The sequence below is a fragment of the Sulfurimonas sp. C5 genome, from assembly GCF_029872055.1.
In the GTDB taxonomy this organism is placed as follows: domain Bacteria; phylum Campylobacterota; class Campylobacteria; order Campylobacterales; family Sulfurimonadaceae; genus Sulfurimonas.
The window spans coordinates 57672-164846 of record NZ_JARXNQ010000005.1 but is presented as its reverse complement, the minus strand read 5'-3'; the positions used below and the strand labels follow the sequence as shown (position 1 = coordinate 164846).

Below are 107175 nucleotides of genomic sequence, written 5' to 3'. Positions count from 1 at the left end.
GATACTGATGAAGAAACTACTGAAGCAGAAGAAGAACTTGACATAGATGCATTGATGAATGAAGTTAATGCAGGAGCTGAAGAGGAAGCAGAGGATGAGATCGAAGATCTTGATGCGACATTCGATGAGGAACTGGATGAAGAGTTCGGCGAAGAGTTTGGTGTAGAAGAAGATGAACTTGACCTCGACGCACTGGCAAAAGAAGCAGGGGTAGAGACTGAAGAGCTTGAATTACCTGAAGATTTAGAGGAATTATCAGAGGTAGCAGCTGAAACCGAAGAGGATGAGATTGAAGATCTTGATACAACATTCGATGAGGAATTGGATGAAGAATTCGGCGAAGAAGAAGTTACAGAAGAGGAAGAAGACATCTCTGCACAAATAGAAGATGCTGTAAGTCAATTAACACAAGAAGAACTTGACAGTGAAGTGGAATTTGATATAGATTCACTTTCATCAGATGAGTTAAAACTTGCACTAGGTGAAGCTGTTGCAGAGGAAGTAACAGAAGAAGATGAACTTGGTGAAGAAGTTGTTGAAAATCTAGATGAAGAACTAGAGCAAGAGAGTGAAGAGGTGGTACAAGAGGCTGCAACCGATGGTGTTGAAGCTCTTAAAAACCTGTTACAAGCACTTACGGATAAAAATGTAGCAGCATCTATGAAAGGGATGAAAATCAGTATCAATATAACATTAGGTGAGGATAAATGAGTAGTATAAACGGTGCAGTATTAGTACTTTCTGGCCCAAGCGGGGCAGGAAAAAGTTCTTTGATAAATGAGATCTTTGATGAACTTGGAAATTGTTATTTTTCAATCTCAACGACAACACGTCCTATGAGACAAGGGGAAGTGGATGGTGTACACTATCATTTCGTAAGTGAAGAAGAGTTCAAAAAAGATATAGAAGAGGACCTTTTCCTGGAATACGCGGTGGTGCACGGGAATTATTACGGAACTTCAATCAAGCCTGTAAAAAAAGCATTATCAGAAGGAAAACTTGTGATTTTCGATATTGACGTACAGGGAAATACGGCTATCAACAACCGTTTAGGTGACATTACCACTTCCGTATTTATTACACCACCTAGTTTAACTGAACTAGAAACAAGACTTCGCAACCGTTCTACTGATGATGAAGATGTGATTGAGCGTCGTATTAAAATGGCAAAAAAAGAGATTCAACGTGTAAGCGAGTATGAATACCTTCTTGTTAATGATGATCTCAAAACTGCGGCAGAAAAATTATTATTAATTGCAAAAACGGCAAGATTTAAAAAAGCAAACGAAGAGATCAACGACTTTGTACAAAAATGGGAAGATTTGTAAAAACTGCTATCATAATTTTTATTGATAAGAGAATATAAATAAAAACAGTGATATAATCACAAACTTAAAAACTATAAAGGATATAACTATGGGTATGCCAAGCGGAACAGAACTACTGCTTATATTTGGAATCATTGTACTTTTATTCGGAGCTAAAAAAATACCTGATTTAGCAAAAGGTTTAGGAAAAGGTATCAAAAATTTTAAAGATGAAATGAAAGATGTGAATAATGAAGTAGCATCTGAAGAGCCTAAAAAAGTTGAAGGTGAAACTACAGAAGTAGCATCTGCATCTGAAACTGAAGCTCCAAAAAATACTACTACACAAGCGTAACAACATTGAAACAACGTGTAGCAGAGATACTTCGCGATCGTATTGGTCGTGAAGTAGTTTTAGAAAAACCTCGTGATCGCTCTTTTGGTCACTTCGCAACTCCAATAGCTTTTTCATTAGCAAAAGAACTAAGAAAGTCACCAATGGTGATTGCCGAAGAATTGGCAAACTCTTTTGAAGACACGGATGTATTTTCATCAGTTGAATCTGTAAAAGGGTACTTAAACTTCCGTTTAAGTGAAAACTTCTTAGCAGAGTATGCTTCATGGGCATTAGAGAATCCTTCAGAGTTCGGTACACAAGAGAAAGCGCAAAAAGTGCTTTTAGAGTTTGTTTCTGCTAACCCTACGGGACCATTACATATCGGTCATGCTCGTGGTGCAGTATATGGAGATACTCTTTACCGTTTAGCAAAACATCTGGGATATGACATCACTGCAGAATACTATGTAAACGATGCGGGAAATCAGATCGACTTACTTGGTCTGTCTATCCAGTTATATGCAAGAGAAAACATCTTAAAAGAGAATGTTGAATATCCTGAAGCATATTATCGCGGTGATTATTTAGAAGCTTTGGCTGCAGGTGCAGAAGCGAAATTCGGTCGTGAAATCTTTAGTGATGAATCACGTCAAAAAGAGCTTGCAATGTGGGCTAAAGATGAAGTGATGAAGATCATCGTAAAAGATCTTGGCGATACAAACATCTTCTTCGATACTTTTGTATACGAATCAACACTCTATGATGACTGGGATAGAGTTATGGCTAAGATGGGTGATGGTGTTTACAAAAACGACGATAAAACATGGATCGCATCAGAAGCTAAAGGTGATGAAAAAGACAGAGTTGTAGTTCGTGAAGACGGACGCCCGACTTATCTTGCCGGTGATATTGTATACCACAACCAAAAATTTGAGCGTGGATATGAGCACTACATCAATATCTGGGGTGCTGATCACCATGGATATATCCCTCGTGTAAAAGCTGCTGTTGAGTATCTAGGATACGATAGTGAAAAACTTGAAGTACTGCTTTCTCAAATGGTAAGTTTACTCAAAGACGGTGAGCCGTATAAAATGAGTAAACGTGCGGGTAACGTAATACTTATGAGCGATATCGTTGAAGAGATCGGTTCTGATGCTTTAAGATATATCTTTGCAAGTAAAAAAAGTGATACGGCCTTAGAGTTTGACCTTAGCGAATTTAAAAAGCAAGACAGCTCAAACCCGATTTTTTACATTCAGTATGCACATGCAAGAATTAAAACACTTTTAGAAAAAGCGGAAGTATCTGCTGAAGATATCGCAAATGCAAGTTTGAAAAATCTGGATGAAAATTCAGATACTTTACTTTTTGATGCACTTTTATTACCGGAAGTGATCGAAGATGCATTCCATTCTCGTCAGATTCAAAAACTGCCGGATTACTTAAAAGCGCTTGCTGCATCTCTTCACAAGTTCTACTACGATGTACGTATCATCGGAACTGAAGATGAAGCAAAACTGCTTAAACTTCTCTCAGTTGTTGCACTGAGCATTAAGACTGGTTTAGGTCTTATGGGAATTGAAGCAAAAGACAAAATGACTAAAGAAGACGACTAGTCTTTCTTTAGCTCTGGGTAGAGTTTATATACCTCATTTAGATAAAGTTTCGGTACTTGAATGAGTATCGGATTTTTATCTTTATCCAACCACTTTAAAATTTTTAACAAATCTTTTTCTTTCATAGATGTACAGCCAACCGTCGGATGGTTAGGACTCTTTTGGATATGTAAAAATATACAAGAACCCCTTTTTTTAATCTGCTGTTGATTGTGTACGACAGTAAGACCGTACTTATACTGCTCGTCATCTCTTTTCATATGCTCAAAACTTTGAATCCCTTTGTCAAAGTTCACAAAGCGGTTATAAAACTTCGAATCTACATCATCCACACAAAGAAGCTTGTCATCTGCATAGAGGTAAGGCAGCTTGAGATCAATTTGTTTTTGATACCCAAAAGCAACGCCGAGTTGAAAAATACCGGCAGGGGCTTTTTTATCCCCTTCCATTTTTATGGGTTCACTTTTTTTGTGTGGAATTTCACGCACACCAAGTCCCCAGCCTAAACCGTTTTTACCAATATTTACATCAATATTTTCAAAAACTTTTTTAGAATTTTCATAGGCAGAAAGCTTGGCTTTAGAAGTGTTAAAATCATTACTAATTACTAGTAAGATTTGGGAAGAAAGTAAAAGCATTGGGGAAAAAATTGCAATTAAGAAAACTTTTATCATAAAGTATGGTACTATTAGGAAGTTTTGAATTTCATTAAACGGAAAATATAATGGCTATTTCAGTAAAACAGGCTACAGAACAAGACACAAAATTCCTTGCACAGATGATCTTAAAGAGTTCTCGTGCAGGTAAAAAAGTGGGATTATTTGACTTCCTCTTTGAGATGGGATCAGATGCCGAAGTTCTGGAAAAAATTGAAAAACTTACAACGACCACTTCAAAGAGCCATTGCCATTATAAAAACTTTTTAATCGCTCAAATAGATGGGAAAAATGTCGGTACATTATGCAGTTATGAACCGAGAATCTCAAACCAGGAAACATTTATCAAAGCCTTGGAAGAGATAGGGTGCTGTGAAGATGCAAACGACATTTTAGCGCCGTTTTACGAGTGTAGTTTCAATATTAGAAATTCTACTTTAATGTTTGATTTCATGGAAGAGTTAGACGACTTTGTTGATGTAGGTGTTTTAAAAGCACTTATGCAAAAGTCACTTCTCAATGCAAGACTTAGAGGCTACAGAAGAGCACAGACAATCATTGAAATCGGTTCACTTGAGACTGAAATGTTTTATAAAAAACTCGGCTTTCGTTTAGTGGAACAAAAAGAATGTGAAGAGTATAGAGAAACATTCGGACGCAACGGTATTATGCTTTTTGAAATCGAATTTTAGGATTAAACGATAGAGCCTACATACCTCTCAATTATCCCTCCCGTATTAGCAATTTTTTTAGCACTATATACAAAAAATGTTTTTTTATCATTATTCGGTGCGATTCTTTTAGGAGTCTTAATTCTCCATAACTTTGCTTTTATTAACAGTATAGAAGCGTTTACAGATTTGTTTATGATGCTTCTTAGCAAAGGCTGGATACTCAAAACTCTGGCATTTGCAATCCTCGTGGGAAGCATTATGGAGATTTTAGAGCGTTCGGGTGCAATAGAATCGTTTGTAAAATACATGACACTCAAACGCTCAATCGTAAAGTCACCTCGTTCAGCTTTAGTGATTACCTATATGATAGGTGTCCTTATCTTTATAGAGTCTTCAATCACTTCACTTATTGCAGGTGCGGTAGGGAAACCGCTTTGCGATCGAGAAGGGGTTAGCAGGGCGAAATTGGCTTACGTGTGTGATTCTACTTCTGCACCTATCTGTTCACTGCTTTTATTTAACGGATGGGGTGCATTGCTTCTCGGGCTAATAATAACGCAAGTTGAAAGTGGCATAATTCACGGCAACAGTGTAGAGTTTTTAATTGATGCAGTGGTATTTAACTTTTACTCCATGAGTGCATTGGCAGTGACTTTTGCGGTTATATTTTTCGGCCTTTATACAAAAGGGATGCAGAACTCTACGGTACATGAGTACAAACTCAAAAACAACGACCTTAAAAATGCGAATATCTGGCAGATGTTGGTTCCTATTTTATTTTTAGTGTTATCTATTTTTGCTTTTTTATTTATTACCGGTAATGGCGATATCTTAAAAGGAAGCGGTTCAAGCTCTATCTTTTATACAACTCTTACGACAATGGTGTTTATGTTTATTTTTTATGTTCTGTTTGGCAGAATGAGAGCAAGAGAGTATATGATAGCTTCTGTAAAAGGAGCAAACAAACTTTTTCCTATTGCTATGATTTTACTGTTTGCTTTTGCGATCGGAGAGGTGACAAGTGAGTTAAAAACAGGTCTTTATCTGGCATCATTTGCAAGTGAAAACATCAACGTCTCTTTTTTAGCTGCGGTGATATTTGTCTTAAGCGGGATTATCGCGTTTTCAACGGGGACAAGCTGGGGGACATTTTCTATTATGATCCCTATTGCAGTTCCAATGGCAGTGGCACTTGATGCAAACATCCCTTTAATAATCGGTGCTGTGATCAGCGGAGGGGTATTTGGAGATCACTGTTCTCCGATCTCAGACACCACGATAATATCCTCTTTGGCAAGCGGATGTGATGTCGTAGAGCATGTCAATACACAATTGCCTTATGCACTTTTGAGTGCTCTGATTGCAATTGTATTTTTTATAATTGCTTCGCTATAGAGACATATTTGCTTCTGTATTCCTCTTTTAGCATTTGTTTTAATTTTGCTGCTTCTGGTGTATTCGGATACATATTGATAAACTCTCTGTAAAAGTTAATATTTTTTGAGCGCTTAGCTTCCATATATGCTTCTTTGGCCTGAAGTTTATTGGTTTTTAATTTGAGCGACTTGTAATGTAGTTTTCCATTTGTAAAGCTAAATGCAATACTAGGAATAAGCCGCTCATCTAAAAGCTTTTCTCTCATATCTGCATATTTTGATTCAGCTAGTTTGAATGAAAATTTCGTTTGAAAATCGTTTGTTGTAGAGTATACAATCCCCTCTACTTTCTTTGTTTTTTTATTGTAAGTGATGTTTTTGAGTTTAGGATCGCCTAAAAGTATTTTGATCGCTTTTTCATTGGAGTTTAGAAGTGTATAAAGCTCTTGAAATTTTTGACTTATCGATGAATTTGAATATACGATATTGTCTATTTCTGAATCTTTTGATTTTACAGGTGTTACGAGTGCTATGCTTGTCGGATTGTTGATGGATGTAATATAGTTACTGACTGAACTGTTATAGAGCTGTTTGTTCTTTTTATATCCTAGAGCTTTTAGGGTTTTTGCATCTTTATAAAGAACAGGGACGTTCATTTTCACAATATTCCCTTTATCCCATATAAGCTGGAAATATTGTTGATAATGTTTAAACGGGTTGTTTAGAACTATCTCATTTTTTGTAGGGAGTCTCCAGTCATCGTTCATAGTATTGATAGAGAGCTTATGAAGATTTTGGTAGAAATCTTTTAGAGAGTCCTGTTTTGATTTTTTATAGAGCACTAATGCATCCGGAGCTCTATAGATGATGGTGTCTAGTTTTGTTCGATCTATGCGCGGCCATTGCGGAGAATCGGCTGCAATTGTTTTGGTTAAAAATTTTTGAGGTTTGTATTTTTGAACATAATCTACATAATCAGACGGCAGTGCCCAGATCAGTTCTGTTTTTGGATCGTAAAGGGTATAAAATTTCTGGTGGTCATATTCCCAAGAGAAGTTTTGAATAACTGTTTGAGCTGAGAGTGTAATTTTTAATGTCGTTGGTTTTTCAACTTGCACCCATTTATGATATGTTTGAAATCCTTGCTTGGAGACGTCAACAAGATAGTTCCCCTTTTTAAGCTCTATGTGATCATGATATCTCTCTTTTATATTCATGATTCTGATTTTTGCACCTTTTGGAGCAAGAACATAAAGGGAAGGGGAGAGTTCATTATGTACAGTAGATTCTTCTTGTTTAGTAGTAGCAAAGGCAGGTTCTTCTATAGCTGGCTGATGTTGTGCAGAACAGCCTAGAAGAACAAAGGTACTAAGTAAAGCAAGAAGAAACCGTGACATTTTAACTTCCCAGATAGTAGTTGATAGAGTATCTCATATCTTCATCCAGATTTTCCATGCTTTTTAACATCCAGCGCAGATAACCTGAGTCTTCAGCTGCCACCTCTTGAAGAGTTTTGTTTCTGTATTTTCCAAAACGGAACATTTTTACAAGGATAGGCTCTTTTGTAAGGGCTACCATCTTTTCAACAGGGTTTTCATTTGGAAATTTTGCCTGAACCGCTTCTCTTAGCTTTGTTAAAAAGAGTTTTAAAACGAGTACATCACCGATCGCATCGTGCGCTTTTACAACGATCCCTAAAGCATCCGCCTCTTGTTTTTCTTGTTTATATAGACCCATTTTATAGCGGAAGTATTGCAGTCTGTGTGCATCTTCATCTTCAAAGATATGTTTTGCCACGCGAAGTGTGTCGATCAATTTCATTTGCAGCGAAAAGCCCTCTTTTTGAAGCATCCCTATGTCAAATGGAGCATTGTGAATGATCATATAGTTATCAGGTGTATTTAACTCTAAGAGTCTTTTATAAGATGACATTTCCGTACATAAAGGTTTCCCTGCGATCATCTCAGGCGTAATACCGTGAACTTCCATCGCAGGGAATTTAATCTCTATGTCGCTAGAACAAAACTCGTTATGCACCTCTGTCTCTTTACCGCCAAGTACCAGGTAACCAAGTTGTATGATGCGATCTAGCTCGTCTGTTCCCGTAGTTTCAGTATCTAAAATTATATATTTTGCCATTATCTGTTTTTCTCAAACTTTACCGTAAATTTTTTTGTCGTATTTGCTTTGACTGGAAGTATAAATGTAACTAAATTTCCCTTAGTATAAGTGTATTTTTCTTTGGAATATACTTTTGCAGAACGTTCTTTATAAAAAGGTATACGCAGGGTAACAGTTTTCTCCTCTTTTGAGCTGTTTTTTACGGAGTATTGAATAGCAGAACTTATGTGGTGTTTTTGCTCATCTCTTTGCAGGAGTGTCTGCATAACTTCCAGATCGAACTCTTTGCCGATGCCCAGATGGAGTGTTTCATTTTTCGGTGTGTGGTTAATGTTGCTCTCACCTAACAATATTTTTTGCCCGTCCAGTTTTCCATAGACTCTTACTACCCCTTTTGGAAGAACCTGTGCACCATTTTGAAAAGAGACTTCCTGCATCACACTGCTTTTTTGTTCTCCGTGGAGATAGAGGGGATTTTGTACAGTTGAGATGTATTCACGTGCGATCTTCAGACTCGGTAATGACAGGAACTTGATCTGCGTTTTTTCATTGTTTGGAAGGTTTACTTTAAAAGGGAGTTTGTAGTAATGGTACCCTGAAAAAGATTGTTCTTGCGGCATCATGTCACTCTCTGCCAGTGTTGCCATTGTTTTGTAAGCTATCGGTGTAGGGTTTTGCACAAAATTCACATCCCCTGCCAAAAAAGCTAAAGAGCTGTTTTTAAAACTTTTGCCCGAGCGGTTGTCAATGTTAAACCAGCCGTCAAGCTCGCTCGAGTCTTTTTCAATGTTTAGAGTATAGCTGTTGTTAAATGAGATATTTGAGATCAGATAATCCAGTTCTACATTGTCGTGGAGATCTTTTTTTGTTTTTACGTTCCAGATGAGTGAAGGTGTCGTTATGAAGTTTTCTGGAAAATCTTTAAAGATGATGTTTTCAAACTTTACGGGGATGATCTCATTGTCCATACTTTTTACTAAAACAAAAGGGGCGTTAGCAGATAAAAGAGTCGCATTGATATGTCTGTGTTCGGAGAGTTTTACTCTTACCTCTTTGTTGAGATACACTTCGAGCATTTTCTGTACGGAGAGTTTGTCGTATCTGTACTGCTGAGAAGTAAGTGAAACACCAGAAGGGAGTTTAATGTTTACAGAATCTGTATGAATAGTGCTTGCAACATTGTCATACACTATTTCAGTGTCGTTTTTTTGTAAAGAGAGTTCTCTTGTTTCATTTACGAGAGCTTTATTGTTGTTGTAAATAACCAAGGAAGAGCTTGTCGGTTGATGAGAAAGAGTTGCACCGAAACATACAGATGTGAAAAGTAAAAGTGAAGTTGCAATTTTCATAAGAGTACCTTTTGTCAATTGAATCATTAATAATATACAAATTTATAATATATATTAGTTTTCAGCCATATCCTTTAAAAATTGATAACCAAGATCTGTTAAACCATCATCGTAAAAACCTTCTTGTTCCAGATCGTTAATATAAGCATCTGGAAATTGATCTTTCACTCTATCAAAACGTCTTTTTATATAAGGTTTTGAACCTTTAAGTAAACGATCTTCACCTATTACATTTATAACACGAGATCTTGTAAATTTAATTAATCTTTCATCGACATCGAAATTTTGTTGTTTTTTATTTAATCGTTCAACGAAAAGGCGTCTTTTCATTTTACTGAGTTCTTTTTGTGCTTCAGTTAATTCAGAGTCTTTTTCTTTTAGTTCTTGCATTACTCGAGATTTTTCTTCTTGTTGTAAATTTGAACGTTCTATTAATTGTTCAATAATTTCATTTCTTTCAGTAATAACCTTTGCCATTTCAGTTTTTTCAGTTTCGATTTTTTGTTTGGTTTGTTCTACATTGTCTTTGGGGATATCGTTATAATGTTGTAAATAATCTCTCATTGAAGTATAACCTTCATCTAAGTTTCTTAAACGTTCACCAAATCCACTTTCTATTTTTACAAGTAATTGTGCAATGTCCTTGGTGAAATTGTATGTATTGTCATAAAATGTATTGCTTGTTTCTGTTGCTTTAAAGTAAAAAAGTGCTGCTAAAGCTACTGAAAATAAAGCTAAGAGAAGTGATAGTAGTGTTGGAAAATCCACAGTAAGACTTATGGGAGTTATATATACTTTATAAGAAAATACACTAACGATACATAATGTAGATAGTGCCTTGACCCATTCCCATAAGCCAGCTTGTTTTGTTTTGTTGTCATTGATTTTGTCTTTCATATATTTTAATCCTTATAAAATAAAAAATTATATTTAATGAATATTATATAGAGATTTACTTGATATTAGCTAAATAAATAAACACTAAAAAAGTTAATTTAAATGATAAAACTATTGTGCTTTTCTTACTCCATGATTTCAATTTTATCTATATAAAATCCAAAACCCACTACACTTATAATAAAAAAGCAGGATAGAGCGTGATCGAAAATCCTTTGGTATATTTACTTACACTGGCATTGATTGCAAGTGGGTTTTACTTTTTAGAAGAGAAGATAAAACACAAAATATTTACATACCTTCCCTCTGTCGTGATGATCTACGCTTTTTCTATGTTCTTGGCAAGTATGGGTGCGTTTGCACAAAACGATGCGATCCACGATATTTACAAACTTGCAAAAACAAACCTGCTTCCTGCTATGCTCTTTTTGATCCTTTTGCAGGTTGATCTGCGCGACTTTGTAAAACTCGGTAGAAAGCTTCTGCTGGCGTATGTTTTGGCGGTGGTTTCGATCGCAGTCGGTTTTATTGCAGTGGTGTACCTCTTTGGGTTCGACAAAATGATCGCAAGCTCATTTGGTGCCTTGGCGGGAAGCTGGATGGGCGGAACTGCAAACATGGTGGCGGTGGGTTCTGCACTTGGTGTGAGTGAAGAAGCCTTTGGGTACGCGCTTGTTGTTGACAGTGTGAACTATACGATCTGGGTAGTTTTTTTACTTTTCTTGACGCCGTTTGCATCTTACTTTAACAGATGGAGCAAGGCACAAGACTCTTTGCAAACTCTAGGTTCTATTGGCTGTTCGTGTACGGTGGGGGCGAAGCGGTACTGGTTTTTGGTTGTGCTTGCGATCGCTATCTCGTTTATCTCACAGATGTTAGCTACCCAGTTTACTATTTTAAATACCACGACAACCATAGTGGTACTCGCTACCGTTTTTGGAATACTCGGCTCATTTACAAAGTTAAGAGAAGTTGGAGGCTCGGCTGAGATCGCAACGACAATGCTCTACATCTTGGTAGCTCTCATAGGTTCGCAGGCGGTGATCGAGAGTTTTTGGAGTGTCGGGTTGTATGTCCTTGCAGGTTTTATGATCTTGGCTATCCACTTTGTACTTATGGCACTCGGGGCGAAGCTTTTTAAACTTGATCTTTTCTCGATCGCAGTAGCCTCACTCTCCAACATCGGCGGAGTAGCATCAGCACCTATATTAGCCGCTACTTACGATAAAAAACTGGTTGGCATTGGAGTGCTTATGGCAATAGCCGGTTACATCATAGGGACGTTTGGCGGACTTTTTGTCGGTAATGTTTTAATAGGGATCGCACAATGAAAATAGTTTCTATTACTACAACAAGAGAAAGTATCCCTTTAAAAAATCCTTTTAAAACAGCTTTGAGAACTGTATATGATGCAGAGTTTATCCGAGCGAAGATTGTTTTTGAGGACGGAAGCGAGAGTTTTGGAGAAGCTCCTGCAACCAAAGCGATAACGGGAGAAGATTTAGAGAGCATTGAGCAAAACATCGCGGAGGTGACGCCGTTGCTTCTCGGGCTTGGCAGCTCAGAAGCATTGCAGGCTCTGCACGCATCTTCGATCGGCTCTTCCTCAAAAGCGGCACTCGACATGGCTCTTTTTATCCAAGAGGCTATAGGCAATACTAAGCCGATAGAAACAGACATTACGATCTCACTCGGCACAAAAGAGGAGATGCTGCAAGAGGCGCAAAACGCAAAAGAGCAAGGGATAAAACTCTTTAAAGTAAAACTGGGAAGTGACATTGCTCACGCTATAGAGGTCACACATACTCTGGCGGATCAGTTTGACGAAGTGCAACTGCTCATAGATGCAAATCAGGCGTGGAGTGTCGCACAGAGTTTGGAGTATATCGAAGGGGTAAAAGACCTAAGCTCGATAGCGTTGATCGAACAACCCGTAACGGCAAAAGATTTGAAAGGATTAAAAACAGTCTCACAAAACTCACCGATCCCTATCCTTGCAGATGAAGCGGTATTTTCTTTTGAAGATGCGAAACATATCCACCAAAACAACATTGCCCAGATGATAAACATTAAACTGATGAAGTGCGGCGGTGTGAGTCAGGCTATTAAGATTTTGGAGTATGCAAGGGAGCATAACATAACTTGTATGCTCGGCTCTATGATAGAGGGACCAATCTCGATCAACGCGGCTGTACAGTTGGCATTTAACTACCGTGATGTGATCAGGTTTGTTGATCTTGACAGCCCTTTGCTTTACAAAGAACCGTCAAAACTTCTTAGTTTCCGTTTCGATCGGGGTGAGGTTTTTGTGCTATGAATCTTAGCCACAGATAACCGCTCAAACCTGCTAAAAGCGAAGCTGTTAAAATAGCTATTTTTGCTTGGAAAATATAAGGTTCATTGCCGTAAAAAGCGAGTTCGGCTACGAAGATACTCATAGTAAAACCGATCCCGCCCAGCAGTGAAACACCAAAAACCTGACTCATACTGCTGTTATCCGGCAGTTGGGCAATTTTCAGTTTTGTAGCTATGTAAGAGACTCCCGCTATCCCCAAGACCTTACCAAATACCAGTCCTAAAATAATCCCTAAAGAGATAGGTTCCATCAATGCTTCGTCCACTTTAGAAAAGTTGATGCTGATACCTGCGTTTGCAAGAGCAAAAAGAGGAATTACAAGTAAACTCACAGGGAGATGCAGTACCTGCTCCAGCCTTGCAGAAGGAGATTGGATAGAGTCAATTTTCTCCGACATGTTGATAAGAAGCGCTTTTTGTTTCTCATGCAAAGAGTAGTCGGTTGCAACTGGATAGCTGTCGTACTCGTCAAGATTGTTTTTTATGTGGTGTGAGAAGTCATCTGGAGTGTATTTCGGTTTTGAAGGGATTGCCATTGCTGCAATAACACCTGCAATCGTTGCATGAACACCTGATTCAAGCATAAAAAACCACAAAAACATACCGACAAGGAAGTACGGAAGAACCGCATGGATACCAAAGCGGTTAAAAGAAACCATAATAAGAAAACTAGCCCCTGCCAGTATGAGTGGAGCAAGGTGGATCTGCTCTGTATAAAAAACAGCGATAACCACAACGGCACCCAAGTCATCTACGATCGCAAGTGCTATTAAAAAAGTAACGAGAGAGGGCGATACCCTTTTATTTAGCAGAACCAGTGCACTAATTGCAAAAGCGATATCTGTCGCCATAGGGATTCCCCATCCGTTTTGGCTGTCAAGTCCGCTGTTTACATATATATAGATCGCAGCAGGCACAACCATTCCGCCAAGTGCGGCAAGGATCGGCAGAATTGCAACACGTACGTTTGAAAGCTCACCTACCAGGATATTTCTTTTTATCTCAAGACCGATTAAAAAGAAAAAGATTGCCATAAGACCGTCGTTGATCCAGTGGTGGATAGTATGAGAGAGTTTCCAGTCACTGACATTGAATGATATTTTTAGATGAAAAACATTTTCATAAAACTCATAAAGCGGTGTGTTTGCAAGTATGAGTGCAACTATTGTCATAAAGACTAAGATGATCCCTGTCGTAGTTTGAGCATGAATAAAATGTTCAAGCGGGGTGGCGACTTTTTGGAAGGTCTTTTCCCACGGTGCGTAAATTTTCATATCTTCTCCTCTCTGATTATCCTTAATTATAACAACTATTTACAACATTATAGGCAACAGAAGAAAAAACTGCTGTATAATCCTTTTTATGAATTTAGAAAGTTTGAAAAATCAGAAAATTTTACTACTTGGAAAAACAAGAGCTTTCTCTTTAGATGAGTTTACCTCACAGCTCAAACAGCACAATATTGAGCTTGTTGATGAGGTAAGTGAGGGAGTGAAGTTCATTTTAGAGGGAAGGGTTCTCAGCCCGTATGAGCAAAACCTCATGAATGAACTCTATGAGCAGTATAAGTATGAGTTTATTGAACTTGAACCTTTTGAAAAGGCACTGGCTCAGACGATAGACGATAACGTGTTACTGATGAGTCTGAAACTTTCAAACGACAAAGCAAGGCTCAAAAGCTTTTTGCAAAACGGGGCGATTTCCGACGGGCTTTTTTTTAAACTGCTGAAAAACTATAAATGGCAAAACGAAGATTTTTTTGAAAATGACGATAACCGTGACGTGACTGCGGCTTTAATTGAACGCTTTTACGAAAACATTGAGAGAAATCACAATGTTCAGTTTGCAACAACGGGACTCATTCATCTGATCTCCCAAACGAATAATGAAGAACTTTTAGAAGCGATCAGTGAGTTAGAGCCGATAAAGTTGCATCCGAAAATCAAAGTGATCCTGGCAACTCACCCGCAAACTCCTAAAAAAGTATTGAAAAGATTTTTAAAAGAGGGTGATGCAATTGTACTTGATGCAATCTATGCAAATCCTAGCCTAGATCATCAGATCGCAAAAACACTTATAGAAGATGAAGAAGCGGCAAAGAAAATCGCGCAGAATATTGTTTTGGATGAAGAGTTGTTTGTACTTTTGAAAGATTATTCGGTTGAACTGGCGAGTAATGTGAGTTTGAGTTTAGAGATGCAGCAAAAGCTTTTAGATCTAGATGATGAAGCTGTCGATAAAAACTTGGCGCAAAACACTTCACTAGATACACAGTTTTTAGAGTCTTTGTATAAAAAGTCAAATGAGTTACAGCAGATTATTTTAGAAAATCCTGCAACACCGAGTACTATTTTGGAAGCTGCATATAATGATAGTAGCAATCACCTCTCACTAGCGAAAAACTCTGCAACTCCACAGGAGATTCTCTCAAAACTCTATGATTTGGGAGAGACGGAGATCCTCTCAGAACTGGCACAAAATGAAAACACACCTGTTGAGTTACTTTATCAGATGCAGCTTGACAGCAGGTTTGAACGTTATGTAAGAACAAATGCAGGCTTCGGAAAGCATATACAAACACAAAATATAGGATGGTTATGAAAGCGACAAGTTTAGTAAAATCGTTAACGGCTTTGATTGACAATAAGGTACCGACTTTTCTTTGGGGAGCTCCGGGAATTGGAAAATCTTCAATTGTAAGACAGATTGCAAAAGAAAAAAATGTTGATTTTATTGATCTACGCCTTGCACTAATGGATCCTACAGACCTTAAAGGGATACCGTTTTACGATAAAGAGAGCCATACCGCACTATGGGCACCGCCTGCATTTTTACCAAAAGAGGGTGAGGGGATACTCTTTTTAGATGAACTAAACTCTGCACCTCCTGCCGTACAATCTTCTGCATACCAGCTTATACTAGATCGCAAGATCGGAGAGTATGAACTTCCTGATGGCTGGGCGATAGTAGCTGCGGGAAATCGTGAAGGTGATCGTGGTGTTACTTACAAAATGCCTTCACCTCTTGCTAACAGGTTTGTCCATTTTGAACTTGATGTAGATGTGGATGACTGGAGAGAGTGGGCGTATAAAGCGGCTTTAAATCCTAGAGTTATTGCATATATCTCTTATAAAAACGAGCACCTTTTTACATTCGATCCGAAAAACGATACAAAAAGTTTTGCAACACCGAGAAGCTGGGAATACGTAGATAAGATCTTAAAAGCAAACGTAGGAAGTGACGTGATCTTAGATACACTTAGTGGTGCTGTCGGCAAAGAAGTGGGTGTAGGGTTTTTGAGTTTTATCAAAGTGATGGACAGGCTGCCAAACATTGAGCAGATTTTAGAAGGGGAGCTGTTTGAATACCCCGAAGAGATAGATGTTCTTTATTCACTTGCTTCGGCACTTGTAAGCGGTGTGTTAAAAGATCAAAGTAGACTGGATAATCTTTTAAAGTACACACTGGAGCTTAAAGGGGAATTTGCGGTGATGATCGTTCAAGACTTGCAAAGACACGGAATTACGATGGAGCATAGTGCCGTGTTTAAAGAGTGGGTGCAAAAATTCTCTTATTTGTTGGGATAAAATGGAACTAGAGCAAAAAATCTCTCAAGCCAAAGCGAAGCTTTTAGTCGAGTACCCATACTTTGGAACTTTGGCTTCAAAGATCTCGTTGGAGATAAATGATGACATTGAGAGTTTTAAATCTGACGGTAAAAAGATTGAATATCGTGAAGATTATCTGGCAGACCTTGAACTCTCGGAGATAGAGTTTATCTTGGCAAACGGGGCGATGCATAAAGCCCTTGCACATGAAAACCGTAAAGGTAATCGCAGCGGCTGGCTATGGCGTATGGCTACGGACATAGCGATCAATGACATGCTGATTGAAAACGGTCTTGATATGCCATACGGTGCAGAATATAGAAAACGTTTTGCGGGGATGTATGCCGAAGAGATCTATGCAGAGTTAAAAGATGACATTTTACGCGATGATGAAGATCTAGAATATGAAGCGGATGATGCAGAAGACGTAGAACAAAACAATGAACAAAAGCAACAACAAACAGAGGAAGAGCTGCAAGAGGAGATACTTCAGGAGCAGTTGATGGCAGAGGAAGCCATTTCACTTTTAGAACAAAAGTTTCAAAGCGGTGAAGTTCCCGAGTCAATTGAGCGTTTTTTTGATATTAGCGGTTTTGGAAAAGTGAACTGGCGGGATGAACTTCGAGATGCGATCGATAAATATTATAGAGATGACTATACTCTAATACCTCCTTCAAAAAAACTGCTTTATCAGGGGATATATCTTCCCTCAAACATATCTAATACTTTTAAACTTGTCATTGCTATTGACAGTTCCGGTTCTATAGATGAAGAACTGCTCAATCAGTTCTTGAGCGAAGTGAACTTTTTGATGGAGCATGTACAAAACTACCAGATTGATCTGCTTGTGTGTGATGACAAGATCCATTCTCACCAGACATTTTATTCGGGCGAACCTTTGGACGTGAAAGTGATAGGAAGCGGGGGAACGAGTTTTATCCCTGTTTTTGATTTTGTTGAAAAAAATATAGATGAGGTGAAACTGCTTCTGTATTTTACCGATCTTGACGGAGCTTTTCCAAAAGAGCATCCTTCTTATGAAGTGAAATGGGTATCTCAAAAAGAAAAAGAGATACCCTTTGGAGGACTCATTTTACTCGAAGACTAACTGATCTTTTCCTGCTTGTTTTGCTTTATATAAAAGCATATCTACAGTATTGAGGTTGTCCTCAAGGGAGTCCTCTACTTGATAATTTGCAGCACCGAGAGAAATTGTAAAACCTATTGAACTCTCTTTTGTAATTGGAAGTTTAAAGTTTTTTACTTCTGAGCGGAAACGTTCAAAAACCTCTACAGAGTTTTGCAAATTGATATTTTTGAGCAGGACATAAAAATCTTCACCGCTAAAACGCAGAAGTACATCAGAAGCTTTTGTAGAGCTTCTCAAAATATCCGCTAAGGCTACAATGATTTTATCTCCTGTTTCGTATCCGTATTGATTGTTAATTGCTTCAAGATTATCTATCCCAATCATAGCAAATACAGCATTTTCTTCACGAACTGTTATCTCACTCAGAAGTTCATCAATAATGTTGTAAAGGTGGCGTCTGTTATAAAGTCCCGTCAAGTGATCTCTATTTGAGAATTTTGTAATTTCCTGAATATTTTCAAGGGCTTCAATAGAGTTAGTGACACGGCAAGAAAACTCCTCTTTGGAAAACGGTTTTTTGATATAGTCGTTTGCACCGTTTTTTAGAAACAGGGCATTGATCTCATCATCGTCATTTCCTGAAAGAGCTACGATACATAACTCATTTTTTGAATACTCTTTTCTTACTTCCTGGATCAGCTCAAGTCCATTCATAACAGGCATATTATAGTCTGTGAGAATTAAAGAGATATCAGGCTGAGTTTGTAAAATACCCAGTGCTTCTTCACCGTGAGCTACGGTGATAACATTAAAGAAAAGATTCTCTAACATTGTTTTCATCTGTTTTCTAAACATCATTGAATCATCTACAACCAAGATTTTATGCTTTTGATTTTGAGTTAATCTTTTAATCGTTGTGATAATGTAGTCGATGTCGTGCGTACCGCTTTTATTGATATAATCAATAATGTTCTTTTCAAGCATTTTCTTTCTGAAATCTTTGTCGATATTTGCACTTAATACTAGGACATGGTTCTCTTTTTTCAGTGCATAGTCAATCACCTCTCCATCAGGAGCATCAGGAAGGTTTACATCTAAAACGGTAACAAAGTATTTATAGCGTGTCAAAAAAAGTTTTGCTTCTGCCATAGAGTAGGCAGTATCGATCTCCATCTTTAAAGACAGAGAGAGTTTTTTTGCGATCAGTTTTGCGAGAGCTTTATTGTCTTCAACTATCAGTATTCTTTGTGTGTCCATGTTCTTTTACCTCTTCAACTTTTGTAGCACGTGCTATTATTAAAATGATTAGCCATGCCAGTATCATTGTTATAACAGTATGACTTAAAAAATGATCCCCTATAATCATTTTATATGTACCCATAGCCCAGCCGATTATTAATGCAGCACCAAGAGCCAGGTATTTGTTTCTTCTTTTTTTAAATAGAAAAAAGAAACTCATTAAAGCAAATCCGCCACTTGCGTGTCCTGCAGGCCAGCATTTTAGTTGCTGTCCGCGTGCAAGGACTTCTTGGGGGAAAGACTCCCAAACTTTTGTTTTTGGATAAAGTCCGCCATAAGCTATTTCATCTCTCGGACAAGGCATATTTGTATTGCCTTTTAAAACACCTATGGTTGCAGGTACAAATATTGCAGAAAGAACAATTACTAAAATACCGCGTTTATAACTCTTGATTGTCTTGTTTAATTTTATAAATGCAAGGGAAAACAAAAATAAAATACTGATGATAATAAGAAGTTTTTTAATTCCACTGTAAAAGATAAACTCATAGGGTTGGTCATAAGGAGTTAAAATCCAGTACTTGGTATTGAAATTAAAAAAAAGGTCTTGCAGTTGATAATCAACACTGCTAAGACCAAAAAAGATGATACTAAATATTAATAGAGCAAAAGTAATAAAAATATTTTTAGTGCTTGCCATTAAAGACATCCAAATCTTTATCGTATACTTTTGTTTTTACTTTAAAGACACCTAGCATTGAGTGAAACAAGTTGTCTTGAGTAAACTTTTTCTCTTTTACAGCTTCAAGTTTCTCTATATTAACATCTTGCTTCATTTTTTCGCCTAACCACATGAATGCTCCGATGTGTGTTTGTGCATCAGGTGCCATAAAGTATGGAAGCCCGTGAAGATATACACCGCCTTCACCAAGGGATTCACCATGGTCACTCATGTAAAACATTGCAGTTTTGTAGTCTTTATCATATTGTTTCAAAAATGAAATTGTCTTTGAAAGGAAAAAGTCTGTATATAGCAATGCATTATCATAGGCATTTTTGATCTCTTCTTGTGTACACTCTTCAAGTTGGTTTGTTTCACATACCGGCGTAAACTTTTCAAACTCTTTTGGATAACGTTTGTAATATGCCGGACCGTGATTACCCATTTGGTGTAAAACAATAAACATATTTTTATCTTTATTTTTTTCTATGAAATCACCAAGTCCTACAAGCATACCGACATCACGACATTCACCCTCATCTGTACAGATTGTGTTAAGTTTATTAGATTTATAGTTCTCATAAGGAACTCTTAGAGCCATCCCTTTAGAGTCTGAGTTATTATCACGCCATAAAACTGCTATGTCATTTGTATGTGCAAGTACATCTAGAATATTTTCGTGTGTGATCCCTTTTTTGTATGTATATTCATCTCTATCAAATGGTGAGAACATACAAGGTACCGATTCTGCCGTTGAAGTTCCACATGAAAATACGTTTGAGAAATTGATAATGTCCTCTTTACTTAAACGTGGATTTGTATCTCTTTCATAGCCGTTGAGTGAAAAGTGATCAGCTCTGGCTGCTTCACCCACAACAAAGATAACAAGTTTTTTTGTTGTATTTGCATCCTCATCAATCTTTGCATCTTCACCCCATGGTTTGACAATAATAGGACCTGAGTTAAATGTTTTATTAATGTATTTTCCAGTTGAATAAATCCAGTAAGTTGGATTCGTTGAGTAACGTAGTGGTTTATGTTCACGGAAAAAAGATGTATAGTATTTTGAAAAAGTGAATACAGAAAGTAATACCAGGGCTAAAGCACCAAAAACAGTTATTATTTTGGAAAACATCTCTTTTTTAAAGGAACGATATTCAATTTTTGCTTTATAAACAGCAAAAGCTGGCAATAGTCCCAAAAAGATAAAATAGAGTACTTGTTTAATACTAAGAAGATCCAAAGATTCTGCCATATCCGTTTGCATCATATTTCTGATCATAGTATCATCAATGACTACTTTATAAGAGTTCATAAAATAGTTTGTCATAGAAGAGACGATAAGTACTGTAATTAAAATGGTCTTTGTCGTATATTTTGAACTTACAAGTGTAAAAAGCAATGTTATTACAGATGCCAAAACAACGCCTAAAGAGATTATAAATCCAGAGTTTGCAAAAGCAAAAGGATACACCTCTAAAACATTATGAAAAAATGAGTAGTTATCAAAAAGAACTAAAAATATTGCCGTCAAAATGATCAGTTTTGTTTGAGTAAGTGTTTTTATAATGGTTTCCTTATTTAATTTTCGCAATTGTATCAAATTTAAACAAATACTTGTTACGATTGCACCCATGAAAAATGAAGTTCTTACTCTTCTTGAAGCCGGATCCAATGTTTTTTTAACCGGAGGTGCCGGGGTTGGAAAAACTACAATTACTTTAGATGTTATTAAACATTTTGAATCTGAAGCTAAAAAAGTGGCTAAACTTGCCTCGACTGCTATGGCTGCAACACTTGTTGGCGGACAGACTCTGCACAGTTTTTTTGACTTTGGGATTTCCGGTTCATTGGATGAATTGGAGAAAAACGGTAAATTAGAACCGAAAAAAAAGACGAAAAAATTAGTTGCGTCTATAGACCTTATAGTGATTGACGAGATCTCTATGGTGAGTGATAATACTTTAGAAATGATTGCATTTCGTCTCAAGCAGTGTGACTTTAAAGGAAATATTTTGGCTGTTGGTGATTTTTTACAACTTCCGCCTGTTGTGAAAGGTTATAACAGTGTCGGATTTGCGTTTGAAGCACCAAGTTGGCAAGAGCTTGCATTTGAGATTATAGAATTAACACATGTTTATAGAACGGATGATAAAGCTTTTATCGAACTCTTGCAACAGATCAGATACGGTTATGTAGATGAAAATGTACATAACCAACTTAACCACTATATAAAACCGCTGCCGCATGATTTTAGTCAATACACTTTTTTATTTGGAAAAAATGTTTCGGCTTCACATCACAATAAAAAGCAACTAGAACTGATCGAGGGGGATCTTTATACAAAAGAAGCCCAGATCGTAAAACATAAAGAGAGTGTCAATGATAAAGAGATAGAGCGTTTTTTTGACGATGCCAGAATAGAGAAAGAGTTGGAACTCAAAATCAATGCACCGGTACTTTTTACAAGAAATGCATGGAACTATTATAATGGTGAACGCGGCGTAATTGTAAATATAGACACTCAGTACCTTTATGTACAAAAATCAGACGGACGGGTTGTGAAACTAGAAGCGGTTGCTCAAAGCAAATCACATTGGGTAGAAAAAACTGTTAACGGGACAAAAGAGATGGTAGAGGAGAACAGTTTTTCAATCTATCAGTATCCTGTTAAACTCGCTTTTGCAATCACAATTCATAAATCTCAAGGGATGAGTATAGAGAGTTTAATTATAGATACAAAAGAGATATTTGCCCCTTCACAATTTTATGTAGCACTCTCACGTAGTTCAAATCCGCTCCATCTCATTTTAATTGCTCCAAATACTCAATGGTACAATCTTGCTTTTGTAGATAAAAGAGCTCTGAGATTTGTACAGGAAGGTTCATTATGTTAAGGCAGTTAGACAACGGCATACTTTATATGCTCCTTTCAGCATTGATCTCAGCACTTAACGGTGCTCTAACTAAAATCCTTTCAGATGATATTTCAGCATTAGAAATTGTGTTTTTTAGAAATATGATAGGAATTTTTTTAATTCTTTATGCACTCAGACATACACCGCCAAAACTCGGCGGCGGAAAATTTCACCTTTTGTTTACACGTGGATTTTTTGGTTTTGTTGCAATGATTTTGTTTTTTTATACAATTACAATTATTCCTCTTGGAGAGGCAATTACGCTCAATAAAACTTCTCCGTTTTTTGTAACGATTCTTGCTTTTTATCTTTTGGGAGAAAAATTAAGTCCTTTAACACTTTTGGCACTTCTTATAGGTTTTATAGGTGTTATCCTGATCGTTAAACCTTTTGGTATGAGTCTTTCCTATGAACATATTTTAGGAGTGCTTGGAGGTTTCTTTGCTGCAGCAGCCTATACAACTATTAAAAAGATCAAAGATATTTATGATTCCCGGGTCATCGTCTTATCATTTGTAAGTGTAGGAACTTTACTCCCTGCAATGTTGTTTTTAACAGCACCATTTGTTGAAGTGTCCCAAAGCTTGGCATTTTTATTTCCTGAGTTCATACTTCCGAGTGATACAAAAGTATGGTTTTATATTGGTGTGATGGCAATCATCTCTACACTATCACAGTGGCTGCTTACAAAAGCATATAGTGCTAAGAAGTTAAGTGTAGTAGGGGTCATAAGTTATACAAACATCCCTTTTGCAATAGGGTTTGGATTTTTACTTGGTGATGCTTTTCCTGATACTTTAACATTTTTAGGTATATCACTTATTATCTTAGGCGGTATATTAGTTAGTAGGAAAAAAGCTTAAAACATATTATAATACTTCATAAGGAGTTAGAATGAAATATATTTTAATGAGTCTAATGATAATGCTTGTTCTAAGTGCTTGTAGTTCTAAAAATAGTGGAGTTTCAGATAAAGAGTATTATCGTGCAAATACTGCGAGTGAAAAATCTCTAGATAAGTTAGATAGAGAATAGGATAGAGTCAGAGCTTACAGCTCAGACTCGTGTTTTGCTAAGTATTCAGCTACACCTTCAGTTGAAGCTTTCATACCTTCGTCACCTTTGTTCCAACCAGCTGGACATACTTCACCATACTCGTTAGTAAATAGCATAGTATCAACCATACGGATCATCTCATCGATGTTACGTCCAAGTGGTAAATCATTGATTACTGCGTGACGAACTGTACCGTCTGCATCGATTAAGAATGAACCACGAAGAGCTACAGACTCACCGAAAAGTACATCGTAATCTCTAGAAATTGATTTTGAAAGGTCAGCTACTAATGGGTATTTAATTCTACCGATACCACCTTTTTCAACTGGAGTTTCTCTCCATGCAAAGTGTGAGAATTGAGAATCAACAGATACACCGATTACATTAACACCACGAGAAGTAAACTCTTCGATTCTATGAGAGAAAGCAATGATTTCAGATGGACAAACAAACGTAAAGTCTAATGGATAAAAGAAAAGTACTGCACCCTTTTCACCTAAGTTGTTCATTAAATTGAAATCTTCTACGATTGAACCGTCAGCTAATACTGCTGTTGCTGTAAAGTCTGGAGCTTTGTTTGTTACTAACATTATATATGTCCTTTTTTTGAATTTAAAATTACCAAAATTCTATCTAAATTTGATTAATAAACTTTTGGATGCTTTAGGTAAATGATTATTTTAAGTTAAGGATAATTTTTATCATTTAGATTCTCAAATCAAATTAACAATTAATAATGTATAATTCCGTCGATTTATGAAGCATGACTTTATATTTCAATAAACAATCGATGACGGGAGATAAATAATGTCACAAAAAGAGTACATATTTACTTCAGAGTCTGTAACAGAAGGGCATCCTGACAAGATGGCTGATCAGATCAGTGATGCAATTCTGGATTATATTATTGAAAATGATAAAAATGCTAGAGTTGCATGTGAAACTCTAGTATCTAATGGTTTTTGTGTAATAGCAGGCGAACTGAAGACTACGGCGTACGCGCCGATGCAAGAGATTGCAAGAAAAGTGGTTCAAGAGATAGGCTATACTGATGCTACATACGGTTTTGATTACCGTTCTGCTGCGGTTTTAAATGGAATCGGTGAACAATCACCTGATATTAATCAAGGTGTTGATCAAGCAAGTGGTGAAATCGGTGCAGGTGATCAAGGTTTAATGTTCGGATATGCATGTCGTGAAACAGATGTGCTTATGCCTTTACCTATTTACCTGTCACATCGTTTAACGCAAAGACTGGCTCAAGTAAGAAAAGATGGAGTAATCCCTTATCTTCGTCCCGATGGAAAAGCACAGATTAGTATAAAATATGTTGAGGGTAAACCTGTTTCGGTTGAAACTGTTGTTGTATCAACACAACACGCTCCTGAAGTAAGTCAGGAACAAATACATGAAGATGTTATCAATGAAGTAATCAAGGCAGTTATTCCTGCTGAGATGATACATGAAGGTACAGTTTTCCATATCAATCCTACAGGGAAGTTTGTAATCGGTGGTCCTCAAGGTGATGCAGGACTTACTGGACGTAAGATTATCGTAGATACTTATGGTGGAAGCTGTCCTCACGGTGGTGGAGCATTCTCAGGAAAAGATCCGACCAAGGTTGACAGAAGTGCTGCATATGCTGCTAGATGGGTTGCTAAAAACTTAGTAGCTTCAGGTGCATGTGACAAAGCAACAATTCAAGTAGCGTATGCAATCGGTGTAGTACAACCTGTTTCAATTATGGTTGATACTCATGGAACAGGTAAAGTAGAAGAAGAACTATTAGAAGCATGTGTAAAAGAGATTTTTGATCTTTCACCTGCAGGAATAATTAGAGACCTTGATCTTCTTCGTCCAATCTATAGAAAAACAGCGGCTTATGGTCACTTTGGACGTGAAGAAGATACTTTTACTTGGGAAAAAACAAATAAAGTTGAAGCAATCAAAAGCTTTTTAAATATCTAAGTGTAACGAATTATTACACTTAGTAAACTATATGATAAGTTTTAGCTACATTTAAAACTCTTCATTGTATAGTTACTTTCATAATTATTACAGGAGAAAATAATGGCAGTATATATTAATGATACATGTATTAACTGTGGTGCTTGTATTGATGAGTGTCCAGTTGAAGCTATCGTAGATGAGGATGATAATCCAACGGGTGAAGAAATTTATTACGTTTACGGTGATAAATGTGTTGAATGTGTTGGTCACCACGATGAGCCAGCATGTGCTACTGCATGTCCTACAGAAGGTTGTATCGTATGGGATGCTATCGGAGATTCTCCAGAGCACCGTACAGACATCACTGATGAGCAACGTGCAAACCAAGAACCAATCGTAGAATAGTTCTAACTTTTATAATTGTGGGGCATTTTGCCTCACAACTTCTGTCTAAAAATAGACATCTTTCCTAAAATAAATCAAAAAATTCAAATTTTAAACTACAATATACTTTTTTTTAGATATAATCGCACCCTAATTTTATATTTTCAGAGGAGATTTGATGGAACGTACACTATCAATCATCAAGCCAGATGCAGTTGCAAAGGGTGTTATAGGCAAAATTTTAGATCGTTTTGAAAGCAATGGTCTTAAAATCGCAGCTACTAAAAAACTTCAATTAAGCAGAGCTGATGCAGAAGCATTTTATGCAGTTCACGCTGAAAGACCTTTCTTCAACGATTTAGTTGATTTTATGATTAGTGGACCGGTTGTAGTTTCTGTTTTAGAAGGTGAAAATGCAATGCAAAAGAACCGTGATCTTATGGGTGCAACAAACCCTAAAGAAGCTGAAGCAGGTACAATCCGTGCAGATTTCGCTGAAAATATAGATGCTAATGCAGTTCACGGAAGTGATTCTTTAGAAAATGCAGCGATCGAAATTGCTTTCTTTTTCTCAGAAAGAGAAATTGCATAATATAAGCTGTATTTTTTGAAAATACTACTTAGAAAAGTAACAAATACTCCATTAGACTTTGAAATAAAGTCTGGTGATATGACTTTTAAAGGTTATTTGGAGTATCATAGCCCTAAGTTAATTTTGCTCAAAGCAAATTTAAACGGAAAGCTTGATAAACCTTGCGATATTTGCGCAGAGGATATGAAGATTTCGGTAGATGAAGATATAGAGTTCTTTATATCTGACGGTATTTATGAAAGTAATGACGATATCGAACTTGATGTTGTTGAATCTTTTGACGGTCATGCAGATTTAGATGAACTTTTGCATTCAGAGATCGAATTAATAAAAAGCGATTATCATGCTTGTGATAATTGTCAAGAAGACTAAATTTAAAAAAGGAATAGATTATGGCAGTACCTAAGAGAAGAGTGTCTCACGCACGTTCAGCAAAACGTAGAACACACTACAAAATTTCTTTAGCTCGTCCAGTTAAAGACAAAGACGGAACTTACAGATTACCACACCACATCAATCCTACAACTGGTGAGTATAAATAATTAATGGTAACAATTGCAATTGATGCAATGGGTGGGGACTTTGGTCCCGAGCCAATTGTAAAGGGTTGTGTAAACGCACTAAAAAAGAAAAAATTTACACCTATATTAGTGGGTAAAAAAGATGAAATTTTACCTCTATTACCGAAAAGTTATAGAGATAAGATTTCTATAATAGAAACAGATGATGTGATTTCTATGCACGATGCTGCAACTGATGCGGTTAAACGTAAAGAAAGCACGATCTATAAAGCTGTTGAACTTGTAAAAAACGGTGAAGCTCAAGGAGTTGTTTCTGCAGGTCACAGTGGTGCAACAATGACTTTGGCAACTTTACGTCTAGGTCGTTTAAAACATGTTTCACGCCCGGCACTTGTTACTTTAATGCCTACAAGAACAGGACGCCGTTCTGTAGTACTTGATGTTGGCGCAAATGTTGATTCTAAACCGGAACATTTAGCAGAGTTTGCCGTAATGGGTGGATGTTATGCTGAAGATGTTTTAGCAATCCAGGAACCTTCAATCGGGCTTTTAGCAAATGGTGAAGAGGATTCTAAAGGAAATGAATTAACAAAGGCAACATTTAAATTACTGCAGGGTTATCCAGGATTTAAAGGAAACGTTGAAGGTGCAGATATCTTCAACGGAAGTTGTGATGTTATTACTTGTGACGGTTTCGTAGGTAATCTTGTGCTTAAAGCTAGTGAAGGGGTTGCTTCGACAATCTCTGTGCTTATCAAAGATTACATTCGTAAATCACCTATTGCTATTACAGGTGCACTTTTAATGAGAAGAGTTTTTAAACTTCTTAAAAAAGAGATCGACTATGCCGAGGTTGGTGGAGCTCCACTTATCGGTATTAAAGGTTGTGCAATCGTAAGTCATGGTAAAAGTAATGCCAAAGCGATTGAAAATGCAATTTATCAAGCTATCAGATATGTTGATACAGGTGTAAACCAGCATATAGAAACAAGATTAGCTAAGTTAAAACAAAAGGAAGCTTAATGGCATACGCTGCATTTCGTTCTATTGGTGCTTATGTTCCAGAAAAAATTTTAACAAACGAAGATTTAACTAAGATTGTTGATACTTCAGATGAATGGATCACAAAAAGAACCGGTATAAAAGAACGCCATATTGCAGCGGAAAATGAGTTTACAAGTGACCTTGGCATGAAAGCTGCAGAAAAAGCATTAGAGAGAAGTGGTATAGACAGATCAGAAATTGATATGATTGTTTGTGCGACTATCTCACCAGATTATTTTTGTATGCCTTCAACAGCTACTATTATCGCTACAAAATTAGGTATTAAAAATGCAACAGCATTTGATATCTCTGCTGCTTGTACAGGATTTGTATATATCCTTTCAATTGCAAAAGCTTTTATTGAAGCTGGTATGAAAAAAAATGTACTAATCATCGGTGCAGAGAAACTTTCAGCTATTACAGATTACACTGATCGTGGAACTTGTATCTTGTTTGGTGACGGTGCAGGGGCTGCTGTTATCTCTGCAACTGATAATAAAGAGGAAGCTATCATCGATGTTCATACTGGTGCTGATGGTGAATATGCTGATTTACTTATGACGCCAAACGGTGGAAGCGGTTCAGCTCACGATTCATTAGATCAAGAAGCTGCTAGCTGTTTCATGCAAATGAAAGGGAATGAAACTTTCAAAGTTGCAGTAAGAACACTTACACAAGATGTAAAAGACATTTTAGAAACAAACAATATCGTAAGTGAAGATGTAATTCACTTTGTGCCGCATCAAGCTAACTACCGTATTATTAAAGCGGTAGGTGATGCGCTGAAGCTAAAAGATGAACAAGTGGTACTTACGGTTGCAAAATACGGAAATACTTCTGGAGCTTCTATCCCTATGGCTATTAATGATATCTATGAAGAGGGTAAACTTCAAGCTGGTGAGTTAATGCTTCTTGATGCTTTTGGCGGCGGATTAACTTGGGGAAGTGCACTGGTTCCTTTTAGCCCGTTAAAATAACATTTTGCCAAATTTCTTCATTGAGATTTGGCCTTTCTTTCATTATATAACTTAGAGTAAGTTACTCTATAAAATAAACATTTTCCCTGAAATTGACATTATTTATTGTACATATTTTTGTAAAGTAGTAAACACTCTTTTAAAAAATTTTTCTTCATCGGGAAGATATAATTCATTATCTCTTAATTTTTCACCCCACATAGGGTTTGGATAGTAGTTATCGTCTTCAAAACGGGCCATTACATGGATATGTACGCGAGGAAGCATATTTGCAAAAGATGCAATATTGATTTTTGTAGGTTTGTAGTATGCAATCATCTCTTTTTCAATTATATTTACAATTTCCCACAATTGGCTTCTGACTTCAGCAGAAAGTTCACTTAACTCTTTATGGGGTTCTTGAGTGAAAACTTTGAGCCAGGGAATCTGACTCTCTTCTTTTTCAATGTAAAAATATTGATTTTCAAAAATGATATGCATCGGGAGATCCGTTTTTGTTAATTGTAACATAAAACGGATTGGATGGAAAGAGAAATTTTAGCGGTTTCTATTTCTTCTTCTAGAATCTCCGCCGCGAGAACCACCATCACGTGATCCACCTTCACGAGATCCTCCTGAACGGCCTCTAGAGTTTCTATGGCCACCACGTCTGTTTCCACCGCGACCTCTAGAATTTCTATCTCCGCCTCTTCTGTTTGCACGATCTAAAATAGCTTCAAGTTTATCTGCAGGGATACCGATGTTGCTAGGTCCTTTAATCTCTTGCTTGTTAAGGATCATAGAGATGAGTTTGTACATAATTGTCTCTTCATCAATATCCTCTTTAAGTTTATCAAGAATAAGGTGTGCTTCATCATAGATTTTTTGATCTTCAATGCTTTTTACGATATTGTCAATATTTGTTTGACGAAGATCATTTTTACTCGGTACAAAAGCATGTTCCATTGAAGTCCCAACGATTTTTTTGATCTTTTGCAGTTCTTTAAACTCTAAAGGAGTTAAAAGTGTAATCGCCTTTCCTTTAGTACCTGCACGACCTGTACGACCAATTCTATGTACGTAAGACTCAGGGTCAAACGGAATATGGTAGTTAAATACGTGAGAGATATTATTAACATGGATACCACGTGCCGCAACGTCAGTTGCAACTAACACTTTAACAGAGTTAGATTTGAAACCTTTAATAACTGTTTCACGTTGACGTTGTTCCATATCTCCATGTAAACCGTTTGCTAAATATCCTGCATTTGAAAGTACGTTTGAAAGTCTATCTACTTCAGATTTTGTTCTACAAAATACTACAGACTTATTCGTACTTTCACTATCCATTAAACGAATGATCGCATCATCACGCTCATGCTCATCGATTACATAATAAAGTTGTTCAATATCGGCATTTGTAGTTTCACCTTTTGTGATAGAAACAAATTCCGGATTTTCTAAGATTTTATGCGCCAGGTTTTTGATTGGTTGAGGCATAGTAGCTGAGAAAAGTAATGTTTGACGATCTGTAGGCATGAATGAAAAAATTTCAGTAATGTCATCTAAGAATCCCATATCAAGCATTTCATCAGCTTCGTCAAGCACAATCATGCTTGGAGCAAAATCAGGTAACATGTTTTTCTTTAAAATATCTAACATTCTTCCTGGTGTAGCAACTACAACATTCGCTCCGCGAGAAATAAGATCAATTTGACGTTTATATGAACTTCCACCATATACAGTTACTGTTCTAACACCAAGATTTTTACCGTATTTGAAAATTTCGTCACTTACTTGGGTAGCTAATTCACGAGTAGGAGTGATAACTAAAAGTTCAACTGAACCGTCAAGTTTCATGTTGTTAAGTGCCGGAAGACTGAACGCTGCAGTTTTTCCTGTACCAGTGTGTGCCTGACCTACCATGTCACGGCCAGCTAAAACTACTGGGATTGCTTGTGCTTGAATTGGAGAAGGGCTAGTAAACCCTGCAAACTTGATACTCTTTAGTATCTCTTTTTTTAAGCCTAACTCATCAAATGTTAGTACTTTTTCTTCTTGTTGTGCATTGTCTTGCATCATTTTCCTTGTGTATTAAGGAGATGATACAGACTATTTAAACTCTCTATAGCACCTTCTCCTCAAATTGTTTTGCGAATTATACCCAAATAAACCATAGAAGTTATTAAAATTATTAATTCTTTAGATAGCTTAAGTTTATATATTGCAAATTGTAATATATTTAAAGGCTTAAAGAAAAAGGGGATATAATAATTTTATAATTTCTAAGGGGATATTTTTGCAGATTGATATAAATATTATAATAATTTTATTTTTGATAGTTTCATTATTGACTACGTTTTTTGTACTTTTTAAAGAGAAAGCAGTAACACAAAGTTTACGAGAATTACTGAATAATACAGAAAAAGAGTATATAGCACTAAAAAGTACTTATGAAGCCGAGATAAAAGCTTCAAACGAAAAACTTAACATCTTAAAGTCGGCAAAAGAGGACCTCTCTAAAGAGTTTAAAAATCTGGCAAATCAGATCTTTGAAGACAAATCAAAACAGTTTAGCAGTTCGAATAAAGAGCAATTGGAACTTTTACTTAAACCGTTTCGAGAGCAGGTGGCAAATTTTTCGAAACAGACGCGTGAGCAGTTTGAAGTAGAAATAAAAGATCGTCACTTATTAAAAGATGAACTCTCGCGTTTAAAAGAGATGAATGCACAACTAGCAAGTGAAGCATTGAATTTGACAAAGGCATTAAAAGGGGAAAATAAGACTCAAGGCAACTGGGGAGAGATAGTGTTAGAAAAAATACTTGAGCAGTCTGGTCTTAGAAAAGGTGTAGAGTACGAGCTTCAAGCTACCTTGAAAAACGAAGAAAATAAAACATACAGACCAGATGTAATCGTACATATGCCTGGTGAAAGAGATATCGTTATAGACTCTAAAGTATCACTCGTTGCATATGAACGTTTTATGAGTAGTGAAGATGAGATTGAAAAAAAGCAAGCACTTAAAGAACATATAACAAGTATTTCTAATCATGTAAAACAGTTGAGTCAAAAAAGTTATGAAAAACTTGAAGGGGTGAATACATTAGATTTCGTATTACTTTTTATGCCGATAGAAGGAGCTTTTTTACTTGCACTAGAGAGTGACGGTGAATTTTTCAAAAATGCGTATGATCAAAATATCCTGGTTGTCTCTCCATCTACACTACTTGTAACACTTAGAACAATAGAGCATATCTGGAGAACTCAAAGACAAGAGGAACACGCTTTGAAAATCGCTGCAGAAGCTGAAGCGATGTATGATAAATTAGTGCTGTTTTTAGAAGAAATGAACCATATAGGCACACAGATTCAAAGAACACATGACTCGTATGAAAAAGCGATGAATCGCTTAAGTTCAGGGCGCGGTAATGTGATTAAACGTGCACAAAATATAGTTGCACTTGGAATAAAAACAAAAAAAGAGCTGCCGATAAGCACAAGTGAAGATGAATAGAGAAAACTAGTTTACAAATTTATCTTTTTGTAAACTAGATAGTGGATATACTTCACTTTATGAAAAGGGTACAATTCATTTTAAGCGGTTTATTGGTTGCAATGTTATTTTTTGCAGGGCATGACTATATAACTATGCAAATGGATTTGACACAAGATGACAAACCAAAAAAAGTACTAATACAAGCTGAACATAACGTTTTTCATATACCGATGATTTTAACTTCAAACGATAATAGTAGTTATGTTGAAGTAGAAGAAAAAATCACTTACTCATTAAAAAATCTTACATTCAATAACTTTCATATTTCTTTATTTAAACCCCCTCAATTAGCATAGATTCCATTCATATAAAAAATCATTTTAATATTTATAAAGGAATTTAAAATATGAGATATATTCTTATATTGTTACTGCCTTATATAGTTATGGCAGAAAATATTGAGGTACTGTATGAAAAAGTTCCTCAAAGCACAAGTTACAAAAGTAAATTAGCTATATTAAATGCAGAGTATCAATCTACAAAAGTAGATATGTCTGCAGGTGGCTTTAACGTGAACGGCGGAGTAACATACGCTGATCTCAAAGATCATTCAGATTCTGGAGTTGAGTATGAAGTTGCCATTTCAAAAGAAGTTTTTATCAATAGTTCAAAGATAGATAATTTTTTACAACAAAGTGATACATATAAAAATTTGCAAGCTAACAGTTTAGAAAACCGTTACAAAGTAAAGATTTGGCAGTTATACGGGGATTATTGTGTAGCTATGGAAGCACTGCAAGCAAAAGCAGAACTCTCTTCCGTATATGATGACATCAAAGCTCATATGCAAAAAGGTGCAGAGTACGGTGAGTTCGATAATTCTAAAGTTGTTATGTCAACTTTGGCGTTAGAGAGTTTGAATTTAGAACTTTCAAAACTTGAAAATCTGGTACAGATGTATGAGTCTCAAATAAAGGTTCTAGTAGATTTCGACGGGCAGTTCGAATGCAAAAATTTAGAAGCAGATATAGATAAACTGTTTGATCCTGAATATTCGGCCTTATGGCCTGTTTTAGAGACAAATGTACAAAAAAGCGATGCTGCACTAAAAGTAAGCCAGCAAACTTTCAATAGTGTGAACGTAGAAGCAAAATACACAGATGAACTGGATACAAACAGATATATGATTGGACTTTCTATTCCACTCAAGTTCGGTGAAAAAAATGAAGCAAAACGTGCTAAAGCAATGAGCGAAATGAGTGCAGCTAATTATGAACTTGAATCATTACGTAACCAGTACAGACATGAAAGCAGTGCTTTAAAAAGCAGACTTGATATATATAAAAAATATCTTTTAAGCAGCGAAAAAATTATCGTAGCACAAGCAAATCAACTGATTAATCAAAGTAATATGAGATTTATGGCCGGTGAAGAGAGTTTTCTTTCAATGATTAAAGCAACGGAAACAAAACTGAAAATGATTGAGACAATTTTAGATTTGAAGCTGCAAAGACACAATGCAGTTGCACAATATATGTATGAATATTCTATAGATCCACAAGGAGTAAAAAAATGATAAAAATAGCAATTTTAAATTTGATAACACTAGCGACATTATTCGCAAATGACTTGGTAGTTGCAGGAAATGACGCAATGATAAAAACAACAAAGGTAAAAGCGACAAAGAGTGTATATCTAGGAAGTTATCTGGCACAGGGACATCTTCCTGCAGATGCTACTTTTAGAATTGATGCACCTTTAGAAGGGATAGTTGAAACTTTAGGTGTGAACATCTATGACAATGTTAAACAAGGGAAAGTTATAGCTGCTATAAAAAGTCCTAAACTACTGGAGCTTGAAGCAGAATATATAAATCTTCTTATTGAAGAGGAGTATAATCAAAACGAACTCAAAAGACTAAAGCCTCTTTACGAAGCAGCAGTTGTTGCAAAAAAACAGTATCTTATGGCACAAAATATTTCTGAAAAATATAAAACACAATTAAAATTTTATAGAAATTTACTGCAAGAATGGGGACTGAGTTCTAAGCAGATAGAAACAATTACGCAGACAAAAAAAGCTATTACAGATATTAAGATATATGCACCGATTTCAGGAAAAATAGCAGATCTAAATATCTTTCCGAAAATGTACTTACAACGCGGAGATCACATGATGAGTGTTGTTGATACTGCTAAAACTCATCTTGAACTTTCATTACCGATAGCTTTAGCAAAAGAGTTACATGTAGGTTCAAAACTTTTTATAGGCGAGTCTCCTGTTGAAGTGGAATCAATTGCGGCAAAGATTGATCCCAGAACACAAACACTGGCTGTACATCTGTTAAGTAAAAACGGTATGAGTGTTTTACCTGAAGAGAAGAAAAATATCAAACTGTTTTGGCCGAAAGACGCATATGAATTACCTGCATCAGCAATTGTAAGTGTAGATGATAAAGCGGCTCTTTTCGTAAAAGTGGATAACGGATATAAACTGGTAAATGTAACAGTTTTAAATAGAGATACAAGTAAAGTATACGTAACATCTCAAACTTTACATACAAATGATCTGATCGTGACAAGCGGTGCTATAGCACTTAAGGGTGCTGTGGAGGCACAAAGCAATGATTGAAAAACTCATTGGAATAGCTTTACAACAAAGAGTACTTGCACTAATTATTGCTTTAGCTCTTGCTGTTGGCGGTGTGTTTTCGTACTCTAAATTAACGATTGATGCTTTTCCTGACGTATCTACTACACAGGTAAAGATTATTATCAAATCGCCCGGGATGACGCCAAAAGAGATTGAACAGCAGATTACGATTCCTATTGAATTAGAGATGCAGGGGATTCCTCACCAAAAGATAGTACGTTCTATATCTAAATATGCTTTAGCAGATATTACGATCGACTTTGAAGAGGGTACTGATCTGTATTGGGCAAGAGACAGGGTATATCAAAGGTTCAATAATATTAAAAACTCGCTGCCGGCAACAATGAGCGGAGGTATTGCCCCTGTTACAACACCTCTGGGTGAAATTTTAATGTTTACTATTGAGTCGGACACATTGTCTTTAATGGAGAAGCGTACGCTGCTTGACTGGGTTATTCGTCCAAGCCTTAGAAACATAGAGGGTGTAGCAGATGTAAATGCACTTGGCGGGGAAGTACAAACATTCAGAATTAAACCGGATTTTGCGGCGATGGCATCGCTTGGACTTACTTTAGAAAATATAGAAAATAAGATTGAGAAAAACAATGCCAATTTTGGAGCAGGAAGAATTGAGCGTGGAGATGAAGCATTGCTAGTGAGACTTCCTGGAAGTATGAAAAACAGTGATTCTCTTTCAAACTTAGTGATCAGAGTTGACGAAAACGGTGCGATAGTCCGCTTAAAAGATATAGCACAAGTAGCAACTGATAAGCTTACACGCTACGGGTATGTGACAAAAGACGGTAAGGGTGAAGCAGTAGAGGGTCTTGTTCTCGGACTTAAAGGTGCAGATGCATCACGTGTAACATCGCAAGTTAAACAGCGTTTGGATGAACTCGAGAGCAATTTACCGGAGGGGACAAAGATCAAGATCTTTTACGATAGAAAAGATCTCATCTCAAAAGCAGTAAATATGGTACAAAAATCTCTTACCGAAGCGATTATTCTTGTATTAATAATACTATTTTTATTTTTAGGAAGTTTTGTTTCTGCGATTACTGTTGCATTGATTTTGCCGCTTTCAATATTAAGTGCATTTATTTGTATGTACTATTTTGGTATCAGTGTGAATTTGATGAGTCTCGGAGGTATTGCCATTGCGATCGGGATGATAGTTGATTCCGGTGTTGTACTTGTAGAGAATGTTATAGCAAGACTTTCTGAAGAGAGAAATGAAAGTAGATTACATACGATCTATGTTGCTGCAAAAGAGGTAAGCACGCCTATTATTTCGGGTGTGTTTATTATTATCATTGTGTTTACACCGCTATTGATGCTGCAAGGTTTAGGGGGAAAACTTTTTGCTCCGGTTGCTCTGAGTATTGTGTTTACACTTGCCTCGGCAATCTTTTTGGCACTTTTTGTTATTCCGACAATTGCATCGTTTTTAATTAGGAAAGTATCTCACGAAGAGACATGGTTAATGAAACATTTAATCAAGTGGTATGAACCGCTATTACATAAAGCATTTAAAGCTGAAAAGTTTATTTATACACTTTTAGCTGTTTTACTAGTAGGGACATTTTTTGCATTTTCAACTATCGGTAAAACGTTTATGCCGACAATGGATGAAGGGAATATTGTTATCGGTGTTGAAACACCGCCGTCTATTAATATACCTGCAGGGATAACATTAGCTACGGAGATACAAAAAAAACTGATGCAGGAAATTCCGGAAATCAAATCGATTATTGCCAGAACAGGTTCGGATGAGATTGGACTAGATCCGATGGGGTTAAATGATACAGATACATTCTTGGTTTTTAAACCTAAAGAAGAGTGGAGAAAACAAGACGTAGAATGGCTTAAAGAGCAGATGAGGAAAACTCTTGAAGAGATCCAGGGGATAGAATACGGCTTTACCCAACCAATCGAGATGAGAACTTCAGAGATGCTTACAGGTGCCCGCGGTGATGTAGTTATTAAAGTATTTGGTGAAGAGATAGATAAACTTAATGAACTGGGAACAAAGATCAAAGAGATTACTCAACACACACAAGGTTCGGAAGATGTTTATATGCGTCAAAATGAGGGTGCTGCATACCAAGAGCTTCGTTTTAATGAAGAAAAACTTGGAAATTACGGACTTGATAAAAGTGATGTGGCTCATCTGCTTCAAGCTGCTGTAAGCGGTGTTGAGGTTGGAACGATTTATCAAGGGATGAAGCAGTTTTCAATTGTTGTCAAAGGGGATTATAAAACGACAAATCTTGATGAGATCTATCTTGTAGGTTCTATGGGGGAAGCAGTTTCTCTTTTAGAAGTTGTAGACATTGTAAGAAGCAGCGGACCTGTTGAGATTAAACATGAAAAAGCGAGACGTTTTGTTTCTATCCAGACAAATGTAAGCGGAACGGACCTGGTTACTTTTGTTGATAATCTTAAAGCAAATATTGCCAAAGATGTGGAATTGCCTTCCGGATATTCTCTGACTTTTGGCGGAGAGTTTAAAAATCAACAGGCTACGATGTCGAGATTATCACTTGTTGTACCGATTGCTCTTGTACTTATTTTTATGACCTTGTATATGACGTTTAAATCAATCGTACAAAGTATAATTATTTTTACGACGATACCTCTTGCTATGATGGGAGGAATATTCGGATTGTATCTGACAAACAGCTACCTTTCGGTTCCGGCTTCAGTAGGTTTTATTGCACTTCTTGGTATTGCTGTTCTTAACGGTGTTGTAATGGTTAGTTATTTTAACGAACTGGCACAAACGATGAATATCAAAGATGTGGTTATTCAAGGGGCAAAAAGAAGACTTCGTCCGGTACTGATGACGGCAACGATTGCAGCGCTTTCACTTGTACCTATGCTTTTTGCAACTGGACCTGGATCTGAGATTCAAAAACCGCTTGCAATAGTTGTTATTTTCGGATTAATCTCATCAACAGCTCTTACTTTGGTGCTTTTACCGATGCTGTATAAAAGATTTATTAAAGAGAATAATGATATAAATCTATCATGAAGATAGAAACAAAATACAACTACGAAAAAACATGGTCACTTACTTCTGAAGCAGATTTACTTAAAATCATTGCTGAAGAGGTTGGTGATGCCGATCCCCAAGGTACACTCAAATATATTAAAGAAGTTATAAAAAGCGGGAAAGAGATTAGCGTAGGCTCTTGTAAGTTTAGAGAAAAGAAATAAGGATATAGATGTTACAAAACCCTGATTTAGCAAAACTAATACTAAGACTTTCACTCGGAATTTTAATTCTGTTTCACGGTATTCATAAGATTATTCATGGAATTTCAGGAATTAAAGCGATGCTAGAACCGACAATCATTCCAACTTTTTTTGCTTATGGAGTGTTTGTAGGAGAATTAATAGCACCTATTTTTATCATTTTAGGTTTATATGCAAGAGTTGCTGCGGGTGTTTTAGCATTCAATATGTTTGTAGCTATTTACATGGCATATGGGTTTTCTCTTTCAATTTCAAAACACGGCGGTATTAGCTGGGAATTACCTCTGGTATATTTTATTATGAGTATTTTAGTCGTTTTATTAGGAAGCGGAAAGTACAGCGTAAACTCAAAATAATTTAAAGGTGTTTCACCTTTATTTTTGAGTTTAAACTCCAGCCGATAAGTGCCATTAAGGCAATAACACCGTAACTCGGTAAAAAACTATATGTATTTGCCAAGTACACTAACCAAAGAAGAATCGCTCCAAGCGGTGTCGGTACCCCAACAAAAAACTTCTCAACAGAACCTGCATCTGAATTAATGTTAAACTGGATTAAACGTCTAAGACCGGAGATTACATAAAAGATACTCACTGCACCTGCTAAAACAAGCTCTATCCCTTCAAAGCTTTTTGAGTATGTCGCTTGAAAGATCAAAAATACAGGTACAAGTACAAAACTTAAAAAATCTGCAAAACTGTCAAGCTGAATCCCAAACTCATTAGAGAGTTGAAATTTTCTTGCAATTTTCCCGTCAAATATATCAAATGCACCACCAATCCATGCAAGAATAATTGCTATAAAAAAATTATTTTGTGTTATGAAATAAGTTGCAAGTAAACCGGCTGTTATATTGACAAAAGTGAACATATTGGCGAGGTTAAAGTGAGATGAAGGAGTAAAAAGGAATTTCATAGTATCTATAAGCCTTGTTATTTTTTGAAATTATAGCAGAAGAATAAAATATTAAACAATTATTGAAATTGATATACATTATCAATATTAAGAATAGAATAAGCTGTTTTTGATTATCATTCTCAATATAAAGAATAAAAATTAAAAAGGTTACTAGATGAACAGTAAAATTTCAATCTTATTAATGGCATTATTATCAGTTACCCTGTATGGAGAAACTGAAGTTCAACAAAGAAGCGATTCCGTAAGAGAGGCAGTTTATGAGATCGGAAAGCTTGAAGAAAAAGAGGTTTCTGTTGTTGATAATTTCAAAAATATGTTTAAAAACGGAGAAATTAGCGGGCAACTTAGAGTTGCTTATGCAGGTTACAATCATAAGGACAGCACTCCTGATACATATGCAACTGCTATAGGTGGGATATTAAAATATGAACTAGCAGAATATAAAGGTTTTAATGCTGGTATCGCATTTTATGCTTCAAAAGATATTACATGGTTAAGCGGAAGTAATACACATAGAAATACGGAACTTTCATCATCGGAGGGTGAAGATGAAGATCTTAGTGAAGCGTATCTAAACTATAGAACAGGAAATTTTAATTTCAGAGCTGGTCGCCAAGTGCTTAACACACCTTTAGCAGATAGTGATGATATTAGAATGATCCAAAATACATTTGAAGCCTATGTTGCATCTTATGATAATGACGGATGGCAGTTGATGGCTGGAAATATTCAATCTTGGCACGGAATAGATCTTGAAAACGGTTTAGACGATGGTTGGAGAAAAATAGGTAACAATGGTGTGAATTTTGCCGGTGCAAAATATTACGATATGTGGGAATTTCAATCCTGGTACTATAATATCAGTGATAGTTTGAATGCTTTTTATGTAGACTTCGGTGTTGAGTATCCGATTAATGACTCTGTTACAATACATACAATGGCACAGTATCTTAATGAAGAAGAGTTGAAAAACAGTGGGAACAGTGCAAGTATTTATGGTGGATTGTTTGAAGTCGTATTTGGCGGTTTGGGTATCAATGTTTCTTACAACCATGCTGACAAGAAACAAGATAAAGAAAGTTTTTCCGGTTTTGGAGGAGGAACTTTATTTACAAATATGGACATGATGATTCTTGATAATATCTCTAAAGACAGAGAAGTTAATGCAATAGTTTCAGGATTGGGGTATAATCACGAAAACATATCGCTGATTTATGCGTATGGAGATTTTTTAGGCAAAGCAGATAGTAACGGTGATAAAGCACATATCGTAGAGCAAAATTTCAATATAGAATACAATGTAAATGATGAATTTTTAGTGGCATTCATTTATGTATTAAGCGAAGATAAGCAAAATGCACTAAAAACAGAATATGACTACGATAGAATGCAATTTATGATAAATTATAATTTTTAAAAGAGGTAGTATGAGATTAAATGAATGTAGTGTCGGCAAAAAATTAAAAATTTTAAAACTTCATGCCGATGAGACACTAAAACATAGACTAATATCTTTTGGAATTATGAAACATGCCGTCATTGAACTTATCGGAGAGGCACCCAGAAAAAAAACGATAGAGATAAAAGTTGGGAATATGCAAGTAGCCCTAAGAGCACAAGAAGCAAAGATGATAGAGGTAGAAGAGATATGAACAAAGAAACTTTAGCCTGTCCTGTTACTGCCAAACATATTAAGGTAGCGCTTGTCGGACAACCTAATGTCGGTAAGAGTATGCTTATTAACTCAGTAAGTAATGCACATTTACATGTAGGGAATTTTTCAGGTGTGACAGTTGATAAAGCAGAAGTGCTGTTTGATTACAAAGGGTACAACTTTACGGTCGTTGATTTACCGGGGACATATGCATTTACCGATTATACAATTGAAGAGAGAGTGACACACGATTACTTATGTGCCGAAGAGTACGATATTATCATTAATGTTGTAGATTCAACCAACCTCTTTAAAAATTTACAGCTCACTTCCGAACTTCTTACTATGAGTAAAAAGATTGTCATTGCTTTAAATATGAGTGATGAAGCGGAAAAAGAGGGTATCAGTGTTAATGCCGATTATATGACGGAGTTAATGGGACTTCCGTGTGTAAAAGTTTCTGCTGCTACAAAAATGGGAATAGAAACACTTATAGAAGCAGTTGTAAAAGAATACGAAAGTGATAAGGTAGATCCAAAACTTGTTTTTTCTGTAAGTGTTGAAGATGAAATTAGTAACTTAGTATCTTATTTTAAAAAGCACAAATATCAAGCAGCAAATTCTTATAGAAATATTGCTATTAATCTACTAAAAAACAATAAAAAAACATATGAGAAACTGCATGATAATCCAATCTGGACAGAATTACAGCCTGTTTTAATTGAAGCTTCAAGACATATAGAGATCCATCATGATACTGATGATGTTAAAGAAGCGTTTGCGGAGGAATATGCATCATTCAACAGAGGTATTGTTGCTGAAGTTGTCACACAGGAAAAACGAGAAGAGAAGAAAACATTAACGGAGAAGATCGATTCTGTATTGATCCATCCTCTTTTTGGTATTCCTATCTTTTTATTTTTTATGTGGAGCTTATTCCAGCTGACGTTTGAGATCGGTGCTATCCCGATGGATTATATCGATGGATTCTTTGGATGGTTCGGTGATGTTATAGGTGCTACAATACCAAACGATAGCGTCCGCTCTCTTGTTGTTGATGGGATTATTGCAGGTGTCGGGGCAGTTGTTCTTTTTATCCCGAATATCGTAATTCTTTTTATCGGTATAGCCCTGTTGGAAAGTACTGGATATATGTCGCGTGTTGCTTTCTTATTAGATGGATTTTTCCATAAATTTGGCTTGCACGGACAAAGTTTTATTCCTCTTGTAACAGGTTTTGGATGCTCAATTCCTGCATATATGAGTGCTAGGGTGTTAAAAAATGATAGAGACAGATTATTGACTCTTTTCATTATAGGTTTTATGTCTTGTGGTGCAAGGTTACCTGTGTACGTACTTTTTGCTGGAGCATTTTTTCCAGAAGATATGGCAGGAAACGTACTGTTTGCGATCTATATTTCAGGAGCAATCATGGGATTAATTGCAGCAAAAATTTTAAAACTTACTGCATTTAAAGGTGTTGATGAACCATTCGTTATGGAGATGCCAAAATACAGACTACCAAGTTTAAAGCTTATTTGGCATACTGTATTAACAAAAACAATGATGTACTTGAAAAAAGCGGGTACTTTTATTGCAGGTGCTTCAATGTTAATTTGGTTCTTATCAACATACCCTCATAATGATGCACTTGATGTAGTTTATGAAGCAAAAATTGAGAAAGCACAAAGTGAACAAGAGATCATAGTTCTTGAAAATCAACTTTCTATGGAACATTTAGAAAACAGTTATCTAGGAGCGATCGGAAAATTTACCGAACCGATTTTTGCACCTCTGGGATTTGACTGGAAAATGAATATTGCATTACAAACCGGACTAGCAGCAAAAGAGGTTGTAGTATCTACATTAGGAGTATTATATGCATTAGGTGGTGACGTAGATGAAACAAATACGTCATTAGCGACATTGATTAAAAATAATATACCGTTTGCTTCTGCAGTTTCATTCATTGTAGTTGTAATGATTTACTTACCGTGTCTGGCTGCTTCAATTGTCTTTACGCGTGAAGCTGGTAGTATTAAATACTTTTTTTACCTCTTTGCATTTACTTCTATCACGGCATATGTCATGGCATTTATAGCGTATAGAATAACTCTGATGATTACAGGTATTAGCTAATTGTTATTTTCTTGGGAGTATAATTTAGAAAACTAAAAAAGGTTGAAAATGGCTAAACATAAAATATTAATGATTGAAGATGATTTAGAACTTGCCGAAATTCTAGCAGAATATCTGGAGCAGTATGAGTTTGATATCACGGTAGAAGATGACCCTTTTAAAGCTGTTAGTATTTTAAAGTTAGAGCCTTTTGACTTAGTTATTTTAGATTTAACACTTCCTGGTATGGATGGTCTTGAAGTCTGTGAAGCGATACGCGAACGTCAAGATATCCCTATCATCATTTCTTCGGCTAGAAGTGATGTAACAGATAAAGTAAAAGCATTGGAACTCGGTGCGGATGATTATATGCCAAAACCTTATGACCCTCGTGAACTTGAAGCAAGAATTCAGTCTGTACTTCGCCGTTATGCAGCAAAAACAGAAGCAAAAGCGGAAAATAAAAGTGACTTTAAATGTGACAAAGAGACGATGACAATCACTTATAAAGGAAGAAATATAGATCTGACAAATGCAGAATTTGGTATTCTTGCATATATGATCCAAAAACACGGACTTGTAGTTTCTCGTGAAGATCTGATCCATAACGTAAATGCTATCAATGAAGACAGTTCAAATAAATCAATCGATGTAATGGTCGGGCGTATCAGAAGCAAGCTGGGAGATAAATCTTTAATAGAATCTGTCCGCGGTGTAGGATATAAACTACTCAAATGATCAAGAAAAATGCAGTACTCATAACGGTACTTTTTGCCCTAAGCGTTGCACTGGTTAGTATCAGTGCAATCTTTTGGGAATTTTATAAACTTAATAAACAACAATATATAGATCATATCTTCACAAAATATTCCGTTATTGCTCAAATCTATCGTGAACATATGCAAAGAAGTTCATCAGAAATTATGTTAGAAGCAAACTTGGCAGTTTACGATCTTTTTATTATTAAAGATAAACAAGAGACAAAGTCACTTTTAGAAAAAGCAAAAGTTTTGAAAAAAGAGGGATTTAAAAGTTATGATACTTCTTTAATGATCAATAAACAAGGACTTTTTACAAAAAATACTGTAACCAATCTAGAAGCGACGATGCTTGAGTATCAAAAGCGTATTTATTTCCACATAGCAAGTCCAGATTCGGAAGTATTTATTAAAGACGAGGTGTTAAAACCGTATAGTTATATTAATATGCTTTACTCATATAGTATGATATTTCTTATTATTGCTTTTTCATTTGTATTGGTCTTACAAAAACTTCGACCATTGATCCGACTTCGAAAGAAGATTGCTTTATACGGGAATGGAGATATGGATATCTCATTTAAAACACGAAATATTGATGAGATTGGTGCTGTTGCAAATGAGTTGGAAAATACTAAAGAGAAGATCAATACTATTTTGGAATCACGTACACTATTTTTAAGAAACCTGATGCATGAACTTAAAACTCCAATCGCAAAAGGTACTATTGCAACACAGATGTTACAAGAACAAAAACAGCGTGACCGTTTTACGTCTATTTTTACAAGGCTTGAAACTTTGGTTGAAGAGTTTGCCATGATTGAAGAAGTGACAAGTCTCGGTGATGCAACGGAGTTTAAAGAATATCGTTTAGTAGATGTTATTGACGGTGCTATAGATATGGCAATGGTTGAGAGGGAAAGAGTAGGTGTGATGATTCAAGCAGATGTTAAAGAAAAAGTAAATTATCGGCTGTATACAACTGCTATTAAGAATATGATTGATAATGGTATTAAATACTCTGATGATGGATATATTAAAATCTTAATCAATGATAGAGGAGAATTGTGTTTTGAAAGTAAAGGGGAATGCTTGAAACATCCTTTACAATATTATATAGAACCTTTTACAAAAGAGAACCCCTCAAAAAACAGTTTTGGACTTGGTTTATATTTAGTTGATTCTATCCTGAAAGTACATGGAAAAGTTCTTGCCCATGAGTATGAAAACGGGATTAATCGTTTTATATTTGCATAAGTTTAAATATGTAAACTATTATAATGAATAAATTGCTTTATATAGGTTTATCCCTTATTTTCTTTATTTTCGGATGGATAAGCCATTCAGCATACGAACCGGGAAACCGAATAGCAAAAAAATCTCTTTTTGAAAAAATTAAAGAGAGAAAAACTCTAAATGTAGTACTTTTAAATGCCCCCTCAACATATTATATCGGGCCTGATGGTCCAAGTGGTTTTGAATATGATCTTTTAGCTGCCTATGCAGAAAATTTAGGTGTAGAACTTAACATTACTGCTGCACATACTGTCAAAGAAGCACAGGAATATATTGGAAAAGAAGGTATAGATATCGTATCTGCTTCTTTAACAAAAACACCACGTAGAGAAGAGTTATATAACTTTGGACCATCTTATTTTGAAGTACAAGAACAAGTGGTATGTTACAGAGGGATGCTTGGTAGTTCAAAATTTCCACGAGATGTAGAAGATTTAGAAGGTTTAGAGATTGTTGTAGGGGAAAACACTAGTTATTATGAAACTGTAGAGTCCCTTATAAGCGATGGGTTTGATATTAATGTGAGTGTTACATCTGAATACTCCACTGAAGAGCTTTTAGAAATGGTTTCAAACCATCAGATAGATTGTACGATAGCCGATTCCAATATATATTCTATTAACCTAAAATATTTTCCAGATATTGCTATGGCTTTTTCAGTTAGTGGACGAGAACAGCTTGCTTGGATATTACCACAGAATTCTCCAAAGTTAGAAGCAGATATGTACAGCTGGCTTAATAATTATGTACAAACAGGTAAGATGACACAATTAAAAGATCATTACTACTCTTATGTACTTTTCTTTGACTATTACAATACAAAAATGTTTTATAAACGGATTAAATCAAGACTCCCTAAGTATGAAGATTATTTTAAAAGTGCCTCGACAAGGTTCGGTATTCCATGGGCACTTTTAGCAGCAGTTTCTTATCAAGAATCTCATTGGAACCCAAAAGCAAAAAGTTTTACTGGAGTTAGGGGAATGATGATGTTGACACGTCATACTGCAAGACTTTTAGGTGTTAAAAACAGACTTGATCCAAAGCAGAGTATTGTAGGTGGAACAAGACATCTCAAACAGATGATGAAAAATGTTCACGAAGGTGTTGAAGGGGAAGACAGACTCAAATTCGCTCTTGCTGCGTATAATGTAGGGGGTGGACATATTCAAGATGCAATGACTTTGGCAAAAAAACTTGGATTAAATCAATATGTGTGGAGTGATTTGAAAATTGTTTTACCTCTTTTATCCCAGAAAAAATATTATAAGTCACTCAAATTTGGATATGCTAGAGGAAGTGAACCTGTAAAATATGTTGAGTCAATCTATAACTATAAAAGTATCTTGGATAAGTTGGTAGATAATCAAGAAAAAGAAGCGGAAAAAACGCTAGATGAGAATACTACTCATTAGCGTGTGAAAGGTCTGCTAAAAAGCTTTCCATATCATATTTAATACGATATTCTGGTGTCATAATATGGATGAGGATATCACCTAAGTCAATTACAATCCAGTCTCCACTTTCATCAACATTATTGAAATGTTCATCGGGTTTAAGCCCTTTTTTTAAGTGGTCTAATAGTGCAACTGTATGCTTTTGACCAAGTGATGATGCGATGATCGCATAATCAACAAAATAATCTTTTCCAAGTAAATCAAAAACTTCGATTGCCTCAGCTTTATTTTGATCAAGTATAGAAGTGATTTTTTCTATTCTATTTGTCATTGTATTCCTTATAATATTTTAATATTTCATCTGCAATTTTGGGAGGAAGAAACTTCAGTTCACAATCTTTTCTTAATTGTGTCGAAGATATCGGTACATCTACATTAAGTTGTATATAGTCATCCGATATATGAGTCTCTTCACGTGTAACAATTATAAATTTTACCAGTTTGACAAGTTCGTCATATTTATACCATTTCTCTAAAGAAGCCAAGTTGTCCGCACCAATTACTACATAAATATCTTTATAAAACTGTTGAAGATATTTAACAGTGTCTATGGTTGGAACTTTTTTTTGCTGTTCCACTTCAAAAGAGCTTACTTCTATATTTTGATAATCTTGAAATATATCTTTTAACCATTTAAGTCTTAAGTGAGCATCAGCTATAAACTTTGACTTAAACGGGTTGAGGTAAGTTGGCATTATGACGACTTTATCAATAAAATCTAAATCTCTTAAAGCCTCGACAATTTTGATGTGACCTATATGGGGAGGATCAAAAGAGCCGCCAAAAAGTGCAATATTTTTCATTTAATCAGAATTATAACTAAATTTGGATAAAATAACAGAATTTAATTTTTATAGGATATAAAATGGCACTAAAAATAGCAATTAATGGATTTGGTAGAATCGGTCGTTGTGTTGCTAGAATTGCGGCTACAAGAGACGATGTAGAAGTTGTTGCAATCAATGATATGGCAAGCATGGATATGATGTTATATCTTCTAAAAAACGATTCGGTTCACGGAACATTCAAAAGCGAAGTAGAACAAATTGATGATGAAAATATCAGTATAGACGGACATAAAATCAGAGTGTTTTCTGATAGAGATCCTAAGAATTTGAAATTTGCTGATTGTGGTGCAGATATGGTTTTAGAGTGTACAGGTGTTTTCTTGACTCAAGAGAGTGCACAAGTACATATTGATAACGGTGTAGAAAAAGTTCTTTTCTCGGCTCCTGCAAAAGATAAGAATACTCCAACATTCGTAATGGGTGTAAATGAAGATAAATACGATGGGCAAAAAATTGTTTCAAATGCTTCTTGTACTACAAATTGTTTAGGTCCTGTAGCTCGCGTTTTAGATGATGCTTTTGGAATTGAAAAAGGTCTTATGACTACAATTCACTCATATACAAATGATCAAAATATCTTAGATGTAAAACACTCTAAAGATAAACGTCGTGCTCGTGCGGGTGCTGTTAATATGATCCCTACGACAACTGGTGCTGCAAAAGCTATCAGCCTTGTATTACCACAATTAGAAGGAAAACTTCACGGTCAATCTGTTCGTGTACCTACACCGGATGTTTCTATGGTTGACTTAAATGTAGTTGTAAGAAAAGAGACTACAAAAGAGGAAGTAAATGCAGTATTTAATGCAGCAGCTGCAGGAAGTCATAAAGGTCTTATTTTAGTAGACAAAGATATGAGAGTATCTCAAGATTTCGTAGGATGTGAATACAGTTCGATCGTGGCAGAAGATCTAACACAAGTTATCGGTGGTAACATGGTAAAAGTTATGGCTTGGTACGATAACGAGTGGGGTTATTCTATGAGACTTTTAGATATGGCTGTTCATATTTCTAAATAAGGGTATAGATGGAGTTATTGCATTTAAAAAATTTACAACTAAAAGATAAAAAAGTTTTTATCAGATGTGATTTTAATGTTCCAATGGATGAGTTTGGCAACATTACAGATGACAGACGTATCCGTTCAGCAGTTGCGACTATTAATTATTGTTTAGATGAAGATTGTGCAGTTATTTTAGCTTCACACTTTGGACGTCCTAAAGGTGAGTTTGATGAAAAATATTCATTAGCACCGGTTGCAAGACGTTTACAACAACTATTAAAACGCCACGTATCGTTAGCACCAAGTGTAGTTGGTGAAGATGCACTTAAAATGGCTCAAGAGTTACCTCGTCATGAAGTAATGTTATTAGAGAACTTACGTTTTGAAGAAGGTGAAACTAAAAATGATGAAGAGTTGTCAAAAAAATTAGCTTCGATGGCTGAGTTTTATATTAATGATGCATTTGGTGTATCTCACCGTGCTCATGCTTCTGTTCACGGAATTACGAAGTATTTTGACAATGAACATAAAGCTGCAGGTTTTTTACTTGAAAAAGAGATCAATTTCTTTGGAAAGCTAATTGACAATCCTGTACGCCCGTTTGCTGCTATTGTAGGTGGTTCAAAAGTATCAGGTAAACTAGAAGCACTTGTAAATCTTTTACCGAAAGTGGACAAACTGTTCATCGGTGGCGGTATGGCTTTTACTTTCTTAAAACAGTTAGGGTACGATATAGGGGCATCACTAGTTGAAGACGATCTACTAGAAGAAGCACAAAAAATTATGGATAAAGCTAAAGAGCTTGGTGTAAAATTTTATTTACCTGTAGATGTTATAGCAGCGGAAAAATTTGCAGAAGATTCAGTTATTAAAATTGTAACTGCACAAGAGATTCCTCACGAATGGATGGGTCTTGATATTGGTCCTGCAACAGTAAGACTTTACCGTGAAGGTTTAAATGATGTACAAACTGTTCTTTGGAATGGGCCAATGGGTGTGTACGAGATGGAAAGATTTGCAAGAGGTAGTTCAAAAATAGCTAACTTTGTAGCAGATAGTTATGCAACTACTGTTGTAGGTGGCGGTGATACTGCTGACCTTGTACAGCGTGTGAAAGTTGATGATGAAATCACTTTTATCTCAACAGGCGGCGGAGCATCGTTAGAGTTATTAGAAGGTAAAATTTTACCGGGTGTTGAAGTTCTTTTAGCAGATTAAGAAAGGGTGTAATGATAGTAGCTGCAAATTTAAAAACAAATTTAACTAGAAAACAAACAAATATATATATTAAAGAATTAGAAAAATTTTTAAGTTCTGAAAATATTACACAAGATATCTTTGTTTTCCCTGCTACATCTTCACTTGATACTTTTGACACTCAAACTATTGTAGGGGCACAAAATGCATATCCTGTGCAAAACGGTGCTTTTACCGGTGAAATTGGGCTTGACCATTTAGATGAATTTGGAATCAAAACTATTTTAATCGGTCATAGCGAACGTCGTCATATACTGGGTGAATCTCAGGAAGCTATTGCTGAAAAATTTAACTATTTTAAAGAGCTTGGATTTACAATTGTCTATTGTGTTGGCGAACCTCTAGAAAAAAGAGAAGCCGGATCAAATGTTATGATGGAATACATTAATGCCCAGTATGAGGGTATTGATACAAAGTATGAAAAACTTATTATTGCGTATGAACCAGTGTGGGCAATCGGTACTGGGCTTACTCCTACAAATGAGGATATTTTAGCAATACACAGAGAGTTAAAGAAAAAATCTCAAGCACCTCTTTTATATGGTGGCAGTGTCAAAGTAAATAATGCTAAAGAGATTATGGCATTACAAAATGTAGATGGGGTACTTGTAGGAAGTGCAGCATTAAATGTAGAAGACTTTTGTCAAATGGCAGTTTTTGCAGAAGACTTGGAAAAATAAAAGTAAGGAGAAATGTTTTAATGGTAATGAAAGGTAAAAAAGGACTGATTGTAGGTCTTGCAAATAATAAATCTATTGCATATGGGATTGCAAAAGCGTGTAAAGAACAAGGTGCTGAACTGGCATTTACATATTTAAATGATGCACTTAAAAAAAGAGTTGAACCAATCGCGGTAGAATTTGGTAGCGGTGATTATGTGTATGAACTAGATGTGTCAAATGAAGAGCATATGGCAGGAATTGCAGAAAAAATTGAAAAAGATTTTGGAAAAATTGACTTTTTAGTGCATTCAGTAGCATTTGCACCAAAAGAGGCTCTGTCTGAACCGTTTATGAAAACTTCTAAACAAGCATTTGAGATTGCTATGAATATTTCTGTTTACTCGTTAATTGATCTTACAAACAGACTAGAGAGTGTGTTAGCAGATGATGCCTCAATCTTAACACTTTCATATCTTGGTGGACCAAAATGGGTTGCAAATTATAATGTGATGGGTGTAGCAAAAGCTGCGTTAGAGGCGAGTGTACGATACATGTCAGTGGAACTTGGATCAAAAGGACAACGTGTAAATGCGATCTCTGCTGGTCCTATCAAAACACTTGCTGCTGCCGGTATCGGTGATTTTTCTCAGATTTTAAAATGGAATGAATTAAATGCTCCATTAAAAAGAAATGTAACAATTGAACAAGTTGGAAACTCTGCAATGTATCTTTTAAGTGATCTGGCTTCTGGTGTAACTGGTGAAGTACATTATGTAGATAGCGGTTATAACGTGATGGGTATGGCTGCAGTTGAAACTAACGATGAAGGTAAAACTGTTCTTTCTTGGGATGTGAAATAATTTCACTTCCCAATAACAGGTAGACTCTCCATTTGCTTCACATGTGAGCTGTTTTCATCATTTGGCTTAGCTTTTTGATAAGCTACAGCTTTATCCACATACTCCTGTAATGTAAAACTTCTTTCTTTATTTTCAGTATATTTCACTTCTTGAGTCGTTTCTTGTGATGTTGTAGTATTTTGTTCCTCCTCCACTACAACTTCTTGTTTCATATACTTTTTTTGAATTTCTGGATCTTTTTCTACAGTTGGTGACCAGTCTTCCTTAAGCCAATTATCCAAAGAACGTTGCATAAAGCCCGCTTTTTTGTTGATTGTTGTTGCACTGATGTCATTCTTCATATTACCATTATTAGCAGATGTGCCCGTAGATGTAGTACATCCAGACAGTGATACTAATGTGATAAATGTTACGATTGTGATATTTACTTTTTGTTTCATATTGTCATTCTAACTAAATGTTGGTAAATAAATAATCATTTTAATGTGTATTTAAGAATAGGGTGTGCTATACTGCATACGAAATTTGTAAAGAAACAAGGAGAATGAATGAAATTTACAAAATTAAGTTTAGTGGCTGCACTACTTGCTGGCTCAAGTGTATTTGCTATTGATAATGTAAAAGTTAGTGGAGATGCTAATCTTTTTTATACTACTACAGATAATGGTACAGCAAACAGTAAACTATTTGACAAAGATAGTTCTGCTGCTGATGCTTCTGTTAACTTAAACGTTACTGCTGATCTATTTAAAAATGATCTTGTAACAATCAGTGCAGGTGCTGGATATACAGTACTTACAACTTTAGGATTAGAAAACAATCTAGTATCAGGTGTTTGGGGTGATGCTCACAATGTAACTAATTTAGGTACTAATGGTTCAAGTTATGGAACTAAAGTAGATAATGCTAGTTGGGTAAATGAAGCATGGATCGCTGCAACTGTAGGTAAAACTACTCTTAAATTAGGTCGTATGGAACTTGATACTCCATTAGCATTCACTGAAAAATGGACAATTGAAAAAAATACTTTCGAAGGTGTTGTTGCACTTAACCAAGATATTCCAGATACAACTTTAGTAGGTGCATGGGTTGGTAACGGTAACGGTACTGAAGCTTTTGGTGCAGCTCCAACTGCTCTTTTAAGTGGTGCTGGTTTAGCAGCTGGTGGTGTTGTTACTACAGATGCTAAGTTCTCAACTTACGGTTCTGACGGTGCATATGCTGCTGGTATCATCAACAACTCTTTTAAACCGTTAACAATTCAAGGTTGGTATTACAACGTAGCAAAAGTTGCTAATGCATACTGGTTACAAGCTGATTTAGCATGCCAAAAAATTCCAGGTTTATTAGCTGGTGCTCAATATACAGAAATTAGTATTGATACAAGCTTTTCAGGGTTAACTTCTGATCTTAAAAATGATGCATATGCTTTAATGCTTGGTTATGAAATGAAAGATGTAGCAACTGTGAAGGTATCAATGTCACAAACTGGTAACAAAACAGATGCAAGTGGTACTCTGTCTGCTCGTGTTGGTTACAATACTGCAACAGCTGTTGGTACTGCACAATCTAAACTTTATACTGAAGCATGGTGGAACTATGGTAAAATTACTCAAGTTGATGCTAAAGCTTACAATGTAACTGTAGAGTCTCCAGTAAATGGTTTATTTGATTTAGGTATCTACTATACAAATGTTGACCAATCTCAAAAATGGGGTAACGGTGATTTAACTGAGTTAACTGTAACTGCTTCTAAATCGTATGGTCCAGCTGATATCACTTTAGCATATATCAATGCAGATGTTGAAGATAACAATGTGTTAACTAAAGATAAATCAGATACAATTCAAGCTTACGTAACTGTAAACTTCTAATAGAAGAACTTATTCTTCTTAAAGTCAATCCCTTTTGGGATTGACATACTTCTTTTGCACTCTTATATCAAATTATTATTTTTTAAATTTTTATACTTTTAGCACAAACATAAGCACTAGAAAATGCCCATTGAAAATTATATCCGCCAAGTTCACCCGTAACATCTACAACTTCACCGATAAAATAAAGACCATTTATTTTTTTTGATTCTAACGATTTATATTCTAATTCATTTGCAAGGACACCACCACGTGAGACTTCAGCTTTTGTAAAACCGTAATTTCCTGCTGGAGCAAATTTATAGTTTGTTAAACTTTTGTCTTTGAGAGCAATTTGTAATCTTTTTGGAAGTTCTTCAGCCTCATCAGGAGTAAAATTAATACTGATATCCCCTTTATCCCAGTAAAGCGAAGCAGAAAGTATAGCAGGACCACTTAAGCCTTTATGGGTAAAAAGAAGGTCCTCTTTTAAAACCTTATCTTTTACTTTAATGTTTACATAGGTACTAAGCCCACTTAACTCTTTCATCCAAAACTGATCTTTTTGAACGGTAAGTCCGACAAGAGCAGGGGTGAAATCTTTTGTTTTAATATCGAAACTTTTTGCAATCTCAAGACCAACATCACTTGCACCGAGATTTGTAAAACTTTTACCACCTGTTGCAACTATGACATTCCTAGCTTTCAGAGTCTGTTTATCTGTTTTTAGAATAAAGAGCTCATCTTCTTTTGTTAGAGATATAATTCTATGGTTATAATAAAAATGATTTTCTAGATTGAGTTTAAGTAGCAGTTCTATAATATCCTGTGAAGAATGTTTACAAAAATAGTATCTGTTTTTTCGAATTTCAAGTTCAATATTATTGCGATCTAAAAAACGGAGCAGTTTTTCTTTATTAAACTTTTTAAATACTGTTTTTATTAGCTCTTTTTCACCATCAAAGTTACTTGGCTTTACATCTACATTTGTAATATTACATTTGCCGCCACCGGAAATTTTTAACTTTTTAGCCGCTTTTTCATTCCCCTCAACAATGGCAACAGAGAGTTCTTTAGAAAGATTCGCTCCGCACATAAGTCCCGAAGCTCCTGCTCCTAATATAATTACATCGTAGTTTTTCATAAACGCAATTATAACGCAGACGTCTAAAATAAGCTATAATTTCATAAATAATAAAAAAGAAGAGTAATGGCAAACAAATTACATATAGTTTCTTTAGGGTGTACAAAAAACCTTGTAGATACAGAAGTTATGATGGGGAAACTGAAAAACTTTGAACTAACAGACAATAATGAAGATGCAGATGTAATCATTGTAAATACATGTGGTTTTATTGATGCTGCAAAAGAGGAGTCTATCAACACAGTTTTATCTCTACATGAGGCTAGAAAAGATGATTCTCTCCTTGTAATGGCAGGATGTCTGAGTGAGCGTTATCAAGAAGAACTTCAAGAGCAGATTCCTGAAGTGGACATTTTTACTGGTGTTGGTGATTATGACAAAATAGATGAACTTTTGGTTGAGAAAAAAAGCAGATTTTCTGATGAAGTCTATCTAATTGATGGAGCAGAGCGTGTAGTTACAGGTTCTACATACCATGCATATATTAAGCTAAGTGAAGGATGTAATCAACAATGTTCATTCTGTGCAATTCCTAGTTTCAAAGGTAAGCTTAATTCTCGTGAACTTGATTCAATTGCTAAAGAAGTTGAGTCTTTAGTAGCACAGGGATATTGGGATTTCTCTTTTGTATCACAAGATTCAAGCTCATATCTTAGAGATAAAAACGTTAAAGACGGACTTTCTCTTTTAATTGAAAGAATTGAACTCATTGAAGGTGTTAAAAGCGCAAGAATCCTTTACCTGTACCCTTCAACTACAAGTATGAATCTACTTAAACGCATAGAGAAAAGTGATATATTCCTAAATTACTTTGATATGCCGATTCAACATATCAACGATGATATGCTTCGTATTATGAAAAGAGGGTTTGGAAAAGAGAAAACTCTTGAACTCTTGAACTATATGCGCTCAATGGAAAACTCTTTTGTAAGAACGAGTTTTATTGTCGGGCATCCTGGTGAAACAGATGAAATGTTTGAAGAGATGTGTGAATTTACAAAAAGCTTTGGTTTTGATCGTGTAAACGTATTTGCATATTCTGATGAAGAAACAACAACAGCTCATGATATGACTGATAAGATCGATGAAGAAACAATTGCAAATCGCGCAGAGATCTTAGGCGATATTGTTGCGGAAGTGACACAGGAAAGTTTAGAGGCAGAGATCGGTAAAGAAGTTGATATTGTAATTGACGGTGAAAGTGATGAGCATGAGTATTTACTGAGTGCAAGAGAATTACTTTGGGCACCAGAGATTGACGGTGAGATCTATGTAAATGACAGAACTGAAGATACTGAGATTGAATTTGGTAAACTTTATAGAGCAAAAATCACGGGGATTGCCGGAAATATTTTAATGGCAACAGTAGATAATGCTACAAGAGACAACTAAAACACTACTACAAAATTCAAAAAACCTTCTGGCATTTTCTGCCGGAGGGGATTCGACTGCACTTTTATTCCTCCTTCTTGAAAACAAGATTCCTTTTGATATTGCTATTGTAAATTACGGCTTACGTGAACAAAGTAAAGAAGAAGTTGCTTATGCAAAACAATTAGCAGAGGAATATAATTTTGTTTGCCATGTTAAGAATGCACCTAAGATAGAAAAAAATTTTGAAGCTGAAGCAAGATCATTGAGATATTCATTTTTTGAAGAATTAATCGATCACAATGGCTATGAAAACCTTTTGACTGCACATCACTTAGGGGATCGTTTTGAGTGGTTCTTAATGCAGTTTTGTAAAGGTGCAGGATGTGTAGAACTCTCCGGTATGAAAAACGTTGAAGAGAGAAAAAACTATACGCTTGTCAGACCATTATTAGATTTAGAAAAACAAGAGCTTCTAGAGTATTTAAATGATCGCAAAATAAAATATTTTGAAGATGAAAGCAATAGTGATGAACGTTATACGAGAAACTACTTTCGTCATAATTTTTCTCAGCCTCTTTTGGAAAAGTATCTCGGTGGAATTAAAAAAAGTTTTTCCTATATTGATCAGGATGTAGCATCTTTAATCAAGGATGTTAAATTAGATTCAATCAATCAATTAGCCTATTTTCAAACAAATGATAAAAGAACAAACTTAGTTTATATAGACAGGTATTTAAAAGGGCAGGGACATTTAATCACTGCAAACGATAAAAAAGAGTTATTGGAAAATGAGAGTGTAGTTATTGGACGCAAGTATATTGTTGTACAAGATGAAAGATATGTATTTATAGCACCATATTTAGAAGCTAAAGATATGGACAAACAATTAAAAGAAAAGTTCCGTTTACTGAAAGTCCCGGTAAAACTACGTGGTTATTTAGCTGCTGATGCCGAAGCACTAGAGTTAGTGTCTTTATTATTGCAATAAACCTTCATTGTAAAAGAGGAGTTGATCATCTCTCCATCTTTTTTGAATTCAATCGGAAAATTTATACTGACAATCCAATCACTTTTGTTAATAGCATCTAAAAAGTCGTAGAAATTTGCCGGTGAATTGATTTTAGAGGTCGTGTTTACTTCATAAACGGCAAATCCTTCTTCGTTATCAGCTTTGTCTATTTTAGAAATTTGGAAAGATGAAAAATATGTTTTGTGTTGTTTTTCAAATCTTTCAGGATTAAAAGGTTTGTCAAAAGCTTGAATAATATGTCTGTTTTTACTTTGTAACTCTTTTAATACACTGAGGGTTTCATCGTAAAATATTTGATATCTTTGGTACTCTTTGAACTCTTGTTTATATTCTATTCTTTGAGTTCTGTACTCTTTTCCTTTAGGGATTAATATCTTAAATGAAAAGAAGATAACAAAGATTAATAATAATACTGAAACCAGTGAAAGATAAAGATAATGGCGAGGAATATTAATGTTCATTAGAAAGCTCCTCATCTGCTTCATCAATATAGTTAGTAGAAACAAATCTTAACCAACCATTCCCTGCTGGATAAAAACTACTATATGTCTTATGAAATATTGATCTAAGAGGTGCTTGTAACATGAAGTTATAAACATCTTTGTTTGGTGTTATTCCATATAAGATTAGACCATTTTTCAAGAGTTTTGCTTCAGAGAGTGTAATACGTTCAGGCACAAGATCAAAAAGGTTTGTGATCGAATCTTTTAAGACGCTGTTTTTTGTAAAAACTCGTTCTGAAAGGTTTTTTTGCTTTTCTATATAAGCAATCTGGTTTTTCATATTTTCAATATCTTCTTGAAGAGCAATACGTGCTTGGACTGTTTCGAGTTTATCTTTTTCGAAAGTATAGTCTTTATAAACTAGAAATAGATAGGTACTAAAAAGCATTATAAGTGTTATAGAAAAAAATGTCACCAAAAGTTTTAGCTCTTGCGTAAAAGGTGTTTTCTTTCTTGGTTTTATATAGCTGTATTTCATAAACCAAGCTCCTCTTTTGCAAGTTCGCAAATTTCAGCACCTAGATCGACAGTTCTGATATAGACATTTAGAAACATCTCTTCTTCTAGATAACGTCTTAGATCAGAACTCACTTTCATGTTGTCGGCAATATAAATATTTTCTATAAATTTACCTTCATATTTTGGGTCTTTATAAAAATGGTTAAATGCATTCTGGATAAGAGAGAAACGTTGATAATCTTCAGTAAAATGATTTTCTTCATCACGGCTTTCTTCTAGAGCAGTAATTTTTTCCTGTGCCTCATTTTCATAAAGTTCTTCTTCGAGGTCTTTTCCTTCTGAGAACTCATCGATATCTTCAAGGCTGTCTAGATCTTCAATGTCTGAAAAGTCTTCAAGCTCGTCATTCACATCCATATCATCTAATACGATACCTTCATCATCCAGATCTAAATCAAAATCTTTGTCCTCATCAAGGTCTTCTAAAACAATTTTATCTGTTTCAATATCAATTTCCATATCAAGATATTCAGCATATAGAAGTTGAGAGTTTTCAAAAACAGCAACAGAGATAGAACTGTCTTCTATAAGAGCAAACATAGCTAACTGTTTACTTATTTTATCTTTGAAAAACTTTGCTATAACACTAAAAGGGGAGAAGACAAAATCGATACCTATATCTTCATATTTTCTTTCTAATTCGTATAGTTCTGTTTTAGATGTATAAATACTCCATTCGTTATTGATGCATTTGTATTCTGCAGTAGAAAGATCCTTATAAAAAGAAAGCTTGTTTTTATCACAACTAGGAAGGGCGCCCTGTTCTTTTGAAGTGTCCAAAAAAGAGACATAGTAGTAAGGAGATTCTTTTGTATATTCCATAACAAATTCATAAATCTCTTCTGTTAGTTTCGTAGATGGGAAAACATTTTCGAAGTGGGATATATCATTCGTTTTAGAGTGAATTTCTATATGGACGGTAGTACTAGATCTTTCAACAACAATATTGATAAAAACTTTTAAGTATAAAGATTCTAGGATTTTACTTAGCACTACTGTTTAACTCCACATAATGGATGTGCTTTGTCATAGTTTTGTTTTTTCAACGCACTACCTAACTTTGTATAGATTTGAGTTGTTGCCATAGATGAATGTCCTAAAAGTTCACTCACATCTACAATAGGTGCACCGCCGTTTAACAAAGAAGTTGCATACGAATGGCGCAATTGATGTGGTGTTACTTTTAATGATATTCTAGCAAAAACTTTATTTATGATATATCTTAGACTATTTTCGCTTAATTTTTCGCCATTTTTCTCAAAAAGAAATTTTTTTGGTGAAAAAATTTCTAAATACTCCTGTAAAAGTTTGCGTGTCGTTTCAAGTACGGGGATATCTCTTTGTTTTGAACCTTTCCCTATTACACGAATCCACTGTGAATCAATATCTTTGAGTTCAAGATGGGAAAGCTCTGAAATTCTCAGTCCCATTGTATAAAGAATAGTAATAATAAGCTTTTCCTGAAGATCTGCATGCTGTAAAGCTTCAATGATGTGTTTATGTGCAATGGGTTTAGGTAATGTTTTGGCAACCTTGACACTTTCATCGGCTTTGAGAACTACTTTAATCCCACTTTCATTCAGATAGTCACTGAAACTTCTAATTGCACTAAGTTTCTTACTGATTGTTTTACTTTTAAGTTCTGAAATGTGGATACGATAAGGCATGAGATTAAAAAGAATATGTTTGCCTTCTTTGACTATTTCGATTATCTCTAACGCTTCATCCAGAGCCTCTTTGTATGTTTTAACAGTTAGGTTTGAATACCCTTTATAAGAGGTGAGATGTTCTAAAAACTTCTCTTTTTGTTTAGCGATCAACTTTTTCAAGGATTTTCTCAAATTGTTCATGATATCTTGCTGCTTCATCAACAAGAGCTTTATCTGTCACGACACTAGGGGCTAACTTAATATAACTATCAACCATCACTTCACTCATGAGTTTTATTTTTGATCTTTTTGCTTCATCTATAGTATCGTTGGCAATAATATCGTTGATTTCCCTTAGATAACTTTTTGATTGCTCGATATATTTTTCATACTTCATAGATGTTTTCGATTGTGCCATGATAGTTGAAGCCATTCTGTTATAAACATCAAGAACAAAAGCTTCATTTGCAAGTTTATAGGCTTCGTGGTAATCACCTATTTCATAATAATACTTTGCTTGTAATGATTTTTCATATGATGGATTTGTGAGAAAAAATAAAGCCATAAAAGAGATGATAAATACAGCTATAAAAATAAGTAAACTTTTAATGTTCATGTTTCAGTAAGCCCTCTTGTACAACAGCCCTTGCAGCTTCAAAATCTAGTGTATCCAGATCTACTATAGATGTGTAATAATGTATTGTACCAAAAGGTTTGGGAACAGTAAAGCGATCCCATGAATTAAATTGCCAATATTTTGAGGGTTTAATCTCGACAAGCAAAACTTTTGCTTTTGTTTTTTGGGCCATTACAATTACTCCGTCAGCTACTTCGTGACGTGGTCCTTTGGGACCATCAGGTGTAATTCCTATGTCATATCCTTCTTTAAGAAAGCGGATGGCTTGAATTAATGCCTTCGCAGGATTTTTATCACTTGAGCCCGCAAGTGTGTCGATTTGAAAATATTTTAATGTTTTTGAAATAAGTTGACCATCAAAATGTGGTGAGATAAGTGCTTTTACATGAGTTTGTTCTCTATAATGAAAATAGATGTAAGGAAGCATTAAAAGTTCTCCATGCCAACATGCAATAAGGACTGGCTCATCAGGTATTTCTGTTTCACCATGAAAAACTTTTTTATTTGAATAGTATAGGATACGGATTAATAAAGAGCCTAAAAGAGGAATAAAAATAAGTGCTAAGAAGCGAGATAGTTTTTTACTCAACTATCTCCCCTGTACATATTGTACGTCCGATTTGTGTGATTTTAACGTTTTTCAATTCACCCAAAAGTTCTTCGGAACCTTTTACTTTTACTACAAGATTTGCATTTGTTCTACCTGAAACATGGTTGTCTCGGCTTAACTCTTCAAAGTAAACTTCATATACCTGTCCAAGATGTTTCTGTGCATTCTCATCCAAGATTTCAGCTTGTAAAGATTGCAGTTGTGTCAGACGTGCTGAACCAATCTCATCATCTACTGTATTTGTAAAGTGTTCCGCTTCCGTATGTGGACGAGGTGAGTATTTAAAACTAAAGATTTGATCAAATTTTACTTTTTTCATAACATCTAAAGTATCTTCGAAGTCTTCTTCGGTCTCACCTGGGAAAGCTACGATAATATCTGTTGATATACTTGCTTCAGGGCACTCTTTGCGTAGTTTTTCAACTCTGTTTAAAAACCACTCTTTGCTATAACCGCGTTTCATATCTTTAAGTACTTTTGTTGAACCTGACTGAAGCGGCATATGCATAGACTTACAGATTTTAGGATTTGAAGCAAACTCTTCGATAAACTCATCATCCATATGAAACGGGTGCGGAGATGTAAAACGGATACGCTCTAAACCTTCAATTTTTGAGAGTCTGCGCAGTAGTTCCGTGAAGTTTACTTTCTCATGTTCTTTGTCTGAAAATCTTCTACCGTAGTTATTTACGTTTTGTCCTAGTAAAAAGATCTCTTTAGCACCTTTTGCTACAGCTTTTTTAGCTTCGTTTATGATAAGCTCATCGGGAATAGAGATCTCTTCACCGCGAGTTTTTGGAACAATACAAAAAGTACATTGTTTGTCACAACCGATAGAGATATTTATATATGCTTTATACGGAGACGTTCTAAAGTCATCAAAAGCAAATTCACTTTCATCGTAGTTGATATCAGTCTCAACTGCTTTGTCTTTGTGAAGTACTTCGGAGATTTTAGAGACATTTCTGGCACCGAGAACAAAACTTACATAAGGGGCACGTTTGATAATCTCATCACCGAGATGTGAAGCCGTACAGCCGCACACACCGATTTTTGCCCCCTCTTTTTTCTTTTTGTTAAAAGCACCGAGCTCTGAGAAAAGCTTTTGTACAGGTTTTTCTCTAACTGAACAAGTATTTATTAAAATTAGGTCAGCATCTTTTACATCAGTTGTAGTCTCATACCCTTCACGCTCTTTAAGCTGAGCAATCATATGCTCAGAATCACGTGTATTCATTGCACAACCTAATGTTTCAATAAATAGCTTTTTACTCATTGTACCTCTTTAGTTATGCCATGATATGTACTTGGTACATGTAGTCATTGTCACCAAGAGCATATTTAACTTCATTCATATAAAAGCTTTTTCCTTCAGCTTCGAAATGATCTTGAAGTGCTAAAAGATCTTTGTGTGAGTTTTCTCTATCGAAGTAAAGAATTACGCTTTTTTCTTTTTCAACTAAAGACTCGATTTTCTCTAAGTCAATTTTCTTAGGCTTAGCATCAAGCTCCATTCTAACAAGCTTTAAATCCATAACTTTTCCTTATAGTGTCTTTTTAAAAGTTTTGAATTATACTTTATTTGTAATAAAAGTCCGATTAAAGATGTTTTTATAAGAATTTTGGTATAATTTTTTACTTTCAAATTTATAAGAAATCCCCAAATTATTATTTGTCATTGTCAGATTTCTTAAAACTAAAGGGATATTACTGTGGAAAAAATATTAGATATTGCAGAAGCTATTGCTAACGAAAAAGGTTTACAACCTGAAAAAGTTTTAGAAGCTTTAAAAACAGCTTTTGTACAAACTGCGAAAAGAGTTATTAACCCTAACTTTGCTTATGAAGCACAAATTGATGATAAAACAAGAAGTATAAAAATTATTCAAACAATTACTGTAGTAGAAGATAATGATGTAAAATTACAAGATCCTGAAATTGCACCTGCATATATGGCAATCAGCGATGCAAGAACTTATGATGATCAGGTGGAACTTGGCGATCAACTTCAAGAGGAGCACGATCTAGAATCTTACGGAAGAACTGCTGCTTCACAATTGCACCGCGAGATCGAATACCATATTCAAAGAATGGTTGAAGATGAAGTTTTCAGCAAATACAAATCAAAAGTGGGTACGATTGTAAACGGTCGTGTTACACGTGTCGATAACAATAACGCAACATATATTGAAGTAGATGAAATTCGTGCAGTACTTCCAATGAAAAGCCGTATTAAAGGTGAAGTATTTAAAGTAGGTGATGTTCTAAAAGCTGTTGTGCGTCGTGTAAATATGGATAAAGATAACGGCATTCAAATTGAACTTTCACGTACATCTCCAAAATTTTTAGAAGCACTTTTAGAACTCGAAGTACCTGAAATCGAAGACGGTAGTGTAGTAATTGAAAAATCTGCACGTATTCCTGGTGAGAGAGCAAAAATTGCTATCTACTCTACACATCCGCAAGTTGATGCAGTGGGTGCTACAGTAGGTGTAAAAGGTGTGCGTATTAATGCTGTAAGTGAAGAGCTTATAGGTGAAAATATCGACTGTATCGAGTATACGAACATTCCAGAACTGTTTGTTGCACGTTCAATGTCTCCTGCAATTATTTCTCATGTTGAAATTGAACAAGATGAGGAAGGGAAAAATGTAAAAGCGATCATTACACTTCCTAGTGATCAAAAATCTAAAGCTATCGGAAAAAGCGGTATCAATATTCGTTTAGCATCTATGCTTACAGGTATGGAGATCGAGCTTATTGAAAATGATTCTATGGCTGCAAAAGATACAACATCAGAAGTTCAAGAAGATAAAGACGGTGTTGATGCACTAGAGGCGTTATTTAATTAACGCTTGTGCATATAAGGATTTAATTTTAATAAAATAAGATCCGCTAAAACGTTTCCAAGAAGCGTTAAAAAAGCACTTATCATAAGAATACCCATAATAGTCGGGTAATCGCGTGAGAGTGCACTAATATAGAAGAACTGTCCCATTCCGTCAATCCCGAAGATTGATTCTAAAATTACACTTCCCCCAATTAATCCAGGCAATGAAAGACCAAGCAGCGTCACGATAGGCGGTAAAAGATTTGGCAAAATATAGTAACGTAAAAGTTGTTTTTGGCTCAAACCTCTAGAGAGCGCAAAATAGTAATAATCACTCTTTAAGATCTCCAAAGTAAGAGAACGGATATATATAATCATACTTCCAAGTCCACCAAAAATCATAATTGTAATAGGCAGAATAAGATGCCAGCCCATATCTAAATAATACTCTAGACCTTCACCAGAAATATCTACAGAATGTAAGCCTGCAATTGGAAAGAGTTTAAAATTTACGGAAAATATTATAATCAGTAACAATGCCAAATAAAAAGAGGGCATAGAAAAAGATAATAATGAAACCTGACGGATCAAGAGATCAGATTTTTTTTCGTAGTTAAGTGCTGCTTTTATACCAAGATACAAAGAGAGTATAAATACAAATACCAAAGAGGTAATATTGATTGTAAGGGTAATAGGTAATCTTTTTAAAATTTCATTGGCTACATCGCCGCCATTTACAAAAGAGATTCCGAAATTGAGTTGGAGCATATTTTTAATCCAGTCAATATACTGTGTAAGTAAGGGTTTGTCCAAACCATATACAGCTTTTAGTTTCTCGATCGCTTCTTTAGTCATATTTGGATTAAGCTCACCGGCTCCTAAAAAACTATTTGGCGCTGCATGTATTGCTAAGAATGAAATGATCGAGATAAGAGCTAGCATCCCAAAAATATAGCCTAGTTTATGCAAAAATATTTTCATGACAAAGATTATAGCAAATTAGAGAATGAGCATCGCATCACCGTAAGAGTAAAAACGGTATTTATTCTTAATAGCTTCTTCATATAACTCTAAAGTCTTTTCAAGCCCTACAAAAGAAGCTACCAACATAATAAGTGTTGACTTAGGCAGGTGAAAATTAGTAAGTAGATGATTGACACGAAGTGGTTTATTGTTTGGATGCAAAAAGAGATTTGCTTCTCCGCTTGTCTGATCTTGATGTCGTGCATAAAACTCAATAGTTCTTGTTGAGGTTGTTCCTACACTGAGAATCTCTTGATCGGAATCCAAGAGTGCTTTCGCCTCTGGAGATATCTCGTAAAACTCTGAATGCATAGGATGTTCAGTAATGATATCTGCTTCAACTGGTTTAAATGTTCCGCTTCCTACATGGAGTGTTACATATGCATGTTGATGGTTTTTACACACACGTTCATGCTGCTGGGGAGTAAAGTGAAGTGAAGCTGTAGGTGCTGCTACTGCACCTTCATTTTGTGCAAAAACACTTTGATACTCGGATGCATCATCTTCATTGTCTTCTCTTTGAATATAAGGGGGAAGAGGGATATGCCCAATTTTGTCAATAATAGGAAGAAGTTCTTCAAAACGAAGCAGTTTAGTATTTTGAAAAAAGTTGACAATACGGGTACCATCATCTTTTAACTCTTTGATAACGGCTTTTAAATCTTCTTCAAAGAAAATTTCCTGATCTACTTTTACACGTCCGCGGATGTAGACATGAATATCACTTGCATTTAACGCTCTGTTAATCAGCAGTTCAATTTTTCCACCGCTTTGTTTATGTCCGTAAAGTCTTGCTTTGATAACTTTTGTATCGTTGAAAATCAGAGCACACTCTTTGGGAATAAATTTTTCCAAATCGTAAAAATGTGCATGAGTGATTGTGTCGGTCATTCTGTCGTAAACAAGAAGTTTTGCATGATCGCGGGGTGAAGCAGGATGTGTAGCTATGAGTTCATCAGGAAGATGAAAGTCATAGCTCGAAGTGAGTAATTCTTTATTTTGCACTAGCTTCCTCTAATGCTTCTTCTTCATCCTCATCCTCTTCTTCAGGCTCAGCTGGATTTACCAATTTGACAATCAAGATCGAAAAACCGTAAAGGACAATAAGCGGACCAGCCATTAAAAGCTGTGTTAAAACATCCGGCGGAGTTAAAAGGGCTGCAACAATAAAGATGATAACGATTGCATATTTGAAAAATGCTGCCATCTGACGGTCGTCAACTAAACCTAAAAGTGCTAAAAAGTAAGCAAATACAGGCAGTTCAAATGCGAGCCCAAAACCAAACATGATTTTTGTAAAAAAGCCTACGTAATCCTCAATGTTGATAAGCGGCGTAAATTTAAAAGAACCGAAGGTAATTAAAAAGTCAAAACCAAACGGGGTAACAACATAATAAGCAAATAAGACACCGACTAAGAACATGATTGTTCCACCAAATATAAACGGAATAAGCATCTTTTTTTCATTTGCATATAATCCTGGAGCTATAAACATCCAGATTTGTGCAAGAATAATAGGGAGTGCTCCTAAAAGTGCAGCAAAAAATGACACTTTCAGAGCTACGAAAAACGCACCACCTACTTGACTCGTCGTAACCATACCATCAGCAGCATGTACAGATTTTTTACCAACTTCGATCAGTGCATCGTTAAGTGGTGATACCATCCAGTCCAAAATTGGCTCATGGAAGTAAAACATTACAAAAAACATAACTATAAGGCTACCGACAGATATCCCTAATCTTTTTCTCAGTTCAACTAAATGGGGTCTAATATCTTCAAACATCTATATTTTCTTCTTCTTCAGGTTTCTTTTTTTTCTTCTTGAAAGTCACTTCTTCTGGTTGGCTAGGAGCTTTTTTTAACTCTTCTTTAGGTTCGCTGTCCGCCATCAAATTGTCCATATGTGCATTGACGTTCGTAGCGTTAGAAACCATATTTGATGCACGTTCAAGTTCTTGTTTATATGCAAGTGCTTCTTGTTTAATATCTGCAACATGCATCTCTTCCTCAATTGTACTTTTCATAGTTCCAATTGTGTTCTTCATACTTCTGAAGAATTTCGCAATCTCAACCATTGTACTAGGGAGTTTATCCGGCCCTAAAAACAAGACAGCGATAATTGCGATTACCATAATTTCAGTAAAACCCATACCAAACATAATAAAAGTGCCTTTAAAATTTTCTAGTTTTCGTGATTTTATCTAAAGATTGGTTAAAAAATCTTCAAGTCAAAAAAATTCAATTCAAATAAAGCATAAATATATAAAATTCCCAAAAATATTTAGGAGCTTTTAATGAGTAAAGTTATTTTTGAAAAAGAGTGTGGTTGTTTTAAAAGAAGCGAACATGAAAACCACAAAGAATATGCTTCAAAAGAGGAAGCATTAACACAAGCTTTAGAACTTGCAAAAGAGATGAATGAAGTGTTTTGTAAAAAGCATTGTTTCTCTGTAGTAGAAGAGGGTAATGATATCGTTGTTAAAGTAGATATGAACTAAGAAGTCAGATAAAGAGCTATCTCATCACTTAGGAGATACTCTTTATTGAAATATTTTTTATTTTTCAGTTCAAGTTTATGTTCTTCTACCAAAAGATCAGCTTTCATGATCTCTTCCCCATTTAATAGTTCTTGATCTACACCTACAATTGAACGCAGACCAAGAAAGATTTTTTCTATTTTGACATCTTCATCACTCAGTTTTTCACTTCTGATATCTAAAGGATTTTGTATATATTTTTCTATTTCCGTTTGTGGATATAGTCGTGTGTTTTTGTATTTTCCTACAGCTCCTGCACCCACACCCATATACTCATCGTATTCCCAGTATCCTAAGTTGTGTAGAGAGTTATAAGTTCCAAAATTGCTTATTTCGTATTGTTTAAAACCATGTTCTTCTATTTGTTTGAAAAGCCACTGGGTATGTTCTAAGTGTTCTTTTGACATTTGCGGTTTACTCTCAAATGCAGTTCCCTCTTCAATAGTTAAAGCATAGGCACTTAAATGATTGATCGGAAGTGAAAAAGCAGTTTCTAGATCATTTTGAAGCAGCTCTTTTGTATCACCGAGAGTTGCATAGATGAGATCTAGAGATATATTTTCAATACCCACTTTTTGTGCATTATGAATAGCTTCAATTGCCTGCTTTGGATTATGTGCACGGTTTAAGAGTCTTAGCTTATCGGGATCGAAACTCTGTACACCGAAACTGATCCGGTTTACACCCAGATTTTTCATCCCTTCTAACCATTCCAAGGTAGCACTGTTTGGATTTGCTTCGGTTGTGATCTCTACATTGTTTAGAAGATAGGGTTTGATTATGGAAAAGATCTCTGCATAGAGTTCCGGTGCTACAGTTGAAGGTGTACCACCGCCTATAAAAACGGTTTTTATAGTTTGTTTTTCAGGTTGAAAACGTTTTATTTCAAAGAGCAGTTGTTCTTTTAACGCACCCATATATTCTTGTTTGAGATGAAATTTATCTACATAAGAATTAAAAGCACAATAAGAACATTTAGAATCACAAAACGGTATATGGATGTATAACAACATTGTAAATAGTCCTGAAAAGTTGAAGTTATTAGGAAATTATAGGAAAAATTTATTTAAAAAGAAGTATTATGAGAGGAATGCGATTAACAGATTTGGAGAAAAATTATGAAAAGCAGTGTTGCATTGTTTGAGATATTTCCATGGAATGACCATTTCGAAACAGGCATTGAGAAAATAGATCTGCAACACAAAAAGCTAGTAAGCATTCTCAACCGTTTAGCGGCAAATCAGGCAAATCTTGCAAACAGAGACTCTTTAAATAAAATTTTTGAAGAGCTTATTGACTACACAGATTATCATTTTAAAGCAGAAGAGGGGATCTGGAGTCAATATTTTGGAGACGATAGCTGGTTTATAGAACATGAAAAAACACACGATGGTTTTATAGACGAGATTGTAAAAATAAAAAATGATCCAAATAAAAATTTTGATGATACTATTTATGAATTAATCCTTATCCTTGCTCAGTGGCTTGCGTATCATATACTCGATACAGACAAAAGGATGGCAAAAGTTGTTTTGGAACTTCAAGAGGGACACTCGCTCGAAGAAGCAAAAGAACATTCAAACCACTTTATGAACGGTTCAGTTAAAGCCCTCATTCAAACCGTTTTAAAAATGTATGGTGATATATCAACACGCACATTGGATTTAATGCGAGAAAAAGCCTTGAGAATGCAGGCTGAAGAAGAACTTCTTAAAAGTGAAGAAAAATGGCGTTTTTTACTTAGCGGAAGCGGAGAAAATATTTGGGATTATGATTTTGACAAAGAAAAAACATGTATCTCAAGAGATAATTGTGAAGCAGAAGAGATGCTACACAACAGCTTGCAGCAATTTGATTTTTTTTCAGAAATACATCCCGATGATCTCAAACAGGTCAAAGAAGATTTTATTGCCCATCTATTAGGAGAAACAGAGTTCTTTTACAACAAGCACAGAGTCTTGAGAAAAGATGGTGGTTGGACATGGATACTAAGTAGAGGAAAGGTTTTAGAGTCTAAAAGCGGAGGAGGTTTAAAACGTTTTGTAGGTGTTCACAGCGATATCACGGAACAGGAACTCTCCGCTGTTATTTTTAAGCATAGTTCACAGGCAATGTTTATTTCAGACAGTGAAAACCGCATTATAAGTATAAATCCCGCTTTTACAGAAATAACCCAGTATGAAAAAGATGAAGTGATAGGCCAGACACCGGATATATTTTGTTATAAAGAACTCAATACCACATGCTATAAGGAACTTTGGTACTATGTAGTAAAAGATGGGGAGTGGACAGGTGAGATTGTCAATAAAAGAAAAAACGGTGAAGTATATACACAAGAATTGAAAATAAACATCGTAAAAAACTCTGAAGGAAAGATCGATCATTTTATAGGCTTCTTTTCTGATATTACCGAGAAGAAAAAGTCTCAGGATATTATTCTAAGACAGGCAAACTTTGATGCTTTGACAGATTTAGAAAACAGACGAATGTTTGATCATAGACTGGATGAAGCGATTTTACGTTCAAAAAGAAGTAAGCAAGCTTTTGCTGTTCTTTTTATCGACCTGGATCGCTTTAAAGATATTAATGATGCAATGGGACATACGGTGGGAGATACTCTTTTAGTGGAAGTTTCTAAACGTATAAAAAAAGAGATCAGAGAAACAGATATTCTTTCCCGTTTTGGAGGGGATGAATTTACTCTTTTACTACCGGAAATTAAAAATACAAATGTGATTGACAGAATAGCACAAAATATTATAGACAGTATTAAACGACCTTTTTATGTTGAAAAGACGACTTTTCATATATCTGCAAGTATAGGGATTACATTGTATCCAGATGATGGAGTAAACTCTTCAACGCTTTTAAGAAATGCAGATCAAGCAATGTATCAGGCAAAACGCAGTGGCAGAAGCCAATACAATTATTTTACGGAACATATGCAGATTATGGCACAAAAACGTCATAAAATCTTACATGAACTGCATGAAGCTATAGAGCAAAAACAGTTCGAAGTTTATTATCAACCGATAGTCAATGCAAAAAACGGAGAAGTTTATAAAGCAGAAGCTTTGGTTAGATGGAATCATCCAATTAACGGGTTGGTACTTCCAGGTGAATTTATATCATTAGCGGAAGAGACAGGACTTATTGTTGAAATTGGAGATTTTGTTTATAAAGAAGCTGTTATGCAGTCAAAAATATGGCAAAAAAAATATGGAATAAATTTTAAAATCAGTGTCAATAAATCACCTGCACAATTTCGCTCTAGAAAAATTATAGATGAATGGATGAAATTTAAAAAAGAAAATGGAATCGATACACGCAATGTGATTATTGAAATTACAGAAAATTTACTGATGCAAGAAGATGAACTGGTGAAAGAACAATTATTAAGACTCAGAGATGCAGGTATTGAAATTGCAATTGATGATTTTGGAACAGGATATTCTTCACTTTCATATCTAAAAAAATTCAGTATCGACTATTTAAAAATTGATAAATCTTTTGTAGATTATGTTGCTTCTTCAAAACAAGATAAAATTTTATGTGAAGCAATGATAGCAATGGCTCATAAGCTCGATATTAAAGTGATTGCAGAGGGTGTTGAGGACGAATTGCAAAAACAAGTACTCTCAAAAATGGGGTGTGATTTTTTACAAGGATATTTATATTCTGAACCGCTACCGTCTCAAGAGTTTGAACGACTTTTTCTTGTTTAATTTATTTTAATCACTCTTTTTGTATAATCACGATTATTTTATTAGGGTTCATATATGAGTGTAAAAGAGAAGTATCGTCCGAATGTAGCTATGATTATTATGTCACATGAATATCCAAAACAGAAGCAGATTTTCATAGCACAAAGAAATGATCTGGGTGATATTTGGCAATTTCCTCAAGGTGGCATTGATGAAGGTGAAGAGGTCAAAGAAGCGCTTTTCCGTGAAATGGAAGAGGAGATCGGAACTAAGCAAGCCGAGATCGTAGCGGAATATCCTGAATGGATTTCATACGACTTCCCGCCAAAAATTGCCAAGAGTATGAAACCGTATAAAGGGCAGACACAGAGATATTTTTTAGTAAAGCTTCATAAAGATGCGGATATCAATCTAGATACGAAACATCCGGAGTTTTCTTCATACAAATTTGTTGGAGTGGATGAGGTTCTAGATATTACTGCGCATTTTAAAAAGCCTGTATATGAGAGTGTAATAAATTATTTTAAAGATGAGGGACTACTTTAATGTTAATTGTTCAAAAATTCGGTGGTACGAGTGTAGGTGACTTAGAACGTATCCAAAACGTTGCAAATCGTGTGGCAAAAACAAAAGATGCCGGCAACGATGTTGTAGTTGTTGTTTCTGCAATGAGCGGAGAGACAAATAAACTTGTTTCATATGCTGAGCATTATTCAAGTAATCCGGCACGTGAAGAGATGGATATGTTACTAAGTTCAGGTGAAAGAGTGACAGCATCACTTCTTTCTATCGCCCTGCAAGAGATGGGTTATAAAGCTACAGCGATGAGCGGTAGAAAAGCTGGGATAGTAACAGATAACGTACATACAAAAGCACGTATCGAAGATATTAACCCATCAGCTATGCATGAAGCTGTTAAAGAGGGGAAAATCGTAGTTGTTGCAGGTTTCCAAGGTGTGACTGAAGAGGGTAACGTAACAACTCTTGGTCGTGGAGGAAGCGATTTGAGTGCAGTTGCAATTGCAGGTGCACTTAAAGCTGACCTTTGTGAGATCTATACTGACGTTACTGGTATCTTTACAACAGACCCAAGAATTACGTCAAAAGCACATAAGCTTGAGAAGATCTCTTACGATGAGATGCTGGAACTAGCTTCTCTTGGTGCAAAAGTTCTTCAAAACCGTTCAGTAGAGATGGCAAAAAAATTAAACGTAAACTTAGTAACAAGATCAAGTTTCTCAGATGAAGAGGGAACATTAATTACAAAAGAGGAAAACATTATGGAAAAACCATTAGTAAGTGGTATTGCATTAGATAAAAATCAAGCTCGTATTTCACTTTTAGGTGTAAAAGATAGACCGGGAATCGCTAGTGAAATCTTCAACAAATTGGCAAAAGCTGATGTAAATGTAGATATGATAGTACAAAACAAAGCAGCTTCTGATACTACAAGTATTGACTTTACTGTTGCAAAAGGTGATCTGCACGATGCAAAAGCAGTTGTAGACGAGTTTGTACAAAACGGTGAAATTGCAGATGATACTTACAATGAAGATATCTGTAAAGTTTCTGTAGTTGGTGTTGGAATGAAATCTCATGCAGGTGTTGCTGCAAAAGCATTTACTACTATGGCGGAAAACAATATCAATATCAACATGATCTCAACTTCAGAAATCAAAGTATCTATGGTTATTGATGAAAAATATGCTGAGTTGGCTGTAAGAAGCTTACATGATGCATACGAATTAGAGAAGTAGTAGAAAATTTCTATGTCTGATTTTGCACTATGGAGCCTCGATGCTATCCGTGAGGAAGGCGGGGCTTTAAGTTGGCTGGAAGAACAACGTTTTGAATGGTCAAAAACAACCGCTTTGGCATTAGAACAAATCTTAAACGGAAAGACGATTGTTTTAATTACAGATCAAAAAAGAAAGTGGTTAGAACGTTATATTATTGATTCTATTAACAGTATCAATTTAGAGCGTCCTCTTATCCCAATTGTTACAGTTGACAGTGTATATCCGCATTTTAACAATATCAGTGGAGGAGAGATGATCGATATGGTAGATGATCTAATTTCTCTTTCATATAAAAACGATCATTTTTTCTGGTATATTGGTAAAGGTGATGATAAACGCAGTGATATAGCAAAAAGAAAAGACAACAGTTATTTCTGGATCTTCGATGAGGATTTCAACAATGCTTTTACCCTTAAATCTTATGATCCACTTTTAGATATCAAACTACTGCAGCTTTATAGATTATTTGATGCATCTCTCAATGCAACAATGTTTGGAGAGGTTGATGCAAGCTGATGCTGCTCTAAGAGGGCATATCATTATCTCTAAAGAGCTTGAAGGTGAGATTGAACAATTAGAAAAAAGTTTAATCGGCCATAGAGTTGTAAAATTCATAGAAGAAAATTTCAAAATAGAGCATGCTAAAGAGGTAACGGCCGAAGCATACATCAGTGAATCAACCACAAAATACATTATTTTAGCAGCTATTGATTTTACGGATGTAGCTCAAAACTCTTTACTAAAACTTTTAGAAGAACCACCTCTCAATATAGAATTCATAATCATTACACCTACAAAATCTGTTTTACTTCCAACTATCCGATCAAGATTGCCGATTTTAAAAGTTGATACTGCACACGAGATGCAAGAACTTGACCTGAATCTTGCGAGACTAGATTACAACAGTGTGTTTGAGTTTTTAAAAACTCATGCAAGAGTCTCTAAAAATGAAGCAAAACAACTTGTAGAGTCTCTGTTTTACAGAGCAACGGTAGTAGATAAATTAATCCTCTCCGAGAAACAACTTGCAAATTTTGATCAAGCTTATAGATTGTTAGAATTAAACTCTCGTCCTCAGAGTGTTTTTGCAATGCTGTTAATGAGCTTTACACAGGAGCGTTAATGGAGATTAAGAAACTTTCAAATGAAATTGATGTTCAACAGTATTTAAAAGATCTCGGTGTTGACAGCGGCGGTATTAAGATCTTAGCTTCAAAGGCACAAACACATATCTTTTATATCAAAGATTTGGCTGTAGGCGGTGCCAATATTTTAAAACAAGATGCTCTCTCAATCGGTGCTGATCTTGCCGTGCCTCGTGGAACTGTCATTGCAAAAACTCCTCATGTAGATTGTATTTTAATTGCAACGACTAAGCAATTACAAACACTTTCTAAAAAAGAGTTGGCTCAGCCTTTTGGTCTTAAAAATTTGGCAATTCAACTTCAACAATATCTCTCTGTAAAAATTGATGAAAAAATTGAGATTATGGGGATTTTAAATGCCAATGATGACAGTTTCTTCAGTGGTTCGAGGTTTTCGGGAGAAAGTGCTGTAGCAAGAATTGAGGCAATGATTGAAGAGGGTGCAGATATTATTGATATCGGTGGAGTCTCTACACGACCAAATGCACCTGTTGTTTCAGTTGAAGAGGAGTTAGCAAGAGTACAGCCTGTTTTAGATGCAATCGCTGCAAATAAACTGTATGAAAAAGCAAAGTTTAGTATAGACTCATATACACCGGTTGTTGTACAAGCAGCTCTTGAAGGCGGTTTTACAATTGTAAACGACATTACAGGTTTTGAAAACGATGCACTTTGTAAACTTTGTGCCGAGTATAATGCAACGGCAGTAGCAATGCATATGCAGGGTACGCCGCAAACTATGCAGGATAATCCTCAATATGATGATGTTGTTTTAGATGTGTATCATTATCTTGAAGAACAAACAAAAAAACTTGAAAGTTTTGGAATCAATGACATAGTTTTAGATGTAGGGATAGGATTTGGTAAAACTTTAGACGATAATCTACAACTGCTCAAACATTTAGAACACTTTAAAATGTTAGGGAAAAAATTATTAGTTGGCGCTTCAAGAAAATCGTTGATAGATAAGATAACAGCATCACCTATTGAAAAAAGATTAGCAGGGACTTTAGCACTCCATTTAGAAGCAATTAGAAACGGTGCTTCTATTATTAGAGTACACGATGTTTATGAACATAAACAAGCCTTAGAAGTGTATAAAGCTTTACAAAAAGGGTAAAGAGATGAAATTCCCCAGTGCAGATGATATAGCGAACACACAAGTAGTTTCAATTAATATTAATGAAAAAATAAGTGATGCTATTGATAGAATGATAGAAAGCGAACATCGTGATATTATTGTAACAGATAATGATGTTTTTTATGTTTTAACTGCAATAGAGGTACTACAGCTACGGGAAACAAGTATAACGTTCAATGATCCTATTTCTCATCTTCACCTAAGAAGGATACCTGCTGTTCATAAAAAGATGAATGTTCTCAATCTTTTAAAATATCTTGATGAATTGACTGAATATATTTGTGTGCTGAATGATGATAAAACCATTTATGGAATTATAACTCACACGGATATAACGAGCAATATAGATCCTGAAATAATCATGGATAATTTTACTATAGCAGATTTCTTACGTTTTACTCGTCGTGTTAAATGGATTGAGAAAGAGATGATTACAGCAGATGTTCTTTCACAAATGTATACTTCAAAAAACGATAGTGTAATTGTTGTCGAAGATAAAAAACCGGTGGGTATACTTACTGCTAAAGATGTTGTACAGCTTATAAAAGACAACTCAGACCTGGATCTTCCTATTCAAATATATATGAACGCACCTGTTGATAGCGTTTATAAAAGTATGAGTGTGCGTGATGCTTTGGCGTTTGTAAAAGAAAAACATTATAAACGTCTCATTGTAGTTGATGAAAATGGGACATTGGCAGGGATCATTACGCAAAAAGAGTTGATATTTTTAACATATAACAGATGGGCACTTGTAATGAAAGAACACCAAGAAGAGTTACAAGAGATCAATTCATTGTTAAAAGCGCAAAATGAAGAATATGAAGTGCTGGCTTCCGTTGATCCGTTGACAAAACTCTATAATCGTTATAAATTTAAACAATTGTTTAATTCCTCACTTGAAACAATGCTGCAACGTGCAGGTGTAATGTCGTTAGTGCTTTTAGATATAGATTATTTTAAAAAAGTAAACGATACATATGGTCATAATATTGGCGATAATGTTTTAAAAACCGTAGCGGAAGTTTTAGAAAACGAGGTACGGGAAATTGATATGGTAGGCCGATGGGGTGGAGAAGAATTTGTAGTATTACTCCCAACTGTCTCGATAGAAAATGCAGTTCTAATCGCCGAGAAACTAAGAGTTAAACTAGCATCTTTTGATATTGAAGTCGTTGGAAACATAACTGCCAGTTTTGGTGTTACTGAAATAAATAATAAAATCTTCTTAGAGGATGCTATTGCAAAAGCAGATGAAGCATTGTACAAGGCTAAATCTGAAGGAAGAAATAAAGTAGTTGCGTATAAAAAAGGTATTATGATTTAAATCATAATACCTTTAATTGCATAAAATAATACAGCAGCAACTATTGCAGCAGCAGGCACTGTAATTACCCAAGCTGCAATGATTTTTTTCACTGTATCACGTTTTACATATTGTACTTTTTCAATTCTTTTCATATGTCTTTTTGTAGATTTTAAATGCTCTTCTTCTTTCGCGATAAGCTTATAAAGATCTACTATACGTTCATAGTCACCTGTAGACTTTTCCTCTTTATTCTCAAGCTTATCTAATTCTGCATTGTAAGCATTAAGTGTTGCTTTTTCATCTTCAAGTAGTTCACGGTCTTCCGCAACAATATGTTTGTCTTTTGAAGTTATATGAAGGTATTCTCTTAAAAAACCTACGCCGAAAACTCCACCAATTGCAATATGTGTTGAGCTAACAGGTAAACCTAACTGTGAAGCTATAATGACGGTAATAGCAGCAGCCATAGCAATTGAAAAGGCTCTTACCTGATTGAGTTCCGTGATCTCCGCACCTACAGTTTTAATAAGTTTTGGACCGTATAACATAAGACCGATAGCGATACCTAATGCACCCACTGCCATAACCCATAGCGGAATAGGGGCTTTTGATGAAACTCCACCGCTTACAACGGCATCACTGATTGCAGCTAAAGGACCTACTGCATTTGCAACGTCATTTGCACCATGAGCAAAACTAAGAAGAGCTGCAGAGAAGATTAGGGGAATAGTAAAAAGGGTATTTACTGCATCTTTAGAGTTTTGAAGATTTTTTTTCTTGATTCTTCTGGAAACTATAAAATATACAATAACTGCGGCAATAGCTCCAAAAATTAAAGCCGTTGTGAAACTAGGTTTGTCAGTAGCAGGAAGAGAAATTAAAGGTAAAGCATTCAGTGTTTCTACTACTTTAGGCCAGATTTTTTTTAAACCTTTTAATGTCAAGTATGTAACAAAAGCCCAAGACATGATTGCGACATAGATAGGGACATATTTTTTTGCTGCACTAATTTGATCCGACTTAAAGATAATCGTTTTTTTGATCGCAAATAAAAAACCTGCAGCAATTATTCCGCCTAGTACGGGTGAAATAACCCACGAAGCTGCAATTTTTCCCATAGTTGACCATGATACGATACTAAACCCTGCAGCTGCGATACCTGCACCCATAACACCACCTACAATAGAGTGAGTTGTCGAAACAGGAGCTCTTAGAGCTGTAGCAAGGTTTAGCCATAAAGCAGCTGCAAGGAGTGCAGCCATCATAGCCCAGATGAATGGATCGGCATCACCGCCAAAAGCAGAGATGTCAATAATCCCTTTTTTAATAGTCTTTACAACATCACCGCCGGCAATAAGTGCACCACTTGCTTCAAAAATAGCTGCGATGATGATTGCCATAGTCATTGTCATAGCACGAGAACCAACAGCAGGGCCTACATTGTTTGCAACATCATTCGCACCGATGTTCATAGCCATATAAGCTCCGATAAGTGCTGCAATGGCTAGAAACATGTTATTTGGAATACCACCATTGGAAACAAAACTAAAAGTAAGTACAGCTACTGCAAAAAAGAGGGCAACACCTAAACGCGTAAAATCCATACCACTTTTTTTAAGTGCTTTTTTCTCCAGTTTATTAAGTGTCTCTATATCCATTGAGTCCCTTTATTTAATATATGCTTTTTTAATGACTTGAGGTTCATATGGTTTATCTCCCCCATATCTACCGCTTGTTTTAACATGACTCATTTTAAGTACTACTTTCATTGAGTCTTCATTAGCAACTTTTCCAAAAATCGTATAACCGCCGTTCAGCCATGGAGTAGGAACAACTGTAATAAAAAATTGAGAACCGTTTGTATTTGGACCTGCATTTGCCATTGCTAAAATACCAGGTTTATCAAAAATTACATTTGGTTTATATTCATTTTTGAACTCTTTTCCCCAAATAGATTCTCCACCACGTCCCGTACCAGTAGGATCACCGCCTTGGATCATAAAATCCTTGATAATTCTATGAAAAGTGAGATTATTATAGTAACCGTTTTTTATATGGGTAGTAAAGTTCTCTACAGCTAAAGGTGCCACATCAGGAAAAAGTTCAAGTTCAATATCTCCCTGATTTGTCTCTAAAATTACATGCGGATTTTCTGCAGCTAAGGTAGTTATTGATAATACAAATAAAACTGTAGCAAAAAACTTTTTCATGTTTACTCCTCTTCTTCTAAAGTTAAACATACCGAATTAATACAATATCTCATACCTGTAGGTTCAGGTCCATCAGGGAATACATGACCTAAATGTGCGTCGCATGAAGCACATCTCACTTCTATACGTATCATCCCGTGACTCATATCTTTGTATTCAGTTACGGCATTCTCTATGGGTTCAAAGTAGCTTGGCCAGCCAGTTCCGGAATCAAATTTCGTAGAAGATTCAAAAAGAGGTGCATTGCAACACACACATTTATATACACCTTCATCTTTACAGTCGTAATACTTACCTGAAAAAGGTGCTTCAGTTCCGTGTTGTCTACATACATAAAATTCTTCAGGACTTAACTGTAGTTTCCATTCCTGTTCACTCTTTGTTACTTTCATATTTTTCCTTTAACTTATCTATAGTATCACATGTCTGATCATAGAGAATATATGCACCAAGTGTTGCTAAATTGAGTGCGTATTCTATCTGTTTTTCATTATAATCACATAAATCTAGTAGGATAACATATTTAGCAGAAAGTTCGAAAATATCGTTGTAAGTTGCTAATTTTACATCTTCTAGATTATGTTCTAAAAGTGTTTTTGAAGATTCTATATCGGTAGTATTTTCATGGAGAAAAAATTCAAGGTCTTCTTTGAGTTTTTCTTTATTTTCTTCATTTGAAACAACCATAATGTCTTGTGCTTCATAGTTAAGTAAAAGTTTTTGAAGTAAATGCATTGTTTTTGCTAAAGGGTATGTCTCAATAAAATGAATTTTACAGTTTTGAGAGTTTAGTAAACAGTGTTCTTCATCTGTAAGATTGATAAACAATAATTTTTTATTTTTTTGAATATTTTTTATATATTCAATAAAAGATTTATTTAACAAGTTGGCATCATCACATATAATGAGATCTGCAGCGTTAAATGATTTGTTCATCAGTTTAAGGTCTAAAGCAGCTATTTCATGTACTACGGGCTTTTTTAACTTTTGTAAATGTTTATTTATAAGCTCTAAAGGTGTCAAAAATTCAATTGCATTCATATCAAATTCTATGATGCCGTGTTCTATTATCTCTAAAAGTTTTTTGTAGGCAATATCTCTAGCAAGAATCGTGGGTTTAAGAATAATAACTTTTTTCGCGTTTTCTTCAAAAAGTTCTATGATAGCCTTTAAAATTAGTAACGATGTTTTTCCGTCATGAAAGTTTGTAGCAAGATTTGTTGTTTCATCTAGCTTAGTATCTAAAAAGGTTTTTTCTTGATCACTACAGAGTGTAAAAGTGCCATCATCTTGAATTTTTGTATATTGAGTTAAAAGAGTTTCTAGCTCATAAGTATTATCTTTTTGCGTTACCTGAGCTTCACTTTCAATTTTTTTGAATATGTCTGATGTTTGAGAGTCACTAAATATAATCTTTTCTTCAGGCAACAACTCTTTAAATGAATCATCTAAATGCTCATACTCTTCAGCACTTAGATTTTCCATTAAAAGATAGTTATATATTTTAGGTCCGTCTGTATGGGTGATCTCATTAAATTTTCTTTTTATAATCTCTTGTGTTTTATCAAATGCTAATGTGTTGTTAGAATGCTCTTGGTTTTGTGCTTTTTGGATTGTTGCATTTTTAAGATCATCGAAAGACCATTTTTTTATCTCAAATATATATAGTCCACGTTTATAGTCGTAAAGTAAAAGTTCAATATTATAGCTCTGTCTATGCAGATAAATGTCTATATTGGAAAAAACCTTTAGATCACTGTTATGAGCAAGAGATTTAACACGTTTAACTAAGATAGAATCGGGAACATAAAGTTCTGAAGAGTTTTTTTTAAATAACGAGAAAAGATTAAAGTTCATATATTTTAAAATATACCGCCGTAAAGGCAGTATATGCGAGATTATTTACCAGCTGCAACGCGGTCTTTAAGACCTTTACCAGCTTTAAATTTAGGAACCATTTTATCTTGAGTAGTATAAGATTTGCTAGTACCTGGAACTGTACCGCTTTTTCCTTTTTGTAAAGCAGCAGAAAAACTACCGAAACCTACTAGAGAAACGTCTTCTTTTTTTACTAAAGCTTCTGTTACAGCTTCAGTGAAAGCTTTAATAGCTGCTTCTGCTTCTACTTTAGTTTTGTAGTTACCACACTCTTGTACTAATTCAACAAATTGTGCCTTATTCATAAATTTACCCTTGGTTTAAAATTTTTCCGAATCTCTGTTAATCCCTCTAGTTAAGGGGGATACACAAAATAATTCAGCTAAATGTACTTTATAGTTTATTTCCTTAAAATTTTCTTCTATTCTCCGTTTTTTAGGAAAAAAACTACATTTTTTGTTTCAAAAGGTTCTTTTTTAGTAAAATTTGAAACTATTTATTTTATTTTCTTATAACTTTTATATAAAGTGTAAACGCGCTTTTTTTCACCTTTAAGGCACTTATTCTAATGTTTTTGTACATTTTCGATTTTAAGTCCTGAATGAAAACAAGAAATTGATCATATCTATTTTTAGAGTGAATAGACATAAAAACATCTTCTAAGGCTTCTCTCTCTTTTTTTGTTAATGCTCCCATTAAGCATCCTTTAATTTGTTGATTTTTCTTACAGCGCGAATAATCTCATCGTCATCCAACATACCCAGCATTTTAATAACAGTAGCAGCAGCTTGAGGCTTTGCACGTCCAAGTTTCCAGTCTTGGTATGTGCGCATAGATACCCCTAAAGATTTGGCCATATCTTTTAAAGAGATTTTGCGCCCGTTTTGTTGTGATTCTACCGAGTTATGAAGTATGTTAAACAAGTCATCAATTTGCATGGGAAAGATTATACGGATTAAATACTTAAATATACATTTAATTTATATATATATACTAATTAATGTATTTAATATTTTATTAATTGTGTTAAATGTGATATTAATTAAATAATATATATTAAAAAAATTATGTTATATACGGAAAACCGTATAATAATTGTATAAAAAAAGCCTCTAAAGCACTTTGGCTTCAGAGGCTAAAAGGAAAACGTTCTTAGTTTAAAAGGTCTGAGTAGTCGTATTTTGAAAGATTGAGAAAGATTTTTCCATTTTGTTTAATGATTCTAATATCACTGCCATATGCATTCAGAAATCTTTTTTTAATTATTTTTCTTTGTTGAGGGTCAAGATCGAGATTTTTAAGATAGTCTTTTAAATCTATGATTTTGCTCTCTTTTTTTTCCTGAGTCTGGGCAATTGCTTCAACCTCATGAATAGTTGCATTTTCTTTTTCAAGAGTGAGCTTTGTGTTGATAAGTTCTAGAATGTGTTTAAGTTGTTCATCTTTTTTACTATAAACCTGTTCCACTCTGCTCATTTCATCACGAAGCATCTGCTCTTTATCATCTATAAGCTTATCGATTTTCGCTTCAAGCTGTGCAATTTTTGCTTTTAATTGTTGATTTTCTTTTTGATATAAAGATATTACCATCGAAACGGTAGTCTTTGGTTTTACAGGAGGATGACTTACTGGGCTTGTTTTTAGCTCTTTTTCCTGTATTCTTTGCTCTTTTTGGTCTTGGTGAATAGCTTCTCTTTTATTCGGTTCTAAAGAGCTTCTTGTTACTATAATATATGTAACACCGTTTTCTATGATGTAATTAAGTTTTTTTGCTCTTAATTTTGAGTTGATCATCTCTTTAGACATTTTGAAATGTTTTGCGTATTCATCCAGTGTAAGTCTCATAAATATCCTCTAATGCTTATAAAAAATCGATTTTTGGTGGGGTAATTATACCCGATTTTCGAAGCCAGACTAAATAGCCTTTTTTCTCATTGTTGTGTTTATCAAAAAATTTGTATGCTTTTGAACGTTTGAATTCTCTTTCAATTAAAATCTTTTCAAAATCTTTGTGATAACGTAAAAACTTCTTGAGTTCATTATATGCTGCTTCAGAGATCATAACGGTAGAGATGGTAAAATTTTTAAATTCTATATATCTAGAACAGTCATTTAAACCGTCACCTATATAGTTTTCGTTTCCCAAAATATCTTGAAACCTGCTAACAGGACCCGTATGTACGGCAACTTTTATCCCCTGAAAATAAGGGTATTTATGCGCAATCTGATCGGAAAAATGATTAAAACTTAGTCCTAAAAAAGTTCCATAACCTTTAAGCTTTGGATCAAGTAGACAGTAAAAACCGTCCCCCGTCGAGACAAAACTCATAATAAGAGTAGAGAGCGGCATTTTTGAACTAGCTAACATTTTTTCAATCACTTTTTTATAGCTTTTTGTCAAAAATGTAATGATCTCAAATTGTTGAGTAGAGCTGAGTTTAGAAAAGTTTATGATGTCTACTAAAATGATGTCGGTTATTATCTCTTGTTTCATGTATAAGATATTAACATAAAGTTGTTTTAAATGTACTGTATTATATAATTTCAAAATAAAATTTTTTTGGGGATGTTATGAGTAAAGGCATATTAGATATTGTAAAACCTGGTGTATTATTTGGTGAGGATGTTACAAAAGTTTACGAGCATGCAAAAGAGAATGGTTTTGCACTACCTGCCGTAAATGTTGTAAATAGTGATTCTATTAACGGTGTTTTAGAAGCTGCAAAAAAAGCAAATTCACCTGTAATTATTCAGTTTAGTAACGGTGGTGGATCTTACTTTGCAGGTAAAGCTTTAGACAATACAAACGAAGCAGCGGCAATTGCAGGTTCGATTTCTGGTGCTATGCATGTACATATGATGGCAGAAGCTTACGGTGTAGCTGTTATTTTACATACAGATCACGCTGCTAAAAAATTACTTCCATGGATCGATGCATTAATTACTGCAGGTGAAGCACATTTCGAAGCATACGGTAAACCGTTATTTTCTTCTCATATGTTGGACCTTTCTGAAGAACCTTTAGAGGAAAATATTGCGATCTCTAAAAAATATTTAGAAAGAATGGCAAAAATTGGTATGCACATTGAGATCGAACTTGGTGTAACAGGTGGTGAAGAGGATGGTGTAGATAACACAAATATCGATAACGCTCTTCTTTATACACAACCTGAAGAAGTAGCTTACGCATATGAAGAATTAAGTTCAGTATCACCAAACTTTACAATTGCAGCATCATTCGGAAATGTACACGGTGTATATAAACCGGGGAATGTTGTTCTTACTCCAAAAATTCTAGACAATTCACAAAAATATATTCAAGAAAAATTCAACACTGCCGAAAAACCTGTAAACTTCGTTTTCCATGGTGGTTCTGGTTCACTTCCTGAAGAGATCTCTGAAGCTATCTCTTACGGTGTTATCAAAATGAACATCGATACAGATACTCAATGGGCTACTTGGGCAGGTGTAAAAGGTTATGTTGAAAAATATAACGATTATCTTCAAGCTCAGATCGGAAACCCAGAAGGTGAAGATAAGCCAAACAAAAAATATTACGATCCGAGAAAATGGTTACGTGCAGGGCAAGAGGGCTTAGTTGAACGTGTAATTGAAGCGTTCAAAGATCTTAATGCGATGGATAGAAACTAAGAATTGAGTTTTTTATGCACTTCCTCGATACTTTGGGTATCGGGGTTTTTCGCATAATAATACTCCAAAAGGTGATGCAGTTTATTTGGATTGAATCGCCAAAAATGTTTTTCATCGAAATCTTCATCTCTTTTTACTTTTTCAAACAATTCATTTAACGATATATCCGGCCTATTTTTTTGGATAACTTTTAGGATAACTTTTGTGATTTCCTCTTTTGCTTGGGGAGTGTTGTCATCATCAGGAAGTTGTTCGTTTGGTAAAAAAGCATATATTTTCCAAAAACTGATTAAAAAAAGCCCGATGAAAAATATGAGCATCAATGTTGAAGTATTTAAGTCCATTTGAGGATTATATCATAACAATTTGGCTAGAATTACAGTTATGAATGATAAAGTATTTACAAAACCGATAAAAAAGCAGTTTGAATTTGACGAGGAAGTTGCCGCTGTTTTTGACGATATGTTAGAGCGTAGTGTCCCTTTTTATAAAGAGAGTCAAAAGATCACAAAGTTCTTTGTACTCAAAGCTTTAAAAGAGAATGGAAGGCTTTACGATCTGGGATGTTCAACGGCAAGTTTACTTTTAAATATCCATAGAGATATGGAAGTAAAAGCAGAGCTAATAGGTCTGGATAATTCTGAGGCAATGTTAAAACGTGCAGGTAGAAAGATTGAAGCTTTCGGTGCGAAAATAGATGTAGAGAATGCGGATATTTTAGAGTATGACTATCAAGCAGCGGATGCATTTGTAAGTAATTATACACTGCAGTTTATTCGTCCGCTTGTAAGAGAAAAATTGATCAAGAAAATAGCTGATGCCTTGAAGCAAGAGGGTGTATTTATCTTCAGTGAAAAAGTGATCTCTCACCATTCAAAACTCAACAAAGACCTTATTGAATGTTATTATGATTTCAAAAAAGAGCAGGGCTATAGTGAATATGAGATTATGCAAAAGCGTGAAGCCTTAGAAAATGTATTAGTTCCGTATAGTGAAGAGGAAAATATAAAAATGGCTTTAGAAAATGGATTTAGCCACTGTGAAGTTGTATTTCGCTGGGCTAATTTTGCTACCTTTATAGCTATAAAGTAGTTTTTACCAGACATTCCCTTGAGGAGCTGTCTCTTTTGTTTTTAATACGTCTATCATCTCTTTATAAGTAACGATATCATCTTCTCCACAATCTTTGTGATAAAAACCTTGCAAATCATAATACTCTTTACAATCACTGTAGTATTTTGCCGAGATTCCGTGTTTATTTACACAGCCTGAAAACGAGAGTAGTAATAAAATAAAAGTTAAACTAATTTTTTTCATACAAGTGTTTAAGCAAAGAGTATTCCCTATACTTTAAAAGTTTCCTTTGTTTTACAAAATTCAGTGAGAAAACACTCTTCACATTTTGGATTTTTTGCACGGCAGATATATCTTCCAAAAAGTACCATCCCTTGATGCAGGGCATGAAGATCGTTCTTAAATTTTTTTACAAGTGTTGCTTCTGTGGCAATAGGTGTTTTGTCATCACTCAGACCTAAACGGTGTGAGACACGAAAAACATGGGTATCGACTGCCATTAGATTTGCACCTGTATACTCAATCATGACTACATTAGCCGTTTTCTGACCTACACCTGCAAGTGTTTGCAGCTCTTTTTCGTTCATAGGGATTTCACCATCGTAAACTTCTACAACCCTTTTTGCCATCTCTATAATGTTTTTTGCCTTGTTATTAAAAAATGAACAAGTGTTAATAAGTGCTTTTACATCTTCTATGTTGGCAGCAGCAAGCTCTTTTGGAGCTGGATATTTTTCAAATAAAGCAGGTGTAATTAGATTGACTCTTTTGTCTGTACATTGGGCTGAAAGTGCAACGGCAATGACAAGTTCATAAGCATTTTTGTACTCTAATTCTGTTACTGCGTCACTGTATCTTTCAACAAAACGTTTGTGGATCTCGGCTATTTCTTTCTTAGTTGCTTTTTTCATAACAGGAATTTTAACAGATTTGTATTAATCTTAATTTATATGATATAATCGAAACCTATTATTGAATTTTTAGTTTTCTTAAAGGGTAATATATGGGATTTTTTTCTCTATTTTCATCAGATAAACCAACTCCAAATAAGCAAAAAACAGTTGTCCGTGATTTAGACTTCGCTCAAGGTGAACTTGAAAACAATTTAGATAGAGAATTTTTTGTAGAACTTTCTAATGACAGTGAAGAGATGTTACTGTATTTTCTTCAAGGTACAGGCTGGATAGGAGCAAATAGCACTTTTTTAAAGAAGATGGGCTATCATGATATTTCTGACTTTAATAGAGATAATGAGAGTATTAGAGATCTGTTTTTGAATGAGAGTGAAGAAATTTTTACAGAATCTGATAAAACGTGGTTGGATTATATAAGAAAAAAATACAAATTTGAAGGTTATAGAGTTAGTTTACTTGATAAAAAGAGTTCGGAGATTCTTGTGATAGATGCAAAGGCATTTCAGTCACATAAAAATCCTAGACTGTACGTACTGCACCTAAAAGATGTAACGGATATTTATAAGGCAGAACAAAAAACAAAAGAGATAGAAAAACTAAAAACAAAATTTTTGGCAAACATCGGACATGAATTTAGGACACCGATGAATGGAATACTTGGTTTTGTAGAACTGTTAGAGGATACAAAACTGGATGCTACACAGCATGAATATATCAATATGATTCAACGATCTTCAAAAAGTTTAATGACAAATATTGAAACACTTTTAGACCTGGCTCAGCTTCAAAGTGGAAGATTAGTAGTTTCAAATGAAGTCTTCAATCTTTTACCACTAGTTGAATCTCTTGCACATAGTTTTACTAAACAAGGAAAAGAAAAAGGGATCAAAGTACTCAGTTTTATTGATCCTAAAATACCAGAAGAACTCAATAGCGATCCTAAAAAAATTATGCAGATTTTATATGCACTCACGTCAAATGCTGTAAAGTTTACACCAAGGGGCGGGAAAGTAATATTTGAAATAAAACTACTTAAACGTCAGCAAAACGGAGATTGTAGTATAGGATTTAGTGTAAAAGATACTGGAAGCGGAATTTCAGAAGAACAAATAGCACTTATTAATGAGCCTTTTACTGCAGGCAATCAAGCAGATGAAAGACTTGGTGTAGGTCTTAGTCTCTCTTCTGGACTTGTTAAACTTTTAGGATCAGATTTGCGAGTTAGCAGTGACAATAACGGTACTTATGTAAACTTTGTTCTTAATTTTAAAAGTTCGGTTGGACAAAACTTTAAAATGATGCCGAAGAAAAAGGTAAAAGTTCTACTACTTGATCAGACAAAAATTGATGAGGCAAACTTTTTAACAATATATTTACGCGCTTTTGCACTAGATGTAATAAAATCGAATATATTAGATGAACATGTTTATGAAGATATTGATGCATTATATGTAGTGGCAAATCAAAATGATTCTTCATGGGTTTTAGAACTTGGAACATATTCAAAAAAAGCTCCTGTTACGGTTCTTTTAGAAGAAAACGAAAAATTACAGACAAAACTGACACACTTTGTTGATGAAGTGATTTATAAGCCGCTTTTACCTAGTCATATCGCAAGACATTTATATTTATTGAATAAAGTGGAATTACCGTCGGAACCGAAAAAAGAGTTTTCTATACCAGATGAACATATTAAAGCTTTGGTAGTTGAAGACAATATGATTAACCAAAGACTTATCAAAATTTTATTACAAGAATACAATATTGAAGTAAAAACTGCATCAAACGGTGTAGAAGCAGTTCAGCTATATAAAGATGAAAATGGTTTTGATATAGTGTTTATGGATATTGATATGCCTCAAATGAATGGAATTGTAGCGACAAAAGAGATCAAGTCATTAATGTCTTTTGGAGTGAAAAAGACGCCAGTCATCGCACTGACGGCATTAGCTATGAATGGGGATAAAGAGATGTTACTTCATGAGGGGCTTGACGATTATCTGGCAAAACCGCTAACACGTGATAAATTAGAGTATATTTTAGAAAAACATTTAAAAGTGCATGTATAGGTTTGTTTAATATTCGTTATCCAATTCTCATTACACTTTCTATATATAAAATGTCATAAGGATATATAATGATTAAAGCAAAAAAATTACTTTCTGTTGTTCTGCTCGCTGGGACTATCGCTTCGGCACAAACATTAGTAACTGTAAATGGAAAATCTATTACACAAGAAGATGTTGATAGTGAATTAATGAGAGCAACACAGGGAAGATTTAATCAAGTTCCACCTGAAAAGCAAGCTGCATTTAGACAACAAGTTCTACAACAACTAATTGGTAAAGAACTTATTTTTGAAGATGCAAAGAAAAACGGCGTTCTAAAAACAAAAGAGTATAAAGAAGAATATAAAAAGCTCGAAGAGCGTATGAAGCAAGAGCTGGCTATTCAAGTTTGGCAAAAACAACTTTTAGACGGAATCAAGATTTCAGAAAAAGAGTTAAAAGATTATTACAAACAAAACAAAGAAGAATTTAACGAGCCGGAAAGTGTACATGCTCGTCATATCCTTGTAGCTACAGAAGATGAAGCAAAAAGTATTATTGCAGGTTTAAAACCTTTAAGCGGTGATAAACTAAAAAATAAATTCATTGAAGAAGCAAAAGCAAAATCAACAGGACCAAGCGGACCAAAAGGTGGAGACTTAGGTTATTTTACTCAAGGGCAAATGGTACCTGAGTTTAACGATAAAGCATTCTCTATGAAAAAAGGTACTGTTACTTTAGAACCTGTTAAAACACAATTCGGTTACCATGTTATCTATGTAGAAGATAAAAAACCAGCTATGATTAGAAAATATGATGAAGTAAAAGCTTTCATTGAACAACGTCTGAAAATGGAAAAATTCAAAGATGCAATGAAAAAGAAAATGGACGCTTTACAGAAAAAAGCAGTTATCAAGTAAATATGCAAAATTCTCCCATCTCAAACATCTTTCTAGATGGGAGAGAGTTTTTTGTTAAACGCGATGATCTTATTGACAGACATTTAGCAGGAAATAAATACAGAAAACTTTATACACTTCTTACAACTCCACAAGAACAATACAATACAATAATCTCCTACGGTGGAACACAGTCGAATGCAATGTTGGCACTTGCCGCACTCTGCAAAAAAAAATCTTGGGAATTTATTTACTATACAAAACCGTTAAGCCAACAGCAAAAACAACAAAAAAGCGGAAATTTTTATGAAGCACTTTCATTAGGTATGAAACATCAAGAGATCGAAGAAATGCTTTATAAAGATTTTATAGCATCTCTACGTCTGAGTTTAGATTCAAAAAGTTTAGTTGTTGATCAAGGGGGTGCTGTACAAGAAGCCAAGCAGGGATTGGAAGTTTTAGCAGAAGAGATTCTTCAAGAGCAATCCTTTATGCAAAAAAATAATATTACGGCATTAGCGACACCCTCTGGAACAGGAACAACGGCACTATTTTTAGCACTTGCACTTCCTGAATATACAATCTATACAACACCTTGCGTCGGTGATATAGAGTATCTGAAATCTCAGATGCTTTCACTGGTAGAAACATTGCCGCAAAACCTTTATATACTGGCACCGAAAAAAAAGTACCATTTCGCAAAACTGTATAAAGAGTTTTATTTAATGTATAATAAACTACTTGATGCAGGAATAGCATTTGATTTGTTATATGCACCTCAGATGTGGGAATGTTTGCTCGAACAAACACAAGAAAACATTTTATATGTCCATAGTGGAGGAGTGACAGGTAATAGTTCTATGCTTGAAAGATATGAAAAAAAGTTCAATGCAACTTAAGTCGCAAAAGGCCTTCAAAAAAGGTTGTACACTTATATCCAGAAAACTAAAAGGATTTACGAATGAATAATATTTTTGAAAAATTAACACACAATATGACACAAGCAATTGAGAGTGCAGTATCTTTAGCACTTCACAATAAAAATCAGGAAGTTAACGCTGAACACTTTTTATGGGCATTACTTACAAACCACGATTCTGTACTTAATCAAATGTTCAATAAGATGGGTATAGATAAGGTTGCTATAGAATTAGATGTAAAGTCTATGGCAGAGAAGTTCCCAAAATCTTCTTCAGTATCTAAAGAAAATATTCGTCTTTCTCGTACATTTGTACAAACTTTGGAAAACGGTGTAGGTTTGATGACGAAAAACGGGGACAGCTATCTGGCAGTAGATACATATATCTTGGCAAATCTTAAAACTGAACCGTATGCAACACTGTTTAAAAAATATATTGATGTAATGGCATTGGAAAAAGAGCTTGAAGCATCTCGCGGTGGAGCGAAGATTGACTCACAAACGGCAGATGAAAATTTAGAGTCACTTTCAAAATACGGAGTTGATCTTACAAAAGAAGCTGCAGAGGGTAAACTCTCACCTGTAATCGGACGTGATGAAGAGATCACTCGTATGATGCAGATCTTAATTCGTAAGACGAAAAACAACCCTATGCTTTTAGGTGAACCCGGTGTAGGTAAAACGGCACTTGTTGAAGGACTTGCTCAAAGAATTTACCATAATGAAGTACCGACATCGCTGCAAAATAAACGTGTAATTGCATTAGATATGAGCTCACTTGTAGCAGGTGCAAAATATCGTGGTGAGTTTGAAGACAGATTAAAAGCTGTAATTGATGAAGTGAAAAGTTCTGGAAATATTATCCTGTTTATCGATGAGATTCATACGATTGTAGGAGCTGGAGCATCTGAAGGTAGTATGGATGCGGCAAATATTTTAAAACCGGCACTTGCACGCGGTGAGTTACATACAATCGGGGCAACAACTTTAAAAGAGTATAGAAAATACTTTGAAAAAGATGCAGCGTTGCAACGCCGTTTCTTACCGATTCAACTAGATGAGCCGACAGTAAACCAGTCACTCCAAATTCTTCGTGGAATTAAAGAGAGACTTGAAGCTCACCACAACGTAACTATTACAGATTCTGCTCTTGTAGCTGCGGCACGTCTAAGCGATAGATACATTGCAGATAGATTTTTACCGGATAAAGCGATTGACTTAATCGATGAGGCAGCAGCTGAACTGAAAATGCAGATCGAATCGGAACCTAATGAACTGAGTGCGGCAAAAAGAAAAGTAAGTGAGTTAATGGTTGAAAAAGAAGCGCTGAAGATGGAAAAAACTCCGGCAAATGAAAAGCGTTTAGATGAGATTGAAAAAGAGCTGGCAGATGTTAATGAAGACTTACGTAAGTTAGAGTCTCAATTTGAAAGTGAAAAAGGTGTGTTTGAAAGAATCTCTCAAATAAAAGGAGATATTGAAGTAAAACGCCGTGAAGCCGATCAGGCAAAATCACAAAGTGACTTTAATCGTGCGGCAGAGATTGAATATGGTGAAATTCCAAAACTGATTGAAGAGGAAAAAGCTCTGAATGCACAATGGGATCAAATGCAAGAATCAGGGACACTACTCAAAAATTCGGTGGATGAAGAGTCTATTGCTTCAGTCGTATCACGCTGGACACATATCCCTGTAAATAAGATGCTCCAAGCAGAACAAGAGAAGATCTTACATGTTGAAGAGGAACTCAACCGTGACGTTGTAGGTCAGTCAAAAGCTACACATGCAGTTGCACGTGCTATTAAGAGAAACAAAGCGGGGCTTTCATCTGCAAATTCTCCGATCGGAAGTTTCTTATTCCTTGGACCTACAGGTGTTGGTAAAACACAAACAGCTAAAACTTTAGCGAAGTTCCTGTTTGACTCAGAAGAAGCACTGATCAGAATCGATATGAGTGAATATATGGAAAAACATGCAGTCTCTCGTTTAGTAGGTGCTGCACCTGGATATGTAGGATATGAAGAGGGTGGACAACTAACAGAAGCAGTTCGTCGTAAACCATATTCTGTAGTACTTTTTGACGAAGTTGAAAAAGCTCATCCTGATGTTTTTAATATGCTTTTACAAGTTTTAGATGACGGGCGTTTGACAGATAATAAAGGTGTAACGGTTGATTTTAGCAATACTATCATAATCCTGACGTCAAATATCGCTTCAGATAAGATTATTAACAATCCTGAATCACCTGAACTTCAAGATATGGTTATGGGTGAATTAAAAATGGCATTTAAGCCTGAATTTTTAAACAGACTCGATGATGTAGTTATCTTTAATGCACTTGGTGCTGAACAAATTAGAGGTATTGTTGACCTGTTCTTTAATGAAATTCAAGCTAAAGTAAAAGACAGAGATATAGAACTTACACTAAGTGATGACGCAAAAGCATATATTGCAGAAGCTGGCTTTGATCCTGTATATGGTGCAAGACCGCTTAAACGTGCTCTTTATGAGATTGTAGAAGACAGACTTGCTGATCTTATTTTAGAAGGTAAAGTAAAAGAGGGCTCTAAAGTTGAATTTATTGTAAAAGATCAACTTATAGACGTAGTACTTAACTGATCTTCAATTGGTAGGGGCTTTCCTAAATGAAAGCCCTGTGCATAATCTACACCAAGACTTTTTACCATCTCTAAAATATCTTCTGAAGAAACAAACTCTGCAATCGTTTCAACATTTAATTTTCTTGCCAGACTTACTATCGTCTCCACCATGATTTGGGAACTGATATCTCTGTCTATATTTGAGATTAATGAGGAATCTATTTTGATGTAATCAACAGGAAGATGCAAAATATGGGTAAAGTTTGAATAACCGCTACCAAAATCGTCCAGGGCTATTTTTATACCATAACTTCTGATTTTCATACAGAAAGAATATACTTCTTCATAATCATCAAAATCTTCTGTTTCCAATAACTCTATTGTTAAGAGTTCCCCGTATTCAAATTCATCTAAAACTGAATAAAGATATTTCACCGTTCTTTCATTCTTTATATCAATGAGGGAAAGATTCAATGAACATGCGACTTGATGTTGAGTAATAGTATTGAGTGTATTATGAAGCACCTGTTTTGTAACTTTATAATATACACGGTTTTGTCTTGCTATGTCTAAAAATTTAAATGGCGGTGTTACTTTGCCTTCTTCATCTATAAGTCTTACAAGCGATTCGTATTTTATCTCTTTAGATGGAGATTGAATAGGGATAATAGGTTGGAAATAAGATGTAAGTCCTTGATTTCTAAGTACATGAAGCAGCGTCTTTTGAATCTCCATATCTTCTTGATGAGAACGCTCTAGTTTTTTATCATCTTCAAATACAGAGATAGGAATATTTTTCTTTTTTGCATCTTTAAGTGCCATGTCGGCATAGGCAAGCATCTTATCTTCACCGCTAAAGGTAATACCGGAACTCATGATAAATTGATACGATTTATCTTCATAAAGAAAGTGAGTACTTTTATAGTCGTTGAGAAGTGTTTCAATAAAGCGAATAAAATGATCATTGTTAATTTTTTTATCTGAAGATGTTACAACAAACTCATCGCCTCCTAAATGGTAAAGAAGGTATTCTGTTTCCATCAGATAATCTTTGAGCCATTGTGCAGTCTGTTTGATAGCGATGTTTCCTATCTCTTCACCGTATACATCGTTAAACGACTGAAATTTATCAATATCTAGAATTGCCATTTTAAGAAATTGGTGCTCGTTGCTATCTTCTAGGAGGCTATTTCTATTCGGCAGAGCGCTTAAAAAGTTTGTGTAGATTTTTTTATGTAGTTCTTGAGTTTTTTTATCGATTTCATGTTCTAAGTTTTCACTATAAAGAAGTAACTGTTTTTGAGCTTCTTTTAAACTTTTTTGCGCCTTCTCTTTAAGTTGTAATTGTTTTGATATTTTTAGATTTGATGAGTGAAATTTTAAAATGGAAATAGTGATCAAGAATGTAGCTAATATAAATGAGAAAACAAGAATTAATGAACTTTGCTCATTTGTTTCTTTTAGTGCAGCAATTTGTTTGTTTTGTGAATTTTTTACTTGATCCATCAATATAGAGATATCATGAGAAAATTTATTACTTATCATATCAAAGCCGATTAATGCATCTCTTATATCTTCTGTATCGTGAGAATGGACGGCTGTAATGAGAGACTGTTCTACAAGTTTATGCCCAATCGCTCTTTTTTCTAAAATATCTAGCGTCTTGTTCAGCTCTTTTGAAAAATCAGGTTTGTCTTTAGTAAGTTTTTTTAGTTCTTGAATATAACTCTGAATCTTGCTCTGCGATTCCTGCATATTTAAAAGGTCTAGATTATTGTGAAGCGTAAGATATTGCAGAATGTCAGATTGATTCTTTTTAACTGTGTAATTTAAGCTATTTGCATAGTGGCTTAGCGATATCTGATCTTGAGAAAGTTCATTTAAAAGTGCACTGCTTCTATCAATATTTTTGTAACTAAATACAAGTGAAGAGATCAGTAGGGCAAAACTTATAAAAAGTGTATAATAGACCCACTGCTGAGATTTTGATTTCATTAAAATCTAGCCTCTAAATTAAGATAGTAGATATTTTGTCTTGCATCTTTCTTTTGAGGTTCTCCAAAGTGCCAGCCGCTTCCTGTATATTTCTCTTTCATCGTAAGAAAACCTGCTTTTGCATTGAGTTGCTTGTAAAAATTCCAAATAGAATAAACCTCTATAGCTTGGCCGCGAAGAGCAAGTTTGTTAAATATATCTTCCGCACCTTGTGTTGCGGCAAACCAGTATTTACTTCCATAGTTATATTCGGCACCTATGGCTAAAGTAGGAATAGGATTGTATTTTCCACCTATGTAAAAAGAATAGCCCATTTTACCAAGCATAGTGCCGCTTGCATAATCTTCTTCCGTGAATCCTGTATAGTTATGGTCTGTAGTACCCTCAGTAATATTAACTATCTTATAGTCATCACGTGCACCATTTGAATTTGGGCTTGAGGCTGCAGTATGGACAAAGATAACACTGGAAGTGTCTAGAAAGTTATTAATGTCTAGTCCTATACCATATGTTGTCATACTTCCAAGATCATGTGCGTAAGAAGCATCAATATCTGGGCCTAAATATGGATGGGCTTTTAAGTGATCTAAGAGATTAACTCCAAAAGATAATAATGAGTTGCCTAGAAATTTGAAACTTACATCACTGTAAATACCGTAAACATTTGCATTGTCAATATTTTCGCGATTACATTGATAAGGATAAAACTTTTCACTGAGTGTATATGCTTTTGCAACAATTGCTCTTATAAACATAGTATCGTATAAATTTTGTGTAGCTATCAATCCATATGTGTTCATATCAAAAACAAGTGCAGGAAACATAGAAGAACGCTGTTTATTTTGTGCATAATGCATCGGTGTCCCACCTGTAGTAGGTAATATACCGAAGCTTAGTGTAAAACGACCACCATCATATCTATTTGGTGTATAATCAATATAGGCTCTGTCTACATCAAAAGCACTTCCGCCTGGAGCTGACTTAATATCTCTGGATAATATACAGAGTCTTTCATTGCTTTGCGAAGAATTCGCATAGAGTAAACGCCCGTGAAATTTTACGTCATCAAAGTTACCCTGCATGTTTAAACGCATTCTTACATAACCGGAAGCATCAAAGTTTTTGCTATATCTATCACGTCTAGGAAGACCGTTATAGGGACTGTAAGGATCATGGATTAATGTTTGATCACCATTATTACCAATGAGTCCTGAATTATAGTCCATTTTTTGGAGACTGAGTAAAATTTCTGGAGATAAAGAGAGTTTATCCAAAATAGAGTGTTTCTCATTTTTTTCTATAATTGGAAAATGTTCATCAACATCTTCTTGTTGCATTTTTACTTGTGCTTTAAGTTGTGAGATCTCTTTTTCAAGATTTTTAATCTTTTCGGATATATCATCGGAACTTAAAAGTAAAAAAGGAAATAGGATTAAAAGGGGGATACGTTTCATTTACAATACTCCTGGTACTATGGGTTGTTCTGAATCTGCAGCATGTTCAATAAGGTATTTCTCAAGTTTGTCTCTTGTAGCTTGATCAAGTTCTTCGAGTTTATATCTTTGAAGATGTCGTTTGGAAGAGAAGACTCTTTTCCATTGAACAGTAGCCTTTTCACCACCATATAAATTAAATCTTTTTGCGATTTTTTCAATTGGTTCTGCATAGGATGGTAATGCAAGTAAAGGGGTGAAAGTTATAAAAGTTAATAGAAAAGTTTTTAATGTTTTTCTCAAAATGTGTACAGTCCTTTGTAGTCTTTCCTTAAAGAAAAAACATTATAACACAATATTTATAGAAAGTTATCACAATTTAAGTTTTAAATAGTGTGAGTGTTTCGAAATAACCTTAAAGAGTGTTTAAGTAATATTTTTGTAAAATTGCGCTCTTAAATTACAAAAGGATATGTCCCAATGAAAAGAACATACCAACCACATAATACGCCTAGAAAAAGAACACACGGTTTTAGAGCTAGAATGGCTACTAAAAATGGTCGTAACATTATTAACCGCCGTCGTGCTAAAGGTCGTAAGAAATTATCAGTATAAGCGGGTTTAATATACTAAAGCTCCATAAAGAGTTTCAGTATATTTATAACAAAGGTAAAAACCAGCATTCAACGAATGTAGTAGTTTTTTATCTTCCACAAGATGGAATTCGCAAAGTTGGTTTTACTGCTACTAAAAAGATAGGAAATGCAGTAAAACGTAATCGTGCAAAACGTAGAATGCGTGCACTCTTTCGTGAATTTTCTGCTAATCTTCAAGACGGTAGTTATATTTTTGTTGCTAAAGCAGCAATTGTAACTGCTGATTACCAAAACATTCAAAATGATTTTAAAAAAATTCTTTCCCGTTCGAAAACTCTTGCTTAAGCTTTTGTGGCTTTACCAGAAATTTTTTACTCTTATCGGTTATGGCTCGTGTCGATATTACCCAACATGTAGTGAGTATGCAAGAATAAATTTTGAAAATAATTCACTTTTAAGTGCTTTTTATAACTCTTTGATTAGAATACTACGTTGCAATCAACTTTTTGACGGCGGAATTGATTATCCACTCCTAGATAAACTTCATTTACAGCCTTCAAAATTAGAGCTTGATTCCATAAAATATTGGTTGGTTCCCAATGAAAAGAACCGTTACTATATTATCAAAAATTTTTCATATAAAGGGTAATTTGTGTTTGAAAAAATGACACCAAATCAAAGGCTATTAGTAGCTGTACTAATCTCTATAGTATTTTTCGTAGCTTATACTGCTATTTTCCCACCGGAACAACCACAACCAAAACAAGAACAACAAACGACATCGACAGTTAAAACTGAAAAAGTTTCTGTAGAAAAAGTAAGTGGCCATGAGATCTCAGAAGCTGAAAAGGCAGATACTACTGCTTCTAATGATCTAGTTGTAATTAAAAATGAGAAGTTTCTTCTTAAAATTGACTCATTAGGGCGTATCTCTTCAAAAGAATTATTAGAAGAGAAATTTAGAGATGCTGAAAATCTTCATGCGCAAATTATTCCTGAAAACGGAACAAAACCGTTATATGTAAGATTTGTAGATAAAGCTATCAATGAAGAGGCTCTTAAAACTCCATACACTACAAATGTTTCAAATGTAGAGCTTACAAATGAAAAACCTGTAGAGGTGACATTAACACAAACATTATCTCAGGTAACTATTACAAAGTCTCTTAAATTCTATGCAGATGGACATTATGATGTAAAAATTGATACAACTGCACCTGTAAGATATTATGTATATATTGGTGATAGACCAAAAATTACTGAGCAGATGATGACGGTAGTAGGTTCAATGGTATATACGAATGATGAAGTGGCACATATTACAGAGGATGGTGAAGCTGAAGGGCGTCAAGTTTTCCAAGGTGTAGAACTTGCTTCATCATTTGACCAATATACGGCAACCATTATGTATGGATTTAAAGCTGATACAAATGTAATCGTAGAACGTGGATTTGACAATAATCCGGTTGTATATTTTGAAGCTGAGAACAATAACGAATTTCATGGATTTATAGGTCCAAAAGAGCATAAGGTATTAAAAGCAATCAACCCTGTTTTAGTAAATGCTATTGAGTATGGATGGTTTACTTTTGCGGCAAAACCATTATTTGCTTTACTTGCTTGGTTACATGGAATTTTTGGTAACTGGGGATGGGCAATCATCGGATTGACATTTATCGTTAGAGCTGTACTTTACCCACTAACACACAAAGGTATGATGGGTATGCAAAAGATCAAAGAACTTGCTCCTCAAATCAAAGAGATTAGAGAGAAGTACGGTAAAGATCCACAGCGTATGAATGCAGCAACTATGGAGATGTATAAAAAGCACGGTGCCAACCCACTTGGCGGTTGTTTACCTATGTTATTACAAATTCCCGTATTCTTTGCTATTTACCGTGTACTTTTAAATGCGGTTGAATTACAAGGTGCTTCTTGGATCTTATGGATTGATGATCTTTCACGTATGGATCCGTATTACATTTTACCAATATTAATGGGTGCTTCTATGTTCTATCAACAACGTATTACACCAAACAATTTCACGGATCCTATGCAAGAGAAGATCTTTAAATATCTTCCTGTAATTTTTACATTCTTTTTTATAACATTTCCATCAGGACTTGTGCTATACTGGTTCGTTAATAACTTATTCTCAATAGCACAACAATTTGTTGTAAATCAACAATTCAAAAATGCGAAAGACGCAAAAGCAGCTGTAGAGAAAAAAAGCGGGAAGTAAAGCATGATCAAAATTGAGTCTGTCACACTAGAGCAAGCATATCAAGAGGCTGCAAGGTCTCTTGAGTGTTCTGTAACTGAACTTGCTGTAGAAGTTGTTCAAGCACCAAGTACTGGTGTATTTGGTTTTTTTAAGAAAAAAGCAGTAATTGTCGCAGCAGTAAAAAAAGATACTAAAACAAAAGAGAAACAAACTAAAAAATCTGAACCTACAATTATAAATGATATGATTTTACCTGAGTCTTTTGTAAGTGATCAAGATGAAGAGTTTGAAGAAGATTTAGCTAGTGGGCTTGACTACACTGCGGACTATGATGATTCATATGATGAGATAGACTACAATGAAGAACAAAGCATCGATATGGATGAAGTTGTAGCAGAAGTTAAAAAAGATATAAATCAACTTTTTGCTTCTATGTGTTTTAAAATTGATGAGATTGAAGTAAGTGCATATGATAATGAAACTCTTTTAATTGAGTTTAAAGGTGAAGATGCGGCACTCCTAATCGGAAAAGAGGGATATAGATACAAAGCGTTATCATATATGCTTTTTAACTGGATTAATGCAAAATATAATTTACAACTTCGTTTAGAGATAGCGGAATTTTTGAAAAATCAAGAGGAAGCTGTAGCTAAGTATCTTGAGGGCGTATATAGTATTATTGAGCGAGAAGGTCGTGCACAAACAAAAATCTTAGATGGTGTTTTAGTACAAATTGCTTTAAAAGAGTTACGTACTAAATACCCGGAAAAATATGTTGTAATCCGTTCTACAAAAGAGGGATTAAAATATATTATCGTTAATGATTATCATTCATAATCATGGATAACGATACAATAGTAGCCATTGCCACAGCTAACGGCATAGGCTCGATTGCAATTATTAGACTTAGTGGTGACAAAGCTCTAGATATTGCAAAAAAACTCTCTAAAAAAGAAAACTTTCCTCCTAGATATGCAACTTTAACATCAGTTTATAATGCAGATGATGAGTTAATTGATGAAACGATTATTCTCTATTTTCAAAATCCTCATTCTTTTACTGGTGAAGATGTAGTAGAGATTCAATGTCACGGTGGATACATTGTAGCACAGTCAATATTACAAGCTTGTTTAGATGCCGGAGCACGCATAGCAAATGCAGGTGAATTTTCTAAACGCGCTTTTTTTAACGGCAGAATTGATCTCTCTGAAGCAGAAGCTATCTCTCAACTTATAGAAGCTAAAAGTGAAGATGCCGCAAAAATTTTGGCAAAGCAGGTTAAAGGTTCTTTAAAAGAATTTATCGAACAAGTGCGTGATGAGATTATTCATATTCTGGCATATTCAGAAGTGAGTATAGATTACGCTGAAGAAGATTTACCGGAAGATTTAGTTGAGCAGATCAAAGTAAAGTTAGAGGCTTTGAAAAAACAACTAGAACGTACTCTGCAGGCTTCAAAATCTCGTTCAGGACTTATGCAAGGTTTCAGTGTCGCCATTGTAGGTAAACCAAATGTTGGAAAAAGTTCTCTGCTTAACGCACTTTTGAACTATAACCGCGCAATTGTTAGTGATATAGCGGGAACTACACGTGACACTATTGAGGAGCAGGTGAAAATCGGTACACATCTTATCCGTATAGTTGATACTGCAGGAATTCGTGAAGCAAGTGATGAGATCGAAAAGATTGGTATTCAGAGAAGTCTTGAAGCAATCGAGCAAAGTGATATCGTCGTATCTGTATTTGATAACTCTAGAGAACTGGATAATGAGGATCGTCAAATACTTTCTTTACTTGAAACAACGGATAAGCAACAAATCCGCATAAAAAATAAAATAGATCTTCCTACAAAACTTGATCTTGACCTTGATTTTGAGTTAGAACTTAATTCAAAAGATGATGTAACTCCACTTATTAAAAAACTTGAAACAATAATGGACCAGTCAAATGTAAGTGATGAGATAATGTTGATCTCGCATCGTCAAATTTCTGCTGTAGAAGAGACAATTCAAAATATCGATGAAGCATTTATTCCTCTTGAAGATCAAGAACTTGAAATCTTTTCGTTCCATCTCAATGATGCTGTAAAATCGATGGCAAGTATCACAAGGCCTTTTGAAAATGATGAGATGCTAGATAAGATGTTCGGGTCTTTCTGTCTAGGAAAATAGTTGAAATATATTTCCATAGACCTAGGCCTTAAAAGAATAGGTCTGGCATACTCTGCACACAAAGATATAGTAACTCCACTACCTGCAATTATTCGTAAAAACAGAAATCAAGCGGCAAATGATCTCAAAAACGTGTTAACAGAGTGGGAAACAGAAGCTATTGTTGTGGGGATCCCTTTAGGTGGTAGCAGTGAAGATGAAATGAAAAGACGGATCGAACATTTTCTAAATCTTGTAGATTTTCAAGGTGAAGTCTTTTATCAGGATGAAGCTGGAAGCAGCTTAGAAGCAGAAGAACTGATGAAAGGGGAGATGAAATATATTCGTGACGGGCGAGTAGACTCTATCTCTGCTATGATCATATTGCAACGTTTCTTAGCAACAATCTAGGTGATATGCCTTTAATTAACATTTTCTAATAAAAAAGAATTAAGCAGAATGATACTAGAATGTATCTATGAAAAATGTAAGCATAGCATTTGAAACTGTTGAAGAGTTAGAATCCTTAATACACGAACATGGTATTAATGATAGTGCGCGTTTATTACTACAACTTTTTTGTGCAAGAGTTGATAGAGAGTTTATAGAAAGCTTTCAAAATTTTTTAAATCAAAAACTTCCATTATGTTCTTTGATAGGGACTACCACAGATGGAGTCATTAATGACTCTGAAATCTATTACGATACAAAAAATGTTTTGACATTCTCAATTTTTGAAGATACTGACTTAAAAACAAAATTTGTGATCCATGGCGATTCTGAAAACTGTAGTTATGACACAGGGATTGCTATCGCTTCTGCTTTAAAAAATAAAGATGTAAAAACAATTATATGTTTTGCCGATGGACTCAATATAAACGGGGAAGAGTTTGTCGATGCAATCGAAACGGTTATGCCAGATGTGATCGTAGCCGGTGGATTAGCCGGTGATAATGGTGAATTGAAAAATACCTTAGTCTTTGATCGTAAGGAGATTTCAAATCGAGCTGCTGTAGCTGTTGCACTTATTAATCCAAACCTTTTTGTAGGATCTAATTACAGTTTTAATTGGATACCCATTGGGAAAAAAATGAGGGTGACAAAGTCTGTTAAAAATAGAGTTTATGAGTTAGACGGTCAGCCTATAGTTGATGTCTATGCTAAATATATGGGTAAAGATTTAATAGAACAACTTCCGCATATAGGGATAGAGTTCCCATTAATGTTACAAAAGGGTGATGTGACAGTCGGTAGAGCCGTAATAGGTAAGAATGATGATGGTTCAATGACTTTTGCAGGAAACATAGACGAGTTTGAAATTGTACGCTTTGGAGTGGGGGATATTGAATCAATTTTAAATGATGCGACTCATACAGCAAACTCTTTATTACAAAAAAATAACTGCAGAGTGGAAGCAGTCTTTATCTATTCATGCATGGCGAGAAGACGTTTTTTAGACAAGTATGCACATAAGGAAATAGAAAGTATCTCACACTTAGGTACAGCTTCAGGTTTTTTTACCTATGGTGAATTTTTTCATTCTCAGGGGAAAAATCAATTTTTAAATGGGACAATGACATATTTGATGCTTTATGAAAATTGTGATATCAAATATAGTTTTAGGTTAGCTAAAAAAAAGACTGACACAACAATTATTAAAACGACACAACAGGTTTTGGCCAATCTTGCAAATACAATATCCAATGAGCTTGCAGAATTAAATGAGAATTTAGAACAAAGAGTACGTGAGAGTTCGACATATATTTTTAAACAGGCCTATTTTGATAAATTGACAGGTTTGCCAAATAGAATTAGTTTAATTGATTCATTGGATAACCATTTAGGTGAAACGATAGTATTAATAAATGTAGATAACTTTAGTACTATTAATGATTTTTACGGTTATAAAGTGGGAGACCAATTATTAAAACAAATTGCTACAACTGTGCAAGAGTATGCAACAGACTATAATTTTAAGGCATTTAAGTTACCAGCTGATGAGTTTGCTTTAATAGTCAATATAAAAAAAAGTAAAACTGATTTAGAGAAGTATATAAAAGAGTTGGCAGTGAAAATAGAAAAGTATGACTATACTTTTGGTGACCATAGCATTCATGTTGGAATTACAATTGCCGCAGCAGTGATAAATGCAGAAAAAACAGGTATGGTAAATGCCGATATGACATTAAAGCTTGCAAAGTCAAAAAGAAAAAGTTTTATGATTTTTAATGAAGAGTTGCATTTAGCTAGAACATATGAACAAAATATAAAAATTGCAAATAAAATAAAAACAGCTCTAGATACAGGAAATATGATCCCTTACTATCAGCCTATTGTAGATGTCCAAACATTGGAGATTGTAAAATATGAAGCCTTGGTACGTTTAAGAGATATTGATGGAACTATTTTACCTCCAAGTGTGTTTTTAGAAGCCAGCCGAAAAATTCGTTTGAATAAGAGTATAACGAAAGCGATGATAGAACAAACATTTTCATTTTTCAGTAAGAATGGCTTGGATTTTAGTTTAAATATGGATTTTGCCGATATCGCAAGTGAAAGTGTTAGAGAGTTTTTATATCAGAAACTTATTGAGTACAATGTAGCCGAGCAATTAACAATAGAAGTTTTAGAGACTCAAGAGTTTGAGGATCCTAATATTGTACTGGACTTTGTTGAAAATATTTGTAAGCACAAGGTAAAAGTTGCTATTGATGACTTCGGAAGCGGTTATGCCAATTTTGAATATGTCACGAATATTCGAAATGATTTTGTAAAAATTGACGGTTCATTAATCAAAAAAATAGATGAAGACAAAAATGCCAGAATTATTACAGAAACAATTACAGAGTTTGCAAAAAAACTTGGTAAAAAAGTAGTTGCAGAGTATGTGCACTCAAAAGAGGTCTTTGAAGTAGTAAAAGAACTAGGGATCGATTATGCCCAAGGATACTATTTTTCAGAGCCTAAAGAATTTATATAATCTTTATTTACTCATAATATAAAGATTTGTATTTTTGTCTATAACCTCAGAAAATCTTTCTTTTAATTCTCGATCGAATGTAAGTAAAAATACATTGGCATTTTTAATATTAAGACTTTTGTATTTGTTTAAAAGTACATCATCAGCTACATTCTTTCCATGGTCACACTTTATAAAATTAAATGAGTTGAGTGTTTTGCCATAATCATATAAGTTTGCTTCCCATTCAGCACGTTTGAGATAGAGTGAATCAGGATTTGCAGCAAGATAGATATTTTTATCTTGTATTTTATAAGGTTCTATGATCTCTGAAAATATGGAAGTAATCGCCGAGAAGTTTTCAATATCCCAAAAGAGATAAGATTTTTGAAGATCTTTTTTTTGCTCTTTGTTAATAAGTTTAAGACGTTTTGTAATATTAAAATGTGTATGTGCTGCATCATTTATAAAAAGTATGGAGTTTTTCAGTTTTTGTGCATCTGATGTGTTAAAGTCGAGAATCTTTCCGAGCTTTATGTAAAAATCGAGATTTTCCAGTTCACATTTTGCACCACCTTTTTGGTAGGTGCTTAGTTTTTTTAGCTTATGCTTGTTGAAAAGCAGATGTACACCCATTTGTTCATGGTTAGCATATGCCTGTTTTACCCTAAAGAAAAGATCTTTAGCGTATTTATTATGTGGTAATTCTATTTTTCCGCGAAATTTATGTTCAATTTTAATCGGTATCATTATAGAACTTTAAAAAATTGTGCAGCTTCCTCTTCGTCATCAGTTAAATTATCAACAGAATACAGGTCATCTTCTGCAATCATCTTTTTGATTTTTTCCTGACAATAGCTATACATAACTTCATAAGCATGTTTGTCATCAGCTATAAATCCTAGTCCACTGAACTGATAATGAGGTTCCTCCTGTTCAATACAAAGTAAAATACCGTCACATTTTTCTTCGATCAGCTCAACAAGTTCACGGTAAGTGATGTTGAATTCCGTAGCTTGCCAGCCAATCTCTTCTAAATCTTTATTTGAAAACTCTCCTACACCGTCACCTGTCGTATCGTCATATGAAGCACGAACTACATTAGCTGCGATAAGCTCTTGCCAATTTGAAAATGCTTTTATAAGCACTCTGTCTTCATCTTCAACAACTTGATAATTCTTGCCCAGCATCTCAGAAAGTGTGATAGGCTTTGGCGGCATTAAAGAATTAGTAGGTTGAGGAGTATGTTTTCCAAGATAGATAATTGCTTCGTTATCTGCTAAAGGAGTAAAAATTATTTCCCCTTTTGTATTGATTGCAAACTCTTTTTGAGAGTTTATAGCATTAAAGAGTTCTTGTTTATCTAGAATGATAATTTCTTTAAAAAGGTTGAATTTTTTCATAGCAAACCTCACAAATTTTTTTAGCATTATACAAGCTATGATATTAAGAGAGTAATATTAAAAATAAATCTAAGTTTAGTCTAATAAAAGTTTTACCATATTTTTTGTATAATGCGACAAATTTTTTAAGAGAAGACTCTTAAAGTCAAGGGAAAATATAATGGCATTAAACGTTTATTATGACAAAGATTGTGATATCAACATCATAAAAGGTAAAACTGTTGCGATGATCGGTTTCGGTTCTCAAGGTCACGCGCACGCTGAAAACTTAAGAGACAGCGGTGTTAACGTTGTTGTAGGTTTAAGAAAGGGTGGAAGCTCTTGGGATAAAGCTGCTGCAAAAGGATTTGAGGTTTTAACTGTTGCTGATGCAACTGCAAAAGCTGACGTTGTAATGATCCTTTTACCGGATGAAAACCAAGCAGAGATCTACGCTGCAGAGATCGCTCCAAACTTAAAATCAGGTGCTACTATTGCATTTGGTCACGGTTTCTCTATTCACTACGGAAGAATTCAACCGGCTTCAGATATCAATGTAATGATGGTAGCTCCAAAAGCTCCAGGTCATACTGTAAGAAGCGAGTTTGTTAAAGGTGGTGGTATTCCTGACCTTATCGCTATCGGTTCAAACCCAAGCGGAACAACTAAAGAATTAGCACTTTCTTACGCTTCTGCTATCGGTGGTGGACGTACAGGTATTATTGAAACAACTTTCAAAGATGAAACTGAAACTGACCTTTTCGGTGAGCAAGCAGTTCTTTGTGGTGGTGTTTCTGCACTTATCCAAGCTGGTTTCGAAACTTTAACTGAAGCTGGTTACCCAGAAGAGATGGCTTACTTCGAGTGTTTACACGAAATGAAACTTATCGTTGACCTTATCTTCGAAGGTGGTATTGCTGATATGAGATATTCTATCTCTAACACTGCTGAGTACGGCGATATGGTATCAGGACCACGTGTTATCAATGCTGAGTCTAAAGCTGCTATGAAACAAGTTCTTAAAGAGATTCAAAACGGACAATTCGCTAAAGACTTCGTACTTGAAGGTCAAGCAGGTTACCCAAGAATGAACGCTGAAAGAAATAACCTTAAAGCTCATCCATTAGAACAAACTGGTGCAAGACTTCGTGAAATGATGCCTTGGATCAAAGCAAACAAAATCGTAGACCAAGACAAAAACTAATTTTTTGTTACTTACTGCACTTCATCTGCGGATGATTTGTGCAGTCAGCTACTGTATGTAGCCTCCTTTTCAAACACATCCACATCTAAAGCACATTAAGCACAAACAAAATAACTTTACATTTTATTTTATAAATCAACTTTTCGTTATAATCTTTGAAATTAAAAAACGGAATTATTTTGGCAAAAAAGATTTTTATAACAGCAACAAATACAGATATCGGAAAAACATATACTACAAAGAAACTGATGCGTATTTTGGCAGAGAAGGGGCTTAAAGTCGGTGTTGTAAAGCCAATTGAGACAGGTGTAGAAGATGGAATATATCCAGATGGTGATGCACTGTTAGAGCTTTTGAAACAAGTAAACCCATCTGCTTGGTCATATGAAGTTACCAATATAGTACCAATCTCTTTTGAATTACCGGCAGCACCATATATAGCTTCAAACTTTGGTGTGATAGATTATCAAAAAATAGCAGATGCCATAAACGAACAAGATGCTCTATGCGATGTATTGTTAATCGAGGGTGCAGGTGGATTGTTTGTTCCGATAGATGAACATTTTATGATGATTGATTTGATCAAAGAGTTAAAGGCAGAGGCTATTTTAGTTACCCATTGTTCTCTAGGCTGTATTAATGATACTTTGGTTCACCAAAAAGCACTCAAAGATTATGGAATTAAGCATGAGGTGGTTTTTAATTGCCGAGAGGAAGAGAAAAATAGTTTTGAAACTATATCGCGTCCGTATTTTGAAAAAATATATGAAGAGGTTTTTACAACTTCAGATCTTGAAAAACTTGTTGCAAAAATAGTGTAATTTATATCACTTTAGGCTATAATACGGACACTTTTATGTGTGCAAAGGGAGCGTATGAAGCATTTAATTCGTACAGACGATTTTAGTGTCGAAGAGATAAAAGAACTGTTGGCAGATGCAAAAAGATTTAGTGACGGAAGATTTGAGAGAATTTTGCAAGATAAAATTGTAATTACTCTCTTTTTTGAAAACTCTACACGTACAAAAAGTTCTTTTGAGATCGCTGCAAAACGTTTAGGTGCAGAAGTTGTGCATCTTGATGTTGCAAAAAGTTCAACAAAAAAAGGGGAAACTCTTGTTGATACTGCAATGAACCTTGATTCAATGGGACCTCACGCAATCATCGTTCGTCACCAAAATGCAGGTGTACCTAAAATACTTTCAAATCACACAAAAGC

The 107175-nt window shown here is 35.0% G+C and carries 112 protein-coding genes and 2 pseudogenes (1 of these 114 cut by a window edge); 67 read left to right on the top strand and 47 right to left on the bottom strand.

The window, feature by feature from the left end; genetic code table 11:
- The 4 genes and pseudogenes from P6N22_RS09350 to argS form a co-directional block, all read left to right on the top strand.
- Positions 1-711, top strand: a pseudogene (locus P6N22_RS09350) (hypothetical protein); the annotation flags it as partial.
- Complete coding sequence (gene gmk / locus P6N22_RS09345; protein WP_280332341.1) at positions 708-1328, top strand: guanylate kinase; 621 nt, start codon at positions 708-710, stop codon at positions 1326-1328. The pseudogene P6N22_RS09350 and the gene gmk, both read left to right, overlap by 4 nt.
- Before the next feature lie 88 nt (positions 1329-1416).
- Entirely contained in the window at positions 1417-1662 is a 246-nt protein-coding gene (locus tag P6N22_RS09340; protein WP_280332339.1) for a twin-arginine translocase TatA/TatE family subunit, read from the top strand.
- A gap of 5 nt (positions 1663-1667) precedes the next feature.
- Entirely contained in the window at positions 1668-3263 is a 1596-nt protein-coding gene (gene argS, locus P6N22_RS09335) for an arginine--tRNA ligase (RefSeq protein ID WP_280332338.1), read from the top strand.
- Here argS and P6N22_RS09330 read toward each other — a convergent pair.
- Positions 3260-3937 (bottom strand): L,D-transpeptidase family protein, encoded by a 678-nt coding sequence (locus tag P6N22_RS09330; RefSeq protein WP_280332336.1) that lies wholly within the window; start codon positions 3935-3937, stop codon positions 3260-3262. The genes argS and P6N22_RS09330 overlap by 4 nt on opposite strands.
- Positions 3938-3987: 50 nt before the next feature.
- On the opposite strand from P6N22_RS09330, the gene P6N22_RS09325 reads away from it, so the two are divergent.
- Both P6N22_RS09325 and P6N22_RS09320 read left to right on the top strand, forming a co-directional pair.
- Positions 3988-4611: an acyl-CoA acyltransferase gene (locus P6N22_RS09325; protein WP_280332334.1), complete on the top strand. Its 624-nt coding sequence runs from the start codon at positions 3988-3990 to the stop codon at positions 4609-4611.
- A gap of 174 nt (positions 4612-4785) precedes the next feature.
- On the top strand, positions 4786-5988 hold the full coding sequence (locus tag P6N22_RS09320; RefSeq protein WP_280332332.1) for a Na+/H+ antiporter NhaC family protein: 1203 nt from the start codon (positions 4786-4788) through the stop codon (positions 5986-5988).
- On the opposite strand, the gene P6N22_RS09315 is transcribed toward P6N22_RS09320, so the two are convergent.
- The 4 genes from P6N22_RS09315 to P6N22_RS09300 are packed head-to-tail and all read right to left on the bottom strand — an operon-like array spanning position 5969 to position 10336.
- Positions 5969-7366: a hypothetical protein gene (locus P6N22_RS09315; protein WP_280332331.1), complete on the bottom strand. Its 1398-nt coding sequence runs from the start codon at positions 7364-7366 to the stop codon at positions 5969-5971. The two genes, P6N22_RS09320 and P6N22_RS09315, sit on opposite strands and share 20 nt — an antisense overlap.
- A gap of 1 nt (position 7367) precedes the next feature.
- Positions 7368-8108, bottom strand: coding sequence for an exonuclease domain-containing protein (locus P6N22_RS09310; protein ID WP_280332329.1), 741 nt, complete (start codon positions 8106-8108; stop codon positions 7368-7370).
- Positions 8108-9439, bottom strand: a complete 1332-nt coding sequence (locus P6N22_RS09305; RefSeq protein ID WP_280332327.1) for a hypothetical protein — start codon at positions 9437-9439, stop codon at positions 8108-8110. The genes P6N22_RS09310 and P6N22_RS09305 overlap by 1 nt, the downstream gene beginning before the upstream one ends.
- Before the next feature lie 54 nt (positions 9440-9493).
- Positions 9494-10336, bottom strand: coding sequence for a hypothetical protein (locus P6N22_RS09300; protein ID WP_280332325.1), 843 nt, complete (start codon positions 10334-10336; stop codon positions 9494-9496).
- Between the two features lie 200 nt (positions 10337-10536).
- Here P6N22_RS09300 and P6N22_RS09295 point away from each other — a divergent pair, with 200 nt between their 5' ends.
- Positions 10537-11667, top strand: coding sequence for a DUF819 family protein (locus tag P6N22_RS09295; protein WP_280332323.1), 1131 nt, complete (start codon positions 10537-10539; stop codon positions 11665-11667).
- The gene (locus tag P6N22_RS09290; protein WP_280332321.1) at positions 11664-12653 is read left to right on the top strand and encodes a dipeptide epimerase; all 990 of its coding nucleotides are present in this window, start codon (positions 11664-11666) and stop codon (positions 12651-12653) included. Before P6N22_RS09295 ends, P6N22_RS09290 begins: the two co-directional genes overlap by 4 nt.
- Here P6N22_RS09290 and nhaA read toward each other — a convergent pair.
- Positions 12613-13965 carry a Na+/H+ antiporter NhaA gene (gene nhaA / locus P6N22_RS09285; protein WP_280332320.1) on the bottom strand — a complete coding sequence of 451 codons (1353 nt, stop codon included), beginning with the start codon at positions 13963-13965 and terminating at the stop codon, positions 12613-12615. The two genes, P6N22_RS09290 and nhaA, sit on opposite strands and share 41 nt — an antisense overlap.
- A gap of 88 nt (positions 13966-14053) precedes the next feature.
- Here nhaA and P6N22_RS09280 point away from each other — a divergent pair, with 88 nt between their 5' ends.
- The 3 genes from P6N22_RS09280 to P6N22_RS09270 are packed head-to-tail and all read left to right on the top strand — an operon-like array spanning position 14054 to position 17407.
- Entirely contained in the window at positions 14054-15292 is a 1239-nt protein-coding gene (locus P6N22_RS09280; RefSeq protein ID WP_280332318.1) for a hypothetical protein, read from the top strand.
- Positions 15289-16278, top strand: a complete 990-nt coding sequence (locus P6N22_RS09275) for a MoxR family ATPase (RefSeq protein ID WP_280332317.1) — start codon at positions 15289-15291, stop codon at positions 16276-16278. The genes P6N22_RS09280 and P6N22_RS09275 overlap by 4 nt, the downstream gene beginning before the upstream one ends.
- A gap of 1 nt (position 16279) precedes the next feature.
- A complete protein-coding gene (locus P6N22_RS09270) occupies positions 16280-17407 on the top strand; it encodes a VWA-like domain-containing protein (RefSeq protein WP_280332315.1) in 1128 nt (375 codons plus the stop codon).
- Here P6N22_RS09270 and P6N22_RS09265 read toward each other — a convergent pair.
- From P6N22_RS09265 to P6N22_RS09255, 3 genes are read right to left on the bottom strand one after another with little or no spacing between them, the layout of a single operon-like run.
- Positions 17393-18646 carry a diguanylate cyclase gene (locus tag P6N22_RS09265; RefSeq protein WP_280332314.1) on the bottom strand — a complete coding sequence of 418 codons (1254 nt, stop codon included), beginning with the start codon at positions 18644-18646 and terminating at the stop codon, positions 17393-17395. The two genes, P6N22_RS09270 and P6N22_RS09265, sit on opposite strands and share 15 nt — an antisense overlap.
- On the bottom strand, positions 18618-19328 hold the full coding sequence (locus P6N22_RS09260) for a phosphatase PAP2 family protein (protein WP_280332312.1): 711 nt from the start codon (positions 19326-19328) through the stop codon (positions 18618-18620). Before P6N22_RS09260 ends, P6N22_RS09265 begins: the two co-directional genes overlap by 29 nt.
- Positions 19315-20883 (bottom strand): phosphoethanolamine--lipid A transferase, encoded by a 1569-nt coding sequence (locus tag P6N22_RS09255; RefSeq protein ID WP_348542139.1) that lies wholly within the window; start codon positions 20881-20883, stop codon positions 19315-19317. Before P6N22_RS09255 ends, P6N22_RS09260 begins: the two co-directional genes overlap by 14 nt.
- A 100-nt stretch (positions 20884-20983) precedes the next feature.
- On the opposite strand from P6N22_RS09255, the gene P6N22_RS09250 reads away from it, so the two are divergent.
- The 3 genes from P6N22_RS09250 to P6N22_RS09240 are packed head-to-tail and all read left to right on the top strand — an operon-like array spanning position 20984 to position 23302.
- Complete coding sequence (locus P6N22_RS09250) at positions 20984-22246, top strand: AAA family ATPase (RefSeq protein ID WP_280332310.1); 1263 nt, start codon at positions 20984-20986, stop codon at positions 22244-22246.
- Positions 22240-23130 (top strand): DMT family transporter, encoded by an 891-nt coding sequence (locus tag P6N22_RS09245; RefSeq protein ID WP_280332308.1) that lies wholly within the window; start codon positions 22240-22242, stop codon positions 23128-23130. The genes P6N22_RS09250 and P6N22_RS09245 overlap by 7 nt, the downstream gene beginning before the upstream one ends.
- Before the next feature lie 31 nt (positions 23131-23161).
- Positions 23162-23302, top strand: coding sequence for a hypothetical protein (locus P6N22_RS09240; RefSeq protein ID WP_280332307.1), 141 nt, complete (start codon positions 23162-23164; stop codon positions 23300-23302).
- Positions 23303-23316: 14 nt separating this feature from the next.
- Here P6N22_RS09240 and P6N22_RS09235 read toward each other — a convergent pair whose 3' ends face one another.
- Positions 23317-23913 carry a peroxiredoxin gene (locus P6N22_RS09235; protein WP_280332305.1) on the bottom strand — a complete coding sequence of 199 codons (597 nt, stop codon included), beginning with the start codon at positions 23911-23913 and terminating at the stop codon, positions 23317-23319.
- Between the two features lie 217 nt (positions 23914-24130).
- Here P6N22_RS09235 and metK point away from each other — a divergent pair, with 217 nt between their 5' ends.
- The 7 genes from metK (at position 24131) to P6N22_RS09200 (ending at position 28791) form a co-directional block, all read left to right on the top strand.
- Positions 24131-25291 carry a methionine adenosyltransferase gene (gene metK / locus P6N22_RS09230; protein WP_280332303.1) on the top strand — a complete coding sequence of 387 codons (1161 nt, stop codon included), beginning with the start codon at positions 24131-24133 and terminating at the stop codon, positions 25289-25291.
- Between the two features lie 102 nt (positions 25292-25393).
- The gene (locus tag P6N22_RS09225; RefSeq protein ID WP_280332302.1) at positions 25394-25678 is read left to right on the top strand and encodes a 4Fe-4S dicluster domain-containing protein; all 285 of its coding nucleotides are present in this window, start codon (positions 25394-25396) and stop codon (positions 25676-25678) included.
- Positions 25679-25835: 157 nt separating this feature from the next.
- Entirely contained in the window at positions 25836-26249 is a 414-nt protein-coding gene (gene ndk / locus P6N22_RS09220; RefSeq protein ID WP_280332300.1) for a nucleoside-diphosphate kinase, read from the top strand.
- 15 nt (positions 26250-26264) lie between these two features.
- Positions 26265-26621: a hypothetical protein gene (locus P6N22_RS09215; RefSeq protein ID WP_280332298.1), complete on the top strand. Its 357-nt coding sequence runs from the start codon at positions 26265-26267 to the stop codon at positions 26619-26621.
- A gap of 20 nt (positions 26622-26641) precedes the next feature.
- Positions 26642-26791 carry a 50S ribosomal protein L32 gene (gene rpmF / locus P6N22_RS09210; protein WP_280332296.1) on the top strand — a complete coding sequence of 50 codons (150 nt, stop codon included), beginning with the start codon at positions 26642-26644 and terminating at the stop codon, positions 26789-26791.
- Between the two features lie 3 nt (positions 26792-26794).
- Entirely contained in the window at positions 26795-27793 is a 999-nt protein-coding gene (gene plsX, locus P6N22_RS09205) for a phosphate acyltransferase PlsX (protein ID WP_280332294.1), read from the top strand.
- Positions 27793-28791, top strand: coding sequence for a beta-ketoacyl-ACP synthase III (locus P6N22_RS09200; protein ID WP_280332292.1), 999 nt, complete (start codon positions 27793-27795; stop codon positions 28789-28791). The genes plsX and P6N22_RS09200 overlap by 1 nt, the downstream gene beginning before the upstream one ends.
- A 102-nt stretch (positions 28792-28893) precedes the next feature.
- Here P6N22_RS09200 and P6N22_RS09195 read toward each other — a convergent pair whose 3' ends face one another.
- Together P6N22_RS09195 and P6N22_RS09190 are read right to left on the bottom strand one after the other, a co-directional pair.
- Positions 28894-29301: an HIT family protein gene (locus tag P6N22_RS09195; protein WP_280332290.1), complete on the bottom strand. Its 408-nt coding sequence runs from the start codon at positions 29299-29301 to the stop codon at positions 28894-28896.
- Positions 29302-29328: 27 nt separating this feature from the next.
- Positions 29329-30849 (bottom strand): DEAD/DEAH box helicase, encoded by a 1521-nt coding sequence (locus tag P6N22_RS09190; RefSeq protein WP_280332288.1) that lies wholly within the window; start codon positions 30847-30849, stop codon positions 29329-29331.
- A 256-nt stretch (positions 30850-31105) separates the two neighbouring features.
- Between P6N22_RS09190 and rmuC the strand changes: the two genes are divergently transcribed.
- The 7 genes from rmuC to P6N22_RS09155 are packed head-to-tail and all read left to right on the top strand — an operon-like array spanning position 31106 to position 38535.
- A complete protein-coding gene (rmuC, locus tag P6N22_RS09185; protein ID WP_280332286.1) occupies positions 31106-32287 on the top strand; it encodes a DNA recombination protein RmuC in 1182 nt (393 codons plus the stop codon).
- A gap of 59 nt (positions 32288-32346) precedes the next feature.
- A complete protein-coding gene (locus P6N22_RS09180) occupies positions 32347-32625 on the top strand; it encodes a hypothetical protein (protein ID WP_280332284.1) in 279 nt (92 codons plus the stop codon).
- Between the two features lie 50 nt (positions 32626-32675).
- Positions 32676-33845, top strand: a complete 1170-nt coding sequence (locus tag P6N22_RS09175; RefSeq protein WP_280332283.1) for a TolC family protein — start codon at positions 32676-32678, stop codon at positions 33843-33845.
- Entirely contained in the window at positions 33842-34900 is a 1059-nt protein-coding gene (locus P6N22_RS09170) for an efflux RND transporter periplasmic adaptor subunit (protein WP_280332281.1), read from the top strand. Before P6N22_RS09175 ends, P6N22_RS09170 begins: the two co-directional genes overlap by 4 nt.
- The gene (locus tag P6N22_RS09165; protein WP_280332279.1) at positions 34893-37955 is read left to right on the top strand and encodes a CusA/CzcA family heavy metal efflux RND transporter; all 3063 of its coding nucleotides are present in this window, start codon (positions 34893-34895) and stop codon (positions 37953-37955) included. The genes P6N22_RS09170 and P6N22_RS09165 overlap by 8 nt, the downstream gene beginning before the upstream one ends.
- Entirely contained in the window at positions 37952-38140 is a 189-nt protein-coding gene (locus P6N22_RS09160; RefSeq protein ID WP_280332277.1) for a hypothetical protein, read from the top strand. Before P6N22_RS09165 ends, P6N22_RS09160 begins: the two co-directional genes overlap by 4 nt.
- Before the next feature lie 8 nt (positions 38141-38148).
- Positions 38149-38535 (top strand): DoxX family protein, encoded by a 387-nt coding sequence (locus P6N22_RS09155; RefSeq protein WP_280332276.1) that lies wholly within the window; start codon positions 38149-38151, stop codon positions 38533-38535.
- 1 nt (position 38536) lies between these two features.
- On the opposite strand, the gene P6N22_RS09150 is transcribed toward P6N22_RS09155, so the two are convergent.
- Positions 38537-39094 carry a CDP-alcohol phosphatidyltransferase family protein gene (locus tag P6N22_RS09150; RefSeq protein ID WP_280332274.1) on the bottom strand — a complete coding sequence of 186 codons (558 nt, stop codon included), beginning with the start codon at positions 39092-39094 and terminating at the stop codon, positions 38537-38539.
- Positions 39095-39251: 157 nt separating this feature from the next.
- On the opposite strand from P6N22_RS09150, the gene P6N22_RS09145 reads away from it, so the two are divergent.
- The 6 genes from P6N22_RS09145 to mltF are packed head-to-tail and all read left to right on the top strand — an operon-like array spanning position 39252 to position 46338.
- Positions 39252-40514, top strand: coding sequence for a hypothetical protein (locus tag P6N22_RS09145; protein ID WP_280332272.1), 1263 nt, complete (start codon positions 39252-39254; stop codon positions 40512-40514).
- A gap of 10 nt (positions 40515-40524) precedes the next feature.
- Positions 40525-40749, top strand: a complete 225-nt coding sequence (locus P6N22_RS09140) for a FeoA family protein (protein WP_280332270.1) — start codon at positions 40525-40527, stop codon at positions 40747-40749.
- Positions 40746-42890, top strand: coding sequence for a ferrous iron transport protein B (gene feoB / locus P6N22_RS09135; protein ID WP_280332268.1), 2145 nt, complete (start codon positions 40746-40748; stop codon positions 42888-42890). Before P6N22_RS09140 ends, feoB begins: the two co-directional genes overlap by 4 nt.
- A gap of 48 nt (positions 42891-42938) precedes the next feature.
- Positions 42939-43607, top strand: a complete 669-nt coding sequence (locus P6N22_RS09130; RefSeq protein WP_280332266.1) for a response regulator transcription factor — start codon at positions 42939-42941, stop codon at positions 43605-43607.
- Entirely contained in the window at positions 43604-44884 is a 1281-nt protein-coding gene (locus tag P6N22_RS09125) for an ArsS family sensor histidine kinase (RefSeq protein WP_280332264.1), read from the top strand. The genes P6N22_RS09130 and P6N22_RS09125 overlap by 4 nt, the downstream gene beginning before the upstream one ends.
- 23 nt (positions 44885-44907) lie before the next feature.
- Positions 44908-46338 carry a membrane-bound lytic murein transglycosylase MltF gene (mltF, locus tag P6N22_RS09120; RefSeq protein ID WP_280332262.1) on the top strand — a complete coding sequence of 477 codons (1431 nt, stop codon included), beginning with the start codon at positions 44908-44910 and terminating at the stop codon, positions 46336-46338.
- Here the strand turns inward: mltF and rsfS are convergent.
- Both rsfS and nadD read right to left on the bottom strand, forming a co-directional pair.
- Positions 46328-46651, bottom strand: a complete 324-nt coding sequence (gene rsfS, locus P6N22_RS09115) for a ribosome silencing factor (RefSeq protein ID WP_280332260.1) — start codon at positions 46649-46651, stop codon at positions 46328-46330. The genes mltF and rsfS overlap by 11 nt on opposite strands.
- Positions 46641-47183, bottom strand: coding sequence for a nicotinate (nicotinamide) nucleotide adenylyltransferase (gene nadD, locus P6N22_RS09110; protein ID WP_280332258.1), 543 nt, complete (start codon positions 47181-47183; stop codon positions 46641-46643). Before nadD ends, rsfS begins: the two co-directional genes overlap by 11 nt.
- A 62-nt stretch (positions 47184-47245) precedes the next feature.
- Between nadD and gap the strand changes: the two genes are divergently transcribed.
- From gap to fabI, 4 genes are read left to right on the top strand one after another with little or no spacing between them, the layout of a single operon-like run.
- Positions 47246-48247 carry a type I glyceraldehyde-3-phosphate dehydrogenase gene (gene gap / locus P6N22_RS09105; protein WP_280332256.1) on the top strand — a complete coding sequence of 334 codons (1002 nt, stop codon included), beginning with the start codon at positions 47246-47248 and terminating at the stop codon, positions 48245-48247.
- 8 nt (positions 48248-48255) lie between these two features.
- The gene (locus tag P6N22_RS09100) at positions 48256-49449 is read left to right on the top strand and encodes a phosphoglycerate kinase (RefSeq protein WP_280332254.1); all 1194 of its coding nucleotides are present in this window, start codon (positions 48256-48258) and stop codon (positions 49447-49449) included.
- A gap of 11 nt (positions 49450-49460) precedes the next feature.
- Positions 49461-50168 (top strand): triose-phosphate isomerase, encoded by a 708-nt coding sequence (locus tag P6N22_RS09095; RefSeq protein ID WP_280332253.1) that lies wholly within the window; start codon positions 49461-49463, stop codon positions 50166-50168.
- 20 nt (positions 50169-50188) lie between these two features.
- On the top strand, positions 50189-51010 hold the full coding sequence (gene fabI / locus P6N22_RS09090; RefSeq protein WP_280332251.1) for an enoyl-ACP reductase FabI: 822 nt from the start codon (positions 50189-50191) through the stop codon (positions 51008-51010).
- Positions 51011-51012: 2 nt separating this feature from the next.
- Here fabI and P6N22_RS09085 read toward each other — a convergent pair whose 3' ends face one another.
- On the bottom strand, positions 51013-51450 hold the full coding sequence (locus P6N22_RS09085) for a hypothetical protein (protein ID WP_280332249.1): 438 nt from the start codon (positions 51448-51450) through the stop codon (positions 51013-51015).
- A 108-nt stretch (positions 51451-51558) separates the two neighbouring features.
- Here P6N22_RS09085 and P6N22_RS09080 point away from each other — a divergent pair, with 108 nt between their 5' ends.
- Entirely contained in the window at positions 51559-52884 is a 1326-nt protein-coding gene (locus P6N22_RS09080) for a hypothetical protein (protein WP_280332247.1), read from the top strand.
- 82 nt (positions 52885-52966) lie between these two features.
- On the opposite strand, the gene P6N22_RS09075 is transcribed toward P6N22_RS09080, so the two are convergent.
- The gene (locus P6N22_RS09075; RefSeq protein ID WP_280332246.1) at positions 52967-54007 is read right to left on the bottom strand and encodes an aminoacetone oxidase family FAD-binding enzyme; all 1041 of its coding nucleotides are present in this window, start codon (positions 54005-54007) and stop codon (positions 52967-52969) included.
- Positions 54008-54073: 66 nt separating this feature from the next.
- On the opposite strand from P6N22_RS09075, the gene rimO reads away from it, so the two are divergent.
- Together rimO and tilS are read left to right on the top strand one after the other, a co-directional pair.
- Positions 54074-55399, top strand: coding sequence for a 30S ribosomal protein S12 methylthiotransferase RimO (rimO, locus tag P6N22_RS09070; RefSeq protein ID WP_280332244.1), 1326 nt, complete (start codon positions 54074-54076; stop codon positions 55397-55399).
- Positions 55380-56369: a tRNA lysidine(34) synthetase TilS gene (gene tilS, locus P6N22_RS09065; RefSeq protein WP_280332242.1), complete on the top strand. Its 990-nt coding sequence runs from the start codon at positions 55380-55382 to the stop codon at positions 56367-56369. The genes rimO and tilS overlap by 20 nt, the downstream gene beginning before the upstream one ends.
- On the opposite strand, the gene P6N22_RS09060 is transcribed toward tilS, so the two are convergent.
- The 8 genes from P6N22_RS09060 to P6N22_RS09025 are packed head-to-tail and all read right to left on the bottom strand — an operon-like array spanning position 56315 to position 61864.
- Entirely contained in the window at positions 56315-56872 is a 558-nt protein-coding gene (locus P6N22_RS09060; protein WP_280332240.1) for a hypothetical protein, read from the bottom strand. The two genes, tilS and P6N22_RS09060, sit on opposite strands and share 55 nt — an antisense overlap.
- Entirely contained in the window at positions 56862-57392 is a 531-nt protein-coding gene (locus tag P6N22_RS09055; protein ID WP_280332238.1) for a hypothetical protein, read from the bottom strand. Before P6N22_RS09055 ends, P6N22_RS09060 begins: the two co-directional genes overlap by 11 nt.
- Complete coding sequence (locus tag P6N22_RS09050; RefSeq protein WP_280332235.1) at positions 57389-58426, bottom strand: hypothetical protein; 1038 nt, start codon at positions 58424-58426, stop codon at positions 57389-57391. The genes P6N22_RS09055 and P6N22_RS09050 overlap by 4 nt, the downstream gene beginning before the upstream one ends.
- Positions 58426-59262 (bottom strand): tyrosine-type recombinase/integrase, encoded by an 837-nt coding sequence (locus tag P6N22_RS09045; protein WP_280332233.1) that lies wholly within the window; start codon positions 59260-59262, stop codon positions 58426-58428. Before P6N22_RS09045 ends, P6N22_RS09050 begins: the two co-directional genes overlap by 1 nt.
- Positions 59243-59647: a hypothetical protein gene (locus P6N22_RS09040; RefSeq protein WP_280332231.1), complete on the bottom strand. Its 405-nt coding sequence runs from the start codon at positions 59645-59647 to the stop codon at positions 59243-59245. The genes P6N22_RS09045 and P6N22_RS09040 overlap by 20 nt, the downstream gene beginning before the upstream one ends.
- Before the next feature lie 40 nt (positions 59648-59687).
- Positions 59688-60308 (bottom strand): lysophospholipid acyltransferase family protein, encoded by a 621-nt coding sequence (locus tag P6N22_RS09035; RefSeq protein ID WP_280332230.1) that lies wholly within the window; start codon positions 60306-60308, stop codon positions 59688-59690.
- Entirely contained in the window at positions 60301-61605 is a 1305-nt protein-coding gene (gene miaB / locus P6N22_RS09030; protein ID WP_280332228.1) for a tRNA (N6-isopentenyl adenosine(37)-C2)-methylthiotransferase MiaB, read from the bottom strand. The genes P6N22_RS09035 and miaB overlap by 8 nt, the downstream gene beginning before the upstream one ends.
- A gap of 13 nt (positions 61606-61618) precedes the next feature.
- On the bottom strand, positions 61619-61864 hold the full coding sequence (locus P6N22_RS09025) for an HP0268 family nuclease (protein WP_280332226.1): 246 nt from the start codon (positions 61862-61864) through the stop codon (positions 61619-61621).
- A gap of 177 nt (positions 61865-62041) precedes the next feature.
- Between P6N22_RS09025 and nusA the strand changes: the two genes are divergently transcribed.
- Positions 62042-63181, top strand: coding sequence for a transcription termination factor NusA (nusA, locus tag P6N22_RS09020; RefSeq protein ID WP_280332225.1), 1140 nt, complete (start codon positions 62042-62044; stop codon positions 63179-63181).
- On the opposite strand, the gene P6N22_RS09015 is transcribed toward nusA, so the two are convergent.
- From P6N22_RS09015 to tatB, 4 genes are read right to left on the bottom strand one after another with little or no spacing between them, the layout of a single operon-like run.
- Positions 63178-64140 (bottom strand): ABC transporter permease, encoded by a 963-nt coding sequence (locus tag P6N22_RS09015; RefSeq protein ID WP_280332223.1) that lies wholly within the window; start codon positions 64138-64140, stop codon positions 63178-63180. The genes nusA and P6N22_RS09015 overlap by 4 nt on opposite strands.
- Positions 64141-64158: 18 nt before the next feature.
- Positions 64159-65187, bottom strand: coding sequence for a tRNA preQ1(34) S-adenosylmethionine ribosyltransferase-isomerase QueA (gene queA / locus P6N22_RS09010; RefSeq protein ID WP_280332221.1), 1029 nt, complete (start codon positions 65185-65187; stop codon positions 64159-64161).
- Positions 65177-65968 carry a twin-arginine translocase subunit TatC gene (gene tatC / locus P6N22_RS09005; RefSeq protein WP_280332219.1) on the bottom strand — a complete coding sequence of 264 codons (792 nt, stop codon included), beginning with the start codon at positions 65966-65968 and terminating at the stop codon, positions 65177-65179. Before tatC ends, queA begins: the two co-directional genes overlap by 11 nt.
- Positions 65961-66344: a Sec-independent protein translocase protein TatB gene (gene tatB, locus P6N22_RS09000; protein WP_280332218.1), complete on the bottom strand. Its 384-nt coding sequence runs from the start codon at positions 66342-66344 to the stop codon at positions 65961-65963. Before tatB ends, tatC begins: the two co-directional genes overlap by 8 nt.
- A 135-nt stretch (positions 66345-66479) precedes the next feature.
- On the opposite strand from tatB, the gene P6N22_RS08995 reads away from it, so the two are divergent.
- On the top strand, positions 66480-66683 hold the full coding sequence (locus tag P6N22_RS08995; RefSeq protein WP_280332216.1) for a hypothetical protein: 204 nt from the start codon (positions 66480-66482) through the stop codon (positions 66681-66683).
- Here the strand turns inward: P6N22_RS08995 and hemW are convergent.
- Positions 66680-67735, bottom strand: a complete 1056-nt coding sequence (gene hemW, locus P6N22_RS08990) for a radical SAM family heme chaperone HemW (protein ID WP_280332214.1) — start codon at positions 67733-67735, stop codon at positions 66680-66682. The two genes, P6N22_RS08995 and hemW, sit on opposite strands and share 4 nt — an antisense overlap.
- A gap of 105 nt (positions 67736-67840) precedes the next feature.
- Here hemW and P6N22_RS08985 point away from each other — a divergent pair, with 105 nt between their 5' ends.
- Genes P6N22_RS08985 through P6N22_RS08955 form a run of 7 tightly spaced genes read left to right on the top strand, consistent with a single transcriptional unit; the run spans position 67841 to position 75838 of the window.
- The gene (locus P6N22_RS08985; RefSeq protein ID WP_280332212.1) at positions 67841-70447 is read left to right on the top strand and encodes a bacteriohemerythrin; all 2607 of its coding nucleotides are present in this window, start codon (positions 67841-67843) and stop codon (positions 70445-70447) included.
- 54 nt (positions 70448-70501) lie between these two features.
- The gene (locus P6N22_RS08980; protein WP_280332211.1) at positions 70502-70972 is read left to right on the top strand and encodes an RNA pyrophosphohydrolase; all 471 of its coding nucleotides are present in this window, start codon (positions 70502-70504) and stop codon (positions 70970-70972) included.
- Positions 70972-72183 (top strand): aspartate kinase, encoded by a 1212-nt coding sequence (locus P6N22_RS08975; protein WP_280332209.1) that lies wholly within the window; start codon positions 70972-70974, stop codon positions 72181-72183. The genes P6N22_RS08980 and P6N22_RS08975 overlap by 1 nt, the downstream gene beginning before the upstream one ends.
- 12 nt (positions 72184-72195) lie before the next feature.
- The gene (locus P6N22_RS08970; protein WP_280332207.1) at positions 72196-72741 is read left to right on the top strand and encodes a HobA family DNA replication regulator; all 546 of its coding nucleotides are present in this window, start codon (positions 72196-72198) and stop codon (positions 72739-72741) included.
- Positions 72731-73348, top strand: a complete 618-nt coding sequence (locus tag P6N22_RS08965) for a DNA polymerase III subunit delta' (RefSeq protein WP_280332205.1) — start codon at positions 72731-72733, stop codon at positions 73346-73348. The genes P6N22_RS08970 and P6N22_RS08965 overlap by 11 nt, the downstream gene beginning before the upstream one ends.
- Positions 73348-74490, top strand: a complete 1143-nt coding sequence (gene folP / locus P6N22_RS08960) for a dihydropteroate synthase (RefSeq protein WP_280332203.1) — start codon at positions 73348-73350, stop codon at positions 74488-74490. Before P6N22_RS08965 ends, folP begins: the two co-directional genes overlap by 1 nt.
- Before the next feature lie 4 nt (positions 74491-74494).
- Positions 74495-75838, top strand: a complete 1344-nt coding sequence (locus P6N22_RS08955; RefSeq protein WP_280332202.1) for a diguanylate cyclase — start codon at positions 74495-74497, stop codon at positions 75836-75838.
- Here the strand turns inward: P6N22_RS08955 and P6N22_RS08950 are convergent.
- The 9 genes from P6N22_RS08950 to P6N22_RS08910 form a co-directional block, all read right to left on the bottom strand.
- Positions 75835-77478 (bottom strand): inorganic phosphate transporter, encoded by a 1644-nt coding sequence (locus P6N22_RS08950; protein ID WP_280332200.1) that lies wholly within the window; start codon positions 77476-77478, stop codon positions 75835-75837. The genes P6N22_RS08955 and P6N22_RS08950 overlap by 4 nt on opposite strands.
- A gap of 9 nt (positions 77479-77487) precedes the next feature.
- Positions 77488-78030, bottom strand: coding sequence for a peptidylprolyl isomerase (locus tag P6N22_RS08945; protein ID WP_280332198.1), 543 nt, complete (start codon positions 78028-78030; stop codon positions 77488-77490).
- A gap of 2 nt (positions 78031-78032) precedes the next feature.
- Positions 78033-78422 carry a peptide-methionine (R)-S-oxide reductase MsrB gene (gene msrB / locus P6N22_RS08940; RefSeq protein ID WP_280332197.1) on the bottom strand — a complete coding sequence of 130 codons (390 nt, stop codon included), beginning with the start codon at positions 78420-78422 and terminating at the stop codon, positions 78033-78035.
- Positions 78403-79887, bottom strand: a complete 1485-nt coding sequence (locus tag P6N22_RS08935; RefSeq protein WP_280332195.1) for a hypothetical protein — start codon at positions 79885-79887, stop codon at positions 78403-78405. The genes msrB and P6N22_RS08935 overlap by 20 nt, the downstream gene beginning before the upstream one ends.
- 41 nt (positions 79888-79928) lie before the next feature.
- Entirely contained in the window at positions 79929-80213 is a 285-nt protein-coding gene (locus P6N22_RS08930; RefSeq protein WP_280332193.1) for an HU family DNA-binding protein, read from the bottom strand.
- A 196-nt stretch (positions 80214-80409) separates the two neighbouring features.
- A complete protein-coding gene (locus P6N22_RS08925) occupies positions 80410-80604 on the bottom strand; it encodes a hypothetical protein (RefSeq protein ID WP_280332190.1) in 195 nt (64 codons plus the stop codon).
- A complete protein-coding gene (locus P6N22_RS08920; protein ID WP_280332189.1) occupies positions 80604-80846 on the bottom strand; it encodes a helix-turn-helix transcriptional regulator in 243 nt (80 codons plus the stop codon). The genes P6N22_RS08925 and P6N22_RS08920 overlap by 1 nt, the downstream gene beginning before the upstream one ends.
- A 214-nt stretch (positions 80847-81060) precedes the next feature.
- A complete protein-coding gene (locus P6N22_RS08915) occupies positions 81061-81753 on the bottom strand; it encodes a hypothetical protein (RefSeq protein WP_280332187.1) in 693 nt (230 codons plus the stop codon).
- 16 nt (positions 81754-81769) lie between these two features.
- Positions 81770-82456 (bottom strand): hypothetical protein, encoded by a 687-nt coding sequence (locus tag P6N22_RS08910; protein WP_280332185.1) that lies wholly within the window; start codon positions 82454-82456, stop codon positions 81770-81772.
- Between the two features lie 23 nt (positions 82457-82479).
- On the opposite strand from P6N22_RS08910, the gene fbaA reads away from it, so the two are divergent.
- The gene (gene fbaA, locus P6N22_RS08905; protein ID WP_280332182.1) at positions 82480-83559 is read left to right on the top strand and encodes a class II fructose-bisphosphate aldolase; all 1080 of its coding nucleotides are present in this window, start codon (positions 82480-82482) and stop codon (positions 83557-83559) included.
- On the opposite strand, the gene P6N22_RS08900 is transcribed toward fbaA, so the two are convergent.
- Complete coding sequence (locus tag P6N22_RS08900) at positions 83556-83903, bottom strand: hypothetical protein (protein ID WP_280332180.1); 348 nt, start codon at positions 83901-83903, stop codon at positions 83556-83558. The genes fbaA and P6N22_RS08900 overlap by 4 nt on opposite strands.
- A gap of 40 nt (positions 83904-83943) precedes the next feature.
- Between P6N22_RS08900 and cmoA the strand changes: the two genes are divergently transcribed.
- Positions 83944-84651, top strand: coding sequence for a carboxy-S-adenosyl-L-methionine synthase CmoA (cmoA, locus tag P6N22_RS08895; protein ID WP_280332179.1), 708 nt, complete (start codon positions 83944-83946; stop codon positions 84649-84651).
- A 3-nt stretch (positions 84652-84654) separates the two neighbouring features.
- Here the strand turns inward: cmoA and P6N22_RS08890 are convergent, their stop codons facing one another.
- Both P6N22_RS08890 and nth read right to left on the bottom strand, forming a co-directional pair.
- A complete protein-coding gene (locus P6N22_RS08890) occupies positions 84655-84876 on the bottom strand; it encodes a hypothetical protein (RefSeq protein ID WP_280332177.1) in 222 nt (73 codons plus the stop codon).
- Between the two features lie 26 nt (positions 84877-84902).
- Positions 84903-85544 carry an endonuclease III gene (gene nth / locus P6N22_RS08885; RefSeq protein WP_280332175.1) on the bottom strand — a complete coding sequence of 214 codons (642 nt, stop codon included), beginning with the start codon at positions 85542-85544 and terminating at the stop codon, positions 84903-84905.
- 92 nt (positions 85545-85636) lie between these two features.
- Here nth and P6N22_RS08880 point away from each other — a divergent pair, with 92 nt between their 5' ends.
- The 4 genes from P6N22_RS08880 to P6N22_RS08865 all read left to right on the top strand — a co-directional run bounded on the left by P6N22_RS08880 (position 85637) and on the right by P6N22_RS08865 (position 92032).
- Positions 85637-87616 carry a response regulator gene (locus tag P6N22_RS08880; protein ID WP_280332173.1) on the top strand — a complete coding sequence of 660 codons (1980 nt, stop codon included), beginning with the start codon at positions 85637-85639 and terminating at the stop codon, positions 87614-87616.
- A 68-nt stretch (positions 87617-87684) separates the two neighbouring features.
- Complete coding sequence (locus tag P6N22_RS08875; RefSeq protein WP_280332171.1) at positions 87685-88515, top strand: peptidyl-prolyl cis-trans isomerase; 831 nt, start codon at positions 87685-87687, stop codon at positions 88513-88515.
- Between the two features lie 2 nt (positions 88516-88517).
- Positions 88518-89393, top strand: coding sequence for a 1-aminocyclopropane-1-carboxylate deaminase (locus P6N22_RS08870; protein ID WP_280332170.1), 876 nt, complete (start codon positions 88518-88520; stop codon positions 89391-89393).
- A gap of 62 nt (positions 89394-89455) precedes the next feature.
- Positions 89456-92032 (top strand): AAA family ATPase, encoded by a 2577-nt coding sequence (locus P6N22_RS08865; RefSeq protein WP_280332168.1) that lies wholly within the window; start codon positions 89456-89458, stop codon positions 92030-92032.
- On the opposite strand, the gene P6N22_RS08860 is transcribed toward P6N22_RS08865, so the two are convergent.
- From P6N22_RS08860 to P6N22_RS08850, 3 genes are read right to left on the bottom strand one after another with little or no spacing between them, the layout of a single operon-like run.
- On the bottom strand, positions 92005-94008 hold the full coding sequence (locus tag P6N22_RS08860) for an EAL domain-containing protein (protein WP_280332166.1): 2004 nt from the start codon (positions 94006-94008) through the stop codon (positions 92005-92007). The genes P6N22_RS08865 and P6N22_RS08860 overlap by 28 nt on opposite strands.
- Entirely contained in the window at positions 94008-95462 is a 1455-nt protein-coding gene (locus tag P6N22_RS08855) for a DUF3373 family protein (RefSeq protein ID WP_280332164.1), read from the bottom strand. The genes P6N22_RS08860 and P6N22_RS08855 overlap by 1 nt, the downstream gene beginning before the upstream one ends.
- Positions 95463-95744 (bottom strand): hypothetical protein, encoded by a 282-nt coding sequence (locus P6N22_RS08850; RefSeq protein WP_280332162.1) that lies wholly within the window; start codon positions 95742-95744, stop codon positions 95463-95465.
- A 177-nt stretch (positions 95745-95921) separates the two neighbouring features.
- On the opposite strand from P6N22_RS08850, the gene rpmH reads away from it, so the two are divergent.
- The 8 genes from rpmH to P6N22_RS08810 all read left to right on the top strand — a co-directional run bounded on the left by rpmH (position 95922) and on the right by P6N22_RS08810 (position 103391).
- A complete protein-coding gene (gene rpmH / locus P6N22_RS08845; RefSeq protein WP_280332161.1) occupies positions 95922-96056 on the top strand; it encodes a 50S ribosomal protein L34 in 135 nt (44 codons plus the stop codon).
- Positions 96044-96382: a ribonuclease P protein component gene (gene rnpA / locus P6N22_RS08840; protein WP_348542140.1), complete on the top strand. Its 339-nt coding sequence runs from the start codon at positions 96044-96046 to the stop codon at positions 96380-96382. The genes rpmH and rnpA overlap by 13 nt, the downstream gene beginning before the upstream one ends.
- Positions 96339-96686: a membrane protein insertion efficiency factor YidD gene (gene yidD, locus P6N22_RS08835; protein ID WP_280332159.1), complete on the top strand. Its 348-nt coding sequence runs from the start codon at positions 96339-96341 to the stop codon at positions 96684-96686. Before rnpA ends, yidD begins: the two co-directional genes overlap by 44 nt.
- A gap of 3 nt (positions 96687-96689) precedes the next feature.
- Positions 96690-98279 carry a membrane protein insertase YidC gene (gene yidC, locus P6N22_RS08830; RefSeq protein WP_280332158.1) on the top strand — a complete coding sequence of 530 codons (1590 nt, stop codon included), beginning with the start codon at positions 96690-96692 and terminating at the stop codon, positions 98277-98279.
- 3 nt (positions 98280-98282) lie between these two features.
- Positions 98283-99098, top strand: coding sequence for a Jag N-terminal domain-containing protein (locus P6N22_RS08825; protein ID WP_280332156.1), 816 nt, complete (start codon positions 98283-98285; stop codon positions 99096-99098).
- Positions 99098-100432 carry a tRNA uridine-5-carboxymethylaminomethyl(34) synthesis GTPase MnmE gene (mnmE, locus tag P6N22_RS08820; protein WP_280332343.1) on the top strand — a complete coding sequence of 445 codons (1335 nt, stop codon included), beginning with the start codon at positions 99098-99100 and terminating at the stop codon, positions 100430-100432. Before P6N22_RS08825 ends, mnmE begins: the two co-directional genes overlap by 1 nt.
- The gene (gene ruvX, locus P6N22_RS08815; RefSeq protein ID WP_280332154.1) at positions 100433-100822 is read left to right on the top strand and encodes a Holliday junction resolvase RuvX; all 390 of its coding nucleotides are present in this window, start codon (positions 100433-100435) and stop codon (positions 100820-100822) included.
- Between the two features lie 67 nt (positions 100823-100889).
- Positions 100890-103391 (top strand): EAL domain-containing protein, encoded by a 2502-nt coding sequence (locus P6N22_RS08810; RefSeq protein ID WP_280332152.1) that lies wholly within the window; start codon positions 100890-100892, stop codon positions 103389-103391.
- Between the two features lie 3 nt (positions 103392-103394).
- Here P6N22_RS08810 and P6N22_RS08805 read toward each other — a convergent pair whose 3' ends face one another.
- Both P6N22_RS08805 and P6N22_RS08800 read right to left on the bottom strand, forming a co-directional pair.
- Positions 103395-104120 carry a hypothetical protein gene (locus tag P6N22_RS08805; protein WP_280332151.1) on the bottom strand — a complete coding sequence of 242 codons (726 nt, stop codon included), beginning with the start codon at positions 104118-104120 and terminating at the stop codon, positions 103395-103397.
- Entirely contained in the window at positions 104120-104773 is a 654-nt protein-coding gene (locus P6N22_RS08800) for a hypothetical protein (RefSeq protein ID WP_280332149.1), read from the bottom strand. The genes P6N22_RS08805 and P6N22_RS08800 overlap by 1 nt, the downstream gene beginning before the upstream one ends.
- A gap of 142 nt (positions 104774-104915) precedes the next feature.
- On the opposite strand from P6N22_RS08800, the pseudogene ilvC reads away from it, so the two are divergent.
- From ilvC to P6N22_RS08785, 3 genes and pseudogenes are all read left to right on the top strand, one after another.
- Positions 104916-105956: pseudogene (ilvC, locus tag P6N22_RS08795) on the top strand (ketol-acid reductoisomerase); the annotation flags it as partial.
- Positions 105957-106135: 179 nt separating this feature from the next.
- Complete coding sequence (gene bioD, locus P6N22_RS08790) at positions 106136-106777, top strand: dethiobiotin synthase (protein ID WP_280332147.1); 642 nt, start codon at positions 106136-106138, stop codon at positions 106775-106777.
- A 54-nt stretch (positions 106778-106831) separates the two neighbouring features.
- A protein-coding gene (locus P6N22_RS08785; protein ID WP_280332145.1) for an aspartate carbamoyltransferase catalytic subunit crosses the window boundary here: on the top strand, positions 106832-107175 show its 5' portion. Its footprint extends 532 nt past the window's final position; 344 of the gene's 876 nt are visible here — the first part of the coding sequence; its start codon is at positions 106832-106834; the stop codon falls past the right edge of the window.

What these genes read in the sequence shown, in the direction of transcription:
- gmk (WP_280332341.1), top strand. Translation starts at nt 708, where the DNA reads ATGAGTAGTATAAACGGTGCAGTATTAGTACTTTCTGGCCCAAGCGGG.
- P6N22_RS09340 (WP_280332339.1), top strand. Translation starts at nt 1,417, where the DNA reads ATGGGTATGCCAAGCGGAACAGAACTACTGCTTATATTTGGAATCATT.
- P6N22_RS09330 (WP_280332336.1), bottom strand. Translation starts at nt 3,937, where the DNA reads ATGATAAAAGTTTTCTTAATTGCAATTTTTTCCCCAATGCTTTTACTT.
- P6N22_RS09325 (WP_280332334.1), top strand. Translation starts at nt 3,988, where the DNA reads ATGGCTATTTCAGTAAAACAGGCTACAGAACAAGACACAAAATTCCTT.
- P6N22_RS09320 (WP_280332332.1), top strand. Translation starts at nt 4,786, where the DNA reads ATGATGCTTCTTAGCAAAGGCTGGATACTCAAAACTCTGGCATTTGCA.
- P6N22_RS09315 (WP_280332331.1), bottom strand. Translation starts at nt 7,366, where the DNA reads ATGTCACGGTTTCTTCTTGCTTTACTTAGTACCTTTGTTCTTCTAGGC.
- P6N22_RS09310 (WP_280332329.1), bottom strand. Translation starts at nt 8,108, where the DNA reads ATGGCAAAATATATAATTTTAGATACTGAAACTACGGGAACAGACGAG.
- P6N22_RS09305 (WP_280332327.1), bottom strand. Translation starts at nt 9,439, where the DNA reads ATGAAAATTGCAACTTCACTTTTACTTTTCACATCTGTATGTTTCGGT.
- P6N22_RS09300 (WP_280332325.1), bottom strand. Translation starts at nt 10,336, where the DNA reads ATGAAAGACAAAATCAATGACAACAAAACAAAACAAGCTGGCTTATGG.
- P6N22_RS09290 (WP_280332321.1), top strand. Translation starts at nt 11,664, where the DNA reads ATGAAAATAGTTTCTATTACTACAACAAGAGAAAGTATCCCTTTAAAA.
- nhaA (WP_280332320.1), bottom strand. Translation starts at nt 13,965, where the DNA reads ATGAAAATTTACGCACCGTGGGAAAAGACCTTCCAAAAAGTCGCCACC.
- P6N22_RS09280 (WP_280332318.1), top strand. Translation starts at nt 14,054, where the DNA reads ATGAATTTAGAAAGTTTGAAAAATCAGAAAATTTTACTACTTGGAAAA.
- P6N22_RS09275 (WP_280332317.1), top strand. Translation starts at nt 15,289, where the DNA reads ATGAAAGCGACAAGTTTAGTAAAATCGTTAACGGCTTTGATTGACAAT.
- P6N22_RS09270 (WP_280332315.1), top strand. Translation starts at nt 16,280, where the DNA reads ATGGAACTAGAGCAAAAAATCTCTCAAGCCAAAGCGAAGCTTTTAGTC.
- P6N22_RS09265 (WP_280332314.1), bottom strand. Translation starts at nt 18,646, where the DNA reads ATGGACACACAAAGAATACTGATAGTTGAAGACAATAAAGCTCTCGCA.
- P6N22_RS09260 (WP_280332312.1), bottom strand. Translation starts at nt 19,328, where the DNA reads ATGGCAAGCACTAAAAATATTTTTATTACTTTTGCTCTATTAATATTT.
- P6N22_RS09250 (WP_280332310.1), top strand. Translation starts at nt 20,984, where the DNA reads ATGAAAAATGAAGTTCTTACTCTTCTTGAAGCCGGATCCAATGTTTTT.
- P6N22_RS09245 (WP_280332308.1), top strand. Translation starts at nt 22,240, where the DNA reads ATGTTAAGGCAGTTAGACAACGGCATACTTTATATGCTCCTTTCAGCA.
- P6N22_RS09240 (WP_280332307.1), top strand. Translation starts at nt 23,162, where the DNA reads ATGAAATATATTTTAATGAGTCTAATGATAATGCTTGTTCTAAGTGCT.
- P6N22_RS09235 (WP_280332305.1), bottom strand. Translation starts at nt 23,913, where the DNA reads ATGTTAGTAACAAACAAAGCTCCAGACTTTACAGCAACAGCAGTATTA.
- metK (WP_280332303.1), top strand. Translation starts at nt 24,131, where the DNA reads ATGTCACAAAAAGAGTACATATTTACTTCAGAGTCTGTAACAGAAGGG.
- P6N22_RS09225 (WP_280332302.1), top strand. Translation starts at nt 25,394, where the DNA reads ATGGCAGTATATATTAATGATACATGTATTAACTGTGGTGCTTGTATT.
- ndk (WP_280332300.1), top strand. Translation starts at nt 25,836, where the DNA reads ATGGAACGTACACTATCAATCATCAAGCCAGATGCAGTTGCAAAGGGT.
- rpmF (WP_280332296.1), top strand. Translation starts at nt 26,642, where the DNA reads ATGGCAGTACCTAAGAGAAGAGTGTCTCACGCACGTTCAGCAAAACGT.
- plsX (WP_280332294.1), top strand. Translation starts at nt 26,795, where the DNA reads ATGGTAACAATTGCAATTGATGCAATGGGTGGGGACTTTGGTCCCGAG.
- P6N22_RS09200 (WP_280332292.1), top strand. Translation starts at nt 27,793, where the DNA reads ATGGCATACGCTGCATTTCGTTCTATTGGTGCTTATGTTCCAGAAAAA.
- P6N22_RS09195 (WP_280332290.1), bottom strand. Translation starts at nt 29,301, where the DNA reads ATGTTACAATTAACAAAAACGGATCTCCCGATGCATATCATTTTTGAA.
- P6N22_RS09190 (WP_280332288.1), bottom strand. Translation starts at nt 30,849, where the DNA reads ATGCAAGACAATGCACAACAAGAAGAAAAAGTACTAACATTTGATGAG.
- P6N22_RS09180 (WP_280332284.1), top strand. Translation starts at nt 32,347, where the DNA reads ATGAAAAGGGTACAATTCATTTTAAGCGGTTTATTGGTTGCAATGTTA.
- P6N22_RS09175 (WP_280332283.1), top strand. Translation starts at nt 32,676, where the DNA reads ATGAGATATATTCTTATATTGTTACTGCCTTATATAGTTATGGCAGAA.
- P6N22_RS09170 (WP_280332281.1), top strand. Translation starts at nt 33,842, where the DNA reads ATGATAAAAATAGCAATTTTAAATTTGATAACACTAGCGACATTATTC.
- P6N22_RS09165 (WP_280332279.1), top strand. Translation starts at nt 34,893, where the DNA reads ATGATTGAAAAACTCATTGGAATAGCTTTACAACAAAGAGTACTTGCA.
- P6N22_RS09160 (WP_280332277.1), top strand. Translation starts at nt 37,952, where the DNA reads ATGAAGATAGAAACAAAATACAACTACGAAAAAACATGGTCACTTACT.
- P6N22_RS09155 (WP_280332276.1), top strand. Translation starts at nt 38,149, where the DNA reads ATGTTACAAAACCCTGATTTAGCAAAACTAATACTAAGACTTTCACTC.
- P6N22_RS09150 (WP_280332274.1), bottom strand. Translation starts at nt 39,094, where the DNA reads ATGAAATTCCTTTTTACTCCTTCATCTCACTTTAACCTCGCCAATATG.
- P6N22_RS09145 (WP_280332272.1), top strand. Translation starts at nt 39,252, where the DNA reads ATGAACAGTAAAATTTCAATCTTATTAATGGCATTATTATCAGTTACC.
- P6N22_RS09140 (WP_280332270.1), top strand. Translation starts at nt 40,525, where the DNA reads ATGAGATTAAATGAATGTAGTGTCGGCAAAAAATTAAAAATTTTAAAA.
- feoB (WP_280332268.1), top strand. Translation starts at nt 40,746, where the DNA reads ATGAACAAAGAAACTTTAGCCTGTCCTGTTACTGCCAAACATATTAAG.
- P6N22_RS09130 (WP_280332266.1), top strand. Translation starts at nt 42,939, where the DNA reads ATGGCTAAACATAAAATATTAATGATTGAAGATGATTTAGAACTTGCC.
- P6N22_RS09125 (WP_280332264.1), top strand. Translation starts at nt 43,604, where the DNA reads ATGATCAAGAAAAATGCAGTACTCATAACGGTACTTTTTGCCCTAAGC.
- mltF (WP_280332262.1), top strand. Translation starts at nt 44,908, where the DNA reads ATGAATAAATTGCTTTATATAGGTTTATCCCTTATTTTCTTTATTTTC.
- rsfS (WP_280332260.1), bottom strand. Translation starts at nt 46,651, where the DNA reads ATGACAAATAGAATAGAAAAAATCACTTCTATACTTGATCAAAATAAA.
- nadD (WP_280332258.1), bottom strand. Translation starts at nt 47,183, where the DNA reads ATGAAAAATATTGCACTTTTTGGCGGCTCTTTTGATCCTCCCCATATA.
- gap (WP_280332256.1), top strand. Translation starts at nt 47,246, where the DNA reads ATGGCACTAAAAATAGCAATTAATGGATTTGGTAGAATCGGTCGTTGT.
- P6N22_RS09100 (WP_280332254.1), top strand. Translation starts at nt 48,256, where the DNA reads ATGGAGTTATTGCATTTAAAAAATTTACAACTAAAAGATAAAAAAGTT.
- P6N22_RS09095 (WP_280332253.1), top strand. Translation starts at nt 49,461, where the DNA reads ATGATAGTAGCTGCAAATTTAAAAACAAATTTAACTAGAAAACAAACA.
- fabI (WP_280332251.1), top strand. Translation starts at nt 50,189, where the DNA reads ATGGTAATGAAAGGTAAAAAAGGACTGATTGTAGGTCTTGCAAATAAT.
- P6N22_RS09085 (WP_280332249.1), bottom strand. Translation starts at nt 51,450, where the DNA reads ATGAAACAAAAAGTAAATATCACAATCGTAACATTTATCACATTAGTA.
- P6N22_RS09080 (WP_280332247.1), top strand. Translation starts at nt 51,559, where the DNA reads ATGAAATTTACAAAATTAAGTTTAGTGGCTGCACTACTTGCTGGCTCA.
- P6N22_RS09075 (WP_280332246.1), bottom strand. Translation starts at nt 54,007, where the DNA reads ATGAAAAACTACGATGTAATTATATTAGGAGCAGGAGCTTCGGGACTT.
- rimO (WP_280332244.1), top strand. Translation starts at nt 54,074, where the DNA reads ATGGCAAACAAATTACATATAGTTTCTTTAGGGTGTACAAAAAACCTT.
- tilS (WP_280332242.1), top strand. Translation starts at nt 55,380, where the DNA reads ATGCTACAAGAGACAACTAAAACACTACTACAAAATTCAAAAAACCTT.
- P6N22_RS09060 (WP_280332240.1), bottom strand. Translation starts at nt 56,872, where the DNA reads ATGAACATTAATATTCCTCGCCATTATCTTTATCTTTCACTGGTTTCA.
- P6N22_RS09055 (WP_280332238.1), bottom strand. Translation starts at nt 57,392, where the DNA reads ATGAAATACAGCTATATAAAACCAAGAAAGAAAACACCTTTTACGCAA.
- P6N22_RS09040 (WP_280332231.1), bottom strand. Translation starts at nt 59,647, where the DNA reads ATGGCTTTATTTTTTCTCACAAATCCATCATATGAAAAATCATTACAA.
- miaB (WP_280332228.1), bottom strand. Translation starts at nt 61,605, where the DNA reads ATGAGTAAAAAGCTATTTATTGAAACATTAGGTTGTGCAATGAATACA.
- P6N22_RS09025 (WP_280332226.1), bottom strand. Translation starts at nt 61,864, where the DNA reads ATGGATTTAAAGCTTGTTAGAATGGAGCTTGATGCTAAGCCTAAGAAA.
- P6N22_RS09015 (WP_280332223.1), bottom strand. Translation starts at nt 64,140, where the DNA reads ATGAAAATATTTTTGCATAAACTAGGCTATATTTTTGGGATGCTAGCT.
- tatC (WP_280332219.1), bottom strand. Translation starts at nt 65,968, where the DNA reads ATGTTTGAAGATATTAGACCCCATTTAGTTGAACTGAGAAAAAGATTA.
- tatB (WP_280332218.1), bottom strand. Translation starts at nt 66,344, where the DNA reads ATGTTTGGTATGGGTTTTACTGAAATTATGGTAATCGCAATTATCGCT.
- P6N22_RS08995 (WP_280332216.1), top strand. Translation starts at nt 66,480, where the DNA reads ATGAGTAAAGTTATTTTTGAAAAAGAGTGTGGTTGTTTTAAAAGAAGC.
- hemW (WP_280332214.1), bottom strand. Translation starts at nt 67,735, where the DNA reads ATGTTGTTATACATCCATATACCGTTTTGTGATTCTAAATGTTCTTAT.
- P6N22_RS08985 (WP_280332212.1), top strand. Translation starts at nt 67,841, where the DNA reads ATGAAAAGCAGTGTTGCATTGTTTGAGATATTTCCATGGAATGACCAT.
- P6N22_RS08980 (WP_280332211.1), top strand. Translation starts at nt 70,502, where the DNA reads ATGAGTGTAAAAGAGAAGTATCGTCCGAATGTAGCTATGATTATTATG.
- P6N22_RS08975 (WP_280332209.1), top strand. Translation starts at nt 70,972, where the DNA reads ATGTTAATTGTTCAAAAATTCGGTGGTACGAGTGTAGGTGACTTAGAA.
- P6N22_RS08970 (WP_280332207.1), top strand. Translation starts at nt 72,196, where the DNA reads ATGTCTGATTTTGCACTATGGAGCCTCGATGCTATCCGTGAGGAAGGC.
- P6N22_RS08965 (WP_280332205.1), top strand. Translation starts at nt 72,731, where the DNA reads ATGCAAGCTGATGCTGCTCTAAGAGGGCATATCATTATCTCTAAAGAG.
- folP (WP_280332203.1), top strand. Translation starts at nt 73,348, where the DNA reads ATGGAGATTAAGAAACTTTCAAATGAAATTGATGTTCAACAGTATTTA.
- P6N22_RS08955 (WP_280332202.1), top strand. Translation starts at nt 74,495, where the DNA reads ATGAAATTCCCCAGTGCAGATGATATAGCGAACACACAAGTAGTTTCA.
- P6N22_RS08950 (WP_280332200.1), bottom strand. Translation starts at nt 77,478, where the DNA reads ATGGATATAGAGACACTTAATAAACTGGAGAAAAAAGCACTTAAAAAA.
- P6N22_RS08945 (WP_280332198.1), bottom strand. Translation starts at nt 78,030, where the DNA reads ATGAAAAAGTTTTTTGCTACAGTTTTATTTGTATTATCAATAACTACC.
- msrB (WP_280332197.1), bottom strand. Translation starts at nt 78,422, where the DNA reads ATGAAAGTAACAAAGAGTGAACAGGAATGGAAACTACAGTTAAGTCCT.
- P6N22_RS08935 (WP_280332195.1), bottom strand. Translation starts at nt 79,887, where the DNA reads ATGAACTTTAATCTTTTCTCGTTATTTAAAAAAAACTCTTCAGAACTT.
- P6N22_RS08930 (WP_280332193.1), bottom strand. Translation starts at nt 80,213, where the DNA reads ATGAATAAGGCACAATTTGTTGAATTAGTACAAGAGTGTGGTAACTAC.
- P6N22_RS08925 (WP_280332190.1), bottom strand. Translation starts at nt 80,604, where the DNA reads ATGGGAGCATTAACAAAAAAAGAGAGAGAAGCCTTAGAAGATGTTTTT.
- P6N22_RS08920 (WP_280332189.1), bottom strand. Translation starts at nt 80,846, where the DNA reads ATGCAAATTGATGACTTGTTTAACATACTTCATAACTCGGTAGAATCA.
- P6N22_RS08915 (WP_280332187.1), bottom strand. Translation starts at nt 81,753, where the DNA reads ATGAGACTTACACTGGATGAATACGCAAAACATTTCAAAATGTCTAAA.
- fbaA (WP_280332182.1), top strand. Translation starts at nt 82,480, where the DNA reads ATGAGTAAAGGCATATTAGATATTGTAAAACCTGGTGTATTATTTGGT.
- P6N22_RS08900 (WP_280332180.1), bottom strand. Translation starts at nt 83,903, where the DNA reads ATGGACTTAAATACTTCAACATTGATGCTCATATTTTTCATCGGGCTT.
- cmoA (WP_280332179.1), top strand. Translation starts at nt 83,944, where the DNA reads ATGAATGATAAAGTATTTACAAAACCGATAAAAAAGCAGTTTGAATTT.
- P6N22_RS08890 (WP_280332177.1), bottom strand. Translation starts at nt 84,876, where the DNA reads ATGAAAAAAATTAGTTTAACTTTTATTTTATTACTACTCTCGTTTTCA.
- nth (WP_280332175.1), bottom strand. Translation starts at nt 85,544, where the DNA reads ATGAAAAAAGCAACTAAGAAAGAAATAGCCGAGATCCACAAACGTTTT.
- P6N22_RS08880 (WP_280332173.1), top strand. Translation starts at nt 85,637, where the DNA reads ATGGGATTTTTTTCTCTATTTTCATCAGATAAACCAACTCCAAATAAG.
- P6N22_RS08875 (WP_280332171.1), top strand. Translation starts at nt 87,685, where the DNA reads ATGATTAAAGCAAAAAAATTACTTTCTGTTGTTCTGCTCGCTGGGACT.
- P6N22_RS08870 (WP_280332170.1), top strand. Translation starts at nt 88,518, where the DNA reads ATGCAAAATTCTCCCATCTCAAACATCTTTCTAGATGGGAGAGAGTTT.
- P6N22_RS08865 (WP_280332168.1), top strand. Translation starts at nt 89,456, where the DNA reads ATGAATAATATTTTTGAAAAATTAACACACAATATGACACAAGCAATT.
- P6N22_RS08860 (WP_280332166.1), bottom strand. Translation starts at nt 94,008, where the DNA reads ATGAAATCAAAATCTCAGCAGTGGGTCTATTATACACTTTTTATAAGT.
- P6N22_RS08855 (WP_280332164.1), bottom strand. Translation starts at nt 95,462, where the DNA reads ATGAAACGTATCCCCCTTTTAATCCTATTTCCTTTTTTACTTTTAAGT.
- rpmH (WP_280332161.1), top strand. Translation starts at nt 95,922, where the DNA reads ATGAAAAGAACATACCAACCACATAATACGCCTAGAAAAAGAACACAC.
- yidD (WP_280332159.1), top strand. Translation starts at nt 96,339, where the DNA reads ATGATTTTAAAAAAATTCTTTCCCGTTCGAAAACTCTTGCTTAAGCTT.
- P6N22_RS08825 (WP_280332156.1), top strand. Translation starts at nt 98,283, where the DNA reads ATGATCAAAATTGAGTCTGTCACACTAGAGCAAGCATATCAAGAGGCT.
- P6N22_RS08810 (WP_280332152.1), top strand. Translation starts at nt 100,890, where the DNA reads ATGAAAAATGTAAGCATAGCATTTGAAACTGTTGAAGAGTTAGAATCC.
- P6N22_RS08805 (WP_280332151.1), bottom strand. Translation starts at nt 104,120, where the DNA reads ATGATACCGATTAAAATTGAACATAAATTTCGCGGAAAAATAGAATTA.
- P6N22_RS08800 (WP_280332149.1), bottom strand. Translation starts at nt 104,773, where the DNA reads ATGAAAAAATTCAACCTTTTTAAAGAAATTATCATTCTAGATAAACAA.